104 protein-coding genes and 4 pseudogenes (2 of these 108 only partly in view) are annotated in these 114201 nt (G+C 71.1%); 51 read left to right on the forward strand and 57 right to left on the reverse strand.

Going from position 1 to position 114201, the window contains the following annotated elements:
* Both QF037_RS11140 and QF037_RS11145 read right to left on the reverse strand, forming a co-directional pair.
* A protein-coding gene (locus tag QF037_RS11140; RefSeq protein ID WP_307024120.1) for a macro domain-containing protein crosses the window boundary here: on the reverse strand, window positions 1–693 show its 5' portion. Its footprint begins 438 nt before the window's first position; only the first 693 of its 1131 coding nucleotides appear in the window; the start codon lies at window positions 691–693; the stop codon falls past the left edge of the window.
* 297 nt (window positions 694–990) lie between these two features.
* Window positions 991–2184, reverse strand: a complete 1194-nt coding sequence (locus QF037_RS11145) for a sensor histidine kinase (RefSeq protein WP_307037123.1) — start codon at window positions 2182–2184, stop codon at window positions 991–993.
* A 236-nt stretch (window positions 2185–2420) separates the two neighbouring features.
* Here QF037_RS11145 and QF037_RS11150 point away from each other — a divergent pair, with 236 nt between their 5' ends.
* The gene (locus QF037_RS11150) at window positions 2421–2621 is read left to right on the forward strand and encodes a hypothetical protein (RefSeq protein ID WP_307024122.1); all 201 of its coding nucleotides are present in this window, start codon (window positions 2421–2423) and stop codon (window positions 2619–2621) included.
* A 63-nt stretch (window positions 2622–2684) separates the two neighbouring features.
* Here QF037_RS11150 and QF037_RS11155 read toward each other — a convergent pair whose 3' ends face one another.
* The 4 genes from QF037_RS11155 to QF037_RS11170 form a co-directional block, all read right to left on the reverse strand.
* Window positions 2685–3074: a ribonuclease gene (locus QF037_RS11155; RefSeq protein WP_307024123.1), complete on the reverse strand. Its 390-nt coding sequence runs from the start codon at window positions 3072–3074 to the stop codon at window positions 2685–2687.
* An 86-nt stretch (window positions 3075–3160) separates the two neighbouring features.
* Window positions 3161–4066: a DMT family transporter gene (locus QF037_RS11160; RefSeq protein WP_307024125.1), complete on the reverse strand. Its 906-nt coding sequence runs from the start codon at window positions 4064–4066 to the stop codon at window positions 3161–3163.
* Between the two features lie 91 nt (window positions 4067–4157).
* On the reverse strand, window positions 4158–4784 hold the full coding sequence (locus QF037_RS11165; RefSeq protein ID WP_307024128.1) for a dihydrofolate reductase family protein: 627 nt from the start codon (window positions 4782–4784) through the stop codon (window positions 4158–4160).
* Between the two features lie 80 nt (window positions 4785–4864).
* Window positions 4865–5680, reverse strand: a complete 816-nt coding sequence (locus tag QF037_RS11170) for an AIM24 family protein (protein WP_307024130.1) — start codon at window positions 5678–5680, stop codon at window positions 4865–4867.
* Between the two features lie 100 nt (window positions 5681–5780).
* Between QF037_RS11170 and QF037_RS11175 the strand changes: the two genes are divergently transcribed.
* On the forward strand, window positions 5781–6518 hold the full coding sequence (locus QF037_RS11175; RefSeq protein WP_307024132.1) for an SDR family oxidoreductase: 738 nt from the start codon (window positions 5781–5783) through the stop codon (window positions 6516–6518).
* 156 nt (window positions 6519–6674) lie between these two features.
* Here QF037_RS11175 and alc read toward each other — a convergent pair whose 3' ends face one another.
* Window positions 6675–7805 carry an allantoicase gene (alc, locus tag QF037_RS11180; RefSeq protein WP_307024134.1) on the reverse strand — a complete coding sequence of 377 codons (1131 nt, stop codon included), beginning with the start codon at window positions 7803–7805 and terminating at the stop codon, window positions 6675–6677.
* A gap of 46 nt (window positions 7806–7851) precedes the next feature.
* Window positions 7852–9189, reverse strand: coding sequence for an allantoinase AllB (allB, locus tag QF037_RS11185; protein WP_307024136.1), 1338 nt, complete (start codon window positions 9187–9189; stop codon window positions 7852–7854).
* Window positions 9190–9462: 273 nt separating this feature from the next.
* Between allB and QF037_RS11190 the strand changes: the two genes are divergently transcribed.
* Both QF037_RS11190 and QF037_RS11195 read left to right on the forward strand, forming a co-directional pair.
* Window positions 9463–10257 (forward strand): IclR family transcriptional regulator, encoded by a 795-nt coding sequence (locus QF037_RS11190; RefSeq protein WP_307024138.1) that lies wholly within the window; start codon window positions 9463–9465, stop codon window positions 10255–10257.
* Entirely contained in the window at window positions 10254–10949 is a 696-nt protein-coding gene (locus QF037_RS11195) for a DUF6304 family protein (RefSeq protein ID WP_307024140.1), read from the forward strand. The genes QF037_RS11190 and QF037_RS11195 overlap by 4 nt, the downstream gene beginning before the upstream one ends.
* 247 nt (window positions 10950–11196) lie before the next feature.
* Here QF037_RS11195 and QF037_RS11200 read toward each other — a convergent pair whose 3' ends face one another.
* Window positions 11197–11481: a DUF5955 family protein gene (locus tag QF037_RS11200; protein WP_307024142.1), complete on the reverse strand. Its 285-nt coding sequence runs from the start codon at window positions 11479–11481 to the stop codon at window positions 11197–11199.
* A 218-nt stretch (window positions 11482–11699) separates the two neighbouring features.
* Here QF037_RS11200 and QF037_RS11205 point away from each other — a divergent pair, with 218 nt between their 5' ends.
* Together QF037_RS11205 and aceB are read left to right on the forward strand one after the other, a co-directional pair.
* Entirely contained in the window at window positions 11700–12299 is a 600-nt protein-coding gene (locus QF037_RS11205) for a nucleotidyltransferase family protein (protein WP_307024143.1), read from the forward strand.
* Between the two features lie 184 nt (window positions 12300–12483).
* Window positions 12484–14118: a malate synthase A gene (aceB, locus tag QF037_RS11210; protein ID WP_307024146.1), complete on the forward strand. Its 1635-nt coding sequence runs from the start codon at window positions 12484–12486 to the stop codon at window positions 14116–14118.
* Here the strand turns inward: aceB and QF037_RS11215 are convergent.
* The 3 genes from QF037_RS11215 to QF037_RS11225 are packed head-to-tail and all read right to left on the reverse strand — an operon-like array spanning window position 14108 to window position 16784.
* Complete coding sequence (locus QF037_RS11215) at window positions 14108–14401, reverse strand: SelT/SelW/SelH family protein (RefSeq protein WP_307024148.1); 294 nt, start codon at window positions 14399–14401, stop codon at window positions 14108–14110. The two genes, aceB and QF037_RS11215, sit on opposite strands and share 11 nt — an antisense overlap.
* Window positions 14398–15303 carry a HipA family kinase gene (locus tag QF037_RS11220; RefSeq protein WP_307024149.1) on the reverse strand — a complete coding sequence of 302 codons (906 nt, stop codon included), beginning with the start codon at window positions 15301–15303 and terminating at the stop codon, window positions 14398–14400. Before QF037_RS11220 ends, QF037_RS11215 begins: the two co-directional genes overlap by 4 nt.
* A 20-nt stretch (window positions 15304–15323) precedes the next feature.
* Window positions 15324–16784, reverse strand: coding sequence for an IucA/IucC family protein (locus tag QF037_RS11225; RefSeq protein ID WP_307024151.1), 1461 nt, complete (start codon window positions 16782–16784; stop codon window positions 15324–15326).
* 86 nt (window positions 16785–16870) lie between these two features.
* Here QF037_RS11225 and QF037_RS11230 point away from each other — a divergent pair, with 86 nt between their 5' ends.
* From QF037_RS11230 to QF037_RS11240, 3 genes are read left to right on the forward strand one after another with little or no spacing between them, the layout of a single operon-like run.
* Complete coding sequence (locus QF037_RS11230; RefSeq protein ID WP_307024153.1) at window positions 16871–18385, forward strand: IucA/IucC family protein; 1515 nt, start codon at window positions 16871–16873, stop codon at window positions 18383–18385.
* A 16-nt stretch (window positions 18386–18401) separates the two neighbouring features.
* The gene (locus QF037_RS11235; protein WP_307024155.1) at window positions 18402–19676 is read left to right on the forward strand and encodes a VWA domain-containing protein; all 1275 of its coding nucleotides are present in this window, start codon (window positions 18402–18404) and stop codon (window positions 19674–19676) included.
* Window positions 19676–20479, forward strand: coding sequence for a hypothetical protein (locus QF037_RS11240; RefSeq protein ID WP_307024157.1), 804 nt, complete (start codon window positions 19676–19678; stop codon window positions 20477–20479). Before QF037_RS11235 ends, QF037_RS11240 begins: the two co-directional genes overlap by 1 nt.
* Before the next feature lie 67 nt (window positions 20480–20546).
* Here the strand turns inward: QF037_RS11240 and QF037_RS11245 are convergent, their stop codons facing one another.
* Window positions 20547–21185: a winged helix-turn-helix transcriptional regulator gene (locus QF037_RS11245; protein ID WP_307024159.1), complete on the reverse strand. Its 639-nt coding sequence runs from the start codon at window positions 21183–21185 to the stop codon at window positions 20547–20549.
* Between the two features lie 87 nt (window positions 21186–21272).
* Between QF037_RS11245 and QF037_RS11250 the strand changes: the two genes are divergently transcribed.
* The 5 genes and pseudogenes from QF037_RS11250 to QF037_RS11270 form a co-directional block, all read left to right on the forward strand.
* On the forward strand, window positions 21273–22481 hold the full coding sequence (locus QF037_RS11250; RefSeq protein ID WP_307024161.1) for a pyridoxal phosphate-dependent aminotransferase: 1209 nt from the start codon (window positions 21273–21275) through the stop codon (window positions 22479–22481).
* 66 nt (window positions 22482–22547) lie between these two features.
* On the forward strand, window positions 22548–23702 hold the full coding sequence (locus QF037_RS11255; protein ID WP_307024163.1) for a serine hydrolase domain-containing protein: 1155 nt from the start codon (window positions 22548–22550) through the stop codon (window positions 23700–23702).
* A gap of 32 nt (window positions 23703–23734) precedes the next feature.
* Window positions 23735–24346 (forward strand): histidine phosphatase family protein, encoded by a 612-nt coding sequence (locus QF037_RS11260; RefSeq protein WP_307024165.1) that lies wholly within the window; start codon window positions 23735–23737, stop codon window positions 24344–24346.
* Between the two features lie 71 nt (window positions 24347–24417).
* A complete protein-coding gene (locus QF037_RS11265; protein WP_307024167.1) occupies window positions 24418–25050 on the forward strand; it encodes a hypothetical protein in 633 nt (210 codons plus the stop codon).
* A 123-nt stretch (window positions 25051–25173) separates the two neighbouring features.
* Window positions 25174–25317, forward strand: a pseudogene (locus tag QF037_RS11270) (ABC transporter permease); the annotation flags it as partial.
* 7 nt (window positions 25318–25324) lie between these two features.
* Here QF037_RS11270 and QF037_RS11275 read toward each other — a convergent pair.
* A complete protein-coding gene (locus QF037_RS11275) occupies window positions 25325–25726 on the reverse strand; it encodes a winged helix-turn-helix transcriptional regulator (RefSeq protein WP_266886340.1) in 402 nt (133 codons plus the stop codon).
* Window positions 25727–25817: 91 nt separating this feature from the next.
* On the opposite strand from QF037_RS11275, the gene QF037_RS11280 reads away from it, so the two are divergent.
* Entirely contained in the window at window positions 25818–27260 is a 1443-nt protein-coding gene (locus QF037_RS11280; RefSeq protein WP_307024180.1) for an MFS transporter, read from the forward strand.
* Window positions 27261–27379: 119 nt separating this feature from the next.
* Here QF037_RS11280 and QF037_RS11285 read toward each other — a convergent pair whose 3' ends face one another.
* Window positions 27380–28234, reverse strand: a complete 855-nt coding sequence (locus QF037_RS11285; protein WP_307024182.1) for an NAD(P)H-binding protein — start codon at window positions 28232–28234, stop codon at window positions 27380–27382.
* Between the two features lie 94 nt (window positions 28235–28328).
* On the opposite strand from QF037_RS11285, the gene QF037_RS11290 reads away from it, so the two are divergent.
* Together QF037_RS11290 and QF037_RS11295 are read left to right on the forward strand one after the other, a co-directional pair.
* Entirely contained in the window at window positions 28329–29120 is a 792-nt protein-coding gene (locus QF037_RS11290) for an AraC family transcriptional regulator (protein WP_307024184.1), read from the forward strand.
* Window positions 29121–29122: 2 nt separating this feature from the next.
* Window positions 29123–29260: pseudogene (locus QF037_RS11295) on the forward strand (chitosanase); the annotation flags it as partial.
* On the opposite strand, the gene QF037_RS11300 reads toward QF037_RS11295, so the two are convergent.
* From QF037_RS11300 to QF037_RS11330, 7 genes are all read right to left on the reverse strand, one after another.
* On the reverse strand, window positions 29257–30624 hold the full coding sequence (locus tag QF037_RS11300) for a nucleobase:cation symporter-2 family protein (protein ID WP_307024186.1): 1368 nt from the start codon (window positions 30622–30624) through the stop codon (window positions 29257–29259). The pseudogene QF037_RS11295 and the gene QF037_RS11300 sit on opposite strands and share 4 nt — an antisense overlap.
* A 273-nt stretch (window positions 30625–30897) precedes the next feature.
* A complete protein-coding gene (locus QF037_RS11305) occupies window positions 30898–32274 on the reverse strand; it encodes an 8-oxoguanine deaminase (protein ID WP_307024187.1) in 1377 nt (458 codons plus the stop codon).
* Between the two features lie 100 nt (window positions 32275–32374).
* Window positions 32375–33322: a factor-independent urate hydroxylase gene (gene pucL / locus QF037_RS11310; RefSeq protein ID WP_307024188.1), complete on the reverse strand. Its 948-nt coding sequence runs from the start codon at window positions 33320–33322 to the stop codon at window positions 32375–32377.
* Between the two features lie 4 nt (window positions 33323–33326).
* Window positions 33327–33731, reverse strand: a complete 405-nt coding sequence (uraH, locus tag QF037_RS11315; RefSeq protein WP_307024191.1) for a hydroxyisourate hydrolase — start codon at window positions 33729–33731, stop codon at window positions 33327–33329.
* A gap of 6 nt (window positions 33732–33737) precedes the next feature.
* On the reverse strand, window positions 33738–34247 hold the full coding sequence (gene uraD, locus QF037_RS11320) for a 2-oxo-4-hydroxy-4-carboxy-5-ureidoimidazoline decarboxylase (RefSeq protein ID WP_307024193.1): 510 nt from the start codon (window positions 34245–34247) through the stop codon (window positions 33738–33740).
* Window positions 34248–34368: 121 nt separating this feature from the next.
* Window positions 34369–34737 carry a helix-turn-helix domain-containing protein gene (locus QF037_RS11325; RefSeq protein WP_307024194.1) on the reverse strand — a complete coding sequence of 123 codons (369 nt, stop codon included), beginning with the start codon at window positions 34735–34737 and terminating at the stop codon, window positions 34369–34371.
* Complete coding sequence (locus tag QF037_RS11330) at window positions 34734–34985, reverse strand: hypothetical protein (protein WP_307024196.1); 252 nt, start codon at window positions 34983–34985, stop codon at window positions 34734–34736. The genes QF037_RS11325 and QF037_RS11330 overlap by 4 nt, the downstream gene beginning before the upstream one ends.
* A 138-nt stretch (window positions 34986–35123) precedes the next feature.
* On the opposite strand from QF037_RS11330, the gene QF037_RS11335 reads away from it, so the two are divergent.
* The 4 genes from QF037_RS11335 (at window position 35124) to QF037_RS11350 (ending at window position 39077) form a co-directional block, all read left to right on the forward strand.
* On the forward strand, window positions 35124–35963 hold the full coding sequence (locus QF037_RS11335; RefSeq protein WP_307024198.1) for a TIM barrel protein: 840 nt from the start codon (window positions 35124–35126) through the stop codon (window positions 35961–35963).
* A 47-nt stretch (window positions 35964–36010) separates the two neighbouring features.
* Window positions 36011–36901 (forward strand): 2-hydroxy-3-oxopropionate reductase, encoded by an 891-nt coding sequence (locus QF037_RS11340; RefSeq protein WP_307024200.1) that lies wholly within the window; start codon window positions 36011–36013, stop codon window positions 36899–36901.
* 160 nt (window positions 36902–37061) lie between these two features.
* Entirely contained in the window at window positions 37062–38552 is a 1491-nt protein-coding gene (locus QF037_RS11345; protein WP_307024202.1) for a catalase, read from the forward strand.
* Between the two features lie 288 nt (window positions 38553–38840).
* A complete protein-coding gene (locus QF037_RS11350) occupies window positions 38841–39077 on the forward strand; it encodes a hypothetical protein (protein WP_307024204.1) in 237 nt (78 codons plus the stop codon).
* Window positions 39078–39458: 381 nt separating this feature from the next.
* Here QF037_RS11350 and gcl read toward each other — a convergent pair whose 3' ends face one another.
* On the reverse strand, window positions 39459–41237 hold the full coding sequence (gene gcl, locus QF037_RS11355; RefSeq protein WP_307024205.1) for a glyoxylate carboligase: 1779 nt from the start codon (window positions 41235–41237) through the stop codon (window positions 39459–39461).
* 166 nt (window positions 41238–41403) lie between these two features.
* Between gcl and QF037_RS11360 the strand changes: the two genes are divergently transcribed.
* Complete coding sequence (locus tag QF037_RS11360) at window positions 41404–42084, forward strand: hypothetical protein (RefSeq protein ID WP_307024207.1); 681 nt, start codon at window positions 41404–41406, stop codon at window positions 42082–42084.
* Between the two features lie 148 nt (window positions 42085–42232).
* Here the strand turns inward: QF037_RS11360 and QF037_RS11365 are convergent, their stop codons facing one another.
* Together QF037_RS11365 and QF037_RS11370 are read right to left on the reverse strand one after the other, a co-directional pair.
* Complete coding sequence (locus QF037_RS11365; protein ID WP_307024208.1) at window positions 42233–43819, reverse strand: AMP-binding protein; 1587 nt, start codon at window positions 43817–43819, stop codon at window positions 42233–42235.
* Window positions 43816–45480 (reverse strand): AMP-binding protein, encoded by a 1665-nt coding sequence (locus tag QF037_RS11370; RefSeq protein ID WP_307024210.1) that lies wholly within the window; start codon window positions 45478–45480, stop codon window positions 43816–43818. The genes QF037_RS11365 and QF037_RS11370 overlap by 4 nt, the downstream gene beginning before the upstream one ends.
* Before the next feature lie 114 nt (window positions 45481–45594).
* On the opposite strand from QF037_RS11370, the gene QF037_RS11375 reads away from it, so the two are divergent.
* The 3 genes from QF037_RS11375 (at window position 45595) to QF037_RS11385 (ending at window position 50394) form a co-directional block, all read left to right on the forward strand.
* Window positions 45595–46419: a helix-turn-helix transcriptional regulator gene (locus tag QF037_RS11375; protein WP_307024212.1), complete on the forward strand. Its 825-nt coding sequence runs from the start codon at window positions 45595–45597 to the stop codon at window positions 46417–46419.
* A 144-nt stretch (window positions 46420–46563) separates the two neighbouring features.
* The gene (locus QF037_RS11380) at window positions 46564–49377 is read left to right on the forward strand and encodes a helix-turn-helix transcriptional regulator (RefSeq protein WP_307024213.1); all 2814 of its coding nucleotides are present in this window, start codon (window positions 46564–46566) and stop codon (window positions 49375–49377) included.
* Between the two features lie 225 nt (window positions 49378–49602).
* Window positions 49603–50394 (forward strand): S1 family peptidase, encoded by a 792-nt coding sequence (locus QF037_RS11385; RefSeq protein WP_307024215.1) that lies wholly within the window; start codon window positions 49603–49605, stop codon window positions 50392–50394.
* Window positions 50395–50473: 79 nt separating this feature from the next.
* Here the strand turns inward: QF037_RS11385 and QF037_RS11390 are convergent, their stop codons facing one another.
* Complete coding sequence (locus tag QF037_RS11390) at window positions 50474–51601, reverse strand: winged helix DNA-binding domain-containing protein (RefSeq protein ID WP_307024217.1); 1128 nt, start codon at window positions 51599–51601, stop codon at window positions 50474–50476.
* Between the two features lie 145 nt (window positions 51602–51746).
* On the opposite strand from QF037_RS11390, the gene QF037_RS11395 reads away from it, so the two are divergent.
* From QF037_RS11395 to QF037_RS11405, 3 genes and pseudogenes are all read left to right on the forward strand, one after another.
* Window positions 51747–52901, forward strand: a complete 1155-nt coding sequence (locus tag QF037_RS11395) for a magnesium and cobalt transport protein CorA (RefSeq protein ID WP_307024219.1) — start codon at window positions 51747–51749, stop codon at window positions 52899–52901.
* A 242-nt stretch (window positions 52902–53143) separates the two neighbouring features.
* Window positions 53144–53873, forward strand: a pseudogene (locus tag QF037_RS11400) (hypothetical protein).
* Window positions 53874–53951: 78 nt separating this feature from the next.
* Window positions 53952–54845: a YihY/virulence factor BrkB family protein gene (locus QF037_RS11405; protein ID WP_307024220.1), complete on the forward strand. Its 894-nt coding sequence runs from the start codon at window positions 53952–53954 to the stop codon at window positions 54843–54845.
* On the opposite strand, the gene QF037_RS11410 is transcribed toward QF037_RS11405, so the two are convergent.
* The 7 genes from QF037_RS11410 to QF037_RS11440 all read right to left on the reverse strand — a co-directional run bounded on the left by QF037_RS11410 (window position 54832) and on the right by QF037_RS11440 (window position 60879).
* A complete protein-coding gene (locus QF037_RS11410; protein WP_307024221.1) occupies window positions 54832–55674 on the reverse strand; it encodes an RNA polymerase sigma factor SigF in 843 nt (280 codons plus the stop codon). The genes QF037_RS11405 and QF037_RS11410 overlap by 14 nt on opposite strands.
* 107 nt (window positions 55675–55781) lie before the next feature.
* Window positions 55782–56159, reverse strand: coding sequence for a thiamine pyrophosphate-binding protein (locus QF037_RS51445; protein ID WP_307024223.1), 378 nt, complete (start codon window positions 56157–56159; stop codon window positions 55782–55784).
* A gap of 14 nt (window positions 56160–56173) precedes the next feature.
* The gene (locus QF037_RS11420; RefSeq protein WP_373463951.1) at window positions 56174–57703 is read right to left on the reverse strand and encodes an FMN-binding glutamate synthase family protein; all 1530 of its coding nucleotides are present in this window, start codon (window positions 57701–57703) and stop codon (window positions 56174–56176) included.
* 358 nt (window positions 57704–58061) lie between these two features.
* Window positions 58062–58856 carry a PAQR family membrane homeostasis protein TrhA gene (gene trhA / locus QF037_RS11425; RefSeq protein ID WP_307024227.1) on the reverse strand — a complete coding sequence of 265 codons (795 nt, stop codon included), beginning with the start codon at window positions 58854–58856 and terminating at the stop codon, window positions 58062–58064.
* Between the two features lie 62 nt (window positions 58857–58918).
* Entirely contained in the window at window positions 58919–59251 is a 333-nt protein-coding gene (locus QF037_RS11430; RefSeq protein WP_307021770.1) for a MerR family transcriptional regulator, read from the reverse strand.
* A gap of 930 nt (window positions 59252–60181) precedes the next feature.
* Window positions 60182–60352 (reverse strand): DUF5670 family protein, encoded by a 171-nt coding sequence (locus QF037_RS11435; RefSeq protein ID WP_307024228.1) that lies wholly within the window; start codon window positions 60350–60352, stop codon window positions 60182–60184.
* 107 nt (window positions 60353–60459) lie between these two features.
* Complete coding sequence (locus tag QF037_RS11440) at window positions 60460–60879, reverse strand: ATP-binding protein (protein WP_307024229.1); 420 nt, start codon at window positions 60877–60879, stop codon at window positions 60460–60462.
* A gap of 220 nt (window positions 60880–61099) precedes the next feature.
* Here QF037_RS11440 and QF037_RS11445 point away from each other — a divergent pair, with 220 nt between their 5' ends.
* The gene (locus QF037_RS11445; RefSeq protein WP_307024231.1) at window positions 61100–61468 is read left to right on the forward strand and encodes an STAS domain-containing protein; all 369 of its coding nucleotides are present in this window, start codon (window positions 61100–61102) and stop codon (window positions 61466–61468) included.
* A 169-nt stretch (window positions 61469–61637) separates the two neighbouring features.
* On the opposite strand, the gene QF037_RS11450 is transcribed toward QF037_RS11445, so the two are convergent.
* Window positions 61638–62429 (reverse strand): hypothetical protein, encoded by a 792-nt coding sequence (locus tag QF037_RS11450; RefSeq protein WP_307024233.1) that lies wholly within the window; start codon window positions 62427–62429, stop codon window positions 61638–61640.
* Window positions 62426–63061 (reverse strand): ABC transporter ATP-binding protein, encoded by a 636-nt coding sequence (locus QF037_RS11455; protein WP_307024235.1) that lies wholly within the window; start codon window positions 63059–63061, stop codon window positions 62426–62428. Before QF037_RS11455 ends, QF037_RS11450 begins: the two co-directional genes overlap by 4 nt.
* Before the next feature lie 256 nt (window positions 63062–63317).
* Here QF037_RS11455 and QF037_RS11460 point away from each other — a divergent pair, with 256 nt between their 5' ends.
* The 5 genes and pseudogenes from QF037_RS11460 to QF037_RS11480 all read left to right on the forward strand — a co-directional run bounded on the left by QF037_RS11460 (window position 63318) and on the right by QF037_RS11480 (window position 71064).
* Window positions 63318–64547, forward strand: coding sequence for a flavin-containing monooxygenase (locus QF037_RS11460; protein ID WP_307024237.1), 1230 nt, complete (start codon window positions 63318–63320; stop codon window positions 64545–64547).
* A gap of 226 nt (window positions 64548–64773) precedes the next feature.
* Window positions 64774–66582 carry a methylmalonyl-CoA mutase family protein gene (locus tag QF037_RS11465; protein ID WP_307024239.1) on the forward strand — a complete coding sequence of 603 codons (1809 nt, stop codon included), beginning with the start codon at window positions 64774–64776 and terminating at the stop codon, window positions 66580–66582.
* Window positions 66582–68765, forward strand: coding sequence for a methylmalonyl-CoA mutase (scpA, locus tag QF037_RS11470; protein WP_307024241.1), 2184 nt, complete (start codon window positions 66582–66584; stop codon window positions 68763–68765). The genes QF037_RS11465 and scpA overlap by 1 nt, the downstream gene beginning before the upstream one ends.
* Window positions 68762–69740, forward strand: a pseudogene (meaB, locus tag QF037_RS11475) (methylmalonyl Co-A mutase-associated GTPase MeaB). The gene scpA and the pseudogene meaB overlap by 4 nt, the downstream one beginning before the upstream one ends.
* 190 nt (window positions 69741–69930) lie before the next feature.
* Window positions 69931–71064, forward strand: a complete 1134-nt coding sequence (locus QF037_RS11480) for an FAD-dependent monooxygenase (protein WP_307024243.1) — start codon at window positions 69931–69933, stop codon at window positions 71062–71064.
* Between the two features lie 3 nt (window positions 71065–71067).
* Here QF037_RS11480 and QF037_RS11485 read toward each other — a convergent pair whose 3' ends face one another.
* The 3 genes from QF037_RS11485 to QF037_RS11495 all read right to left on the reverse strand — a co-directional run bounded on the left by QF037_RS11485 (window position 71068) and on the right by QF037_RS11495 (window position 73583).
* The gene (locus QF037_RS11485; RefSeq protein WP_307024245.1) at window positions 71068–71763 is read right to left on the reverse strand and encodes an alpha/beta fold hydrolase; all 696 of its coding nucleotides are present in this window, start codon (window positions 71761–71763) and stop codon (window positions 71068–71070) included.
* Window positions 71764–71796: 33 nt separating this feature from the next.
* Complete coding sequence (locus QF037_RS11490) at window positions 71797–72537, reverse strand: class I SAM-dependent DNA methyltransferase (protein ID WP_307024247.1); 741 nt, start codon at window positions 72535–72537, stop codon at window positions 71797–71799.
* Between the two features lie 638 nt (window positions 72538–73175).
* Window positions 73176–73583, reverse strand: a complete 408-nt coding sequence (locus QF037_RS11495) for a (2Fe-2S) ferredoxin domain-containing protein (protein WP_307024248.1) — start codon at window positions 73581–73583, stop codon at window positions 73176–73178.
* Window positions 73584–73788: 205 nt separating this feature from the next.
* Here QF037_RS11495 and QF037_RS11500 point away from each other — a divergent pair, with 205 nt between their 5' ends.
* From QF037_RS11500 to QF037_RS11510, 3 genes are all read left to right on the forward strand, one after another.
* Window positions 73789–75288, forward strand: coding sequence for a family 43 glycosylhydrolase (locus QF037_RS11500; protein ID WP_307024250.1), 1500 nt, complete (start codon window positions 73789–73791; stop codon window positions 75286–75288).
* A 25-nt stretch (window positions 75289–75313) separates the two neighbouring features.
* Window positions 75314–76765, forward strand: a complete 1452-nt coding sequence (locus QF037_RS11505; RefSeq protein WP_307024251.1) for a family 43 glycosylhydrolase — start codon at window positions 75314–75316, stop codon at window positions 76763–76765.
* Between the two features lie 66 nt (window positions 76766–76831).
* The gene (locus QF037_RS11510; RefSeq protein ID WP_307024254.1) at window positions 76832–77620 is read left to right on the forward strand and encodes a polysaccharide deacetylase family protein; all 789 of its coding nucleotides are present in this window, start codon (window positions 76832–76834) and stop codon (window positions 77618–77620) included.
* Between the two features lie 15 nt (window positions 77621–77635).
* Here the strand turns inward: QF037_RS11510 and QF037_RS11515 are convergent, their stop codons facing one another.
* Both QF037_RS11515 and QF037_RS11520 read right to left on the reverse strand, forming a co-directional pair.
* Window positions 77636–78850, reverse strand: coding sequence for a cytochrome P450 (locus QF037_RS11515; RefSeq protein WP_307024257.1), 1215 nt, complete (start codon window positions 78848–78850; stop codon window positions 77636–77638).
* 134 nt (window positions 78851–78984) lie between these two features.
* Window positions 78985–79998: a DUF2278 family protein gene (locus QF037_RS11520; protein WP_307024258.1), complete on the reverse strand. Its 1014-nt coding sequence runs from the start codon at window positions 79996–79998 to the stop codon at window positions 78985–78987.
* A gap of 183 nt (window positions 79999–80181) precedes the next feature.
* Here QF037_RS11520 and QF037_RS11525 point away from each other — a divergent pair, with 183 nt between their 5' ends.
* Window positions 80182–80622, forward strand: a complete 441-nt coding sequence (locus tag QF037_RS11525) for an SRPBCC family protein (protein ID WP_307024260.1) — start codon at window positions 80182–80184, stop codon at window positions 80620–80622.
* Between the two features lie 234 nt (window positions 80623–80856).
* On the opposite strand, the gene QF037_RS11530 is transcribed toward QF037_RS11525, so the two are convergent.
* The 5 genes from QF037_RS11530 to QF037_RS11550 all read right to left on the reverse strand — a co-directional run bounded on the left by QF037_RS11530 (window position 80857) and on the right by QF037_RS11550 (window position 87622).
* The gene (locus QF037_RS11530; RefSeq protein ID WP_307024262.1) at window positions 80857–82008 is read right to left on the reverse strand and encodes an XdhC family protein; all 1152 of its coding nucleotides are present in this window, start codon (window positions 82006–82008) and stop codon (window positions 80857–80859) included.
* A 43-nt stretch (window positions 82009–82051) separates the two neighbouring features.
* Window positions 82052–83509, reverse strand: coding sequence for an NCS2 family permease (locus QF037_RS11535; protein ID WP_307024264.1), 1458 nt, complete (start codon window positions 83507–83509; stop codon window positions 82052–82054).
* A 221-nt stretch (window positions 83510–83730) separates the two neighbouring features.
* Window positions 83731–86127, reverse strand: a complete 2397-nt coding sequence (locus QF037_RS11540; protein WP_307024267.1) for a xanthine dehydrogenase family protein molybdopterin-binding subunit — start codon at window positions 86125–86127, stop codon at window positions 83731–83733.
* Window positions 86128–86129: 2 nt separating this feature from the next.
* Window positions 86130–86732, reverse strand: a complete 603-nt coding sequence (locus QF037_RS11545; protein ID WP_307024269.1) for a (2Fe-2S)-binding protein — start codon at window positions 86730–86732, stop codon at window positions 86130–86132.
* A complete protein-coding gene (locus QF037_RS11550) occupies window positions 86732–87622 on the reverse strand; it encodes an FAD binding domain-containing protein (RefSeq protein WP_307024271.1) in 891 nt (296 codons plus the stop codon). The genes QF037_RS11545 and QF037_RS11550 overlap by 1 nt, the downstream gene beginning before the upstream one ends.
* A 366-nt stretch (window positions 87623–87988) precedes the next feature.
* Here QF037_RS11550 and QF037_RS11555 point away from each other — a divergent pair, with 366 nt between their 5' ends.
* Both QF037_RS11555 and QF037_RS11560 read left to right on the forward strand, forming a co-directional pair.
* Entirely contained in the window at window positions 87989–89671 is a 1683-nt protein-coding gene (locus QF037_RS11555) for a PucR family transcriptional regulator (RefSeq protein ID WP_307024273.1), read from the forward strand.
* A gap of 127 nt (window positions 89672–89798) precedes the next feature.
* Window positions 89799–90572, forward strand: a complete 774-nt coding sequence (locus QF037_RS11560) for a hypothetical protein (protein WP_307024275.1) — start codon at window positions 89799–89801, stop codon at window positions 90570–90572.
* A 236-nt stretch (window positions 90573–90808) separates the two neighbouring features.
* On the opposite strand, the gene QF037_RS11565 is transcribed toward QF037_RS11560, so the two are convergent.
* Complete coding sequence (locus tag QF037_RS11565) at window positions 90809–91672, reverse strand: GntR family transcriptional regulator (RefSeq protein WP_307024276.1); 864 nt, start codon at window positions 91670–91672, stop codon at window positions 90809–90811.
* Between the two features lie 167 nt (window positions 91673–91839).
* Between QF037_RS11565 and QF037_RS11570 the strand changes: the two genes are divergently transcribed.
* Together QF037_RS11570 and QF037_RS11575 are read left to right on the forward strand one after the other, a co-directional pair.
* The gene (locus QF037_RS11570) at window positions 91840–92685 is read left to right on the forward strand and encodes a (2Fe-2S)-binding protein (RefSeq protein WP_307024278.1); all 846 of its coding nucleotides are present in this window, start codon (window positions 91840–91842) and stop codon (window positions 92683–92685) included.
* Between the two features lie 305 nt (window positions 92686–92990).
* On the forward strand, window positions 92991–94034 hold the full coding sequence (locus QF037_RS11575; protein WP_307024280.1) for a DUF2637 domain-containing protein: 1044 nt from the start codon (window positions 92991–92993) through the stop codon (window positions 94032–94034).
* 73 nt (window positions 94035–94107) lie between these two features.
* On the opposite strand, the gene QF037_RS11580 is transcribed toward QF037_RS11575, so the two are convergent.
* The gene (locus tag QF037_RS11580; protein ID WP_307024282.1) at window positions 94108–94560 is read right to left on the reverse strand and encodes an ATP-binding protein; all 453 of its coding nucleotides are present in this window, start codon (window positions 94558–94560) and stop codon (window positions 94108–94110) included.
* Between the two features lie 533 nt (window positions 94561–95093).
* Here QF037_RS11580 and QF037_RS11585 point away from each other — a divergent pair.
* A complete protein-coding gene (locus tag QF037_RS11585; RefSeq protein WP_307024285.1) occupies window positions 95094–95228 on the forward strand; it encodes a hypothetical protein in 135 nt (44 codons plus the stop codon).
* A gap of 158 nt (window positions 95229–95386) precedes the next feature.
* Here QF037_RS11585 and QF037_RS11590 read toward each other — a convergent pair whose 3' ends face one another.
* Window positions 95387–96001 (reverse strand): hypothetical protein, encoded by a 615-nt coding sequence (locus QF037_RS11590; protein ID WP_307024287.1) that lies wholly within the window; start codon window positions 95999–96001, stop codon window positions 95387–95389.
* Window positions 96002–96227: 226 nt separating this feature from the next.
* Between QF037_RS11590 and QF037_RS11595 the strand changes: the two genes are divergently transcribed.
* Window positions 96228–97556 carry a helix-turn-helix domain-containing protein gene (locus tag QF037_RS11595; RefSeq protein WP_307024289.1) on the forward strand — a complete coding sequence of 443 codons (1329 nt, stop codon included), beginning with the start codon at window positions 96228–96230 and terminating at the stop codon, window positions 97554–97556.
* On the opposite strand, the gene QF037_RS11600 is transcribed toward QF037_RS11595, so the two are convergent.
* Window positions 97553–99295, reverse strand: a complete 1743-nt coding sequence (locus QF037_RS11600; protein ID WP_307024291.1) for a pyruvate dehydrogenase — start codon at window positions 99293–99295, stop codon at window positions 97553–97555. The genes QF037_RS11595 and QF037_RS11600 overlap by 4 nt on opposite strands.
* Before the next feature lie 27 nt (window positions 99296–99322).
* On the reverse strand, window positions 99323–100798 hold the full coding sequence (locus QF037_RS11605) for a protein phosphatase 2C domain-containing protein (protein ID WP_307024293.1): 1476 nt from the start codon (window positions 100796–100798) through the stop codon (window positions 99323–99325).
* A 310-nt stretch (window positions 100799–101108) separates the two neighbouring features.
* Between QF037_RS11605 and QF037_RS11610 the strand changes: the two genes are divergently transcribed.
* Together QF037_RS11610 and QF037_RS11615 are read left to right on the forward strand one after the other, a co-directional pair.
* Window positions 101109–101591 (forward strand): DUF456 domain-containing protein, encoded by a 483-nt coding sequence (locus QF037_RS11610; RefSeq protein WP_307024295.1) that lies wholly within the window; start codon window positions 101109–101111, stop codon window positions 101589–101591.
* Window positions 101592–101658: 67 nt separating this feature from the next.
* Window positions 101659–102039, forward strand: a complete 381-nt coding sequence (locus tag QF037_RS11615; protein WP_307024297.1) for a PPOX class F420-dependent oxidoreductase — start codon at window positions 101659–101661, stop codon at window positions 102037–102039.
* 74 nt (window positions 102040–102113) lie between these two features.
* On the opposite strand, the gene QF037_RS11620 is transcribed toward QF037_RS11615, so the two are convergent.
* The 3 genes from QF037_RS11620 to rsgA all read right to left on the reverse strand — a co-directional run bounded on the left by QF037_RS11620 (window position 102114) and on the right by rsgA (window position 105222).
* Window positions 102114–102596 carry a methylated-DNA--[protein]-cysteine S-methyltransferase gene (locus QF037_RS11620; RefSeq protein ID WP_307024299.1) on the reverse strand — a complete coding sequence of 161 codons (483 nt, stop codon included), beginning with the start codon at window positions 102594–102596 and terminating at the stop codon, window positions 102114–102116.
* Entirely contained in the window at window positions 102593–103951 is a 1359-nt protein-coding gene (locus QF037_RS11625; protein WP_307037124.1) for a DNA-3-methyladenine glycosylase 2 family protein, read from the reverse strand. Before QF037_RS11625 ends, QF037_RS11620 begins: the two co-directional genes overlap by 4 nt.
* A gap of 179 nt (window positions 103952–104130) precedes the next feature.
* Window positions 104131–105222, reverse strand: a complete 1092-nt coding sequence (rsgA, locus tag QF037_RS11630) for a ribosome small subunit-dependent GTPase A (RefSeq protein WP_307024301.1) — start codon at window positions 105220–105222, stop codon at window positions 104131–104133.
* A 491-nt stretch (window positions 105223–105713) separates the two neighbouring features.
* Here rsgA and QF037_RS11635 point away from each other — a divergent pair, with 491 nt between their 5' ends.
* From QF037_RS11635 to QF037_RS11650, 3 genes are all read left to right on the forward strand, one after another.
* Complete coding sequence (locus QF037_RS11635) at window positions 105714–106193, forward strand: hypothetical protein (RefSeq protein ID WP_307024303.1); 480 nt, start codon at window positions 105714–105716, stop codon at window positions 106191–106193.
* Window positions 106194–106207: 14 nt separating this feature from the next.
* Complete coding sequence (locus QF037_RS50935; protein ID WP_373463698.1) at window positions 106208–106576, forward strand: response regulator transcription factor; 369 nt, start codon at window positions 106208–106210, stop codon at window positions 106574–106576.
* 201 nt (window positions 106577–106777) lie between these two features.
* Window positions 106778–107335, forward strand: coding sequence for an ATP-binding protein (locus QF037_RS11650; protein WP_307024305.1), 558 nt, complete (start codon window positions 106778–106780; stop codon window positions 107333–107335).
* Here QF037_RS11650 and QF037_RS11655 read toward each other — a convergent pair.
* The 4 genes from QF037_RS11655 to QF037_RS11670 all read right to left on the reverse strand — a co-directional run bounded on the left by QF037_RS11655 (window position 107301) and on the right by QF037_RS11670 (window position 112165).
* Window positions 107301–108770 (reverse strand): cellulose binding domain-containing protein, encoded by a 1470-nt coding sequence (locus QF037_RS11655; protein ID WP_307024307.1) that lies wholly within the window; start codon window positions 108768–108770, stop codon window positions 107301–107303. The two genes, QF037_RS11650 and QF037_RS11655, sit on opposite strands and share 35 nt — an antisense overlap.
* Before the next feature lie 252 nt (window positions 108771–109022).
* Window positions 109023–110342: a radical SAM protein gene (locus tag QF037_RS11660; protein WP_307024309.1), complete on the reverse strand. Its 1320-nt coding sequence runs from the start codon at window positions 110340–110342 to the stop codon at window positions 109023–109025.
* Window positions 110343–110401: 59 nt separating this feature from the next.
* Window positions 110402–111064, reverse strand: a complete 663-nt coding sequence (locus QF037_RS11665) for a pyridoxamine 5'-phosphate oxidase family protein (protein WP_307024311.1) — start codon at window positions 111062–111064, stop codon at window positions 110402–110404.
* A 93-nt stretch (window positions 111065–111157) separates the two neighbouring features.
* Complete coding sequence (locus QF037_RS11670) at window positions 111158–112165, reverse strand: hydroxyacid dehydrogenase (RefSeq protein WP_307024314.1); 1008 nt, start codon at window positions 112163–112165, stop codon at window positions 111158–111160.
* 124 nt (window positions 112166–112289) lie between these two features.
* Between QF037_RS11670 and QF037_RS11675 the strand changes: the two genes are divergently transcribed.
* Together QF037_RS11675 and QF037_RS11680 are read left to right on the forward strand one after the other, a co-directional pair.
* Entirely contained in the window at window positions 112290–113543 is a 1254-nt protein-coding gene (locus QF037_RS11675) for an FAD-binding protein (RefSeq protein ID WP_307024316.1), read from the forward strand.
* A 114-nt stretch (window positions 113544–113657) separates the two neighbouring features.
* A protein-coding gene (locus tag QF037_RS11680) for an ROK family protein (protein WP_307024317.1) crosses the window boundary here: on the forward strand, window positions 113658–114201 show its beginning. The gene runs 704 nt beyond the window's last position; 544 of the gene's 1248 nt are visible here — the first part of the coding sequence; it begins with the start codon at window positions 113658–113660; the stop codon falls past the right edge of the window.

Raw genomic sequence — 114201 nt, forward strand, 5'->3', positions numbered from 1 at the left:
GCGCCCCGTGACGCCGTTCTCCCGGCGCCACCGGGCCAGTTCCTCGTGCACCGGGTCGCCGGTCACGTCGCCCCGCGCGTCGCGCACCGCACCGGCCCGGCGCAGCGCGGCCGGCACGGAGGCCTTGAACATCTCGGGCAGGGCGAAGTGGGTGTTGGACGGTGAGACGATCACGTCCACGTTCCGGATGAGCTCGACGGGGTGTAAGTGGAGCGTCACGCCGATGGGCCCGACATGCAGGGTGCGGTGCTGCAAGTGGGGGGCGAGCAGGGCGGGTCCGTCTCCCGGGCCGCGCCGCGCGCCGGTGCCGGCGAGCCAGCACACCTGCTCGGCGATCTGGCCGAGGACCATCTCCTCCTGGCTCTTGCGGAACCGCTCGACACTGACGCTGTACGCCCGCGCGGCGAGCCTGCGCCGGTCCGCTGCCGGCCGGTCGCGCATCCCGGGTGCCAGGCCGATGGTGAATTCGGCCGCCGCCTGGAGCGCGCCCCCGCCGATCCGGGCCACCGCGGCCCGCAGCAGGTTCTCGACCTCGACAGGCCAGGCGTCGGTGACCGCGCCGGAGCGCGGAGCGGCCGCCCGCCGCAGCAGCGGGAGATCGAGGTCACGGATCCGGACCAGGCCCTCCACCCGGACCATCTTCACCTCCCTGAGGACCGACGCGACGTCGAACTCCGGAGCATCAGGGGACATGACACCCATGATCGTGCGCCCGCCGCACCGGCCACAAGTGCCGCACGGCACCCCACGCTAGCGGCTACGGGGTTCGCCGGGGCCGTGTTGACGCGGCGTCACCCGGGCGAGTGTGGCGCGGAGTTGGGCAGGCCAGGAGCGACGGTCGTCGGCGCATCGGGGCACACGGGCGGGGTGCCGGTGGTGACCGGCAGAGAGCGCCTCCCGGGCCGCCGACGCACCGGTGCCGGTACCGGTGCGGATGCCGGTGCTCAGGCCGAGCCAACGCCGGTGCTCAGGCCGGTCCCGGTGCCGTCCTCACCCCCACGGCAGCCACGCCCGTACCTCGAAGCCGCCGTCCGCCGTAGCGCCGTGTTCCAGGCTGCCGCCGGCCAGCGACGCCCGTTCCGTCAGCCCGATGAGCCCCTGTCCGGAGCCCGGCACAGGGGTCACCTCGCCCTCGGGTGCCGGGTTGTGCACCGCCACGGTGAGCCCGTCACCGGGGCCGCCCTCGACCGCGACGGTGACCTCGGTGCCGGGGGCGTGTTTGCGGGCGTTGGTCAGGCCCTCCTGGGCGATGCGGTAGGCGGTGCGGCCGACGGAGGCGGGGACGGCGGCGGGGTCGGTGACGCGGGTGTCGAGGCTGACCTTCATGCCGGCCTCACGGGACTCGGCGACCAGCGCGTCCAGTGCGGCGAGGGTCGGCTGGGGACGGCCCGTGTCGTCCTGCTCCCCGGCCCGCAGGACACCGATGATCTCGCGCAGGTCCTGGAGCGCCTCGTGGGAGCTCTCCCGGATGACGCCGGCCGCGCGGGCGACCTCCTCCCGGGGTGCGTCGGGCCGGAACTCCAGCGCGCCCGCGTGCACGCTGAGCAGGGTCAGCCGGTGGGCGAGGACGTCGTGCATCTCGCGGGCGATGGCCTCGCGGGCCAGCCGCTGCGCCTGCTCGGCCCGCAGCCGGGCCTCCGTCGCGGCGCGCCGGGCGCGGTCCTGGAAGCTCAGCACGAGCTGCCGCTTGGACCGTACGACCATGCCCGAGGCGACCACCACCGCGGTCATCAGCACGAGGATGACGACGATGGCGAGATACGGCAGGTCGGGGTCGGGGCGTATCCAGCAGTAGAGCGGGATCAGCGCCGTGTTGGCCCCGCCCACCCACGCGATGTACCGGAACGGCCGGTGCACGGCGAGCGTGAACAGGGCGATGATGCAGGTGCCGCCCGCGGTGTCCGAGACGAGCCCCACGGGGAGCATGGCGACGGCCAGCCCGACGGGCCAGCGGCGGCGCAGCCACACCGCGGCGCAGGCGACCGCGCCGATCACCTGGTCGAGGCGGGCGAGGGCGTCCGGGACATGGGGGTTGGAGGTCACCGCCTCCGCGCCGACCAGGCCGACGATGACGGCCACCGCGAAGCAGCTGAAGTCGACGAGCCAGTCGCGCGCGGTACGCCGGGGCCGCCGTCCGGGGCGCTCGCCGTCCGGGTCGAGCTCCTTCAGGACAGCCGAGGGCATCAGCCAGCGCCGCCCCGCGAACGCCGGGGGCACCGCTACGGACTCGTCTCCACTCACGGTCGACAAATCTACGCACGGAAGGCCCGTGTCACCTCCGCGCGGACGGGATCTCCGACCAAAGTCGGCGGGCCGCCTACTTTCGGCGCGGCCGGACCGCGCGGACCGCAGACTTCCGTCGCACGCGCCTCGCCCCGCGGCCGATGTGCGTGGGGGGTCCGCGGGGCGAGCGTATGCGCATGAAGCAACTGCTGGAACTGCTCGGATTCTTCGCCCTGGTGCAGGGCGTCGCCGGCCTGGTGCACGAGTTCACCGACTGGCACTGGGGACTCGTGCAGAGGATCGGCTTCCTCGACGGCTACGGGCTCTACGCGAGTGTCGCCCTGCTCGTGCTGGCGATCGCGCTGTTCGCCGCCGCGGAGAGCCGGAAGTCGGGCTGAACGGGGACCGGAGCTCCGGCCGGCCTCACCGTTACCCGACGCCCCGACGAGGTGCGACGCGGCTCAGCAGCTGTAGTTGACCAGCTTGAACGTGGCGTAGTGGTCCGCCGTGTAGTAGTCCTCCTGGGTCTTCTGGCCGGTGACGATGCGACGGGCTCCGCGAGTGGACGATCCGGGCGTGATGACCGTGTACTCGTGGTAGTAGCTGCTCGACTGGCTGGGCAGGACGCCTTCCCGGTTCTGGAAGACGGTGCCGTCCTGGGAGTACGGGTAGGGACCACCCTGCTCGATCAGGTCGAGGGTGTCGTGCGCCTGGGAGGGCAGGGCGCTGTAGCAGATGCTGCCGACCGCGGCGGCGGCCGGGGAGGCCGTGGCGACGGTGCCGCCGACGAGAAGCGCGGACAGGACGGCGACCGCGGCGCCGATGCGAGTGATTCGTGGGGGGAATCTCATGCCCTCATGATGACGCGCGTAGACAGTGGCATGTCAATGACAACTCCGGAGATTTTTACTGTCAAGTCCGATGAGTTTTCCCGGAGTTAACCTGCCGCCCGGCGTCCCCACGCGGTCCCCACAAGCACCAGCGCGCCCCCCGCCAGGCCGAGCACGCCGAGCCGTTCCCCGCCGAGCGCGATACCGGCCAGGGCGGCCCACAGGGGCTCGGTGCCCAGGAGCAGGCTGACCCGGGACGGGGAGGTGCGGCGGACCGCCCACATCTGCACGAAGAAGGCGAACAACGTGCAGAACACGGACAGGAACAGCAGCCCGGCCCACTCGCGCGGTCCGAAGTCCACGGCCGTCTGCCAGGGCTTGGCGTCGGCGCCGGTCGCCAGGAGCGCGAACACCGCCACGGCGGCGCCGAGTTGGACGGTGGTCAGGGAGAGCGCGTCGGCGCCCTGGACGGACTTGACGCGGGACATGGCGAGGACGTGGACCGTGCGTGCCAGGGCCGCGAGCAGCATGAGCAGATCGCCGAGGGAGGGCGAGGTGAAGCCGCCGCCCTGGGTGAGCAGGACGACGCCGAGCACAGAGAGTGCGGCGGCGCCGAGGAAGGCCCGTGAGGGGCGGGTGCGGGTGACGGCGGCCTCGGCGAGCGGCGTGAAGATCATGGTGAGGCTGATGATGAGGCCCGCGTTGGTGGCCGACGTGTGGACGACGCCGTACGTCTCCAGCAGGAAGATCCCGCTGAGGATCAGCCCGAGGAGTCCGGCCCCGCGCCACTGGGCGGCGCTCAGGGTGCGCAGCGAGCGCCACCCGGCGGCCACGAGGGCGGGCAGGACGATCGCGAAGCGCAGCACCAGGACCGCGATCACCGTGCGGGCGGTGGTGATGTCCTTGGCGGCGAGATAGCTCGCGCCCCACACCACCGCCACGAGCAGGACGGGCAGGTCGGTCAGCCAGGTGCGGCGGGGCGCGAGGACGCGCGGTACGGCGATCGAGGACATCTGGGCGGCTCTCCCGGTCTCCCTCGGTGATGTGGAGACGTCGGTGGCTCGCACGCGGAGCGATCACCGTACTCGCGCGGCCGGACTTCGCCTAGGGGTTTTCGGGGAGCTCGTACGACCCGTACTCCGGCCGTCCCGCCAGGTCGTAGGTCTGGATGGAGGCGCCCGTGGAGGTGATGAGCCCGCTCCGGTGCGTGAAGGCGGTGGGCAGGCTGCCCTCGGTGAAGAGGCGGCGGCCGGCGCCGAGCACGACCGGGAAGGTGATCAGGTGGACGGTGTCGATCAGGTCGAGATTCAGCAGGGAGCGCAGGAGCGCTCCGCTGCCGTGGAGCTGGATCTCGCCGTCGGTGCGCTCCTTGAGGGAGGTGACCTCCTTGGCGAGGTCGCCGCCGATGACGGTGGTGCCGGACCACTCCGGGTCGGTGAGAGTGGACGAGGCGACGTACTTCGGCAGGGCGTTGAGCTTCACGGCGACCGGGTTGGCGGGGTCGGTCACCTTCGGCCAGTACCCGGCGAAGATGTCGTACGTACGACGGCCGAGGAGGAACGCGCCGACGTCGGCGAAGACCCCGTCGACGAACCGGCCGAAGTCCTCGTCGGCGTACGGGACGGTCCAGCCGCCCTGCTCGAAGCCGTTCCTGGTGTCCTCCTGGGGGCCGCCGGGGCCCTGGTAGACGCCGTCGAGGCTGACGAAGATCTGGGAGACGAGCTTGCCCATGACGGGTGCCTTCTCTCTCGGGTGGGGTCTGTTGTCATCAGCTCAGACCCCACCGGCGCCCGCAACTCATCGGTGGCGCGTCACCCGGCGTTCGTCGAGAACAGGCCGCCCGTCGGACCCTGCTTGTCGCCGCCCTGCGCCTTCTTCAGGGCGTTGGCGAGGCTCTCGATGGTGAGGGACTGGAGGATGACGCGGCCGTTGCCCTCCAGGGTGGCCAGGGAGAGGCCCTCGCCGCCGAAGACGGCGTTCATGAGCCCCTGCCGGTTGAGGCCGCCGACGCGCTGGACGCCGTAGCGGATGCCCTCCTCGAAGGCGACGACGCAGCCCGTGTCGACCTCGATGCGACCCCCGAAGTCGGCCGGATCGAGGTCGATGAAGTTTCCGGCGCCGGCGATGATCACGGTGCCGCGGCCGGTGAACTTCTCCAGGACGAACCCCTCGCCGCCCTTCATGCCGGTCCGGCCGCCCTGGAAGGCGATGCCGAAGTCGACGGTGGACTCGGCGGCGACGAAGGCGTCCTTCTCCGCGAACCACGCGCGCGTGCCGTCGAGCTCCAGGGCCCGCATCTCACCGGGCAGGACGCCCGCGAAGCCGACGGTGCCCTCGCCGCCGGTCGACGTGAAGTACTGGAACGCCGGCGACTCGCCCGCCAGGGCGCGCTGACCGACCTGCATGGCGGTGCCCATGGCCTGGCGGAGCATGCCGCCCATGCCGCCGGCGCCGCCCTGGGGCTGCTGTCCGCCGGGGTTCGACGGGCCGCCGAGGCGGGTCTCCATGGTGACGTTCGCGGTCTTGAACAGGAACTTTCCGGCCTCGCAGTACACGGTCTGACCGGGCTGCAGGCTGACGACCGCCATCTGCATGGCGTTGCCGACGATGTCTTGCTGAAGGGTCACGTCAGGAGAACGCGGGAAGCGGAGGAAAGAGTTCCGGGCATCCCACCTCGGTGTCCGTTCGCCGCCAGCACGGGCGTCCGCGGACCACTGGGATGGAGCCATGACTACTTCTCTGAACGGCAAGGTGGCTCTCGTCACGGGCGGCAGCCGCGGGATCGGCGCGGCGACGGCGGTACGGCTGGCCCGGGAGGGCGCGGACGTGGCCCTCACGTACGTGAACGGCAAGGAGGCGGCCGAGGACGTCGTACGGGCCGTCGAGGCGGAGGGGCGCCGTGCGGTGGCCCTGCGGGCGGACTCCGCGGACGCGGCCGAGGCGGCGGAGGCGGTGGACCGCGCGGCGGAGGCGCTGGGCGGCCTGGACGTGCTGGTGAACAACGTGGGCGTGGGGGTGCTGGGCCCGCTGGAGGACCTGTCGCTCGCGGAGGTGGACCGGGTGCTGGCGGTCAATGTGCGCGGGGTGTTCCTGGCCTCGCAGGCGGCGGCCGCGCGGATGACGTCCGGTGGCCGGATCATCACCGTCGGCACCTGTATGACGCAGCGGGTGCCGGGCCCCGGCGGAACCCTCTACACGACCAGCAAGTCGGCCCTGATCGGCCTCACGAAGGCCCTCGCCAGGGAACTTGGCCCCCGCGGCATCACCGCGAACATCGTGCATCCGGGCCCTGTCGACACGGACATGAATCCGGCGGACGGTCCCTACGCGGCGGGGCAGGCGGCGATGACGGCGCTCGGGCGGTTCGGGACGGCCGGCGAGGTGGCGGGGATGGTCGCCTACCTGGTGGGGGCGGATTACGTCACGGGGGCGGAGTTGTCGGTGGACGGGGGGCACGCGGCGTGACGCCCGTGTGATGTTCTCGCCCCCGCCGCCCCTACCCGTCCCGTCCCTGGGGGCTGCCGCCCCCAGATCCCCGCTTCGGCCCTGAACGGGCCTCGTCCTCAAACGCCGGACGGGCTGGGTCTCTCAGCCCCTCCGGCGCTTGACGCCCTGCGTGTGTCAGCCGCCGAGCTCCTGATGCCGCGCCGCCAAGGCTGCCGCGCCGGCCTCCGTGAGCGAGCCGTGCAGCCGCAGTCGGGAGATGCCGCCGTCCGGGAAGATGTCCACGCGCGCGTGGGTGCCGACCGCCGGGGCCGGGAGGACGAAGCGGTGATCGGTGTCGGGCTGGAGGCGGGTGCGCGGGAGGATCTCCGTCCACTCGCCGTTCTCGCCGTCCTTGACGGACACCGAGGCCCAGCCGGCGCTGTTCCCCTTCAGATACGCCGTGTCGATCTCGATCGCGCGGATCTGGGACTGGGCCACCAGGCGGTAGCGGATCCAGTCGTTGCCCTGGTCGCGGCGGCGGCGGGTCTCCCAGCCGTCGTCCATCTTGCGGGAGCGGCCCGGCTGGATGGTGTTGGAGGCCGGGGAGTAGAACAGGTTGGAGGCGTCCTCGGCCCGGCCGCCGTTCTCCAGGGCGACCACGTCGAAGGTGCCGAGGACCGACAGCCACTGGGGGTCCGGGACCACCTCGCCGTGGACCCGCAGGCGGGCGATGCCGCCGTCGGGGTGCTGGTTGACGCGCAGGTGCGTGAAGCGCTGCTCGACCGAGACCTCGAAGCCGTTCGCCGCGTGGCCGCCGACCGCCGTGCGCGGGACCAGCGTCGTCCACTTCACGTCGTCGCCCAGCAGCTCCTCCGGCGACGGCGAGCCCGCCACCGACGTGCCCTCGACCGACACCGCCTGCGGGTAGTTGCCGCGGAAGTGGGCCGTGTCGACGACGATGCCGCGGATCACGCCGGGCGCACCGAGGCGGACCAGCGCCCAGTCGTGGTCCTCGGCCGTCGGCCACGGGTGCCCGGCGGAGGCACCGCGGCGGCGGCGCGTCTCCCAGCCGTCCATGATCTTGCCCTTGTGCCCGAAGTGCTCGGGGTCGAACTCGGCGCGCCCGGCGATCAGCAGGTTCTCGCGCTGGGCGAAGAACTCGTCGTTGGCGGCGATGACTCCGGCACCGAGCTGCCGGGCGGCGAGGTCGGCGTACTGGGTGAAGGGGAAGTCGGCGGTGCGGTAGTCCGCGTACGGGTCACCGCCGCCGTACGGGTTCGCGTCGCCGGTGAAGCGAGCCGGAGGAGATTGATGCTGCGCCGTCAAAGGTCTGCCTTTCGGGAGTCGGCCGCTGCGGGTGCGGAGGTCTGTATCAGTGGTCCCGGGTGAGGAGCCGGCCCTTCGGCTCCGTGAACTCGCCGTCCTGGACGATGCGTTCGCCGCGCAGCCAGGTCGACTTCACGACGCCGTACAGGGTCTTGCCCGCGTACGCCGTCACGCGGTTGCGGTGCTGGAGCCGCGCCGGGTCGACGGTGAAGGTCTCGTCGGGCGCGAGGATCGCGAAGTCGGCGTCGCGGCCGGCCTCGATGGCGCCCTTGTGGTCCAGGCCGACCAGTTCGGAGGTCCGGGTGGACATCCAGCGGACGACGTCCTCGAGCGAGTGGTCACGCCTGCGTGCCTCGGTCCACACGGCCGCGAGGCTCAGCTGGAGGCCCGAGATGCCGCCCCACGCCGTCGCGAAGTCGTCCGTCTTCAGGTCGGCCGTCGACGGCGAGTGGTCGGTGACCACGCAGTCGATGGTGCCGTCGGCCAGCGCCTGCCAGAGCAGGTCCTGGTTGGCGGACTCGCGGATCGGCGGGCAGCACTTGAATTCGCTGGCACCGTCGGGGACTTCCTCGGCGGTGAGGGTGAGGTAGTGCGGGCAGGTCTCGACCGTGATGCGGACGCCCTCGGCCTTGGCGGCGGCGATGAGCGGGAGCGCGTCGCTCGACGAGAGGTGCAGGACGTGCACGCGCGCGTCCAGCCGCTTCGCCTGGGCGATGAGCTGGGCGATCGCGGTGTCCTCGGCGTCGCGCGGGCGGGAGGCCAGGAAGTCGGCGTACCTGGGGCCGGCCTGCTGCGGGGCGGCCTCCAGGTGGTGCGGGTCCTCGGCGTGCACGATCAGCAGGCCGCCGAAGGAGGTGATCTCGGCCAGCGACCGGGCGAGCCGGCCATGTTCCAGGTGCGGGAACTCGTCCACGCCGGACGGGGACAGGAACGCCTTGAAGCCGAAGACACCGGCCTCGTGCAGCGGGCGCAGGTCCTTGACGTTGTCGGGCAGGGCGCCGCCCCAGAAGCCGACGTCGATGTGGGCCTTGTCGGCGGCGACTTCCTGCTTCGTACGGAGGTTGTCGACGGTCGTCGTCGGCGGCAGGGAGTTGAGGGGCATGTCGACGAGGGTGGTGATGCCGCCGGCCGCCGCCGCGCGCGTGGCGGTCCAGAAGCCCTCCCACTCGGTGCGGCCCGGGTCGTTGACGTGCACATGGGTGTCGACCAGGCCGGGCAGGACGACGTGGTCGCCGACGTCCTCCAGCCGGGCACCCTCCGGGACGGCGGCGTCGTACGGCAGGACGGCCGTGATCTTTCCGGCAAAGACGGCGACCGAAGCGGCACGCGTCCCTTCCGGAGTGATGACGCGCGTCGAGCGCAGCACCAGTTCTACGTCGGACACCCGGACCCCTCTCTGTCGCCGTTGTTACTTCCGGGAAACGGGATTTACTTCCACGTAACGGAATTCAACGTTCTGTTGAAGGAGTCTTCACTCCCGCTTCCGTGCCGTCAAGGGCACACTTCTCCAAAGGGCTTCGATGCGCCACACTCTGGACGTTTCCACAAGGCGGAATTAGAATTCCGACAGGCAGAACGTAGCTACGCACCAGCGGGGAGTCAACCGACTGGCGGGTAGGCTTCTGCCCTTTCCCGCCCGCCCCGAAAGGAACGCGCCGTGCCGACGTCCAGCGCCAGCACCACCGACTCCGCCAAGTCCACCACTGGCGGGGTCCAGTCCCTCGAGCGCGCCTTCGATCTGCTGGAGCGGATGGCGGACGCGGGCGGCGAGGTCGGCCTCAGCGAGCTCTCCGCGAGCAGCGGACTGCCGCTGCCCACCATCCACCGTCTCATGCGCACCCTCGTGGCCTGCGGATACGTCCGTCAGCAGCCCAACCGCCGCTATGCGCTGGGCCCGCGTCTGATCCGCCTCGGCGAGTCCGCGGCCCGGCTGCTGGGCACCTGGGCCCGCCCCTACCTGGCCCGGCTGGTCCAGGAGACCGGCGAGACGGCGAACATGGCGCTGCTCGACGGCGACGAGATCGTGTACGTCGCCCAGGTGCCGTCGAAGCACTCGATGCGCATGTTCACCGAGGTCGGCCGGCGCGTCCTGCCGCACTCCACGGGCGTGGGCAAGGCCCTCCTGGCGAACGTCCCCGACGCCGAGGTGCGCGCCCTGCTCGCCCGTACCGGCATGCCGGCCGCGACGGAGAAGACGATCACCACGCCGGAGGGCTTCCTCGCGGCCCTGGCGGACGTACGGCAGCTCGGTTACGCGGTGGACGACAACGAGCAGGAGATCGGCGTCCGCTGCCTCGCGGTGTCGGTCCCCGACTCCCCCACCGCCGCCGCCATCTCGATCTCCGGTCCGGCGGGCCGGGTCACCGAGGCGGCGACGGACAAGATCGTGCCGGTGCTCCAGCAGGTCGCCGGAGAACTGTCCGAGGCGCTGGCCACCCAGAGCCCCGCATGACCGGCTTAATGCGCTGGCCGGGCCGGTACACCGACCGGCACGGCACCGAGGAGATCCTCTTCGAGTCGGACGGCCGGGAGCTGATCCGTACGACGATCAGGGGCGTCCGCTTCGAGGGCGAGTCGATGGACGATCTCGGCGCCCTGGGCGGTGAACCGCCCGAGCTCCCCTTCTCCTTCTCCGAGGGAGGCCTGAGCTCCTGCCTCCTGGAGTGGGAGGTTCCGATGCCCGTCGACGTGGCGGGGGACGGCGTACGACAGGGTGTGCTGCGCTGCGCCCTGCGACTGAGGGACCCCGGGGGGCCGGGGCGCGGCCCGGACACGGAGCCGCTGACCGCCACCCTGCGTCTGGACGGACACGAGTACCGCGTCGCCGGCCCGGGCGACCTCGAGCACGCCCTGCACGCCCTCCAGCGCGAGTTGCCCCGAGCGGCCCGGCTCCGGGCCTGCGTCGCGTGCGCCTGGTCCGACTACCACCCGGCCGGCAGCCCGATGATGGCGGGGCTGGCCTGCTTCCGTGACGCCAAGGACCTCTACCGCCGGGTGGACGGCAAGCACGGGCCGCACGGCATCTTCGCGGTCTGGCACGCACAGACCGAGCTCGTCCAGGAGACCTGGCTGTGCGAGGAGTTCGAGCACCGCACCTCGGACCACGGCTACCGGGGGCCGTTCCCGTACCGCGGGTCGCTCTGACCTAGTGCCGCGGCAGGCAACGTTTGCCCGTCAAGGAGCGGCGTCGTGGGGGTCCCTCCCGCCCGAGCCGTGCGAAGCGCGGTTCGAGGGTGGGGGAGCGTGCTCTCGGCGTGCCGGCCGGAAGCCCTCGTACTGGACGTACTTGGGCTTTCGGCCGGTGCGGCGAGTGGGGGCCCCTCCCACGCCCTCAAGGCAGTGGGGGAGCGTGCCGGGCGTCGCGACGGGGCAAACGTTGCCTGCCGCGGCACTAGTGCCGCGGCTGCCCGAACAGATCCACCGCGTTCCGTACGTCCGTCAGCCCCCGCGACAGCGCGCTCACCGACCCGATCGCCCCCGCGATCAGCAGCAGCGACCTCCGCAGCCGGGGCACCTCCGGTGTCCCGTCGATCGTCATCGCGGCCAGCGCGGCGAGTTCGTCCTCGGCGATGCCCCGGTCGGGGAACTCGGCCGGATGCGCGGCGAGTTCGCGGCGCAGCCGGGACACCGCGGTCCGCAGGCCCGCCACCCTGGGGTCCTCGTCGCTGCCGGTCACTGACGGCCTCTGTCCCAAGCTCCGCAACACAGCTCTCCCCCCTCGCACGCCGTTGTGCGCCCTACGTCGTGATCCCGCCCGAACCGCCCCATGGCGTTGGCCGGGCGCCGGGGACGGGGGTCAGTAAACGCCAGCCGACAGGGGCCGCGCCACTCCGCGGACCGAAATTCAGCCCCTGGAAACCGGCCGGCACGCGGGGCGTCAGGTATGCAGGACCCATGACGGACAACACGCACCAGGTCGCCGGGCTGCTCCTCGCCGCGGGAGGCGGCCGGCGGCTGGGCGGACGCCCCAAGGCGCTGCTCGGACATCGTGGCAGGCCATTGATCGAACACGCGGTGGGCGTCCTGCGCACGGCGGGCTGCGCGCGCGTGCACGTGGTGCTGGGCGCGGCCGCCGACGCCGTACGCGAGACCGCGCGGCTCGACGGCTGCGTGCTCGTGGACAACCCCGACTGGGAGCAGGGCATGGGCTCCTCGCTTCGAGCGGGTCTCGACTCGTTCTCCGGCACGGACGTGCGGGCCGCGCTCGTGTCGCTGGTCGACCAGCCCGGTATCGGACCGGAGGCGTACGCGCGCGTGCTCGGCGCGTACACGTCCCCCGGCTCCCTGGTCTCGGCCGCGTACGACGGCGTACGCGGGCATCCCGTGCTCTTCGGATCCGCCCACTGGGCGGGGATCGCCGCGACTGCCACGGGAGACCGGGGGGCACGTGCCTATCTGAAGGAACGCGCCGGGGAGATCACCCTCGTCGAGTGCGGGGACGTCGCCCGGCCGTACGACGTCGACACCGTCGAAGATCTGCAGCACCTGGAGTGAGCGAGGTGGCACTCAGCGCCACGTTCGCTCGACTCGGAGAATCTCGACATCAACAAACCATTGAACTTCCACGATGAGGAAACTAGTATCCACTGATCAGAAGCGCCCTATCCCTCCCAGGGCGTTCCTCGCCGTACCCGGTTCGAGTGGCACCCGGTGCCAACGCTGAAGGAAGTGACAGCTCATGTCCGCACCAGCGCCGTCCCCGCTGGCCATCGTCGACGCCGAGCCCCTGCCCCGGCAGGAGGAGGTGCTCACCGACGCGGCCCTCGCCTTCGTGGCCGAGCTGCACCGCCGGTTCACGCCCCGCCGTGACGAGCTCCTCGCCCGCCGTGCGGAGCGCCGCGCCGAGATCGCCCGCACCTCCACGCTCGACTTCCTGCCGGAGACCGCCGCGATCCGCGCGGACGACTCGTGGAAGGTGGCCCCCTCCCCCGCGGCCCTGAACGACCGCCGCGTCGAGATCACCGGCCCCACCGACCGCAAGATGACCATCAACGCCCTCAACTCGGGTGCGAAGGTCTGGCTCGCGGACTTCGAGGACGCCTCGGCGCCCACCTGGGAGAACGTGATCCTCGGCCAGGTCAACCTGGCCGACGCGTACACCCGGAACATCGACTTCACCGACGAGAAGTCGGGCAAGTCGTACGCCCTGCGCCCGGACGAGGAGCTCGCCACCGTCGTGATGCGGCCGCGCGGCTGGCATCTCCACGAGCGCCACCTCGTCGACGCCGACGGCTCCCAGGTGCCGGGCGCCCTCGTCGACTTCGGCCTGTACTTCTTCCACAACGCCCAGCGCCTGCTCGACCTCGGCAAGGGCCCGTACTTCTATCTCCCCAAGACCGAGTCGCACCTCGAAGCCCGCCTGTGGAACGACGTGTTCGTCTTCGCGCAGGACTACGTCGGCATCCCCCAGGGCACCATCCGCGCCACCGTCCTGATCGAGACGATCACGGCGGCGTACGAGATGGAGGAGATCCTCTACGAACTCCGCGACCACGCCTCCGGGTTGAACGCGGGCCGCTGGGACTATCTGTTCTCCATCGTCAAGAACTTCCGTGACGGCGGCGCCAAGTTCGTCCTGCCGGACCGCAACCTGGTGACGATGACCGCCCCGTTCATGCGGGCGTACACCGAACTCCTCGTCCGCACCTGTCACAAGCGCGGCGCGCACGCGATCGGCGGCATGGCGGCGTTCATCCCGTCCCGCCGGGACGCCGAGGTCAACAAGGTCGCCTTCGAGAAGGTCCGCGCCGACAAGGACCGCGAGGCCGGCGACGGGTTCGACGGCTCCTGGGTCGCCCACCCCGACCTGGTCCCGATCGCCCTGGAGTCCTTCGACAAGGTCCTCGGCGACCGGCCGAACCAGAAGGACCGCCTCCGCGAGGACGTCCACGTCGAGGCGGCCGACCTGATCGCGATCGACTCGCTGGACGCCAGGCCGACGTACGACGGTCTCGTCAACGCCGTCCAGGTCGGCATCCGCTACATCGAGGCCTGGCTGCGCGGTCTCGGCGCGGTCGCCATCTTCAACCTGATGGAGGACGCGGCCACCGCCGAGATCTCGCGCTCGCAGATCTGGCAGTGGATCAACGCGGGCGTCGAGTTCGAGCACGCGGGAGAGACGGTGAAGGCCACGCCCGAGCTGGCCCGCGAGATCGCCGCCGAGGAGCTCACGAACATCCGCGCGGAACTCGGCGAGGAGGCGTTCGCCGCCGGCCACTGGCAGCAGGCGCACGACCTGCTCCTGGAGGTCTCCCTCGACGCCGACTACGCGGACTTCCTGACGCTGCCCGCGTACGAGCAACTCAAGGGCTGACGTCCTCCTGCGCGGCCCTGTCCGAGTGGCCCAGGGACTTTCCCGGGGCCACTCGGTCGCGTACGGCCTGCTTCACGGCGGTGGGCTCCGGGAAGCCCTGCTTCTTGCGGTCCCAGACGACCTCGTCGTCGACCCGGACGACGAAGACGCCACCGGTGCCGGGCTTGAGCGACAGCTCGCCCAGCTCCGTCTCGAAGGTCGTGAGCAGCTCCTGCGCCAGCCAGGCCGCGCGGGGCAGCCAGCGGCACTGGGTGCAGTACTCGATCTGTACGACGGGACTCATCCGAGGTGCACCGACCAATCCTGTTCCGCCGCCGGTTTGCCGTGCAGGTCGGGGACCCGCTTCAGCCAGTCCGGACGGCCCTGCTGTGTCTTCGCCGCGCGGAGGGCCTCCTCCGCGGCGAGTTCCTCCCGGGTGGGGAAGTCGGTGGGCAGCCAGGCCTGCGAGGCCTGGACGCGCGCGTGGAGGTACTCCACGTAGGCCTCACGCGCCAGGGACGGCGCGTCGAAGTCCGTCAGCCAGGCGTCGGGGACCTCGGCGACGACGGCGCGCAGCAGTTCCTCGGTGACCTTCGGCGCCAGCTCCGCGTCGGCGGCGCGTACGTCGGGGGCGTAGTGGCCGAGGGCGTGGTGGCGGAAGTCGTAGCGCTTGGCGGGGTCCGAGCCGTCCCAGCGGTGGTGGAAGACGAGGGCCGCGCCGTGGTCGATCAGCCACAGGCGCGGGGGCGCGACGCCGAGCGTGGGCCAGACCATGAGGTTGGAGCTGTGGACGGTACGGTCCACGTTCACGGTCAGGGCGTCGAGCCAGACGATCCGGCCCGCCTCCAGGGAATCGACGCGGAACGTCCTGGCGACTTCCGGGGTGAAGTCCGCGGCGCCCGACAGGTAGTCCATGCCGAGGTTGATCCCCGCGCTGGCGCCGTGGAGTTCGCGCACCTCCTGGTGGGGCTCGCTGTCGGCGATCGCCGGGTCGAAGTGCACGAGGACCAGTTCGGGGAAGCGCAGTCCGAGCGCGCGGGCCAGCTCGCCGACGATCACCTCGGCGACCAGGGCCTTGCGGCCCTGTGCGGAGCCGGTGAACTTCACGACGTACGTCCCCAGGTCGTCGGCCTCGACGACTCCGGGCACGGAGCCGCCGGACCGCAGCGGGGTCACGTATCGAACAGCAGTCACATCGCGCAGCACACGGGCCAGGGTAATTCAGATCATGTGGCGGCCAGCGGGTTAGGAAGGGGGAGGTAGCGCGCGTCCGCGCCGTCGGCTCCGGTCCAGCGCAGCAGCAGGTTGGTCTTGCCGGGCAGGGTGGGCGAGGCGAGCAGGGCCCTGATCTCCGGAAGGTCGTGGCGGACCAGTTCACGGCGGACGGCGGGCCAGGGGTCGAGACCGGGATGCCGCTCGGCGAGGACGGCCGCGACCTCGCACAGATGGTTCACGACCAGCGTGTACACCAGCCGCTCCCACCCGGCCGCCCGGCCCACGTCCGACAGCAGCTTCACGCCCTCGGCGTCCCGGAACAGCGCCTGCACAGGCGTTCCGCCCGGGTCGACGGCGACCAGCGTGTTCTGCAGATGTGCCTCGAGTACGACGCCATGGTCGGCGAAGGCGGCGAGGGCGGGCGGTACGACGGCGCGCAGATACGCCTCCCACCAGGCCGCGCCCCCGGACGGGCTGCCCTCGAAGCCCTCCACGAGGCCCGCGGCCAGCAGCGGGGTTGCGCCGGTCCTGAGATGGCCGTGGAAGCCGTCGCGGACCAGGACCGCCAGTTCCTCGAAGGCGAAGTCGGCAGTGCGGTAGCCGCGGTCCGACAGCCAGGCCGCCGGCCCCCCGGCGAACGCGCGGACCGCCGCCGCGTCGGTCGTACGGAGTCTGAGCAGGTCGTGGCGCCACAGGCGGCGGATGTCGTTGGTGATCCGCACGTCCAGGCTGAACTTCAGGAACAGGTCGTGCTCGGGGGCGTACAGGGTGCGGATCGCGGCCGTGGGCCAGGCGTCGAAGCCGGTGGTGCCGAGGCGGATCAGACGGCCGTCGGCGAAGGCGTCCGAGAGGTCGACCAGGTCGAGCTGCCAGGGGTGGGCGGGCAGCAGCCGGTAGCCGGGCGGGGCCGCACCGAGGGCGTCCAGGGCGGCGGTGTCGCCCTCGTCCACGACCGTGTCCTCGCGTACGCCGAGCAGCGTCAGCGGGAAGCGGGCGTGCGCCTCGGGCGCGTACGGCAGCCAGCCGGCGGCCGGGCCGCCGCCGCGCGCCTTCGGGGCGGGGTGGTACGGGTGGCCCGTGAGGAGGGACTGCTCGGAGAGCAGGTACGGGTCCATGGGCGGCGTGGCACGCGCGCGTGCGGCGAGGATCGCGGCCACCGCGTCCCGGCTGTCGATCATCTCGGCGGGCAGGTCGGGGTTGGACAGGCCGGTGTGGCGGGTCAGTTCCTCGACGACGAGCTTCACGAGCTCCGTGTGGCCGATGCGCCGCCAGTGACCGCCGACGTCCACCTCGGGGTCCGCGGGCCGCCGTTCGCCGCGCACCCGCAGCAGTCGCCCGCTCGGCAGCCTGTGCGTGCGCGGCTCGCCGGAGCCCGGGAGCGGCTCGGCGACCTCGCGCAGCAGACAGTTGAGCAGCGGCGCCGAGGCATGGGCGTCGGCGGCGGCCGGGGGAATGAGGTCCACGCGGTTCACTCGTTCTCTACGGGCGGGCGGAGACGATCAGTATCTATGTCGTCACCCCCGCCGTGACGCCCTACCCGTACCCGAGGAGCCCGCCCGTGCACCGTCCCCCCACCGCCGAGGCCGAGGTCGCCGAAGAGCTGGCCGCAGTGCGCCCCGACCTCGTGTCGCGGTACACGGCCGAGCTCCCCGGCGCCCGCGCGGCCGTACTGACCCGGCTGTGGCGGGCGCTGGCCCATGAGCCGCTGCCTTGGGTCACCCGTCGCGAACGCGCCCGGGACGCCCTCGTCCTGCGCCTCCGTGACGGACGCCGGCTCCAGGGGCCGCCCGCCGACCCGTACGCGACCGCCGCGTACGTCACCGTCGTCCACCTCGACGACCTGGCGTACGACGATCCGGCACGGCTGACGACCGACCTCGGCGTACCGCACGGCCCGGAACTGGCCGCCGAGCTCGGCCACAGCGTCGCCTCGACGGCGCTGTCACGGGCCGGGCAGGAGAACCCTGCGGACGAGTGGCCCGGGACCGACTGGGAATGGGAGCAGCGAGTGGTCGACGGACACCCGTACCACCCCAACTGCCGTTCCCGGCCCGGCTTCTCGGTGGCCGAGCAGCTGGCGTACGGTCCCGAGCACCGGCCGCTCGTCGCGTTGCGCCTCATGCCGGTCAGGGCAGACGAGTGCCTGGTGACCGGCGGGTGGCCGGACGGGATGCGGGACGGGGGGCGGCTGTTGATCCCGGTGCATCCCTGGCAGGCGGCCCATGTGCTGAAGCGGGCGGGCGACGAGGGGCCGGTGGCGCATCCGCTGATGTCCCTGCGCACGCTGGCCCTGGCCGACGGCGGTCCGCATGTGAAGACGGCCCTGAGCGCCCGGCTGACGTCCTCGCTGCGGGACATCTCCATCTACTCGATCGGCCTGTCGGCGACCCTGTCGGCATTCGCGGAGACGCTCACCGCGCACACGGACGGTCTGCTGCACTTCACCCGCACCCTGGGCGCCGCCACGGCCCACTCCCCCGACCTGGCCGCCGTCCTGCGCGAATCGCCGCAGATGTACGCCGGGAGCGGCGAGCGCGTCGTCCCGGTGGCCGCGCTCGCCACCACCGGGCTGCCCGAATCCCCGGGCTGGCTGGCGGAGTTCGCGCGGCTCGCGCTCACCGTGGGGCTGCGGCTGCTGGAGCTGGGCGTGGCGCTGGAGGCACACGGCCAGAACCTCCTGGTGGTGCTCTCCTCGACGGGCGCCCCGCTGCGGCTGGTCTATCGCGACCTCGCCGACATCCGGGTCAGCCCGGCACGGCTGACGCGACACGGGCTCCCGGTACCGGAGTTGACGGGCCGGATCGTCACGGACGACGAAACCACCCTGCGGCGCAAGCTGTTCGGGGCACTGGTCGCCGGAGCCCTGGCGGGGACGGCGGGTTCGGGTACGGCGCTGGGCGCGGCGCTGGAGACCGTCGTAGGTGATCTTCCGCGCACACCGGATCTGGTGGCGCTTGTCGAGAACCCGCTGCCCGCGAAGGCGTTGACGCTGATGAGACTGTCACCGGGGACGCCCGGGGACCAGTGGGCGCGGCTGCCGAACCCGGCCCGTTTTGGAGTGCGGCACTCCTGATCAATAGGATCCGCCGATGATCACACGTAAACGGCTGGCGGCAGGAGTGTGCACCCTGCTCGCCGCCCTCACGGCCGGGATCGCCCTCCCGACCGGGGCGGCCGCCGGCGAACCCACGGGCGGGACCGCGCCCCAGGTCGACCTCGTCCTCGACGTGAGCGGCTCCATGCGGACGGCGGACATCGACGGCGGCACCCGGATGGCCGCCGCGAAGCAGGCCTTCAACGAGGTGCTGGACGCTACGCCCGAGGAGGTCCAGCTCGGCATCCGGACCCTCGGCGCCAACTATCCCGGCGACAACCAGAAGACGGGCTGCAAGGACACCGCGCAGCTCTATCCGGTCAGCACGCTGGACCGTACCGAGGCCAAGACGGCGGTGGCGACCCTCTCCCCCACCGGCTGGACGCCGCTCGGGCCCGCGCTGCTGAAGGCGGCCGACGACTTCACCGAGGGCGCCGGTTCCAAGCGGATCGTCCTGATCAGCGACGGCGAGGACACCTGCGCCCCGCTCGACCCGTGCGAGGTGGCCCGCGAGATCGCCGCCAAGGGCATCGGTCTGACCATCGACACGCTCGGCCTGGTCCCGAACACCAAGATGCGGCAGCAGCTGAGCTGCATCGCGGAGGCGACGGGCGGTACGTACACCTCGGTGGAGCACACCGAGGAACTCACCGACAAGGTCAATCAGTTGGTGGACCGAGCGGCCGACCCGGTGGTGACGCCGGTGGCCACCGAGGGCGCCGCCGAGTGCGCGAAGGCGCCCACCTTGAAGTCCGGGCTCTACACGGACCGCGAGGAGTTCGGGCAGGAGCGCTGGTACCGCGTGGAGGTCTTCAACGGACAGGAGCTGCGGGCCTCGGTGAGTGTGGCGGCCGACCGGGCCGTGAACCCCGCCCACGGGACCCTGCTGCGGGCCGTCACCGTGCACGGCCGTGAGATCGTGCGCGGCGAGGCCGCCGGCAACGGGCGCACGGACGTCGTCTCCACCGGGCTGCGCTATCCGAAGCCCGAACGGGACGACGACGACAGCGACAAGCCGGCCGCCGAAGTCGTCTGCCTCCAGGTCACCCACTCCCTCTCGGCCGCCTCCGGTGTGAAGACCACGCCCGGTCTGCCGCTCGAACTGACCGTGGACGTCGTGGACGCGCCCTCGGCCGCCGACGACGTGGCCTCGTTCGGTCTCGGACGTGGCTGGTGGCTGCTCGGCGTACTGATCCTCACCGGCTTCCTCGCCGGTGTGCTCTGGGGCTGGCTGTCGCGCTGGCGGGTCGCGGTCTGGAGGACCAACTGATGAGGATCACACGCGTGTTGAGTGCCGCGGCGCTCATGCTCGGGCTGGCGGTCTCCCCCGCGGCCGCCGACTCGTCGCCCTCCCCCTCGGCCTCCGCCGACGACGCCGCGCCCACCTCGGCCGGTACGTCGTTCCGTACGGCGACCGAGATCGAGCAGGGGCAGCAGGCCACGGCGAGCGGCTCCACCGGTGACTACCAGTACTGGTCGTTCCCCGCCGACGCCGGACAGCGCCCCACCGTGAAGGCGACGGTGAAGCTGCCGAAGACGCATGCCGCGCAGACCTGGCAGGTCGACGTGTACGACGGACTGCGCCGCCGCCAGGCCTGCCAGTACGGCGCGCAGACCCGCACCGCCGCGGCGGACGCCGCCTCCGTGGAGCTGGCCTGTGTGCTGCGCACGGTCCGCGCCTGGTCGGAGCCGTGGGCGAACGACCCGCTGCCGGGGACGTACTACATCCGGCTGACGGCCGTCGGCCTCGCCACGGCCGACCTCGGCCAACCGGTCGACACCTCGGTCCGGGCCGACTCCAAGGACATCGGCGGCGCGGCGGCGGTGGACGGCTCACTGGCCGAGCCGCTGGTGCCGGGCATCGCGGTCACGTCCGCGTCCGACGAGGAGACCTCGGAGTCGTCGGCCGTGCTGTCCGCCATCGAGCCCGAGGACGGCTGGTCCTCGGGCTGGTGGTCCGACCGCTGGGTGTGGACCGTGCTGGGCGGTGTGCTGGCCGCGCTCGCGGGGGTCGGCGGGTACACCCTGACGCGCGGGGCGGGACGTCCGCGGCAGGTGCCGCCGGGCGCCTGACGGGACATCAAGAAGTCCTGGGAGAAGGCCCGCTGCTCAGTGCGGCGGGCCTTCTCGCATGTCTGCCTCATGCCTCCCGCAGGGCCTTCGCGAGCGCTCCGTCGCCGGTCACCTCGATACGTCCGTCCCGGACCGCGTCGGTCACGCTCACCTCTCCGCGGCTGATCGCCGCGCAGGTCCCGGTGTCCAGGACGAGCCGCGCGTCGGGCTCCCCGGGCGCGGGCCCGTCGCCGTAGACCGGCCCGTCCTCGGCGCCGACGTTCAGATGGAAGTGCCCTTCCTCCAGCCGGACTTCGACGAGCCCCTCGCCTTCCCCCCGGTCCCGCAGGGCGCGCAGCATCGGCAGCGCGAACCAGTGCGCCCGCACCGCGTCCGTCGGCCGCAGCTCTCCGAGTTCCGCCTCGCCCCACGCGCCCAGCGCCTGCAGTACGGGCAGCAACTCCCGTCCCCGGGACGTGAGTTCGTAGACGTTCGCCGCGCCGGGCGGCGGCAGCCTGCGCCGGGTGGCCAGTCCGTCGCGCTCCATGTCCTTCAGCCGCGAGGCGAGTACGTCCGTGCTGACGCCCGGCAGATCCGCGTGCAGGTCCGAGTAGCGGCGCGGGCCTGCGAGCAGCTCGCGGACGATCAGCAGGGTCCAGCGGTCGCCGACGGTGTCGAGCGCACGCGCGGCGGAGCAGTACTGGTCGTAGCTTCGGCGAGGTGACATGCGACGCAGTCTAGACAAGTCGTTGGACTTTCCAAGCGGCTACTTGGTAAAACCAAGCAACACCAGAAACCGGAGAGGCAGCAGCGCATGGAGTTCCGGCAGTCCAGCAAGCTCAGCGAGGTCTGTTACGAGATCCGCGGCCCGGTGATCGAGCACGCCAACGCGCTGGAGGAGGCAGGGCACAGCGTGCTGCGCCTCAACACCGGCAACCCGGCGCTCTTCGGTTTCGAGGCGCCGGAGGAGATCGTCCAGGACATGATCCGGATGCTCCCGCAGGCGCACGGCTACACGGACTCCAAGGGCGTCCTCTCCGCCCGCCGGGCGGTCGCGCAGCGCTACCAGTCCCTGAGCCTGGAGATCGACGTCGACGACGTCTTCCTCGGCAACGGCGTCTCCGAGCTGATCTCGATGGCCGTCCAGGCGCTCATCGAGGACGGCGACCAAGTCCTCATCCCCGCCCCGGACTTCCCGCTCTGGACGGCGGTCACCACCCTCGCCGGCGGCAAGGCGGTCCACTATCTGTGCGACGAACAGGCCGACTGGTACCCCGACCTGGCCGACATGGAGTCGAAGATCACGGACCGCACCCGGGCCGTCGTGATCATCAACCCCAACAACCCCACGGGCTCGGTCTATCCGAAGGAGATCGTCGAGGGCATCCTCGACCTCGCCCGCCGGCACGGCCTGATGGTCTTCGCCGACGAGATCTACGACCAGATCCTCTACGACGACGCCGTGCACCACTCGGCCGCAGCGCTCGCCCCGGACCTGGTCGTGCTGACCTTCTGCGGTCTGTCCAAGACGTACCGCGTGGCCGGCTTCCGCTCGGGCTGGCTGGTGATCACGGGCCCCAAGCAGCACGCCAAGGACTATCTGGAGGGCCTGACCATGCTGGCCTCCATGCGGCTGTGCGCCAACGCCCCCGCCCAGTACGCCATCCAGGCCGCGCTCGGCGGCCGCCAGTCCATCCGCGAGCTGACCGTGCCGGGCGGCCGGCTGTACGAACAGCGCAACGTGGCCTGGGAGAAGCTCAACGAGATCCCCGGGGTGTCGTGTGTGAAGCCGAAGGGCTCGCTGTACGCGTTCCCGCGGCTCGACCCCAAGGTGTACAAGATCCACGACGACGAGAAGTTCGTCCTGGACCTGCTGCTGCGGGAGAAGATCCAGGTCGTCCAGGGCACCGGCTTCAACTGGCCCACCCCCGACCACTTCCGCATCCTGACGCTCCCTCACGCCGACGACCTGGAGGCGGCGATCGGGCGGATCGGGCGGTTCCTGAGCGGCTACCGGCAGTAGGGAATGCCGGACATCCGCTTCCTGTTGATCGGCTCCATACGGGACCGACGACTGAGGGGAAGCGGGATGTCGTACGACGTGCAGGGCACCGTGGCCGACGGCTTCGAGGGCGTGCGCGAGGAGTTCGCCGCCTTCGTCGCCGAGGAGGCGCACGACCCGGGCGCACAGCTGGCGGCGTACGTGGACGGCCGGCAGGTGGTCGACCTGTGGGCCGGGGAGGACATCAGCGGCTCCTCGCTGACCAGCCTGTACTCCATCACCAAGGGTGCCGCGCATCTGGTCGTGGCGCTGCTGGTGCAGGAGGGCGTCCTCGACCTGGACCGTGAAGTGGCCGCCTACTGGCCCGAGTTCGCCGCCGAGGGCAAGGACCGACTCACGTTGCGGGAGCTGTTGGAGCACCGATCGGGCGTGGTCGGCGTAGACGGCGGTTTCACCACGCAGGAGTTGGCCGACGACCGGCTGATCGCCGCGCGGCTGGCCGGACAGAAGCCGCTGTGGGAGCCGGGGGCGGCGTACGGCTACCACGCCTTCGTCATCGGCGCGCTCACCGGAGAGGTGGTGCGGCGGGTCACCGGGCGGTCGGTCAGGGAACTGTACGAGGACCGCATCCGGGCGCCGTACGGGATCGACTTCCACCTCGGCCTGCCCGAGGAGTTGGAGCCACGGTGGCGGGAGGTGCTGCCGCTGGAACCCACAGCGGAGCAGCTCGCGGCGCTGCGGGAGCGGGTGGCCGAGCCCGACAGCATCCCGGGCATCGCCATGAACGCGAACGCGCCCGAGCGGACCGACATCGTGGCCTTCGGCAACACCCGCGCCGTGCGGGTGCTCGGTCCGGCCTCCTCGGGCGGGGTGGGCAACGCGCGCGGGGTGGCCCGGATGTACGCCGCCGCGATCGGCACGGTGGACGGGCGGCCGCCGCTGCTCACCCGGGAGACGGTCGCCGCGTTCGGGGGCCGGCGGACACCGGGGACGGATCTGGTGACCGGGCAGTCGGGTCACTTCGGGCTCGGGTTCGAGTATCTGACCAGGCGATACCCGTTCCTCGGGGAGAACACGATCGGGCACAGCGGCGCGACGGGCTCGCTCGGCTTCGCCGACCCGGCGAGCGGGGTGGCGTACGCCTACACGCGGCGCCGTTTCGCGTTCCCGTCCGGCGAGGGCGCCTCCCCCGAGAACGGCCGTCTGGCCGAGTCCGTCGTGCGGGCCGCCCGCGCCGCATGACACCGTGTTGACAGGCATGGCAGGAGGACGGCGTGGGTGACCTGTTTCTCGTCCGGCACGGTGAGACCGAGTGGTCGCGGTCCGGACGGCACACCGGATGGACGGACGTGCCACTGACCGAGCACGGGCGGGCGGAAGCACGCGGCCTGGTGCCGCTGATCCGCTCGCACCGCATCGGCGCGGCCTTCGTCAGTCCCCTCCAGCGGGCCCGCGAGACGGCCCAGCTCATCGGGGTGCCCGACGCCCGGGTCGACGTGGACCTGCGGGAGTGGGACTACGGCGGCTACGAGGGGATCACCACCGTCGAGATCCAGCGCACCCGGCCGGACTGGTTCCTGTTCACGGACGGGGTCGCACCGGGGCCCCCGGACCGTCCCGGGGAGACGCCGGAACAGGTCGGCGAGCGGGCCGACCGGGTCCTGGCCAAGGTGGACGCGGCCCTCGCCAACACCGAGGGCGTGGTCCTGCTGGTCGCCCACGGGCACTTCCTGCGGGTGCTCACGGCGCGCCGGCTCGGGTTGCCGGCGGCGCGGGGGGCGCTGTTCCAGCTGGCGACGGGGACGGTCTGCCGACTGGGCACGGAGCATGGGCGGCCGGTGGTGGCGGGGTGGAATGTCAGACCCGATGTCAGACCCCCGTCGTAGTCCTTCGAGTGGGTTGATCGCCGCACGGCGACCGCCTTTTCTACCGGCCTGCCGACGGGGAGGAGCACGCCGTGACACGACCGCCGACCGCCGCACAGCGGCGTGTCATCGACAGCGCCGATCCCGTCACCGGACGGCTCAGGGGTACCGAGGCGCAGCTCGCGGCCCTGGTGAAGCACGGGCTCGCGTTCCGGCACCCCCGGCCGCCGCACGACCACTTCCTGACACCGGCCGGACACCGGATCCGGGAAGCCGAACCGGCGGCGCCCCCACCCGAGACCGAGGCGCCCTCGGCCGCCGGGGTGTTCGCCGCGCGCATCGGCGGCGAGGAGGATCCGCCGGCCGCCGGTGCCGCACGGGTGCGCGAGGTGCACAGCGCCTGGCAGGGGCTGTTGGAGCTGCGCCGGATGACGAACCCGGACGGGGCCACGAACCGGCCCTGCGGCTGGGAGCGCACGCATCTGGTGCAGGCCGCCGCGCTCGCCCTGGAGGCGGCCGGGCACCGTCCGGCGACCGGAGAAGGCGCCGAGGGATACCGGGTGCGGGTGACGCCGCAGCCCGAGGCCGTCGCCGTGCGCGAGCCGGACGCAGCCGCGCTCAGGGCCTGCGCGGCCACCCTGGAGGGGGCGGGCTGGCAGGTCGGCGAGTACACCGAGCCGCGGACCAGAGCCCGGTACCTGCTGGCCTCCCCGCGCCGGGTGTAGGGCACCGCCAGGAGCGGCGGCCGGTCCCGGACCCGTGGGGGTGCTTCAGGGAACCGGCGTCCGCTCCGGGTCCGTTCGGGCTCCGGGCGGCACGATCACCGCGCTCTCCGGCTCCTCCCCCGCTACCAGGGGTGGCCCACGGCCGTACCGCCATCGGCCCTGGCGGGCGGGGTCGCGGCCACCCTCCTGATCGGCGGCCTGGCGGGCCTGCACCCGGCGATCCGGGCGGCACGGCTGTCGCCGACGGAGGCACTGGCCACACCGTAGGGAAGGCCTAGGCGTCGACCAGCTCCGGCTGGTGCTCGGTGTCGTAGGCGGCCCTCGACTCGGCGATGTAGACCCTGTTGCGCTCGGCCCAGTCGGTCAGGCGTTGCAGGGTCTCGTGCAACTCCCGTGCCGCCGTGGTGAGTTCGTACTCGACCTTGGGCGGGACCGTCGGATACACGGTACGGGTCACGAGTCCGTCGCGCTCCAGGTTGCGCAGCGTCAGGGTCAGCATGCGGCGGCTGATGCCCTCGATGCTGCGCTCCAACTCGGTGAAACGGATGGGTCCGTGGGCGGCGGCCACCAGGATCTGGACGCTCCATTTGCCGGAGACCCTGTCAAGAACTTCGCGGACGGGGCAGGCGTGCGCGTTCACTGCCTGGACGGTAACACCGGTGTTCCTCTGGGACATCGGACTGCCTCCTTACGGCCGGCCTCCATGGTCACCCACGATGAACCCCGTTACAAGTCGTGCACCAAGGAAGACCGGAGGCAACGCCGCCATGACGGCCATCATCGAGTCCCGTAGCCGGACACCGCACCGAACACAGCGAACGTACTCCCGCTGGGCCTCCCTTGTCGTCCTGTGCGCGGGGACGCTGATGACGGTCCTGGACGGCAACATCGTCACGGTCGCCATGCCGGCCATCCAGAGCGACCTCGGCTTCTCGGCCTCGGGCCTGGCGTGGGTCGTCAACGCCTATCTCATCGCCTTCGGCGGGCTGTTGCTGCTCGCCGGTCGGCTCGGCGATCTCGTGGGCCGCAAGCGGATGTTCACCGCGGGGCTCGCCGTGTTCACCGCGGCGTCCGTGCTGTGCGGGGTGGCGACCGGCCAGGGTGTGCTGATCGCGGCCCGTGCCCTGCAGGGCGTGGGCGGGGCGATGACCTCGGCCGTGGTCCTCGGCATGCTGGTCGCCCTGTTCCCCGACCCGCGCGAACAGGCCCGTGCCATCGCGGTGTTCAGCGCCGTCGGCGCCGGGGGCGCTTCCCTCGGCACGTTCCTGGGCGGGGCGCTGACCGAGGTCCTGAACTGGCACTGGATCTTCCTCATCAACCTCCCCATCGGCATCGTCGCCCTGCTGGCGGCGTCCCGTGTCCTGGCCCCGGACAGCGGGGAGGGACTCGGCAGGGGCGCCGACTATCCCGGCGCGACGCTGGTCACGGGCGCCCTGATGCTCACGGTCTACGTCATCGTCGGCGCCGGTGACCGCGATCTGACCGTCACGCTCCTGCTGGCCGCTCTCGCCGTCGCGCTCTTCGTGGCGTTCACCGTCCGCCAGGCGCGGACCGCCCGTCCGCTGCTGCGGCTGCGGCTGTTCCGCTCCCGGGTGCTGAGCGGTGCGAACGCCGTGCAGATCCTGATGATCGCCACCATGTACGGCTTCCAGTTCATCGCCGCGCTCTATCTCCAACGCGTCCTGGGCTATGGCGAGTTGGCCACCGGCACGGCGTTCCTGCCGGCGCCGGTAGTGATCGGGGCGCTGATGCTCGGCCTGTCGGCGCGGACCATCGGGCGGTTCGGCGCGTACCGGGTGCTGCTCGCCGGGCTCGTCCTCATCGTCGCCGGCATGGCCCTGCTGAGCCGGGCACCCGTCGACGGCCGTTACGTCACCGACGTACTCCCGTCGCTGCTCCTGCTCGGCGCCGGGTTCGCCGCGGCGATGCCCGCGCTGACCGGGCTGGCCATGTCGGGGGCGCGGGAGGAGGACGCGGGGCTGGCGTCCGGACTGTTCAACACCACGCAGGTGGTGGGTGGTTCGCTGGGGCTGGCGGTGCTGTCGGTACTGGCGGCGAGCCGGACGGAGGGGCTGGTCGACGGCGGTGCGGGGCGCCTCGCGGCGATGGCCGAGGGGTATCAGCTGGCCTTCGGGGTGGGGACCGGGATCGCGGTGGTGGCGTTGGGGCTGGCGGCGGGAATACTGCGCACTCCGTCGCAGGAGCGGTGACATATCCGCAGGCCGGGTAAGGGCTGGGCGCGCCCAGGCGGCGGTGGCCGCGCATGAATACAGCCCCGCGCCCCTGGCGAAGCGGCGGCGGGCCAAGTGCCCGCCGCCGCTTCGCCCTGTCACCGTGCGGCGAACGCCTGCCGGTGGTCCTCGGCCCACTCCCGGTACGTACGGGCCGACCGCCCCAGCACCTCCGGCACATCGTCCGTGACGACCGCGTTGCCTCCCCCGCGCACGAAGGCCGTACCCGCCAGGATGCCCGCGGACTGCGCCTCGTCGAAGCCCCACGCGGTGAGCAGGTGGTCGCGGGTCTCCTCCGGCGAGAGATCCCGGGTCGCGACCGGCCGGCCGAGGACCGAGGCGAGTACCGCGGCCTGCTCGGGGACGCTGATCGCCTCGGGGCCGGTCAGGGTGTACGTCCGCCCCGCGTGCCCGCCGTCGACGAGGACCCGGGCCGCGACCTCGGACACGTCTCGCGGATCGATCACCCCGGACAGTCCGTCACCGGTCATGTTCGGCACCGGCTCGCCCTGCCCGACGGCCTGCGCCCAGCTCAGCGTGTTGGAGGCGAAGGACGAGGGGCGCAGGATCGTCCACTCGGCGCCGCTGTCCCGCACCGCCTGCTCCCCGGGCACATGCCACTCGCCGGACGGACCGACCTCGGGATCGCCCGTCCCGATCGCGGAGAGCTTCACCAGCCGGTGGACGCCCGCCGCGGCCGCGGCCGCCACCAGCGCCTGGTCGTGCCGCGAGCCCGGACCGGGGGCGCCCAGCAGGAGCGCGGCCGTCACCCCCGCCGTCGCACCCTCCAGGGAGCCGGGGTCGAGGTAGTCCCCGCGCACCACCTCCACCCCCGGCGGCACCTGGGCCTTCGCCGGGTCGCGGGTCAGGGCGCGGACCTTCTCGCCGCGCGCCGCGAGCTGTCGTACGAGTTCACTGCCGATGGTGCCCGTGGCACCGGTAACGAGGATCATGTCCCCACCGTGCGCCGGACAGGCGCCCCGGCTCTTGGAAATTCCGGCACGGTTCGCCCGCCCTCCGCGCCGTTCGCTCGTCTACGGTGAAGAGGTGACGAACTCCCGCGCCGAGCAAGCCCTTGAGCTGCCCGAGGCCCTGCGTCCCTGGATCACCGGGATCAGCACCGTGGCCGCCGTCGGCCCGCCCGAGGAGTCGTTCGTCCATCTCCCGGACGTCGGCACGAAGATCGTCGTACGCGTGGGAGTGACCGGGCACCGTGACGTCATCGCCGCCGGTCCTCGGGTCCGGGCCTCGTACCACGACGGCAAGGCCCTGGCCTCCTGCGTGGAGATGCGCCTCGCACCCGGAACGGCCCGTCCCCTGCTGGGTGTTCCGGCGGTCGCCCTGGTGGGGAAGGTCGTTCCGCTGGACGAACTGCCGGGCAGCACCGCACGCGAACTCGGCCGTGACCTGCGATGGCTGGCCCCCGAGGAGACGGCGGCGCATCTGGCCGACGTGCTGCCGGAGCGGCTCACCAGGACGTCCGACCGCGCCGAGCTGGTGCGGGCCGGGGTCGACGCGATGTCGGTGCGGATCGGCCGCACCCCCGGCCAGGTCAGCCAGGTGGCCCGCGAACTGGCCGTCAGCGAACGCCAGTTGCGCAACCTCTTCGCGGAGGGGGTGGGCCTGTCCCCCAAGCACTACGCCCGCATCAACCGCGTGCACGCGGTCCTCACCCACGCCACGACAGCTCCCTGGGCCGAACTCGCCACCGCCACGGGCTACTACGACCAGTCGCACATGACGTCCGACTTCCGCGCCCTGATGGGCGTCCCGCCCCGCTCGTACTTCACCGGCCGGCTCCCCGCGGCCACCCCGTGCCAGGCAAACCCGCGCCCCTGAATGCGGAGCGAGAGAAGGCCGCCCGCAGCGCTGTGAGCCGGGTCGAGACCGCCCGACGGGTCTTTCTCCAGAAGGGCGATCTCGACCTGGACACACCGCTCAAGTGGAACGTGTACGGGGACAGTTGCGCGATCGGCTAGTGCGCCGCCGCGATCTCCTCACCGGCTTCCATCGGGTGTGTGACGTCCTGCGCGTCGCGCTGCCTGCCGAGGTGGTTGAAGACCAGGTTGAGCACCACCGCGGCCACACAGCCCGTCGAGATCCCCGAGTCGAGCACGATCTTCGCCGTCTCGGGGAACGCGTGGTAGAACTCCGGCGCCGTGATCGGGATGATCCCGACAGCCAGTGAGACGGCCACGATCAGGACGTTGTTGTCCTTGTCCAGACCGGCCCGGACCAGGGTCTGGATGCCGCTCGCCGCGACCGAGCCGAACAGCACCACGCCCGCGCCGCCGAGCACCGGACGCGGTACGACGGCGATGAGCGAGGCGGCCATCGGGCACAGGCCCATCAGCACCAGGAAGGCGCCGCCGGTGGCGACGACGTACCGGCTGCGGATCCTCGTCATCGCGACCAGGCCGATGTTCTGGGCGAAGGCGCTGCACATGAAGCCGTTGAAGAGCGGGCTGATCGCCGAGCCGAGGGTGTCGGCGCGCAGGCCCGCCGCGATGGTCTTCTCGTCGGCGGGCCGGTCGACGATCTCGCCCAACGCCAGCATGTCGGCGGTCGATTCGGTCATCGAGACCACCATCACCACGATCATCGACACGATCGCGGCGACCTGGAACTGCGGGGCGCCGAAGTGGAACGGCGTCGGGAAGCCGACCACGTCCGCGTCCGCGACCGGGCCGAAATCGGTGACTGCGAAGGGGATCGCGACCAGGGTGCCGATCACCAGGCCGAGCAGTACGGCGATCTGCTTGACGAAGCCACGGGTGAAGCGGCGCAGAAGGAGCACGATCACCAGCGTCGCGCCCGCCAGGCCCAGATAGGTCGTCGAACCGTAGTCGTCGGCGGCGGGGTCGGGCCCTTGCGCCCAGCCGAAGGCGACCGGCAGCAGGGAGACCCCGATGAGGGTGATCACGGTGCCGGTGACGACCGGCGGGAAGAACCGGACCGCCTTGCTGAAGAAGGGGGCCGCTATGAAGCCCAGCACACCGGCGACGATGACCGCGCCGAAGATGATCGGCAGGGCATCGGACTTGTCGTCGGTGGACGCGACGATCGCGGTCATCGGGGCGACGCCGGCGAAGGTGACGCCGTTGACGAAGGGCAGCCGGGCGCCGATCTTCCAGATCCCGAGGGTCTGGAGGAACGTGGCGAGGCCCGCGGTGAACAGACAGGCGCCGGTCAGGAAGGTGAGTTCGGTGCCGGACAGGCCGATGGCCGCGCCGACGATCAGGGGCGGGGCGACGACTCCCGCGTACATCGCTGCCACGTGTTGGAGGCCTGTGGTGGCCATTTTGAGTGCGGGGAGCTTTTCGTCGACGGGGTGAGCGGTCACTGCGGTTCCTCCGGGTCAGCTAACACGTCGGCTCTGACGTGGGTTTCTGGGAGGTGGTGCGCGGGCATGGGGGCACCTCCCGCTCGAGCGAAGCCGAGAGTGGGGGAGGGACCGGAGGACGGGGGCGTGCGAGAGGTGCGGAGACCGTTCCGGGGCGCGCGCGTGTGGCGCACGCCCCGGACACGGCCGCCATGAACCCCGCTCGGGTTCACGGCTGCCGGCCAGGAGCCGTCCCTCCCGGCCGGAGTCAAGTGCCGTACTTCAGTACGGTGTTCAGTGACCGGCGATCTTCGCCAGGCGCTGCGCCTGCTCCCGCGTGGAGCGCGCGATCGCGTCCTCGTCGACGTGCAGCAGACGGTTGTTCTCGACGATCTGGCGGCCGTTGACGAAGGAGGCCGTGACCGGGGCGGCCGCACCGAAGACCAGTGCGGTGACCGGGTCGGCGATGGAGGCGTGGGCGAGGGTGTCCAGCTTCCACAGCACCAGGTCGGCGAGCTTGCCCGGCTCCAGGGAGCCGGTCTGGCTCGCACGGCCCAGGACCTGGGCGCCGCCGAACGTGCCCAGGCGCAGGGCCTGTCGGGCGTTCAGGGCGGCCTCGCGGTGGGCTCCGAGGCGGTTGATGAGCAGCGCGTTGCGCAGTTCGGTGTGCAGTTCGCCCGACTCGTTGGAGGCGGTGCCGTCGACACCGAGGCCGACCGGGACGCCGGCCTTCAGCATGTCCGGGACGCGGGCGATACCGGCGGCCAGCCGGGCGTTCGACGAGGGGCAGTGGGCCACTCCCGTCTTCGTCCGGGCGAACGCGGCGATGTCGGAGTCGTTCATGTGGACGCAGTGCGCCATCCACACGTCCTCGCCGAGCCAGCCGGTGGACTCGAAGTAGTCGGTGGGACCCATGCCGAACAGTTCCTTGCAGAACTGCTCCTCCTCGACGGTCTCCGAACCGTGGGTGTGCAGGCGCACCCCGAGACGGCGGGCCAACTCGGCACCCTCACGCAGGAGTTCCGTGGAGACGGAGAACGGCGAGCAGGGGGCCACGGCCACCTGGGTCATCGCGTCGAAGGAGGAGTCGTGGTGCTCCTTCACGGTCGCCTCGGTCGCGGCGAGGGCACCGTCGAGGGTCTCGACGGCGAAGTCCGGGGGCAGGCCGCCGTCCTTCTCGCTGCGGTCCATGGAGCCGCGGGCAAGGGTGAAGCGGACGCCCATCTCGCGCGCCACGCCGATGATCGCGCCGGACAGGTCGCCGGAGTTCTCCGGGAAGACGTAGTGGTGGTCCATGGCGGTGGTGACGCCGCCGCGGGCCATCATCGCGAGGGAGCCCTGGGCAGCGGCCCGGACCATCGGCTCGTCGATGCGCGCCCAGGTCGGGTACAGCGCGACGAGCCAGTTGAAGAGGTTGTGGTCGGTGGCCAGGCCCCGGGTGATCCACTGGTAGAAGTGATGGTGGGTGTTGACCAGACCGGGGGTCACCAGGTGGCCGGTGGCGTCGATCCTGCGTACGACGTTCTCCAGGCCCTCGGGTGCCTTGCCCGCGCCGAGCGCCTCGATGCGGTTGCCGGCGATGACGACGTGACCGCTCGCGTATTCCGTGTCGTCGGCGTCGACGGTCGCGATCGAACAGTTCTCGATGACGATGCGCTGGGCTGCTGCCATGGTTCGTCCTTTGCGCTGTGTGGAGTGGGCACGGCAGGACCCCGGGATTTGAGTGCCGCGGCCCGCCCAGGCGGGCCGCGGGTGCCGCAGATGGAGTTGATCAGAGGTTGGTGAGGTCCACCGGGATCCTCGGCTCGCAGCCGTCCCGCAGGATGGTCGCCTCGATCAGGCCGTAGGGCCGGTCGGCGGCGAAGTACACCTCGTTGTCGTTCTTGAGCCCGAACGGCTCCAGGTCCACCAGGAAGTGATGCTTGTTCGGGAGCGAGAAGCGCACCTCGTCGATCTCGCTGCGGTTGTTGATGATCCGCGAACCCATTTGGTAGAGGGTCTGCTGGAGCGAGAGCGAGTAGGTCTCGGCGAAGGCCTGGAGCATGTGCTTCCGCACCTGCTCGTAGGACTTCTCCCAGTGGGGCATCCGCTGCTCGTCGTCGGTCCAGTTGAAGCGCCAGCGGGCGGAGACCTGGGTGGCCAGGATGCGGTCGTACGCCTCGGGCAGTGTCGTGTACTTGTCCTTGACGTAGCCCCAGAACTCGGAGTTGGTCGAGTTCATCACCACGAGGTCCTTGAGGCCGGAGACGACCTCCCACTTCTCACCGTCGTAGGTGATCTGCGTGACCCGGGTCTCCTGGCCCTTGCGGACGAAGGAGTGCTTGACCTCGTCCGCGCCGATGAACTGCGAGTTGGCGTCGGAGGCGGCGATCCGCTCCCACGCGTACTCCTCGATGCGGATCCGCGCGACCTTGATCGGTTCCTGTGAGGTCACGAAGTGCCGTGCCAGGTGGATGCCGAACTGCTCGGCGGACTCGATGCCGTGCTCCTTGGCGAACGCGTACACCGTGTTCTTGGTGGTGTCGGTCGGCAGGACGTTGGCGTTCGAGCCGGAGTAGTGGACCTCGTCCATGTCGCCGGAGAGCGCGACCGAGACGTTGAGGTCCTTGATGTGGTGGGTGGCGCCGTCCCGCGTGATCTTCACGACTCGGTTCTCGGCCTTGCCGTACTGGTTCTGTCCCAGGATCACAGGGCGGGCAGGGCGGGAATTGAGTGTCATTTAGCTAGCTCCCTCGGTAAACGGAGTAGCCGAACGGGTTGAGCAGCAGCGGTACGTGGTAGTGCTCCCCGGGCTCGACGGCGAAGGTGATCGCCACCTCGGGGAAGAACACGGCACCGCTGTCCCGACTCGCGGGGGCGTCCTGCTGCGCATCGGCTTGCTTCTTTTCGAAGTACGCCTCGACGGCGAAGTCGAGCCGTACGTGGGTGGTCCCCTCCGGCAGGGCCGGGAGGTCCTTGCACCGCCCGTCCGCGTCGGTCGCCGAACCGCCGAGCGGCTGCCACCGGGCGTCCCGGCCCGGGCGGGCGGAGAGCTGGATGGCGACACCCTGCGCGGGGCGGCCGATGCTGGTGTCCAGGATGTGCGTGGACACTGAATTTCTCGGCGAGGCCGCGGTGCTGGTGCTCATGCTGCGTCAGTCCTCTTCGACGAGTCGGGCGAGCCGGATACGGTTGATCTTGCCCAGCTCGGTGCGGACGATCTCCCGCTCCTGCTCCGGCGAGTTCCCGATCCGTTCCTTGACCGCGTCGCGCATCTGCTCGCCGGTCCTGCCGGTGGCGCAGATGAGGAAGACATGGCCGAATCTGTCCTGGTAGGCCAGGTTCAGTTCCAGCATCTCCGCCTTGAGGTCCTCGGAGGCGCCGGCCATGCCGCGCTGCTCCCGCGCCGAGGTCGGGTCGCCCTCCTTGGGGCGGCCGATGGGCGGGTGCCCGGCCATCGCCTCCTCCAGGTCCGCCGTGGTCAGCTCGGCCATGGCGGCGTCGCTGGCGGCGTAGAGGGTGTCGACGGTGGGATACGGGCGGGCGGCGAGCAGCCGCCGCGCCCATGCCGTGGAGGCGCACGCCTCGTGGAGAGCGGCGAACGCCGCGTGCTCCTCGAGAGCGTTGAACCGGGTAAGGCCCGGCGGCGTGGAAGTCGAAGTCACGGGAGCCTCCGTGGCCGCGAACGGCCTTCGTACTGAACGGGCTCCCGTTAGCTAACGCCCTCCGCAACACCACGTCAACACTTTGTTGAAAATTCCGGGTTACGAAGCCCGCGGGTGCGGTTCAGACGCCTTTGTCACGATTGAGGTAGTTGTACACCGTGAAGCGGCTCACCCCGAGCGCGCTGGCCACGGTCTCCACGCCATGCCGTACGGAGAAGGCGCCACGCGCCTCGAGTATCCGTACGACCTCCTGCTTGGCCTTGCGGTCCAGGTCGGCCAGCGGCTTGCCCTGCTTGCGCTCCATGGCGGCGAGGATGTGATCGAGGGAGTCCGCGAGCTGCGGCAGGCGTACGGCGACCACGTCGGAGCCTCCCCAGCTGAGCACGACGTCGTCGGGGCCGGCCTCGTCCGGCGGGACCATCTCCCCGCCCATGGCGTCGACCAGCGGCTTCACCGCCGCGATGAAGGGCTCGTCGCCCGTGCCGGTCACTTCTCGCCCTCCCCGATCACATTGACCTGGAGCGAGACCCGGGTGGCACCGGCCGCCAGGGACTTGCGCAGCAGCGCGTCGACAGCGGCGAGCACGGCGTCGGCCCCGCCTTCCGCCGTGTTGCCGAACGGGCCGACGTCCACCGCGTCCAGCTCGGCCGCCTCGACCACCTCGCGGGCCACCAGCGCGTGCGCGGGTGCCTCGTCCAGGTCGAACGGCTCGGTCGTGAACTCCACTCTCAATCGCACGCGCACAACCTAACGCGCGGCACCTACTTCCGCCGACCCCTCTTGACAAGCAGCGACACCCAACGGCAATCTTCCATTAAGCAGAAACAAACTTCCGCAATACGGAATCACTCGACACGGAAGGGAGCGCAGGCCCACATGGGATTTGCAGAGCAGCGCTTCAACGTCAACCTGTCGATCCTCTTCACGGAACTCCCGCTCCTGGAGCGCCCCGCGGCCGCCGCCGCGGCGGGCTTCACCGCGGTCGAGCTGTGGTGGCCCTGGATCGACTCCCCCACTCCCGAGCAGTCCGAGCTCGACGCCCTGAGGAAGGCGATCGAGGACGCGGGCGTCCGGCTCACGGGACTGAACTTCTACGCCGGGCGGCTGCCGGGCCCGGACCGCGGCGCCCTGTCGCTGCCGGGCGAGGAGTCGGAGAGGTTCCGCGCCAACATCGACGTGGCCGCGGACTTCGCCGAGTCCCTGGGCTGCAAGGCCCTCAACGCCCTGTACGGCAACCGCGCCGAGGGCGTGGACCCGGCCGAGCAGGACGCGCTCGCGCTGGAGAACCTGGTCCTCGCGGCGCGGGCGGCCGACCGGATCGGCGCGATCCTGCTGATCGAGGCGCTGAACAAGCCCGAGTCGCCGCTGTACCCGCTGGTGTCGGCGCCGGCCGCGGCCGGGATCGTCGCCAAGGTCAACGAGGCGACAGGGCTGGACAACGCGCGCTTCCTCATGGACCTCTACCACCTGTCCATGAACGGCGAGGACCTGCCGTCGGTGATCGAGCGGTTCGCCTCGATCACCGGCCATGTGCAGATCGCCGACAACCCCGGACGCGGCGCGCCGGGCACGGGGACGCTGCCGCTGGAGGAGCTGCTCGACCAGCTGCGGAAGGCCGGCTACGAGGGCTATGTCGGCCTGGAGTACAAGCCGGGCGACCGCCCGAGCACCGAGGCCTTCGACTGGCTGCCCGCCGAGGCCCGCGCGGCCCGCTGAGGGCCACCCCACCCACGTAGAGAAGTACGCAGAGAGGCACCCCCGTCATGAGCACTCTTCCCAAGATCGCCTGGATCGGCCTCGGCATCATGGGCTCCCCCATGTCCGAGAACCTCGTCAAGGCGGGCTACGACGTCACCGGCTTCACCCTGGAGCAGGACAAGCTGGACCGCCTTGCCGCCGCCGGCGGCAAGGCCGCCGGTTCGATCGCCGAGGCCGTCAAGGACGCCGACGTGGTCATCACGATGGTGCCGGCCTCCCCGCAGGTCGAGGCCATCGCCTACGGCCCCGACGGCATCCTCGAGAACGCCCGGCCGGGCGCCCTGGTGATCGACATGTCCTCGATCACCCCGCAGACCTCGGTCGACCTGGCGAAGGCGGCGAAGGACAAGGGCATCCGCGTCCTGGACGCCCCGGTGTCCGGCGGCGAGGCCGGCGCGATCGAGGCCGTGCTGTCCATCATGGTCGGCGGCGAGCAGGCCGACTTCGACATCGCGAAGCCGATCCTCGAAGCCCTCGGCAAGACCATCGTGCTGTGCGGTCCGCACGGCTCGGGCCAGACCGTGAAGGCCGCCAACCAGCTGATCGTCGCCGTGAACATCCAGGCGTGCGCCGAGGCCGTGGTCTTCCTGGAGAAGTCCGGCGTGGACCTGAAGGCCGCCCTGGACGTCCTGAACGGCGGACTCGCGGGTTCGACCGTGCTGACCCGCAAGAAGGACAACTTCCTCAGCCGCGACTTCAAGCCGGGCTTCCGGATCGACCTGCACCACAAGGACATGGGCATCGTCACCGACGCCGCCCGCAACGTCGGTGCGGCCCTGCCCGTCGGTGCGGTCGTCGCCCAGCTGGTCGCCTCGCTGCGCGCGCAGGGCGACGGCGCACTGGACCACTCCGCACTGCTCCGGGCCGTGGAGCGCCTCTCCGGCGCCCAGGTCTGACCCACGACCCCGGGCGGCGCCGCCGCTGACACCTGTCCTGTCGCGCCCAAGCGGCGGCGCCGCCCGGAATCAACTTCAACAAAGCGTTGACGTCCAGATCGCCCCAAACCTAGGCTCCACAAAGCGGAAGTTCCTTTCCGAAGCGTACGGAAGGTCCTTGATGTCGCAGCGCGTGCTCACGACAGAGTCCGGCGCCCCGGTCGCCGACAACCAGAACTCCGCCTCCGCCGGCGCCGGCGGTCCGCTCCTCCTCCAGGACCAGCACCTGCTGGAGAAGCTCGCCCGCTTCAACCGTGAGCGCATCCCGGTGGGGGCACCTCCCACGCCCTTAAGGCAGTGGGGGAGCGTGGTGCACGCCCGCGGCTCCGGCGCGTACGGCTACTTCGAGGTGACGGACGACGTCACCGGCTTCACGTACGCCGACTTCCTGAGCTCCGTCGGCAAGCGCACCGAGGTCCTCCTGCGCTTCTCGACCGTGGCCGACTCGCTCGGCGGCGCGGACGCGGTGCGCGACCCGCGCGGCTTCGCGCTCAAGTTCTACACCGAGGAGGGCAATTACGACCTCGTCGGCAACAACACCCCGGTGTTCTTCATCAAGGACCCCGTCAAGTTCCCGGACTTCATCCACTCGCAGAAACGCGACCCGTTCACCGGCAAGCGGGAGCCGGACAACGTCTGGGACTTCTGGGCGCACTCCCCCGAGGCCACGCACCAGATCACCTGGCTGATGGGCGACCGCGGCATCCCGGCGTCGTACCGCCACATGAACGGTTACGGCTCGCACACCTACCAGTGGACGAACGCCGAGGGCGAGGCCTTCTTCGTCAAGTACCACTTCAAGACGAACCAGGGCGTCCGGTCGCTGTCGGCCGAGCAGGGGGCCGAGCTCGCGGGCAGGGACCCGGGCTCGCACCAGACGGACCTGCTCCAGGCCATCGAGCGGGGCGTGAACCCGTCCTGGACGCTGTACGTGCAGATCATGCCGGCGGCCGAGGCAGCGGACTACCGCTTCAACCCCTTCGACCTCACCAAGGTGTGGCCGCACAAGGACTACCCGCTGCAGCGCGTGGGCCGCCTGGTCCTCGACCGCAACCCGGACAACGTCTTCGCCGAGGTCGAGCAGGCCGCGTTCTCCCCGAACAACTTCGTGCCGGGCATCGGTCCTTCGCCGGACAAGATGCTCCAGGGCCGCCTGTTCGCCTACGCGGACGCGCAGCGCTACCGTCTGGGCGTCAACCACACCCTGCTCGCGGTGAACGCCCCCAAGGCGACGACGGCGCGGAACTACGGCCGTGACGGTCTCATGGCGTCCAACTCCCAGGGCCGCGCGGCGAAGAACTACGAGCCGAACTCGTACGACGGTCCGGCCGAGACCGGCCGCCCGCTGTCGGCCCCGCTGGCCCTCCACGGCTGGACGGGCACGCACGAGGCCCCGCAGCACACCAAGGACGACGACTTCTTCCAGGCCGGTGAGCTGTACCGACTGATGTCCGAGGACGAGAAGTCCCGGCCGGTCGCGAACATCGCCGGCGGCCTCTCGCAGGTCTCCCGCGACGACGCGATCGAGAAGAACCTGGCCCACTTCCACGCCGCCGACCCGGAGTACGGCAAGCGCGTGGAGGAGGCGGTCCGCGCCCTGCGCGAGAACTGAGCCTCCCCGGAGAAGAGCTCCCTGCTCGCGCCCGAACGCCGGGAGACCCGGATGAGGGGTGGTCCCCGGTACGGGGCACGGGCAGGGTGCGGACCGCGGCGGCGTGCGAGCCAGTGCGGTGGTGAAGGACCGGACCCCCTTCTCGACCTGAGGGAAGGGCGCCCCGGCTCCGTCGCTGCCGCCGCGGTCCCAGAAAAGACGAAGAGCGCCTGACACGGACGGTCCCGTGCGGGCGCTCTTCGCCGTCTCCGGGGTGCGCTCCCGGCGTCCGCGCAGGACGCTGGAGGCATGGCACATCCAGCGCACCATCCGCATGTCGTGGTGCATTCGCCGGCCCTGGACGGCTCCCGGCGGGTCACCGCGGACGACCACAACCTCGGCGTCGCCTCGCATCTCGACGACGTCGTGGAGCTGCTGCGCCTCGCCGATCTCGACCGGGTCGAGGTGGAGAACGAGGACATCGTGGAGTGGCAGGGCGGCGGTCCCGACGACTGGCCGGGGCTGTCCGAACACCACGACAGGTGAGCCCGCGTACGCACGGTGGCGTACGCGGGCTACGGATCCCTCAAATCAACCTGCCAACTGCTCTTCGACGAATCGACGGGCTTGCACAACGAGCGCCACTGGCTGTGACGTGGGGTTTGCATCCAGCTCCACCGCAGCGGAGCAGAGGCGATTGGCTGCGCCCCGCACCTACGCGGTCAAGCATCCCGTATGAAACCGGGTCCACCGGCAATGCCGGATCTGTGCCTTCGGAGACTCCCGCGTGGGAACATCAACATACCGCACCCCACGGGACGTTGACTCACTTTCCGGGACGAACGACTGGGTTCCGGGCACACCGAAGGGGCGGCCCATCCCCCGGATGGGCCGCCCCTCAGCAGAGCGGTGGAGCTGTGCGGCCGGTCAGGCCCTGATCGGGATGATCGCGGTGGGCGCGTGGCCCGGTTCGGTCGCGATCTCCTCGAACTCCTTCACCGCGCTGATGTCGGCGGTCGGGCTCATCGCGATGTTGGTCACGCGCTCCAGGATCGCCTCGACGACGACCGGCACCCGGTACCGCGCGGCCAGCTTCTTGGCCTCCTCGAAGGCCGGCAGGAGCTGGTCCGGCTCGGTGACGCGGATGGCCTTGCAGCCCAGCCCTTCGGCGACCTTGACGTGGTCGACGCCGTACACGCCCAGCTCGGGCGAGTTCTGGTTCTCGAACTCCAGGTTGACCTGGAAGTTGATGTCCAGCCCGATCTGCGCCTGCCGGATCAGCCCCAGGTAGGCGTTGTTCACCAGGACGTGGACGTAGGGGATGCGGTGCTGCGCGCCGACCGCCAGTTCCTCGATCATGAACTGGAAGTCGTAGTCACCGGAGAGCGCGACGACCTGGGCCTCCGGGTCCGCGGTGGCGACACCGAGGGCCGCGGGGATGGTCCAGCCGAGCGGTCCCGCCTGGCCGCAGTTGATCCAGTGGCGCGGCTTGTAGACGTGCAGCATCTGCGCGCCGGCGATCTGGGAGAGGCCGATGGTGGTGACGTAGCGGGTGTCGGGCCCGAACGCCTTGTTCATCTCCTCGTAGACGCGCTGCGGTTTCATCGGCACGTTGTCGAAGTGCGTACGGCGGTGCAGCGAGCCCTTGCGCTCCAGGTGCGAGGCGACCCACGCGGAGCGGTCCGGGAGCCTGCCGGCGGCCTTGAGTTCGCGCGCGACCTCGACGAAGAGTTCGAGGGCGGCCTTGGCGTCGGAGGCGATGCCGTAGTCCGGGGCGAAGATCTTGCCGATCTGGGTCGGCTCGATGTCGACGTGGACGAACGTGCGGCCCTCGCGGTACACGTCCAGCTTGTAGCCGGTGTGCCGGTTGGCCCAGCGGTTGCCGATGCCGAGGACGAAGTCCGACTCCAGGAACGTGGCGTTGCCGTAGCGGTGACCGGTCTGCTGGCCGACCATGCCGGCGTTCAGCTCGTGGTCGTCCGGGATGGTGCCCCAGCCCATCAGAGTGGGCACGACCGGGGTGTTGGTGAGCTCCGCGAACTCGACCAGCAGATCGGAGGCGTCGGCGTTGATGATGCCGCCGCCGGCGACGATCAGCGGACGCTCGGACTCCAGCAGGAAGGTCAGCGCCTTCTCGATCTGGGCGCGGCTCGCGGCCGGCTTGTAGACCGGGAGCGGTTCGTACGTCTCCGGGTCGAACTCGATCTCGGTCAGCTGGACGTCGATCGGCAGGTCGATGAGGACCGGCCCGGGACGCCCGGAGCGCATGAGGTGGAAGGCCTGCTGGAAGACGCCGGGAACCTGCGCGGCCTCCAGGACGGTGACGGCCATCTTGGTCACCGGCCCCGCGATCGAGGCGATGTCGACGGCCTGGAAGTCCTCTTTGTGGAGCAGGGCGGTCGGGGCCTGGCCGGTGATGCACAGGATCGGGATCGAGTCCCCGATCGCGGAGTACAGACCGGTGATCATGTCGGTGCCGGCCGGACCGGAGGTACCGATACAGACGCCGATGTTCCCCGGGTGCGTGCGTGTGTACCCCTCGGCCATGTGCGAGGCACCCTCGACATGGCGGGCGAGGGTGTGGTTGATCCCGCCGGAGGCCTTGAGCGCCGCGTAGAAGGGGTTGATCGCCGCGCCCGGCACGCCGAACGCGTTGCTGACGCCTTCGCGCTTGAGGATCTCGACTGCCGCACGGGCAGCGGTCATACGAGCCATTGAGTACTCCTGCTTCGGCTGTCGGACGTGTACTCCCGTCGCGCCCCGCCGCGAGTACTTCCGTAATGCGGAAAGTAATTTCTACTATCTGGAAGCAATGTAAGTGGGGAGCCGTAGGTCGTCAAGAGACGGACAAGCGGGGGCCTCCTGGAGGACGATGGGTTCCATGCCCGAGAGCGTGGTGGTGCGCTGCCCGGTCTGCCGGCGCGAGCACCTCTTCACGGCGCCGGAGTATCCGTGCGTGTGTGGCGCACCCGTGGTGCCGCCGCTGGATCCGCGTGCCCGGGCGACGGCCGTCTCGCACCGCTCCTGGGAGGACGACTGGGTCACCGTGCTCTGCGCCTCCTGCGGCCGCCGGGGCGAGTGGCCGCATCCCGAGCTGGGCTGCCCGTGCGGGACGGTGCTGCGGATCCCGGTCGCGGCGGGCGCCGCCGTCGAGCGGGCCGAGCCGGCCCCGCGGCGAGCCTTCCAGCCCGTGACGATCCGCACCGCGCGCGACGCGGTCACGGCCGCGGCCCTGTATCTGCGCTGGCTCGGCTACCGCGACATCCGCCGCGCTTACCAGCGCCCCCCGAACGGCATCGGCATCGCCGCCCGCGGCCTGCTCGCCCAGGTCGACCCGACAGTCCGCCCGGCCTCCCTCCGGGACGTGGAGTGCCTGTGGCTGACGGCCATGACGGAATCCGCGACCTGCGTCTACTTCTCCCTGTCCGGCTACGCCACCGAGGCCCGCGCGGTGGCCGACACCCTCGGCGTCCCCCTCTTCGTCCTCGACCTGACAGGCACCCCCCAGCCGGTGAACACGCTGGCGGACGACCTGGACTCAACGGGCGCGTAGGGGGCCGGGGCAGGCCAAGGCGGGAGGGATGGGCAGATCCGTCCCAGGGACGGAGGCCGTGACCTGCGGGTTCGCGGGTGGGCCTGGGACAGATCTGCCAATCGCCGACGGAGTCCCCGGGCGCCGCCGACGCCCCCGTGCGCCGGGACTAGCCCGCCGCGTATGTCTGGCGCAGCTCGATCTTCCGGACCTTCCCTGACACCGTCATCGGGAAGGACTCCAGCACCTGCAACCGGCTCGGCACCTTGTAGTGGGCCAGCCGCCCCTCGCAGAAGGCCTGCACGTCCTCCAGCGTCGGCGGATCCGCCGGGTCGCGCGCGATGACACAGGCGAGGACCTCCTCGCCGTAGCGCTCGTGCGGGACCCCGACGACCTGGACGTCGGCGATCTTCGGGTGGGCGTAGAGGAACTCCTCGATCTCGCGCGGGTAGATGTTCTCGCCACCCCGGATGATCATGTCCTTGATCCGGCCGACGATCTCGACGTAGCCGTCCTCCCGCATCACCGCGAGGTCCCCCGTGTGCATCCAGCGTCCGGCGTCGACGGCCTCGGCGGTCTTCTCGGGCTCGTTCCAGTAGCCGAGCATCACGCTGTAGCCGCGGGTGCACAACTCCCCTGCCACGCCCCGGGGTTGGGTCACGCCGGCCGGGTCGACGACCTTCACCTCGACGTGCGGCAGGACGCGGCCGACGGTTCCCGTGCGGTGTTCCAGGTCGTCGTCGCGCCGGGTCTGCGTGGAGACCGGCGAGGTCTCCGTCATGCCGTAACAGATCGACACCTCGGCCATGTTCATCTCGCCGACCACCCGTTTCATCACCTCCACCGGGCAGGGTGAGCCGGCCATGATCCCGGTGCGGAGCGAGGACAGGTCGTACGTCGCGAAGTCGGGGAGGTTCAACTCCGCGATGAACATGGTCGGGACGCCGTACAGCGAGGTGCAGCGTTCCTGCTGGACGGCCTCCAGGGTGGCCTTCGGGTCGAAGGACGGGGCCGGGATCACCATGCAGGCACCGTGGGACGTGGCCGCCAGGTTGCCCATGACCATGCCGAAGCAGTGGTAGAACGGCACGGGGATGCAGATCCGGTCCTGCTCGGTGTAGGCGATCATCTCGCCCACGAAGTAACCGTTGTTGAGGATGTTGTGGTGGGAGAGGGTCGCCCCCTTGGGGAAGCCCGTCGTGCCCGAGGTGTACTGGATGTTGATCGGGTCGTCGCAGGACAGTTCCTCGAACGGCACCGGCGTCCCCCGCGCGATCAGCGCGTCCCAGCCCGGGTCCCCGATGAACACGGTCTCCCTCAACTGCGGGCACCTGCCGCGCACTTCCTCCACCATCGCCCGGTAGTCGCTGGTCTTGTGGGCGAGGGAGGCGAAGAGGAGGGAGATCCCGGCCTGGTTGAGGACGTACTCGACCTCATGGGTGCGGTACGCCGGGTTGATGTTCACCATGATCGCGCCGATGCGGGCGGTGGCGTACTGGACCAGCACCCACTCGGGACAGTTGACCGCCCAGATGCCCACCCGGTCACCCTTGGCGACACCGCTCGCGAGCAGCGCGTACGCCAACTCATCGACATCCGCGCCGAATTGGGCGTACGTCCAGCGCCGCCCGGACGGCACGTCGACGAGCGCCTCGCGGTCCGGCCAACTCGCCACCGCCCGGTCCAGATTGGCGCCGATCGTGTCGCCGAGCAGCGCGGTCCCGCTCGTTCCGTGGCTGTACGACAGGGATGTCACCGGAAGTCCTCCTCGCGGTACTCGGCGTCCGAGCCGGCGGCCGTGGCCTCGCGCAGCTCGATCCGGCGGATCTTGCCGGAGACGGTCTTGGGAAGCGGCGCGAACTCCAGCCGGCGAATGCGCTTGTAGGGGGCGAGGGCGTCACGGGAGTGCTCGAAGAGCACCTTGGCGGTGTCGGGCCCGGGCTCCCAGCCCTCGGCGAGGACGACATAGGCCTTGGGTACGGCGAGGCGCAGCTCGTCCGGCGCGGGCACGACGGCCGCCTCGGCGACCGCCTCGTGCTCCAGCAGGGCGCTCTCCAGCTCGAAGGGGCTGATCTTGTAGTCGGAGGCCTTGAAGACGTCGTCGCTGCGGCCGATGTAGGTCAGGTATCCGTCCTCGTCCCGCGAGGCGACGTCCCCGGTGCGGTAGTAGCCGCCGGCCATCGCCTCCGCCGTGCGGTCGGCGTCGCCGTGGTAGCCGGTCATCAGCCCGACCGGTCGCGCCGAGAGGTCCAGCGCGATCTCGCCCTCGGTGGCGCCGGGCGCGCCGCTCACCGGGTCCAGCAGTTCCACCAGGTAGCCGGGGCTCGGCCGCCCCATGGAGCCCGTCTTCAGTGGCTGGCCGGGGCTGTTGGAGACCTGGACGGCCGTCTCGGTCTGCCCGAAGCCGTCCCGGACGGTGACGCCCCATTTCCGGCGCACCTGCTCGATGACCTCGGGGTTGAGCGGCTCCCCCGCGGCGACCACCTCGCGCGGCGGTGTCCGCAGCTGGGTCAGATCGGCCTGGATGAGCATGCGCCAGACGGTCGGCGGGGCGCAGAAGGTCGTGACGCCCGCGCGGTCCATCTCCGCCATCAGTCGGGCCGCGTCGAAGCGCGTGTAGTTGTGGATGAAGACGGTCGCCTCCGCGTTCCACGGTGCGAAGAGGTTCGACCAGGCGTGCTTGGCCCAGCCGGGTGAGGAGATGTTCAGGTGCACGTCACCGGGCTGGAGGCCGATCCAGTACATGGTGGCCAGGTGCCCGATCGGGTACGAGGTGTGGGTGTGCTCGACCAGCTTGGGGCGGGCGGTGGTGCCCGAGGTGAAGTAGAGCATCAGCGGGTCGTCCGCCCGGGTCTCGCCGTCGGGTGTGAACCGCGGGGAGGCTTCGTAGGCGTCCTCGTACCGGCGCCAGTCCCGGGGAGCGCCGCCGACCGCGATCCGGGTGTAGCCGCCGGGCACGTCGTCGAACTTGGCGGTGTCCTCGGCGCGTACGAGCACATGGCGGACCCGGCCGCGCTCGACCCGGTCGCGCAGATCGGCGGGGCCCAGCAGCGGGGTGGCCGGGATGACGACGGCGCGTAGCTTCATCGCCGCGAGGGCCGTCTCCCACAGCTCGGCCTGGTTGCCGAGCATGACGAGGATGCGGTCCTCGGCGCCCACGCCCTGCGCGCGCAGCCAGTTGGCGGCACGGTCCGAGCGCTCGGACAGCTCAGCGAAGGAGAGCCGGATCTCGCTGCCGTCCTCCTCGACGATGTGCAGGGCGGTCCGGTCGTTCCCTTCGGCAATGACGTCGAACCAGTCGAGCGCCCAGTTGAAGCGGTCGGGGCGGGGCCAGCCGAAGCCGTCGTAGGCCGTCGCGTAGTCCTCGCGATGCTGCAGCAGGAAGTCCCGCGCGCTGCGGAAGGCGGCCGTCGTCATGTGTTCTCCTCTGTGCCGGACCATTGCCGGGCGGCTCTCTGCCATCGTGTAATCCGTGATGCAGGTCTCACTACCCCCGAACGGGGGTGAGCGCTGCAGCGAAGGGACGAACGCGTGGCGGTGGACACGGCCGGGACGGTGGAGATTCGCGGTGCGCTGGCGCGGCTGCGGCGGACGACGGGGCTGCCCGTCGCCTTCGGCGGGCTGGTGGAGCCGGGGCGGCCGCGGATGCGCATCAGTGAACTGAGCGGCACGGCCACGGCCGCGCTCCGCTCCCTCGCGGTGATCTCCGGCAGCGGCCTCGGCGGCAAGGCGGTCGCCCTGGCCCGCCCCTGCGCGGTGACGGACTACTCCTCCTCACGGCAGATCAGCCACGAGTACGACCTGCCGGTCGCCGCCGAGGGGCTGCGGGCGATCGTGGCGGTGCCCGTGGTCGTACGACGCCGGGTACGGGGCGTGCTCTACGGCGCGCTGCGCACCGCCCAGCCGCTGGGCGACCGCACGCTGAGCGCGGCGGTGGACGCGGCGCGGGACGTGGAGCAGGCGCTGGTGGTGCGGGACGAGGCGCGGGGGCTGGTGGAGGCGTCGCAGGCGGCCCGTACGGTCGACCCCGTGGGCCGGGAACAGGTGCGGGAAGCGCATGCGGCCCTGCGGGCCCTGGCGCCGCGGATCACCGATCCGGCGCTGCGGGCCGAACTGCTGGACGCCTGCGGACTCCTCGCCCCCCGGGCACCGGCCGAGGAGATCGCTCTCGCACCCCGTGAGCTGGACGTCCTGGCCTGTGTGGCCGCGGGGGCGACGAACGCGGCCACCGCCGAGCGACTGGGGCTGCGGCCCGAGACGGTCAAGGGCTATCTGCGCTCGGCGATGCGGAAGCTGGGGACGCACACCCGCGGGGAGGCAGTGGTGGCGGCGCGCCGGGCGGGGGTGCTGCCGTAACACACCGTTGACAATTCATTCATAGAGCGGCACTTTGAATTTCCCCATGCTGCAAGGTTGTTATTTCCCTCACCGCGTCGTCGGTCCGAATTTCAAAGAGACCTTGCCTAGAATTTGGCCCGGACACGACACACGAGGGGAGCGGTGACCGTGCGACGGGACTTCAAGGAGCCTGCCAGATGCCGCCCTGACCTGGTCATCGGCCGGGACGAGATGTTCGGCCAGGCCCGTGAGCAGCTCACCCGGGGCGGCAGCGTGCTCCTGCACGGCCCCGCCGGAATAGGAAAGTCGACCGTCCTGCGGGCATTGGCCGCGGAAAACGGCGGCGCGGCCCGCACCGTCCTGCGCTGCTCGGCCACCGAGTCCGAATCCCACCTCCCCTTCCTCGCCCTCGCCGATCTGCTCGGTCTGGTCCTCGACGAGGTGTCCGGCAAACTGCCCGCGGCCCAGCTCACCGCCCTGGAGTCGGCGCTCACCGGCCGCGGCGAGTCCACCCTGCAACGCGACGGCCTCGCCCTGCGCCTCGCGGTGCTGTCGGCGCTGCGCGCGCTCGCCGCCGAGGGGCCCGTGCTGATCGTCGCCGACGACGTGCAGTGGCTGGACTCGGCCAGCGCCGAGCTCCTCGGCTTCGCCGCCCGCCGACTCGGTGAGACACCTGTGCGCATGCTGTGCGCGGTACGCACCGAGGGCCAGGAGTACGACCGTCATCTACGCGCGTCCCCGCCGGACACCCTCGCCCTGCGCGTCAACCCGCTCACCCGCACCCAGGTCTCCGAACTGCTCGGCCACCGCGGCTACACCGGCCTGCCCCGCTCCACGGTCCGGGACATCCACCGCACCAGCGGCGGCAACCCGCTCTTCGCCCTGGAACTCGGCCGCGCCCTCAGCGAGAACCCCACCCCACCCCGCCCGGGCGAGCCGCTGCCCGTGCCCACCTCGCTGCGCACCCTCGTCCTGAACCGGCTGGAGATGCTCTCCGACGAAGCCCGCCGCACCCTCCTCGTCGCCAGCGCCGGCGCCCGCCCCACTCCCGCCCTGCTGCGCGCGGCCGGCCGTGAGAACGCGGAGGCCGAGACCGCCCAGGCCGCGGCGCTCGGACTGCTGGCCACCGAACCCGAGGGGCCCGCCGTACGGTTCGCGCATCCGCTGATCTCGGCCGCGCTGTACGCGGAGGCACCCGCGCACGAACGGCGGGCCGCGCACGCCGCGCTGTCCGAGGCGGCCTCCGACCCGATCGAACGGGCCCGGCACCTCGCCCTGGCCACCACCGGCACCGACCCCAGGACCGCCAACAGCCTCGCCGAGGCCGCCGCCCTCGCCCGGGACCGCGGGGCCCCTTCGGTCGCCGCCTCCCTCGGACTGCTCGCCGCCCGGCACACCCCGGCCGACGGCACCCCGGACCCGGACGCGCGCCGGCTCCAGGCCGCCGAGGACGCGATCACCGCGGGCGAGCTGGACCTCGCCCGGGACATCGCCCGCGACGTGCTCACCCGGGCGACCGTGCCCGCGGACCGGGTACGCGCCTGGATCATCGTGATCGACACGGCGGGCCACGCCATGACGGAGGTCGACTCGGTCTTCCCGCAGGCCCTCGCCGACGCCGGCGAGGACCCCAAGCTGCTCGCCCTGATCCACTACCAGCTGACCTGGCGGGCCCTGCTCGTGGACGGCGACTTCGACCAGGCCCGCGAGGAGGCCGCGCACTCGGCGGCGCTGGCCGCGCGGGCCGACGACCGCTACAACGAGCTGATGGCGCTCGCCTTCCAGGCCCAGATCGAGACCCTGATGGGCCATCCGGACGCCCCCGCGACCATCAAACGCGCGCTGACGGAACCCCAGGACCCGAGGGTGGCGTGCCATCACAACGGGGCCGGCTACTCGCGGTTCCGCTGGCTGATCATGAGCGACCAGCTGTCCGAGGCGCGCGCGACGGTCACCGCGCTGCTGCGCGAGGTGCAGCGCCGCGGGTCCGTCGAGAGCGAGGTGCACTTCCTGCGCGGGGTCGCCGAGACCGAACTGCGCTCCGGGCACTGCGGACGCGCCCTCGACCTCGCCCGGGAGAGCCTCATGCTGGCCCGGGACACCGGCATCGGCGAGGTGGCCTCCGCCGTGCTCACCTCACTCTGCGAGGCCTCCGGCGGCGACGTGGAGCGGGCGCTGGAGCTGGCCCGGGAGGCGGTCGAGCATGCCGAGCGGGACGGCGACCAGATGTACGTCTCCCGCGGCCTCGCCGCCCTCGGCTACGCCCAACTGGTGGCCGGGGACGCCGAAGGAACGGTTCGCTCGCTGCGCCGGGTGCGGGAGCTGGAGGACGGTCTCGGCATCACCGACCCGGCACGCGGCCGCTGGCAGGGCGACCTCGCCGAGGCCCTCGTCCGGATCGGCGAGCTGCGCGAGGCGCAGGACGTCGTCGACGTGACCCGCGAGCAGGCGCTGCGGCTCGGCCGCGAGAGCGTGCTCGCGGTGGTGGACCGCGCGGAGGCCCTGGTGCGGGCCGCGCGCGGCGAACACGAGGCCGCGCTGGCCCGGCTGACGTCGGTGCAGGACCGGCTGGCCAAGCTGGGCTACGGCCTGGAGGAGGCCCGTACCGCCTTCGCGGTGGTCCAGCTGCGCACCAGGCTGCCCAGACCGACGTCGTACGACGAGGCGGCGCGGCTGTTCCGCCGCTGCCGGGCGCTGCCCTGGCTGCGCCAGGTGGACGCGGCGACCGCCCGGCCGGTGGTCGCGCCGGAGCAGCCCGCCCCCGTACCGACGGCGGACGCCCTGGAGGGCCTCGCCTCGATGGAGCGTCAGGTCGCCGCGCTCGTCATGGAGGGCGCGACCAACCGGGAGATAGCCGCCCGGCTGTTCATCAGCGTCAAGACGGTCGAGGCGACCCTGACCCGGGTCTACCGCAAGCTGGGGATCCGGTCACGGGTGGACATCGTCCGACTGGCGGCGGGCCGCCGTACCGAGTGACGGGCCGCGGGCCCTCCTGGCCCGCGCGGGGTTTGCCGTGCTCCCATCGAGGGTTTTCCCTGTCCAACTCCCCTAGGGGGTTCCCTCATTGGGAAAGGGAACTTCCGAGTTCTAGGTTATGAACGTGCCGCTCGCCCGGGCATACGGGGGTCGGTCCCGCGACCCCCGTGCTTCACCCCCCACACCCGCGCGATCCCCACCGGCAACCCCCCACTGAGGAGACTCATGTTCGGGCTCAACCGCGCAAAGAAGACCGCCGCGCTCCTCGCGGCGACCGCTGCCGCCGCCGCGACAGCACTGATCGGCGCCCCCAACGCCGTCGCCGCTCCCCAGCCCATCGTCGGCGGTACGACGACCACGACGACCTCGTACCCCTTCATGATGCAGATCACGGACGCCTCGCAGAATCAGTTCTGCGGCGGCACCCTGGTCTCCTCCACCAAGGTCGTGACCGCGGCCCACTGTATGGTCGGCGAGACCACCAGCAGCGTGAGAGTCGTCGGCGGCCGTACCTACCTCAACGGCACGAACGGCACGGTCAGCCGGGTCAGCAAGATCTGGATCCACCCGTCCTACACGGACGCCACCAACGGTGACGACGTGGCCGTCCTCACCCTCTCGACGGCGATGTCGTACACCCCGGCGTCGTACGTCTCCTCGTCCCAGACCAGCGTGTACGCGGCCGGCACCACGGCCCGCATCCTCGGCTGGGGCACCACGTCGTCGAACGGCAGCTCCTCCAACCAGCTGCGCACCGCGACGGTGCCGATCGTCTCCAACACCAGCTGCGCGAGCAGCTACGGCTCGGACTTCATCTCGTCCGACATGGTTTGCGCCGGATACACCTCCGGCGGCACAGACACCTGCCAGGGCGACAGCGGCGGTCCCCTGCTCATCGGGGGCGTCCTGGCAGGGATCACTTCATGGGGAGAGGGCTGCGCGCAGGCCGGTTACCCGGGTGTCTACACCCGGCTGACCACCTTCTCGAGCCTGGTGACCACGCAGGTCAACTCATAACCCAGAAGTTCTCCTGAGCACCCCTCAGGTGAAATACCAGGGGGCGTTGCGGGCCTCCACGAGCGGCCCGCAGCGCCCTCTATCCATGTCCGCCGGGCGTCCCCCGGGACTCGCGTACGACGGTCCCGAACCGGATGTCGTACGAGGACCCGGGGTGCATGACGGCCAGCATCCGCACGCCTTCCTCGGTGACCTCCTCGCGCTGCGCCCTGGTGAGCGTGCCGAAGGGCTCGACGACCAGCGCGTCCTCCTCCAGCTTCCAGACTCCGGCGAGGAAGCCGTCGACGAGGAGGGTGCTGTAGGCCATGTTTCCGACCCAGCTGCGTCCCCAGTACGCGGGCGGGATCACGCGGGTGCGGTCGGCGTGGGACAGGAGGAGGTTGTCGAACTCGGGCAGGAAGCAGGGCGGTGCCGGGGTGTCGGCGTCGGGGCGGGGGGCGTCGGGGAGGTCGAAGAGTTCGACACCCTTCTCGTCGCGGAAGGTGACCAGCCGCGGGCGCAGACGCTCGAAGGCGTCGCGCAGACGGGTCAGTCCGGCCCACGTCTGCATGTCCTTGACGGAGGCGGGACCGAAGGCTGCGAGGTAGCGCAGCACGGTCGCGTCCGGTGCCGGGGACGGTTCGGCGGGGCGGCCCAGCCAGTGCTCGGCGGTGGTGAGGGCGACCTGTCCCCTCCTGCCCCACAGTCCGCGCGGGGTGACCTGGACGAGCGGGAGCCGGCAGCGCGCGGCGATCCCGAGGGCCTGCGGATCGGCGTCCGGCCACTGGGCGAGGAGCTCCTCGCGCAGCTGCTTCATGGTGCGGGGCTCGGCCTCGACGAGGTCGCGGGCGATGGCGGCGAGGCGGTCGAGGTCGACGCCCTGGAGCCCCTTGCGGAACAGCGTGAGTTCGCGGTCACGGGCGGCCTGCACCAGCGGGCGCAGGGTGAGAGTGTCCTCGGCGGTGTGGGTGTGGATGGTGGAGCGCATGGTGACGATGCGGGCGACCTCGCGGTCGGCCATCAGGGCGGACAGTTCCTCGGGGGCGAAGCCGTCGAGGCGGGCCGCGAGCGCGTAGTACGGGGGTTTGACGTTCTGGGCCTGGAGGCCGAGCAGATGCTCGACGGCGGCCTTGGCGGACAGGTCCGCGCGGCGCAGCAGCAGCTGCCGGTCGAGGGTCGCGCGGTTGAGGGCGCGGGTGTCGAGCGCGGGGGCCGTCGTCTTCGTCATGGGGAACACGGTACGGAGGCTTGCGGACACCTTCTGTCCGCAACCCTCACCGGTTCCCGCCTCCCGCGGACACGCCGAGGCCGTATGTCCCGTATATCCTGCCCGTGATCACCCAGCCGTCGGCTCGATCCGGGAGGCAGCCGCGATGGCCGAGCAACGCGCCCGTCCGACCTCGAAGAGCGGGGGAAGGTCCGCCTGGCGCCGTGCCCTGACCGCACCGCCCCCGCCGGAGCAGCCGCCGACACGGCGGGCCGAGGCGGCACAGGCGGAACCCGAGCAGGCGAGCGTCGTCCAGGCGGCCCTGTACCGGGACGGGGTCCGGGTCTCCTCCCCCGCGACCCTCGCCGACACCTTCCGTGAGCTGCGCGAGCAGCCCTCGGGCATGGCGTGGATCGGCCTGGCCCGCCCCACCGAGGCCGAACTCCTCTCCCTGGCCGCCGAGTTCGACCTGCACCCGCTGTCGGTCGAGGACGCGATGGAGGCCCATCAGCGGCCCAAGCTGGAGCGCTACGGCGACACGCTCTTCGTCGTCCTGCGCGCGGCCCGCTATCTGGACGCCTCGGAGGAGGTCGACTTCGGCGAGCTGCATGTCTTCCTCGGCCCCGACTTCGTGATCACGGTCCGACACGGCGCGGCACCCGACCTGTCGGCCGTGCGCCGCCGCATGGAGGAGACGCCGGAGCTGCTGAAGCTGGGTCCCGAGGCGGTCCTGTACGCGATCCTGGACGCGGTGGTGGACGGCTATCTGCCGGTCGTGTCGGGGGTCCAGAACGACGTCGACGAGATCGAGACGGAGGTCTTCCGCGGCGACCCGGAAGTCTCCCGCCGTATCTACGAACTCTCCCGCGAAATGGTCGAGTTCCAGCGCGCCACCCGCCCCCTGGTCGGCATGCTGCACGGTCTGATGGCCGGCTTCTCCAAGTACGGCACCGACGACGAGCTCCAGCGCTACCTCCGCGACGTCGCCGACCACGTCACCCACACCAGCGAACGCGTCGACGGCTTCCGCCTGGCCCTCACCGAGATCCTCACGGTGAACGCGACACTGGTCACCCAGCAGCAGAACGCGGAGATGCGGGCGCTGGCGGAGGCGGGGTTCGAGCAGAACGAGGAGATCAAGAAGATCTCGAGCTGGGCGGCGATCCTGTTCGCTCCGACGCTGGTGGGGACGATCTACGGGATGAACTTCGACCACATGCCGGAGTTGCACTGGGTGTTCGGATACCCCTTCGCGATCGTCCTGATGTCGGTTGTTTGCACCAGTTTGTACGTCATCTTCAAACGGCGGCATTGGCTCTGAGTGATCGCCGCGCGAGCGCTGGCCTCGAACTCCATGGCGCGCGCGACGGACTGGGCACGGTGCGAGATCCTCATACGGCGGGCCTCCCGGGGCCGGAGCGGGCCCGGGGCCGCGCCGACCACCCCGCGGACACCGGGAGCGTCGAACGCAGGACTGGAGTGCCGCGGCGCCGACCGGGAAGGCGGTTGTTCGGGCTCGCCAAGCAGCCCGTTCCCGCTTCCTGATCCGGTCGGAGAGTTGGCGTGACAGTCGGCGGCATACCTGCACCTCCCGCACAGGACACCGTGCCTGACACGGCAGCGCGCAAACAGCGTCTGCGCCGGCGTCTGGAGCGGCTGATCGGTGTTGCCGCCACCGCAGGCAACGACCTCGTACCCCTGCGCAACGGCGATCTGCTCGACGGCTTCGGCGCCAAGGAGATCGAGCGGCGGTTGCTGGACCTCATGAGCGCCGCGGGCGTGCAGGTGGCCTGGTTCCGCAAACCCGCCTGGCTGTCGCCGTTCAAGCAGAATCACCGTTGCCACCTCAAGGCCCTCATCGTCGACGAGGACACCGCCTTCACCGGCGGCGTCGGGATCGCGGAGGAATGGTGCGGCGACGCGCGCGACCCCGCCGAGTGGCGGGACACGCATGTCCAGGTGCGCGGTCCGGCCGTCGACGGCATCGCGGCCGCGTTCGCGCAGAACTGGGCGGAGTGCCATGACGAACTGGCCACCGCCTACTTCGCTCCGGACGTGCGTGGACTCGGTGGCCTCCCTCATCGGATCCACCGATGTCAACCGGCGGTCCATGGACCACGACGAAGAGGTGATGCTCGCCGTCCTGCACGAGGAGTTCACCGCCTTGCTCGACCGGGACTACGAGGCGGACCTCGAGCGCAGTGTGGACATCGACCTCCGTCGGTGGAGACGGCGGGCCGTGCTGCGACGCGTCGGGGAAGCCGCGGTCGGGCCGATCCGACGCTTCCTGTGAAACGCACGAGGCGGCGCGGCCACCGCGACACACCCACGACCCCGCCCTCTCCGCCCGGAACGACAAGAGAGTCCTGCCATGGATGACGCAGACGGTCGCACGGCCCGATGGTGGGCGGCGTTGCGCCGGACGCCGGTGACCGTCTGGAACGACGACGTCACGGACTGGGCCGCGGCGCTGACCTACTACGCGGTTCTGGCCCTGTTCCCGTCGCTGCTGGTGATTCTCTCGATTCTCGGTCTGGCCATGCCCACCTCCGAGCCGGAGGTCATCGACCGCGTGGTGCAGGCCACTCCGACCGCGTCCCGCGCTCTGCTGCGCAGCACCCTGCGGCAGATGGCCGGGCAGTCGTCGACGGCGTGGACGTTGATCTTCGTCGCCGGGACGGGAGCCCTGTGGTCGGGATGCAGCTATCTGAGCGTCTTCCGTCGGGCGCTGTACGCCATGCACCGCATCGACGCGGACCGGCCGGTCTGGCGTACCGCTCCGCGCATCGTCGCCACGGCCCTGGTGCTGCTCGCCCTGCTCCTCACGTCGACCCTCGCCCTGCTGCTCAGCGGCGGCCTCGTCCGGCGTCTGAGCGGCGCGCTGAATCTCGGCACCGGATTTCAGGCCGCGTGGGACACACTGCGGTGGCCGGTCATCGCCGTGGTCGCCGTCGCCCTGGTACTCGTTCTGTACCGTTCGGGCCCGGCCTGCTCCCGCCCCGTCGGCCGGATGGCGCCCGGCGGCACCTTGGCGGTGGCCCTTCTGCTGGCCGTCTCACTCGGGTTCGCCGTGTACACCTCGCACGTCGGAACGTACAACCGTCTGTACGGCTCGCTGGCGGGCGTCGTGATCTTCCTGATCTGGTTGTGGCTGTCCAACCTGGCACTTCTGGTCGGCGCCCAGTTCAACGCGGAGCTGGCGAAGTCCGGTGCCGGGGAACGAGTCGGCACCGGATCGCCCTCGCAGCCGGTCAGTGGGTGCTGAGCATGCCTTCGCGCAGACGGACCAGGAGGCGTGTGATCAGACGGGAGACATGCATCTGGGAGACGCCGAGGCGCTCGCCGATCTGGGCCTGGGTGAGTTCGTCGACGAAGCGCCAGTGGATGATCTGCCGGTCCCGTTCGTCCAGTTCGGCGATCATCGGCGCCAGGGTGTGGAAGTCCTCGACCAGTCCGAGGGCGGCGTCCTCGTCGCCGATGAAGTCCGCCAGCGCGGCCTCGCCGGCCTCGCTGCCGCTGATCGCCGCGTCCAGGGAGGCCGACCTGTAGCCGTTGGAGGCCAGTTGGGCCTCGACGACCTCCTCCTCCGGAAGGCTCATCAGTTCGGACAGTTCCGCGGTCGTGGGTGTGCGGCCCAGTCGGCTGTGCAGTTCCTCGTTGGCGCGCGCGAGCTGGACGCGGGCTTCCTGCAGACGCCTGGGCACGTGGACGGCCCAGGAGGTGTCGCGGAAGAACCGCTTGATCTCACCGACGATGTAGGGGATCGCGAAGGAGGTGAACTCGACCTGGCGGGTCAGTTCGAACCGGTCGATCGCCTTGATCAGGCCGATCATGCCGACCTGGACGATGTCCTCCATCTCCTCCGGACCGCGGCTGCGGAACCGGCCGGCAGCGTAGCGGACCAGGGACATGTTCATCTCGATCAGCGTGTTGCGCGCGTACTGGTACTCGGGTGTGCCCTCCTCCAGCACCGCCAGCTGGTCGAAGAACAGCCTCGACAACTCCCGCGCGTCCTTCGGCGCGACCTTGGCGGGCTCCGCGATCTCCGGAATGTCCACGGTCTGCTCAGCGGTACGCACGGTGGTCGTCGTCATGCTGCACCCCTCCCTGCCGATCCGTCGCGTGCCGGCCGGACCCCTGGTCCGGCCAGCACGCGCTTACCCCGGCTGCCGACGCGCACACCGCGAACTCCGGGAAAGTTTCAGTGCCCGCTCCCCTCTCCGTGGCTGCGCACGACCTCCTTCATCTTGGCCACCGCGTAGCCCCACCCCTGCTCGACCGTCGGCTTTGCGGGAACGGCGATCTCGTCGGGGTTGGTGAGGACGTCGAGAAGGACCGGGCCCTCGGTGCGGAACGCCCGGCGTACGCTGTCCTCGAGTTCGGCGGGGTCCGAAGTCGGGATTGTCGAGCACGCGAACGCCGCCGCCTCCTCGTGCCGGCACCCCACCCATTCGAGACTCTCCGTGGTGCGGATGGCGTCCGTGACGGGGTTGAGGGCGTCTCCCACGACGCCGAAGACCTGGCGTACGCCGAGTTCGCCCAAGGCGTCCACGATGACTCGGGCGACGGTACGGGCCACTTTGATCCTCCAGGTCACACGGTGAAACGGTCGGGGTCGGCGGCCTGCCAGTCGGCCGCCCACGAGGCGGGCGGCTCGGCGAGCAACTGCCCTGGCGCCAGCCACTCGTACAGCTCCGCGTAGGAACGTTCGGTGCAGGGGTCGACGCGCCGATGGAGCATGTGCGGACGCAGCTCCGCGGGATCGGTGACCCCCATGGACGCCATGATCTGCAGCGCGCCGGCCACGGTCGCCTCCTGGAAGCGCCGGACGCGCGGCGTCTTGTCCCCGACGTCGAGGGCGCGGGCCCGGCGCGGGTCCTGGGTCGTGACACCGGTGGGGCAGGTGTTGGTGTGGCACCGCTGAGCCTGGATGCAGCCGACGGCGAACATCATCGCCCGTGCCGCGTTGCCGTAGTCGGCTCCCTGCACCATGCGTTTGACCAGATCGGCACCGGTGGCGATCTTGCCGCTCGCACCGATCCTGACCCGGTCGCGCAGCCCCGCGCCGACGAGGGCGTTGTGCACCGTGAGCAGCCCCTCGGTGAGCGGGGCACCCACATGGTCCGCGAACTCCAGCGGCGCGGCACCGGTCCCGCCCTCGGCTCCGTCGACCACGATGAAGTCGGGTGCCGTTCCCTCCTCCAGCATGGCCTTGCACACGGCGAGGAACTGCCGGCGCGAGCCCACACAGAGCTTGAAGCCCGCAGGCTTCCCGCCGGACAACTCACGCATGCGGGCGATGAAACGGACGAGTTCGCGCGGGGTGGAGAAGACACGGTGGTACGGCGGTGAGACGACCGTCCGCCCTTCCGGCACGTCTCGTACCCGGGCGATCTCCGCGTTGACCTTGGCACCCGGCAGCACTCCCCCGATCCCGGGCTTGGCTCCCTGCGAGAGCTTCAGGGACACGCACTTGACGTGCTCGTGCGCGGCCTTGTCCGCGAACTCGGCCGCGTCGAAATCGCCCCTCTCGGTGCGACAGCCGAAGTACCCGGTGCCGATCTCCCAGACGAGGTCGCCCCCCGGACGCAGGTGGTAGTCCGACAGGCCGCCCTCACCGGTGTCATGGGCGAAACCTCCGGCCGCTGCGCCCCCGTTCAGCGCGAGGATCGCGTTGGCCGACAGCGAGCCGAAGCTCATCGCCGACACATTCAGCAGCGCCATGTCGTAGGGGCGGGCACAGTCGGGACCACCGATGCGCACCCGCGGTGGGGTCTGCGGCACCGCGCGAGGCGCCATGGAGGGGACGAGGAACTCGTGGCCGGGCTGGTACACGTCCCGCTCGGTGCCGAACGGCTCTTCGGCGTCGGTGCCCTTCGCCCGCTCGTAGACGATGCTGCGCACATCCCGGTCGAAGGGGCGCCCGTCGTAGTTCCGCTCGATGAAGTACTGCTGAAGTTCTGGACGAATCCGTTCCAGGAGGTAACGGGCATGCCCCAGGACCGGATAGTTGCGCAGCACCGAGTGCCGGGGCTGCAGCAGGTCCCAGGAACCCAGCAGCGCCAGGAGCGCGAGCGGGAGGGCGGCGAACAGCCAGTAGGGCGAGACCTCGAACGAGACCACGGCCGCCGCGATGGCGACCACCCAGGTCAGGACGGTGATTCCGACGCGTGTCACTCCTGGCACATTGCCTGGAGACCGCACTCCATGCGCGTCCCCCGCCCCAAGAGACGACAAAGCGCACGGCGTCCCCGGTCGTACGGAGGAGCCGGCGGCTGTCAGGAACCCTTGGCGACCGGTTCGAGGATCGCCACGCACTCCAAGGAGTCCGCCACCGATGTGCCGAGTGGAACGGCCCACGACAACGCCGACGTCGCGCCGCTGCCGGACGGGGTCGTGCACAGTCGGCCAGGTGCCGAACTCCTGCCCGGACAGTCACATTGCACCATCGGACCCGGCGTCTGCCCGCTGCGTGACACCGTCATGTGGCTGCGAGGAGGATGGCGGTGTAGTGGGCGGTGAAGGCGGCGATGGTCAGGGTATGGAAGACCTCGTGGAAGCCGAACCAGGCCGGTGAGGGGTCCGGGCGCTTGAGTCCGTAGACGACGGCGCCCGCGGTGTAGAGCAGCCCGCCGGCGGTGACGAGTACGACGACGGCGGTGCCGCCGGTGCGGGCGAAGTCGGGGAGGTTGAAGACGGCCACCCAGCCCAGCGCGATGTAGCACGGGGTGTACAGCCAGCGGGGAGCCCCGATCCACAGGATGCGGAAGGCGATGCCGGCCAGGGCGCCCGCCCACACCACGCTCAACAGCACCAGCCGCCGGCTCCCGGGCAGCAGCAGTACCGCCAGCGGGGTGTAGGTGCCGGCGATGATCAGGAAGATGTTGGCGTGGTCCAGCCGCCGTAGCACCGCCTCCCCGCGCGGGCCCCACGTGCCGCGGTGGTAGACCGCGCTGGTACCGAACAGCAGACAGGCCGACAGCGCGTACACCGAGCAGGCCGCCACTGACGCGCCGGTGCGCGAAACGGCGATCAGGACGATGCCCCCGGCCAACGCCAGGGGGAACACGCCGGCGTGCAGCCAGCCGCGCATCCGCGGCTTCAGCGCAGCCGCCGCCCGCTCCACCCCGCCTTCCAGCCGACTGGCGCTCTGACCGGCGGCCGGCCGGTCGGTCGCGTCGGCAGGCGCGGGGGTGGGCAGGGTGTCGGGCGGGGTGTCGGGGCGGGAGTCGAAGTCCCGTCCGTGTACCGGCGGCTGGGCATCGTCGGCGATCATGCGCTCATATTCCTGATGTGGGCGGGAGAGTGCGGTCTGGTGCTGTCGCCGTGGAGTGCGGGTCAGGTGTTGGCCGGGTGCCGGGGTGCGGTGCGGCGGTATTCGGCGTTGATGCGCTGGGCTTCTTCGAGCTGGTCTTCGAGGATGATGATGCGGCAGGCGGCCTCGATGGGGGTTCCCTGGTCGACAAGTTCGCGGGCGCGTGCGGCGATGCGCAGCTGGTAGCGGGAGTAGCGGCGGTGTCCGCCCGCGGAGCGCAGCGGGGTGATGAGGCGGGCGTCTCCGATGGCGCGCAGGAAGCCCTGGGTGGTGCCGAGCATGTCGGCCGCCCGGCCCATGGTGTAGGCGGGGTAGTCGTCATCGTCGAGACGGCGGTAGGAGTCGTCTGCTGTCATCTGACCTCTCTGGACCACGTGGAGGGCCCTGGCGCCGTACGGCGCCAGGGCCCGAAGGAACTGCTACACCATCTGCCGGCCCTGTTGCTGCGCCGGCCTTCTGTCACCGCACACCCGGCCGACCTGCTGCCGGGAATGCTGGGATCGCGGTTGCCTGACCGGAGACCACCTCACTATCGATGTCCTGCGGTACCCGGACTCACAAGCCGTCCGGGCGATCCTGATGGCGACCAATTCCTCCGTTCTTTCCCTCTGGGATCAATCACTTACTCAGGGGACTGCGTACTACTGGGTGATGCGACCTGCTCAGCGGCCTGTGACAGCGCCGCGCTTCGGCAGCCAGCCCCGTTCGCCTGTCCTGCGTCTGCTCTGGCTTGGAACCCCACTGCCGAACCTCCCGGTGCGCGCGCCCGCAGCCGACGCCTTCACCGAGGTGCTGCTCACTGACTTCACTGCTGGGTACTGCTCACGGCGGCCCCTGATCACTGCGGGCCACCCGGTCCGGTCGTCAGCCCCGTCACCGTCCTGCAAAAACCCTGGCTTCGGAACTCCACCACCGCACCGCCCTGCGCACTGCAACTACGTACTGCTGCCTGGCAGTTCGTGTCTGCCGGGCCCTGCTGTCCCTCTGGGTTACGAGAGAAACCATAGCCAGATCCACCACCGAATGTCTACTCCAGCCAGAACAGATTTCTTTGAACTCTACGGTGAGATAAAGGCTGCGGCCCGAGGCCGGTTCCTGCTGGAGGTGCCAGAGTTCCCTTGCCGGCACAGGTATCGGCCCCGGACCTGACCGGACGCGTACCCGCGCGGAGACCGGCGAGACAACCAGCCGTGTGTGCAGAGCGTGAGAGATACCCGGACATGGCGGTGGGGGCGCACCGGCGATCAGTGCGCCCCCACTCACATCTGGTGTCCGGTCAACGCCGCTTACCAGCGATACCAGCGGCCACGCTTTCCACCTGCCCCGGTGGAGCGGGCAAAGAAGCCGATCAGCCAGATCACCAGGACGATCACGGCGATCCACCACAGGGCCTTGAGGGCGAACCCGGCGCCGAAGAGGAGCAGGGCGAGCAGCAGAACCACTATCAGGGGAACCATGGTTATCAACCTCCGTCCCGCCGTGTGCCCGGGCTTGATCTCCGTACACGTCGAACGTTTATTTGTTTCTTATCCGCCGCTCGGGGCATCCGACCGGGCTTCTTGACTCAACGGCGGGCGATATCGCTGCTGGAGGCGTCGGACAGGGCGATGCGGGCCGTGATGCGCTTACCGACCGGCTCCTGCTCGGTGAACAGGGCTTCGGTGACGGCCTCGACAATCTCCAGGCCGTGCTGGCCGATCCGGTCGGGATCAGCGGCCCGGGCAGCGGGAACGGAGGGGTCGCTGTCCCACACGACGACGTCCACGGCGCAGGCGCTGATGCGCAGTTCCAGCAGGACAGGGCCGGGAGCGTACTTGCGGGCGTTGGTGACCAACTCGCTGACCACCAGCTGGGTGAGGTCCCTCGCGCGCGCGGGCACGGGCAGGTGACGGTCGGTCTCGGCCTTCTCGAGGAAGGCGACGGCGTGGTGGCGGGCTTCGGCGATGCAGCCGTCGTACCCACTCAGGGCGTAGCCGGCGCGCATCAGGCATCCACTCGTGGCCCTGCAGTCGTCACCGTCGGCATCGGATCCCACTGGCCTCGCCCTCATTCCCCATACATGAGTGCGCGAGTACCCACCCTCCCTGCGTACATGGCAGACACACGTTGTTCGGCAGCCGCCCGAATGCATCCAGCCAGAACGGTGGGGCAGAATCATCCGCGCACGCCCTGCCCGGACCAGCCCAGGCGCAGTCGAGGAGACGGTGAGCGACATCCAGAAGGAAGACCGGCCAGGCCGGTTCTCCGTCAGGCCCGAAGTGGTCGACGGCGTCCTCGTCGTGACCGTGCACGGCGAGATCGACCACGACGTCAAGGACACCCTCAGCCAGGCGCTGACCTCCGAGGACGGCATGCCGCCGCCCCTGCGGATCGTGGCGGATCTCAGCGGTGTGACCTTCATGGACTCCAGCGGGATCAACGTCCTCATCACCGCCCACCGGAGAGTGAGCCAGGCTCAGGGGTGGCTGCGCATCGCCGGCGCCCAGGAGTCCGTCCTACGTCTGCTGCAGATGGTCGGCGTCGACACCTTCATCCCCTGCCACCCCACCCTCGAGCAGGCTCTGAACGCCTGACCGCCCCTGCTCCTGTACGGCGCCGGCCGCGGCGTTGACGTCGGGTTCTCCTTCACGACGGGGCCGAACGCACGGTATGCGCCCACCGCACTCCTGTCGGACAGACAAGGGCGACGGTCCGCAGGCGTCACGTCGGCCGACTCCCCTGCGCGCCGGACTCCTTGATTGATCACCCTGCCTGGACTCGCTTCCTGTGGAACCACGGGGAGCGGGAAGGGCGGTGAGTGTGCAGGACGAGCAGCGCCAGGGCGCCGGTCGCTGCGGACCAGGTGAGGGAGAGCAGGCCGTGGGACCAGGGGATGTGGGGAGTGAGGGCTGAGCCCAGCGCCAGCTGATTCACGCCGTACAGAGGAAGCGCGGACACGCCCGCCACGTCCATGAGGGTGTTGAAGACGGGGTTCTGCAGGCCGGTGTCGACCAGGCTGAGCATGATGATGAGGAAGAAGCCCTCCAGCTCGCCGCGGACCAGAGAGCCGAGCAGAAGGCCGATGCCGCCGTAGGCGAGGCCGGCGCCTGCAAGGGCCAGCGCCAGGGGGCCTGCGTGGCGTACGGGCAGGGAGATCCACAGCAGGATCGTGGTGTAGAAGGCCAGCAGGGCGGCGGGGAGGGCGACGGCGGCAAGTTTCGCCAGCAGTATCGGCAGCCGGGGGTAGCCGGCCAGCAGCAGACGTCGGTCCATCTCTCGGGACTGAAAGGTCTCCGTGAACGTGATGAACCCGGCGACCATGGTGACCGCGCCCAGCGCGCTGGCCACCTGGCCCACCTGGCTGGCCGGGGCGGAGACGGGGGCGCTGATGGCGGCCAGCCAGATGCGTACTACCTGGTCGGAGGTGCACAGGCGGGCCACGGCGATCCAGACCGGGATGAACGCGACCGCCAGAACCAACGCCAGCCGGTTGCGCAGGTGGCCCCGCAGGGTGCAGCGCAGCAGCTCGGTGAATGCCTGCCACGAGAGCCTCAACGGTCGGTCTTCTCGAAGTGCAGGCACCCATCGCGCAGATGAGCGATCGCGTCGAAGTGGTGCAGGTCGTACAGCAGGTGTGCCACCACGATGATCGACCGGCCCTGATCACGCAGTGCGGCGGCCAGGGTCCAGAACCGCTGATGGGTGTCCCAGTCGAAGCCCTGGTAGGGCTCGTCCAGGACCAGCAACTGCGGATCGTGCATGAGGGCGACCAGCAGGTTCAGCTTCTGTCGCGTTCCGCCACTGAGCTCGCCCACCTGCTGTCGGCGGCAGCCGGTCAGCGCCAGCAGCTCCATCAGCTCGTGGGCGCGCTCCAGCGTCGGCAACCGATAGGCCATCTGGAACAGCCGCAGATGCTGGCCCACGGTGAACGCCTCGTTCAGTACCGCCCGTTGCGGGCAGTACCCCACGGCGCCGGTCCGGGTCACCGTTCCGCGGTCGGGTGCGAGGTGCCCTACGGCGATCTGCAGCAGAGTGCTCTTGCCCGCCCCGTTCTCACCGACGACTCCTACCAGCGTCCCGGCGGGCACATCGAGGTCGACGTCGCGCAGGACCTGCTTGTTGCCGTACGCCTTGCTGACTCCGCTGATCCGCAGCCGTGGCCGGTGGCGCGTCGTTACTGCCTGCACATGAGCCTCTCAGAAGATCGGACAGGTGGAGCGGGCCGACCCCTGAACGCTCAGCCGCGCCGGGCTCGAACGGTCCGGCCCCGAGCGGGCCGTTCCCCTTCGCGAGGTGGCGCGCCACTGCCCGGTGTCAACGAGCCCGTACCGCCGGTGTCACGGCAGCCCCCGGGGCCCCTGTGCACGGTCGGTATCGCCACTGGGCAGGGTCTGCACCCCTGTTGAACGTGACGTGAGCGGCGGTCCGCCGTTGTAGGAGGCGATGCCCCCGACACCACAGCGAGACTTCAGCGCTCCCACGATCGTGATCGGAGCCGGCCCCCACGGCCTGGCGGTCGCCGCGTTGCTGCGCCGCTCCGGAGTACCGGCCGTGATCCTGGAACGGTCGGACCGGGTGGGAGCGAGTTGGGCGCAACGCTATGACCATCTACGCCTGCACACCACCCCCGGCGCCTCGAAACTGCCCGGCCTGTCGGTGCCGCGCCAGGCGGGCCCGTGGGTGAGCCGGGACGACTACGTGCGATACCTGGAGCGTTACGTCACCCATCACCGACTCGACGTCCGGGTGGCCACCCCGGTGCAGCGCATCGAGCGGGCCGCGCCGGGCTCGGGAGCCCAGTGGCTGGTCCACACCCCCGGCGGTGTGGTGCCCACGGATGCGGTCGTGGTGGCCACCGGCCGCTGCCACACCCCGAACCTCCCCGACTGGCCCGGGCGTTCGGCCTTCACCGGCACGCTGCTGCACTCGGCCCACTACCGCTCTCCGGCTCCCTACCAAGGGCAGGACGTCCTGGTGGTCGGTGCCGGCAACAGCGGTACCGAGATCGCCCGCGCCCTGGCCGGGGCCGGAGCCGGACGGGTACGGATCGCCGTGCGTACTCCACCCAATATCCTGCCCCGCTCCAGCGCCCGATGGCATGCGGTCGGCAGGCTGACAGAAGCTCTCCCGCTCGCGTGGCGCGACCGCACCTCCCTGCTCACGCAACGTCTCTCGGTGCCCGACCTGACCTCGCGGGGACTGCCGCGGCCCCGCACGGGCCTGTACACCCGCAATGCCCGCGAAGGGGTCAACCCGGTGCTCGACCACGGCTTCGTGGATGCCGTCCGGTCCGGGCGGGTCGAGCCGGTGGCGACCGTCCAGGGGTTCGACGGCCCCGACGTGGTACTGACCGAAGGCACCCGACTGCGACCCGACACGGTCATCGCCGCCACCGGGTACCGGCCCGGCCTCCGCCACCTGGTCGGGTCCCTGGGCGTACTCGACGAGGACGGGCAGCCCCTCACCACGGGGGCACAGACCCATCCCGAAGCCGCACGCCTGTACTTCGCCGGATACACCAATCCACTCACCGGTGTCCTTCGCCAGGCGGGCATCGAGGCACGCGCCATCGCCCACGCGTTCCGCCGCGAGACAGCGCGGGCACCCCTTCCCAGCCCCCGCGTCGCCGACCGCACCGCCGACACCCGCCGCGGAGGGCACGCTCCGAGCTGACGCGGCCTCGGAAGCTCGGCCCTTCGGCAAGCGCTCAAGATCACTCTCAACGGCTGTCATCCGACAGCCGTCATGGGATGGGCGTGGTCTGCGTCAGTCTGTACGTCATTTTCAAGCACCGTGACTGGCTCTGGCGGGCGGGTGGGCGGCGTCACAGTGACCGCGAGGGAAACGTCACAGGCGTTCCTCTGCTCCGGCTGGAGCCCGCTGGCCTAGCATCCGACGCATGACGGTCCTGCCTGACGACGGGCTTGAGCTGGCCGGTGAGTTCCCTGACGTTCCCCACGAGCAGTGGCAGCGCCTCGTGGCGGGTGTCCTGCGCAAGGCGGGCAAGGACGTCGAGGACTCCGCGGCCGAGGAAGCCCTGTCCACCGCGCTGGAGGACGGGTTGCGCACCCGGCCTCTGTACTCCGCGCTCGATGCCGCGCCCGACCCCGGCCTGCCCGGTTTCGCCCCCTTCGTACGCGCGGGGCGCCCCGAAGGGAACACGGTCGGCGGCTGGGACGTACGGCAGCGGCACACGGCGGCCGACGGCGCCGCCGTCCTGGCCGACCTGGAGAACGGCGTCGGCTCGCTGTGGCTGGGCGTCGGCGAGGGCGCCATCCCGGTGGCGTCGCTGGGCCGCGTCCTCGACGGCGTCTACCTCGACCTGGCGCCGGTCGTCCTCGACGCCGGAACCGAACTCGAGCCCGCCGCACGGGAGTTGCTGCGGCTGTACGAGGAGCGCGGCGTCGCCAGGGAGGCGGCGCGCGGCAATCTGGGCGCCGACCCGCTCGGCCACGAGGCCCGTACCGGGCAGCGCCAGGACGCCGCGCCGGTGGCCGCGCTCGCCCGGCAGTGCGCCGAGGAGTACCCGGGGCTGCGGGCGCTGACCGTGGACGCGCTGCCGTACCACGAGGCCGGCGGCTCGGCCGCGCAGGAGCTCGGCGCCTCGCTGGCGACCGGTGTCGCGTATCTGCGGCTCCTCACCGAGGCCGGGCTGAGTGTCGAACAGGCCTGCGGGCAGCTGGAGTTCCGGTACGCGGCGACCGCCGACCAGTTCCTGACGATCGCCAAGCTGCGGGCCGCGCGGCGGCTGTGGGCCCGGGTCGCCGAGGTCTGCGGGGCGCCGGGCGCGGGGGCGCAGCTCCAGCACGCGGTGACCTCTCCGGTGATGATGACGCGTCGCGACCCGTGGGTGAACATGCTGCGCGCGACCATCGCCACGCTGGCCGCCGGTGCGGGCGGTGCCGAGTCCGTCACCGTGCTGCCCTTCGACGACGCGCTCGGGCTGCCGGACGCGTTCGCGCGGCGCATCGCCCGCAACACCTCGACGATCCTCATCGAGGAGTCGCACCTGGCCCGGGTCATCGACCCGGCGGGCGGCTCCTGGTACGTGGAGCGGCTCACCGACGAACTCGCCCACGCGGGCTGGGAGTTCTTCCAGGAGATCGAGCGGGCGGGCGGCCAGGCGGCCGCCCTGCGCTCCGGACTGCTCCGCGACCGGCTCGCCGAGACCTGGACCGCGCGCAGCGCCAAGCTCGCCAAGCGGCGGGAGCCCATCACCGGCGTCAGCGAGTTCCCGCACCTGGGCGAGAAGCCCGTCGTGCGCGAGCCCGCGCCCGAACCGCCGTCCGGCGGCCTGCCCCGGGTCCGGCGCGACGAGGCGTACGAGGCGCTGCGCGCCCGCTCCGACGCCCATCTGGCCGCGACCGGCGCCCGGCCCAGGATCTTCCTGGCGGCCCTGGGGCCGGCCGCCGCCCACACCGCCCGGCTCACCTTCGCGGCCAACCTCTTCCAGGCGGGCGGCATCGAGCCCGTCACCGGGGGCACGTTCGAGGACAGCGGGGCCGGCGAGGTCTGTCTGTGCTCCAGCGACGCCCTGTACGAGGAGCGGGCCGAGAGTGCGGCGGCCGAGCTGAGGGCCGCCAGTGCCTCGCATGTGTCCCTCGCGGGGCGGCCCGGGCAGTACGCCGGTGTCGACTCGTACGTCTTCGCGGGCTGTGACGCGGTCGCCGTCCTGTCCGCCACCCTCGACCGCATGGGAGTGTCCTGATGACCACCCCCTCCGTCCCCGACTTCTCCGGGATCGAACTGGGGGCCCCGGCCCCCGCCGGCGGCACCGACGAGTGGCAGGCGGCGCTCAAGAAGGCGGCCGGCGGCGACGACCTGCTGTGGGAGACCCCGGAGGGCATCCCGGTCAAGCCCCTCTACACCGGGCAGGACCTGGAGGGCCTGGACTTCCTGGCGACCTACCCGGGCGCGGCCCCGTATCTGCGCGGCCCCTACCCGACGATGTACGTCAACCAGCCCTGGACGATCCGCCAGTACGCGGGCTTCTCCACCGCCGAGGAGTCCAACGCCTTCTACCGGCGCAACCTCGCGGCCGGCCAGAAGGGCCTGTCGATCGCCTTCGACCTGCCCACCCACCGCGGTTACGACAGCGACCATCCGCGGGTGACCGGTGACGTCGGCATGGCGGGCGTGGCCATCGACTCCATCTACGACATGCGGCAGCTGTTCGACGGGATCCCGCTGGACAAGATGACGGTGTCGATGACGATGAACGGCGCCGTGCTGCCGGTGCTCGCGCTGTACATCGTGGCGGCGGAGGAACAGGGCGTACCGCCTGACAAGCTGGCCGGGACCATCCAGAACGACATCCTCAAGGAGTTCATGGTCCGCAACACCTACATCTATCCGCCGACGCCGTCGATGCGGATCATCTCCGACATCTTCGCGTACACCTCGCAGCGGATGCCGCGCTACAACTCCATCTCCATCTCCGGCTACCACATCCAGGAAGCCGGTGCGACGGCCGACCTGGAGCTGGCGTACACCCTCGCAGACGGTGTGGAGTACATCCGGGCGGGCCGTGAAGCGGGCCTGGACGTGGACGCGTTCGCGCCCCGGCTCTCCTTCTTCTGGGCGATCGGCATGAACTTCTTCATGGAGATCGCCAAGCTGCGCGCGGCCCGTCTGCTGTGGGCGAAGCTGGTGAAGCAGTTCGACCCGCAGAACGCCAAGTCGCTGTCCCTGCGCACCCATTCGCAGACCTCGGGCTGGTCGCTGACCGCGCAGGACGTGTTCAACAACGTCACGCGCACTTGCGTCGAGGCGATGGCCGCCACCCAGGGCCACACCCAGTCGCTGCACACCAACGCCCTCGACGAGGCGCTCGCGCTGCCCACCGACTTCTCGGCGCGCATCGCCCGCAACACCCAGCTCCTCCTCCAGCAGGAGTCCGGCACGACCCGCGTCATCGACCCGTGGGGCGGCAGCGCGTACGTGGAGAAGCTGACGTACGACCTCGCGCGCCGGGCCTGGCAGCACATCCAGGAGGTCGAGGCGGCCGGCGGCATGGCCAAGGCCATCGACGCGGGCATCCCCAAGCTGCGCATCGAGGAGGCGGCGGCCCGTACCCAGGCCCGTATCGACTCCGGGCGCCAGCCGGTGATCGGTGTCAACAAGTACCGCGTCGAGACCGACGAGAAGATCGACGTCCTCAAGGTCGACAACTCCTCGGTGCGCACCCAGCAGATCGAGAAGCTGCGGCGGCTGCGCGCGGAGCGGGACGAGCAGGCGTGCCAGGACTCGCTGGACGCGCTCACCCGGGCGGCCGGCGGCGAGGGCAACCTGCTGGAGCTGGCGGTGAACGCGGCCCGCGCCAAGGCCACCGTCGGGGAGATCTCGGACGCCCTGGAGAAGGTGTACGGGCGGCACGCGAGCCAGATCCGTACGATCTCCGGCGTGTACCGCAACGAAGCCGGCGAGTCCCCGTCCGTGGACCGCACCCGCGTCCTGGTGTCCGACTTCGCCGAGGAGGAGGGCCGACGGCCGCGCATCCTGGTCGCCAAGATGGGCCAGGACGGCCATGACCGCGGCCAGAAGGTCATCGCCACCGCCTTCGCCGACCTCGGCTTCGACGTCGACGTCGGCCCCCTGTTCCAGACGCCGGCCGAGGTGGCCCGGCAGGCCGTCGAGGCGGACGTGCACATCGTCGGCGTCTCCTCGCTGGCCGCAGGGCATCTCACCCTCGTACCGGCGCTCAGGGAGCAGCTGGCCGAGGAGGGCCGCGAGGACATCATGATCGTGGTCGGCGGGGTGATCCCGCCGCAGGACGTTCCCACACTCCTGGAGATGGGCGCGGCCGCCGTCTTCCCGCCGGGGACGGTGATCCCGGACGCGGCGTACGACCTGGTCAAGCGACTGTCGGACGACCTCGGGCACGACCTGTGATCGATGTCGACGCGTATGTGAAGGGTGTGCTCGACGGCAAGCGTGCGCTCGTCGCCCGCGCCATCACGCTCGTCGAGTCGACCCGTCCCCGGCACCGGGCGCTGGCCCAGGAGTTGCTCACCGAGCTGCTCCCGCACAGCGGCCGGGGCCCGGCGGATCGGGATCAGCGGGGTACCGGGGGTGGGCAAGTCGACGTTCATCGACGCGTTCGGCACCCAGCTCACCGGCCAGGGCCATCGGGTCGCCGTCCTCGCCGTCGACCCGTCGTCGAGTCGTACGGGCGGCTCCATCCTGGGCGACAAGACCCGGATGGAGCGCCTCGCCGTGGACCCGGCGGCGTTCGTGCGCCCCTCCCCCAGCGCGGGCACGCTCGGCGGCGTCGCCAAGGCGACCCGCGAGTCGATGGTCGTGATGGAGGCGGCCGGCTACGACGTGATCCTGGTCGAGACGGTCGGCGTCGGCCAGTCCGAGACCGCTGTGGCGAACATGGTCGACTCCTTCCTGCTCCTGTCCCTCGCCCGTACCGGCGACCAGCTCCAGGGCATCAAGAAGGGCGTCCTGGAGCTGGCCGACGTGATCGCGGTGAACAAGGCGGACGGCCCGCACCAGCGGGACGCGCAGGCCGCGGCCCGGGAGTTGGCGGGTGCGCTTCGGCTGATGCACGGCAAGGACGCGTTCTGGACGCCGCCGGTGCTGAGTTGCAGCGCGCGTGAGTCGACGGGCCTGGACACCGTGTGGGAGCGGCTCGAGCAGCACCGCACCCTGCTGGACTCGACCGGGCGGCTCGCCGCCAAGCGCCGTGACCAGCAGGTCGACTGGACGTGGAGCATGGTCCGCGACGAGCTCCTCGGCCGGCTGCACGCCGATCCCGCGGTACGCGCGCTGGCGCCCGGGCTCGAACAGCAGGTCAGGAAAGGTGAGTTGACGGCGACGCTGGCCGCGGAGCGGATCCTCGGAGCGTTCGGGGAGAACTGACCCCGCCAGGGCCGGCCACCGTCCTCATGCGGGCGAGCACCTGGCGACCTGCGGTAGCGGAGGTGGTCCTCAGCGGTGACCGTGCGCACGGGCGTCGCCCGGCCGCGGCTCCCGGCACACTCGGACCGCACACGCGCGCTCAACACCCCTGCTCAGATGTCCAGTTGACCTCGGCGTGTACGGTCGTGGCATGGCGCGCATCCTGGTCATCGGCGGTGGAACTGGCGGTACGGCGACGGCACTCGCCCTGCACAAGGCGGGCTTCGACGTCGAAGTGCACGAGGCACATCCCGACACGGCGGAGGACCTTGGCGCGTTCCTCACCCTGGCCGGCAACGGCATGCGGGCGCTCGCGCAGATCGACGCCACCGACGCGGTCACCGCGATCGGCTTCCCGTTGCGCTCGATGCGGCTGCTCGACGCGACGGGCGCCGAGGTGGCCACGGGCCCGCTCGGCGAGGCCGACGACCCGCTCCTGCGGTTCCGCTGCTTGCGCCGCGGCGACCTCAACTCGGCGTTGCAGAAGGAGGCTTCCCGCCGGGGCGTCCCCGTCCGGCACAGCGCTCGGCTCGCCTCCGTCGAGGAGGGCCCCGACAGCGTCACCGCCCGCTTCACCGACGGCAGCAGCGCGACGGGCGACCTCCTCATCGGCGCCGACGGCCTCAACTCCACCGTCCGGAAGGCCATAGCGCCCGACGCACGCCCCGTCTACGCGGCCCAGCGCGTCTTCTACGGCCGCACGCGCGACGCCCGACCGCCCGGCGAGGGCGAGCAGTTCACCATGGTGCGGTGCAGCGAGGCCGCCTTCGGGTACACGGTGTCGCCCGACGGGGAGACCTACTGGTTCGCCCGCGTGACCGACGACCCGCTGACCGCCGAGGAGCTGACCCGCGGCGGATGGCGCGACCCGCTGGTGTCGCTGCTGCGCCGGGACACCGGCCCCGCCGCGGACATCGTGGCGGCCACAGGACCCGGCACCGGCGATGTGCTGGTCACCAACGCCACCGAGATACCCCCGGGCACCCCCTGGCGCTCCGCGCGGACCCTGCTCGTCGGCGACGCGGCCCACGGGGCCTCCCCCGCGACCGGACAGGGCGCCTCGATGGCCCTGGAGGACGCCGTCGTGCTCGCCAAGTCCCTGCGCGACACACCGGACACCGGCACCGGGCTCGCCCTGTACGAGGCGCTGCGCCGCCCGCGCGTGGAGCACAACACGGTGGTCAGCGGGAGCCTGTCCCGCGGAGGCCGGGGCGGTACCGTCCCCCGGCCCCGGGAGGAGGACCTCCCCCGGCTCCTCGACTGGGACACGGCCGTCTCCGGGTGACCGTCAGATCCAGCCGTCGAGGGACTTCATGAACCCGTCGAAGTCGTCGCGGTGGATGGTGTGCCCCGCGCCGGTCACCGTACGGACCTCGAAACCGCTCGCCCGCAGCCGCACCACGTCGTCGGCGCCGACCAGGTGACTGGGGTCGGCGAGCTGGACCAGGGAGGGCACGGCCGGGCGGTCGGGGACGAAGCCGGTGAGCGGGCGGCCGTCGAGGAAGTACGAGGTGTCCGCGTCCCAGTCCGCCAGCGTGGCCGCCTCCACGTCGATGTCCTCGGCCGCCCAGTGCGGGTTGAACCGCGCTATGTGCTCGCGGGTGAGGTTCTTGGCGGACGCGAACGCCTCGGGGTCCAGCGGCTGTTCGGGGTTGCGGGCCGACCAGGCCGGGTCCGAGTAGACCGCCCGCAGAGGGCGTAGCCGGTCCACGGCCAGGGAGAGGGTCAGCCCGCCGAGGGAGTGCCCGACGGCGAGGTCGGCTCCCGTCGGCAGCGTGTCGACGAGGTCGTCGGCGAAGTGCCGAGGGCTGTACTCGCCGCGCGGCGAGAGACCGTGGCCGCGCAGGTCGACCGCGATGACCCGGTAGCCGTGGTCGGCGAGCGCCGGGCCGACGCGGCGCCAGGTACGGGAGTCGGACATGATGCCGTGCATGAGCAGGGCGGTTCTGTCGCCGGTGCCCCATTCACGGGTGTGGAGTCGCACGTCGGGCCTTTCGTTCCGGTGGGTTCGCCGCGGTCAGTCCGCGGGTTTCTCCCATACGGAAACATGGCCGGCGCTGTCGCTGGTGAAGGGGTCCCTCGTCCACCCTTCCCAGCGTTCGCGCAGCCGCAGTCCGGCGAGCTGTGCCATGAGGTCGAGTTCGGCGGGCCAGACGTAACGGAAGGGGATCTCGTCGTACGTCCCGCGCCCGTCGACGACGCTCACATGATGCGAACTCATCCGCTGCGTGGCCACGTCGTAGGTGTCGAACCCCAGTCGCCGCGACCCGACATGGAACGGCACGGTGTTCTGCCCGGGCGGCAGCTTCCGCAGCTCGGGGACCATGACCTCGATGACGAAGGTGCCCCCGGGCGCCAGATGGGCGGCGACGTTGCGGAAGCACGCCACCTGCTCCTCCTGCGTCGTCAGGTTCATGATCGTGTTGAAGACCAGGTAGGCGACGGTGAAGACGCCGTCCACCTTCGTCGTCGCGAAGTCGCCGATCGACACCCCGATCGCGTCTCCGCCGGGCTTGGCGCGCAGCCGTTCGACCATCGCGCGGGACAGGTCGATGCCGTGCACCGGTACGCCGCGCGCGGCCAGGGGGAGCGCGATACGGCCGGTCCCGACGCCGAGTTCGAGCGCCCGGCCGTCACCGGCCAGTTCCGCGAGGAAGGTGACCGCCGGGTCGATGGTGTGCGGCTGGAACATGTCCGACGCGGGGTCGTCGTAGGTCGCCGCGATGTGCTCTGCGAAGTAGCCGTCCTCGTGATCCACGAACGGACGGTACGTCGGCGGCGGCCTCTCGCGCACGTCAATTCGGCCCTGCGTCCGGTCAGTTGAATCGGAGTTGTGCCCCAACGTCGGCTCCTGCCATCGCGGCGCCGGCGGCCATCAGGGCGACCGTGCGGGTGGTGACGCCGCTGCGGCGGGCGAACGAGACGTAGAGCGTACGACCGAGGGTCTGGCGCGCGTCCGAGTCCGAGCGCCCGGACCGCGGCCGCCGGGCCGGCCCCGTGTGCCGTGAGCAGCGGGACGAGGGCATACAGCGCGGACCGTTGAGGGGGAGCGCAGCGCAAGGACCAGGCGCCGCCGCGGTGACGCCGGGGGCCACGGAACGCACAGGGCCAGGGCGTGGGCGGGGCGGTGTCGGCCGAGAGGGTCGCGGCCAGGGCCGTGTACGTGGCGCGCCGGCCGAAGTGGTCGGTGAGAACGGCTGTCAGGGGCACGAAGACGGTGGAGGCGCCGCCGACGAGGGGGACGACGGTGAGCGCTCGGACCCGGTCCTCGCCCCACCAGCGGTGACGGCGACCCAGGCGAGCTGTCCCGAGCGGGCCGGCTGCCGAGGCGGTGCGGGTTGTCCGGGGCCGGCACGCACGGGTCGCGTTGTCGGTGGTCGACCGACCGGGCAGGGGTCAGCGGCGGGCTCGTCGGACTTCGGGGCGGGGTGGTCGTATGAACTGCAGCGTGAGCGTGGCCGGGGGCTGCGCCATGCCGGGGCCGCCTGCCGCGGCCCAGGTCAGGACGTCGTCCGTGCAGTCGTCGTCGCCGGACCAGCCGACCCAGGTGGCGCGGCCACCGCGGCGGCGCCCCTCTCCCGAGGGCTGGACCACAAGGACGTTCGCCTGGTCGCACGGGCCGAGACAGTCGGTCGTACGGACGGCGAGACGGCCGCCGGACTCCGCGGCGGCGGCCTGCAACCGGTCGAGCTGCCACTGATGGTCGACGTCGGGATACTTGCTCGCGCTGCCGCAGCAGCAGCCCCGGCACACGACGAGCGTGCAGGGCCGTGAGGCCGCGGCCCCGAACACGACCGGACTCAACTCTGTCCCCTCCCCCGTCGGCGCCCACGCGACACCGTCGGCGATCAAGATGCACACACCGCCGCCTGCCCCGCAACTCCACCCGGGCGATCTCGGGACCAGAGCAGGCTCCTGTGACGAAAGCGTTGACGGGGGAATGTCCCCCTCCTATCTTCTGACCGACATAACGAACTACGTTCGAAATTACGGACAGGGACGGTCTCGTATGGTTCGGACTCGCCTCGGGAAACGCCGCAGACCTCTGCTGCTCTGCGTGCTGACCCTCCTGCTCGCACTGGTGTCGGCCACCCAGCCGGCGTCGGCGGCGGACGGTCGCCCGTACACCAATCCGCTGAAGTCGGCCAAGGGCGCCGATCCCTGGCTGGAGTACTACGACGGCAACTACTACCTGGTCACCACGACGTTCACCGGCATCCTCGGGATCCGCAAGTCGCCGACGCTGGCGGGCCTGGCCACCGCGCCCACCGTGCAGGTGTGGTCGGACACCACGTCGACCCGCAACACCAACATCTGGGCGCCGGAGCTGCATTTCCTCGACGGCCACTGGTACCTGTACTACTCGGCCGGTCAGAGCGGTGTCGCCTGCTGCGACTCGCAGCGCACGCATGTGCTGGAGAGTTCCGGCACCGACCCGATGGGGACGTACACCTACAAAGGGTCGCTGACCGGCTCCAATCTCACACCGGGCGGCTGGCTGATCGACGCGAGCGTGCTGAAGGCCAATGACAAGCTGTATCTGGTCGGCAGCGGGTTCATCAACGGCAGTACGCAGAGCCTCGTCATCGCGCCGATGAGCAACCCGTACACCCTCGCGAGCAACACCTTCACCGTCATCTCCAGCCCGACCCTGGACTGGGAGCGGTCCGGCAGCCCCGTCAACGAGGGGCCCGAGCCGCTGTACCGGGGCGGCCGCACCTTCCTTACCTACTCCGCGAGTTCCTGCCAGACCGCCGACTACAAGCTCGGACAGCTGGAGTTGACGGGCTCCGACCCGCTCAGCCCCGCCTCCTGGACCAAGAAGCAGACGCCGGTCTTCCAGCGCAATGACGCAGGCGGCGTGTACGGGCCGGGCCACAACGGCTTCTTCACCTCGCCGGACGGCACCGAGAACTGGATCGTCTACCACGCCAACTCGTCCTCGACCGGCGGCTGCGGCAACGGACGCACCACCCGCGCCCAGAAGTTCACCTGGAACGCCGACGGCACCCCGAACTTCGGCACCCCGGTCGCCCTCGGCACCACCCTGCCCGGCCCCTCCGGGGAGACGGCGGCGACCCCGACGTCGTACACCCTCGTGAACCGCAACAGCGGCAAGTGCCTGGACGTGAACGGCGGCGCCACCGCCGACGGGACCAACATCCTCCAGTGGACCTGCAACGGCGGGACCAACCAGAAATGGAAGCTGGAGGACCTGGGCGACGACACCAGCCGGCTGGTCAACGTGGCCACCGGCAAGATCGCCGATGTCGCCGAGTGCTCGACCGCGGACGGCGCGGACATCCGGCAGTGGTCGTGGCTGAACAACAAGTGCCAGCGCTTCCGGCTCGTGTTCACCGCCACCGGCGACTACGTCCGGATCGTCAACGAGTCCACCGGCAAGGTCGCCGACGTGGCCGACTGCTCCACCGCGAACGGCGCCGACGTACGCCAGTGGACCTGGCTGAACAACACCTGCCAGCAGTGGCGCCTCGTCCCCACCACCTGATCCTCGTCATTCCTGGAGAACTCCCTTGAGACGCAACGCCGTTCGCCTACTGCTGGCGATGCTGGTCGCACTCGCGGCCTGCCTCGTCGGCCCGGGCTCCCCCGCCGCCCAGGCCGCCGTGCCCGACTCCCCCGCCGTGACCTACACCAACCCGATCGCGGAGAAGCGGGCCGACCCGCACATCTTCAAACACACCGACGGCTACTACTACTTCACCGCGACGGTCCCCGAGTACGACCGCATCGTGCTGCGCCGCGCGACCACCATCCAGGGGCTGTCGACGGCAGCCGAGGTCACCATCTGGACCAAGCACACCAGCGGGGCGATGGGCGCGCACATCTGGGCGCCGGAGATCCACTTCATCGACGGCAAGTGGTACGTGTACTTCGCCGCCGGGTCCACCAGTGATGTGTGGGCGATCCGGATGTACGTCCTGGAGGGCACCGGCGCCAATCCGCTCACCGCGACCTGGGCCGAGAAGGGCCAGATCAAGACCACCTGGGAGAGCTTCTCGCTGGACGCGACCACCTTCGCCGTGAACGGTGTGCGCTATCTGGCGTGGGCGCAGCGCAACCCGTCGGAGGACAACAACACCAGCCTGTTCATAGCGAAGATGTCCAACCCCTGGACGATCAGCGGGACTCCGGCGGAGCTCTCGCAGCCGACGCTGTCGTGGGAGACCGTCGGCTACAAGGTCAACGAGGGTCCGGCGCTGATCCAGCACGGCTCCAAGGTCTTCATGACGTACTCGGCGAGCGCCACCGACGCCAACTACTGCCTCGGGATGCTGACCGCGTCGGCGACCGCCGATCTCACCAACCCGGCCTCCTGGACGAAGAGTCCGGCGCCGGTCTTCCAGACGAGCGCGGCGACCTCGCAGTACGGTCCGGGCCACAACTCCTTCACCGTCTCCGAGGACGGCAAGTCGGACATCCTCGTCTACCACGACCGCAGCTACAAGGACATCACCGGCGACCCGCTGAACGACCCGAACCGCCGTACCCGGGTGCAGAAGGTGTACTGGAAGTCCGACGGCACCCCCGACTTCGGCATCCCGGTCGCCGACGGGGTCACCCCGCAGCGCCTGTCGTCGTACAACTTCGCGGACCGCTTCATCCGGCACTGGGAGTACCGGGCCCGTATCGAGGCGAACGTCTCGCCGCTCGCCGACTCGCAGTTCCGGGTCGTCACCGGCCTCGCCGGCACCGGCACGGTCTCCCTGGAGTCGGCGAACTTCCCCGGGTACTTCCTGCGGCACAAGAACTTCGAGGTGTGGGTGGAGAAGAACGACGGCACCTCGGCCTTCGCCTCGTCCGCCAGCTTCTACCGGCGGGCCGGGCTGGCCGACTCGGCGGGGGTCTCCTACGAGTCGTACAACTACGCCGGCCGGTATGTGCGGCACTACAACTACCTGCTGTACGTGCAGGCGCTGAGCACCTCCACGGACCGGGCGGACGCCACCTTCTACGCCCAGTAGACGGTCCCGAAGGCATGATCGAATAGACTATACACTGCATGTATAATCGCTATATATAGTCCCGGTATGCCTTCTGCGACCAACAAGATGAACAAAACGGGGAACAGGTTCCGAGCGGCGCTGATGTCGGCGGCGGCGGCGTCCTTGGCGCTGTCGCTGACCGGCTGCGGATCGCTCGACACGACCGCGCCCAGCGCCGCTCGGAACCAGGCCGCGGCAACCGCCCAGACGGCCCGGTTCGGGACCGTCGACTGCCGCCAGGCCAAGTGCGTCGCGCTCACCTTCGACGCCGGGCCCAGCGAGCACTCCGCCCGGCTGCTCGACATCCTCGAGGAGAAGCAGGTCCCGGCGACCTTCTTCCTCCTCGGCAAACGGCACATCGAGAAATACCCGGACCTCGTCGGACGCATGGCCGACGAGGGCCACGAGGTGGCCAGCCACACCTGGGACCACAAGATCCTGACGAAGCTGACGCCCGAGGAGATACGCGAGGAACTGGAGCGCCCCAACAGGGAGATAGAGCGGCTCACCGGGCAGAGACCGACGCTCATGCGCCCGCCGCAGGGCAGAACGAACGACACCGTCCACGACATCTGCCGTGAGCTGGGCATGGCGGAGGTGCTGTGGAGCGTCACCGCCAAGGACTACAAGACGAACGACTCCGCGCTGATCCAGAAGCGCGTGCTCGACCAGGTGTCCCGCGACGGGATCATCCTGCTCCACGACCTCTACGACGGCACCGTGCCGGCCGTGCCCGGGATCATCGACGCGCTGAAGGCGCGGGGGTATGTCTTCGTGACCGTGCCGCAGTTGCTGGCCCCCGGGAAGGCCGAGCCGGGGAAGGTGTACCGCTGAGGCCCTTCGGGGCTTTCACCAGGTGAGGCGCAGACGGTACGGGGAACGGTGGATCATCGTGGGCCGCATCTCGACCGGCCGGTCGTCCGCCAGTCGCAGCCCGGGCAGCCGCCGGGTCAACTCCTCCAGAGTGAGCCGGAGTTGCTCACGGGCGAGCTGGGAGCCGGGGCAGCCGTGCACACCGACCCCGAAGGCGAGATGGCGGCCCGGAGCACGGGTGATGTCGAACGCGTCGGGGCGCGGATGGCGGGCGGCGTCCCGATTGGCGCCGCCGAAGGCCACGAACACCGTCGCTCCGGGCGGGAGTTCGGTCCCGGCGACAGTGACCGGGCCGGTGGTCACCCAGCGGAACCCCTGCAAGGCGCTGTCGTAGCGGGCGGCCTCCTCGACCGCCGCCGCTATCCGCGCCGGCTCGGCGCACAGCAGCTCCCACTGCTCCCGGTGCCGCAGCAGGTGCAGGACCGTCGTCCCGATGAGCGCGGTGGTGGTGAGATGCCCGGCGATCAGCAGGTTCTGAAGGTGGGCGACGAGCTCGTGCCGGTGCTCCAGGGTGAGGTCACCGGGCCCGGCGACGGCGCCGACGAGCTCCGTGCACAGGTCCTCACGGGGCGCGGCGTGCCGTTCCCGCACATACCGGTCCAGCGTGTGCTGCATCGCGACGACGTCCTCGGCGGCGGCGACCTGCTCGGCCTCCTCCAGCGGACGGAACAGCAGCTCCTCGGCACGATGACCGCCGTGCACGACGCCGGGCACGTCCTCGGGATCGAGGCCGACGATACGGCCGATGACGTCACCGGGAAGCTTTCCGGCGTACGCCGACATCAGCTCGACCTCGCCGTCCTCGGCGAACCCCTCGACCAGCTCGGCAGCACGCCCGGCGGCGTACGGCAGAACGCCGGCGACCCGCGCCGGCGAGAGCCCGCGGACGATCGGCGCGCGCAGTTCCTGATGCCGGGCGCCGTCGGAGGTGACGACGACGGGCCGCCCGCCGAAGCCGCCGCCGAGGACGGCGAGCGCGGCGGGCGAGGGCAGCACGTCCGGGATGAGCGCGTTGGCCGACGAGAAGTCCTCGGGCCTGCGCAGGACTTCCCGCACATCGGCGTCCCGGGCGACCAGCCAGGCGTCCAGCTCGTCCAGGTACGTCAGCCCGTCGGCCTGCCGCGCCCGCTCGTAGTGCGGATAGGGGTCGCGCTGCAACTCATCACGTCTCCCCAGCAGTTCACGGTCCACGGGGCGCCCTCCGGCCGCTGGTGGTGCGAGGTCGCGCTCATGGTGCCGTACGGGTGTACGGATGCGATAGATGCCATGACGTCAATGGGCCATGCCTGTCGCCCCGTTCACCCCACGCACCCCCGTGCATCCCGTCAGAAGACGACAGACCACCCCTCTCGTGCCGCCTGGTCCTTCGTGTACGAAACACCGTGCGCCTTGAGTCCCTTGGCGTCGAGCAGGGTGATCTCGCCGCCGTGGTTGCCGAGTTGGGCTCCGTCTGCGCCGAGCGGGACGACGAGACAGGCGCCGGGGGCGAGCGGACCGGTCGGCACCGGGGACTTCTGGCCCAGCCGGTCCCCGATGCGCCAGCCGGTGAGGTCGACGGGGTCGGGTGAGGCGTTGAGCAGGGTGACCGTCTCCGCCTCGGGTGCGGGGCCGCGCGGGTTGACGAGCGCCGCGACGATCCGGACGGGCAGGCTGTCCGGCTCGGGCCGGTTGCCCTCGACGTCCTCCAGGGCGTGGCCGGTGACGTCGTCCGTGTGCCAGGCCTGACTCTGGAAGGCGAGGAAGATCCCCACCCAGCGGTCCTGCCCCGGGAAGTGGATGAGGATCCCGCCGTCCTGCCAGACACCGTCGTCGCCACGGAACTTCCGGCTGTTGCCCTGGTTCATGTGGATGTCGTGGATGCCGTTGCCGGGCAGGAAGCCGAACACCTTGTCCTTGACGCGGGATTCGGGCCCGAAGCGCTCGCCGAAGACGTACAGCCGGGCGTCCGGGTCCGCGACGGCACGCCGTACGTAGTGATCGAGGATGTCGGCCAGGTCGTCGTCGGCGCCGGGGGCGTCCGGGGGCAGGGTGCGCATCTTCGCCGGGTCGAAGAGGTTGCCGCGCACGAAGTCGAGGTTCGGGCCGCCGGGGCCGGGCGGCAGGGGGTTCCAGCCGCTGCCGAGTCCCGCGAGCCGAGCCGTGACCGGGTGCCGGAAGTCCTCGTCGACGAGGTAGAGCAGCTCCGAGGGACGCTCCTGGGACAGCACATTGACTGCGGCGCGGTAGTGGACGCCCTGATCGTCGGTCAGATGGATCTGGTAGTGCGGGGTGTCGACGGCGCCCTCGCGCCGGGTGTCGACCGCCCGTGTGATCAGTACGCCGTAGGCCTTCAGTGGCATGGTGACCAACTCCCCCTGGGGCGGGCGGAATGCCCACCCATGGTCGGAATCGTAGGGGTTGCGGGCCCTGGTGCGGGGCGGGTTCGCAGGGGGTACGCCCGTCCGACGACCGCCGAGGGGGCCAAGTATGTGAGCCGGGTATGAATACGGCGCTGAGCCGGCCCGGTTCCCTAAGATCGTCGCGTGGTCAACTTCCTCCTCGAACGCACGGCACCGCTTCCTCCTGACGAGGCATGGCGCCGCCTCACGCAGTGGCCCCGCCATGGCGAAGTGGTCCCGCTGACCCGCGTCACGGTGGAGACCGCGGAACCGACGGGTGTGGGCACGGTTTTCGTGGCCCGCTCAGGGGTCGGGCCGCTCACCTTCGACGACCGCATGGAGGTCACGCTGTGGCGGCCGCCGGTGTCCGGTGCGGGCGGACTGTGCCGACTGGAGAAACGGGGGCGCGTGGTGACCGGCTGGGCCGAGATCGAGGTCGGTCCCGGGCCGGGTGGGCGCAGTCGGGTGGTGTGGCGGGAGGAGCTGGGGTTCCGGTTTCTGCCCGGGGTGATGGATCCGGTGGTGCGGCGGGTGGCCGGGTATGTGTTCGGGCGGGCGGTGAATCGGCTGTTGAGGCGGGGGTGAGGGTGGGCACCCGAGGCGGTTTTCGCCCTGAACGGGCCTCGTCCTCAAACGCCGGACGGGCTGGGTGATACGGACCGGCGTCAGTGAATCCAGCCCCTCCAGCGTTGAATCCAGCCCCTCCGGCGTTTGAGGAGCGGGGGTCCAGGGGGCGGAGCCCCCTGGGGGCGGGGTCGAAGGGGCGGCAGCCCCTGGAGGATGGGACGGGTAGGGGCGGCGGGGGCGAAAACAGCCCGTTCAGGCCACCGACCCGATCCGCCCCACCCCCACCGACGTCGCGTCATGGTGGATCGGCGTATGCGCCCCCGTCAGTGAGACCCCGCTCCCCCCACGCCGGTTGGCGACGATCTCCGCCCCGATCGACAGGGCTGTCTCCTCCGGCGTGCGGGCGCCCAGGTCCAGGCCGATGGGCGATCGCAGTCGAGCCAACTCCATCTCGGTCACGCCGACTTCGCGCAACCGCTCATTGCGGTCCAGGTGCGTCCGGCGGGAGCCCATCGCGCCGACGTAGGCGACCGGCAGACGGAGCGCCAGCCGGAGCAGGGGTATGTCGAACTTCGCGTCGTGGGTCAGGACGCACAGGACCGTGCGGGCGTCGACCTCCGTGCGCTCCAGGTACGTGTGGGGCCACTCGACGACGATCTCGTCCGCGTCCGGGAAGCGGGCCGCCGTCGCGAACACCGGGCGCGCGTCGCACACCGTGACGTGATAGCCCAGGAACTTCCCCACCCGCACCAGCGCCGACGCGAAGTCGATCGCACCGAAGACGATCATCCGAGGCGCCGGGACCGAGGACTCGACCAGGACCGTCAGCGGGGCCCCGCAGCGGGAGCCCTGTTCGCCGATCTCCAGGGTGCCCGTGTGGCCGGCGTCCAGGAAGGCGCCGGCCTCGGCCGCCACCGTGCGGTCCAGTTCCGGGTGGCCGCCGTAGCCGCCGTCGTACGAGCCGTCAGGGCGGACCAGCAGCACGCGGCCCGTCAGGTCCGACGGGCCCGACACGATCCGGGCCACCGCCGCCGCCTCGCCCGACGAGGCCGCGGCCAGAGCCGCCGTCACCACCGGACGGACAGGGTCGCCCGCCCGTACCGGCGTGACCAGGATGTCGATGACGCCGCCGCAGGTCAGACCGACCGCGAAGGCGTCGTCGTCGCTGTAGCCGAAGCGCTCCAGGACCGTCTCGCCGTCCTGAAGCGCCTGTTGGCACAGCTCGTACACCGCGCCCTCCACACAACCGCCGGAGACCGAGCCGATCGCCGTGCCGTCGGCGTCGACCGCGAGGGCGGCGCCGGGCCGGCGAGGGGCGCTGCCGCCGACGGCCACCACGGTGGCCACGGCGAAGTCGCGTCCCTGCTCGACCCACCGGTGCAGCTCTTCGGCGATGTCCAGCATCTCTCGGTCTCCTTCACAACAGCGGTCGTATGCAAGAGGGCGGCTAGTGCACGCCCATCCAGCTCTCAATGGGACTGAGGGCGAAATAGACGAAGAAGATCAGTGTCAGGGCCCACATGAAGGCCCCGATCTCCCGCGCCTTGCTCTGGGCGACCTTGATCGCGACGTACGAGATGACGCCCGCGGCGACCCCCGCCGTGATCGAGTAGGTGAACGGCATGATGACGACGGTCAGGAAGACCGGGATCGCCGTCGCGCGGTCCGCCCAGTCGACGTGGCGCGCGTTCATCATCATCATCGCGCCGATGACCACCAGGGCCGCCGCCGCAACCTCGCCCGGGACGATCGCCGTCAGCGGGGTGAAGAACAGACAGGCCGCGAAGAACAGGCCGGTGACGACCGAGGAGAGGCCCGTGCGGGCTCCCTCGCCCACGCCCGTCGCCGACTCCACGAACACCGTCTGGCCCGAGGCGCCCGCGACGCCGCCGATCGCACCGCCGGCACCGTCGATGAAGAGGGCCTTCGACAGGCCCGGCATCCGGCCCTGCTCGTCGGCCAGCTCGGCCTCCGTGCCGACACCGATGATGGTGGCCATCGCGTCGAAGAACCCGGCCAGGACGAGCGTGAAGACGATCATGCCGACCGTCATCGCGCCGACCTCGCCCCAGCCGCCGAACTCGACGTTGCCGAAGATCGAGAAGTCCGGCATCGAGACCGCGCTGCCGTGGAGTTCGGGAGCACCGCTCGCCCACTGCCCGGGGTCGATGACGTCGAGGGCGTTGAGCACCACGGCCAGAACGGTGCCGCCGACGATGCCGAGCAGGATCGCGCCGGGGACACCCCGCGCCTGGAGCATGAAGATCGCGAGCAGGGTCACCGCGAACAACAGCACCGGCCAGCCCGCGAGTTCACCCGCCGGGCCGAGCGTCACCGGGGTCGCCTCGCCCTGGTGCACGAAGCCGGCCTTGTAGAAGCCGATCAGGGCGACGAAGAGGCCGATGCCCATGGTGATCGCGTGCTTCAGGGCCAGCGGGATCGCGTTCATGATCATCTCGCGGAGGCCGGTGACGACCAGCAGCATGATGACCACGCCGTACATCACGCACATGCCCATGGCCTGCGGCCAGGTCATCGCGGGAGCGACCTGGGAGGCCAGGACGCCGGAGACGGAGAGGCCGGCGGCGAGGGCGAGCGGCACCTTGCCGAAGAAGCCCATCAGCAGCGTGGAGAAGGCCGCCGCGAACGCGGTCGCGGTGATGAGGGCCTTCTGGGCGAGCGTGTCCCCGGCCGCGTCCTTTCCGGACAGGATCAGGGGGTTGAGCAGCAGGATGTACGCCATCGCCATGAAGGTGGTCGTACCGCCGCGCACCTCGCGCGCGACCGTGGATCCCCGCCTGGATATGTGAAAGTACCGGTCGAGCCAGGACCGTCCGGCCGGGACGCGGGTGCCTTCTCCCGCGTCGTCGGCGACGGTCCTCGGCTCCAGTGACTGCTGGGTCATGTGGGCCTACTCCCAAGGTTCACAGGGGCACCCGTACCAACCGCTGGTGCGGCTACGGGATTTGGGAAGGTGCTTCGGCCGCACGACCCGGGGGACGGCCCGAGACGAACGATCAGATCTGGTACTGGGACCTGCTTCAAGTGCCGCGAGCGGTGCGGGACCTGGTGCTCCGGGCGGCGCGGTGAAGTGTGACGTCCCCGCGCGCCGCCCGGAGAGCTTTGCTACGCCGTTCCCGTGAGGTGTTCGGGACGTACCGGCGTGCGGTCGAGCTCCAGCCCCGTCGCGTTCCGGATCGCCGCGAGGACGGCCGGGGTGGACGACAGGGTGGGGGCCTCGCCGACGCCACGGAGCCCGTAGGGGGCGTGGTCGTCGGCGAGTTCGAGCACGTCGACGGGGATGCTCGGCGTGTCGAGGATGGTGGGGAGGAGGTAGTCCGTGAAGGAGGGGTTCCTGACCTTCGCGGTCTTGGGGTCGACGACGATCTCCTCCATGACGGCGATGCCCATGCCCTGGAGCGTGCCGCCCTGGATCTGGCCGACGACCGACAGCGGGTTGAGCGCCTTGCCGACGTCCTGGGCGCAGGCCAGCTCGATCACCTTGACCAGGCCGAGCTCGGTGTCGACCTCGACGACGGCACGGTGGGCGGCGAAGGAGTACTGGACATGGCCGAAGCCCTGTCCGGTGCGCAGGTCGAAGGCCTCGGTCGGACGGTGCCGCCACTCCGCCTCGACCTCGACGCTCTCGCCTTCGAGCACGTCGACCAGGTCCGCGAGGACCTCGCCGCCGTCGGTGACGACCTTGCCGCCCTCCAGGAGCAGTTCGGCGGTGGCCCAGGCGGGGTGGTAGGAGCCGAACTTGCGGCGGCCGATCTCCAGGACCTTCTCCCGGACCAGCTCGCAGGAGTTCTTGACAGCCCCGCCGGTGACGTACGTCTGACGCGACGCGGACGTCGAACCGGCGCTGCCCACCTGTGTGTCGGCCGGGTGGATGGTCACCTGGGTGACGCCCAGCTCGGTGCGGGCGATCTGCGCGTGGACGGTGACACCGCCCTGGCCGACCTCCGCCATCGCGGTGTGCACGGTCGCGACCGGCTCGCCGACGATGACCTCCATGCGCACCTTGGCGGTGGAGTAGTCGTCGAAGCCCTCGGAGAAGCCGACGTTCTTGATGCCGACCGCGTAGCCGACGCCGCGGACGACGCCTTCGCCGTGCGTGGTGTTGGACAGGCCGCCCGGCAGCTGGCGTACGTCGGCGGCCTCGCCGGCCGCGAGCCACTGCTGCTCCGGCGGCATCGGCATCGCCTTGACGCGGCGCAGGAGTTCGGCGACCGGGGCGGGCGAGTCGACGGGCTGGCCGGTCGGCATGATCGTGCCCTGCTCCATCGCGTTGAGCTGACGGAACTCCACCCGGTCCATGCCGACCGCGTCGGCCAGCTTGTCCATCTGCGCCTCGTAGGCGAAGCACGCCTGGACCGCGCCGAAGCCGCGCATGGCGCCGCAGGGCGGGTTGTTGGAGTAGAGGGCGATGGCCTCGATGTCGACATCGTCGACCACGTACGGGCCGATCGACAGCGAGGAGGCGTTGCCGACGACCGCCGGGGAGGCGGAGGCGTAGGCGCCGCCGTCAAGCACGATGCGGCACTTCACGTGGGTGAGCTTGCCGTCCTTCGTCGCCCCGTGCTCGTAGGTGAGCTTGGCCGGGTGGCGGTGGACGTGCCCGAAGAAGGACTCGAAGCGGTTGTAGACGATCTTGACCGGCTTGCCGGTCCGCATCGCCAGCAGACAGGCGTGGATCTGCATCGAGAGGTCCTCGCGGCCGCCGAAGGCGCCGCCGACGCCGGAGAGCGTCATCCGGACCTTGCTCTCGGGCAGGCCGAGGACCGGGGCGATCTGCTTGAGGTCGCTGTGCAGCCACTGGGTGGCGATGTAGAGGTGGACGCCGCCGTCCTCGTCCGGCACCGCGAGACCGGACTCCGGGCCGAGGAAGGCCTGGTCCTGCATGCCGAAGGTGTACTCGCCCTTGACGACGAAGTCGGCCCGCTCGGCGGCCGCTGCGGCGTCGCCGCGCAGGATCGGCTGGCGGTGCACGATGTTCGGGTGCGGGACATGGCCGATGTGGTGGTCGTCGCGGCCCTCGTGGACGAGGATCGCGTCCGGGGCGGTCGCGGAGGCCTCGTCGGTGATGACGGGCAGTTCGCGGTACTCGACCTTGATCTTGGCGGCCGCGCGGCGCGCGGTCTCCGGGTGGTCGGCGGCGACGATCGCGACCGGCTCCCCGTGGTGGCGGACCTTGCCGTGCGCGAGCACCGGGGTGTCCTGGATCTCCAGGCCGTAGTGGCGCACGTCCGTGGGCAGGTCGTCGTACGTCATGACGGCGTGGACGCCCGCCGTCGCGAGGGCCTCGCTCGTGTCGATCGACACGATCTCGGCGTGCGCGACGGTGGAGCGCAGGATCTGGCCCCAGAGCATGTCCTCGTGCCACATGTCGGACGAGTACGCGAACTCGCCGGTGACCTTGAGGGTGCCGTCCGGGCGCAGCGTCGACTCGCCGATGCCGCCCTTGGTCTGCGAACCCTGGGTGATCTTGGTGGGCGCGCCGCTGGTGGGTTTCGTCGGCATGGTCAGACCGCCTCTCCCTGCCGGGCGGCCGCGAGGCGGACCGCGTCCATGATCGTCTCGTAGCCGGTGCAGCGGCACAGGTTGCCCGACAGCGCCTCGCGGATGTCCGCGTCGGTCGGGTTGGGGTTGCGCTCGAGCATCTCGTCGGCGGCGACCAGCAGACCCGGGGTGCAGAAGCCGCACTGGACGGCTCCGGCGTCGATGAACGCCTGCTGGATCGGGGAGAGTTCGGTGCCCTCGCCGGTCTGCGAGTCCTGGCCCTTGGCGGCCCACTGCTGAGCGTCCTGGACGGAGGTGCCCGACGTGCCCGACGTACCACAGGCACCGCTCGCGCAACCGCCGTGCTCGGCGCGCTGCTTGGCGAAGTCCGCCAGGCCCTCGACGGTGACGACCTCGCGGCCCTCGACCTGACCGGCGGCGACCAGGCACGAGCACACCGGCACGCCGTCCAGGCGGACCGTGCAGGAGCCGCACTCGCCCTGCTCGCAGGCGTTCTTGGAGCCGGGCAGGCCCAGGCGCTCGCGCAGGACGTAGAGCAGGCTCTCGCCCTCCCAGACGTCGTCGGCTTCCTGCGGACGGCCGTTGACCGTGAAATTGACGCGCATTACGCGACTCCCTCCGTGCTGGCGGCGGTGCCGCGGTACGACTCCCAGGCCCAGGTCAGCGTGCGGCGGGCCATGATGCCGACCGCGTGGCGGCGGTAGCTCGCCGTGCCCCGGACGTCGTCGATCGGGTTGCAGGCGCCGGAGCACAGGTCCGCGAACTGCTTGGCGACCGACGGGGTGATGATCTTCCCGTTGTCCCAGAAGCCGCCCTCCGCGAGTGCCGCGTTCAGGAACTCCTCCGCGGCCTTGGCCCGGACGGGGGTGGGGGCCGCCGAACCGATGCCGGTGCGGACGGTGCGGGTCTCGGGGTGCAGCGCGAGGCCGAAGGCGCACACCGCGATGACCATGGCGTTGCGCGTACCGACCTTCGAGTACTGCTGCGGGCCGTCGGCCTTCTTGATGTGGACCGCGCGGATCAGCTCGTCGGCGGCGAGCGCGTTGCGCTTCACGCCGGTGTAGAACGCGTCGATCGGGATCAGGCGCGAGCCGCGCACCGACTCGACCTCGACCTCGGCGCCGGCCGCCAGGAGGGCGGGGTGGGCGTCGCCGGCCGGGGAGGCGGTGCCGAGGTTGCCGCCGACGCCGCCGCGGTTGCGGATCTGCGGGGAGGCGACCGTGTGCGAGGCGAGCGCCAGGCCCGGGAGCTCGCCGCGCAGGTTCTCCATGATCGCGGTGTACGGGACGGAGGCACCCAGCCGGACACTCTCCTCGCCGACCTCCCACTCGCTGAGGTCGGTGATCCGGTTCAGGTCGAGCAGGTACTCGGGCCGCCGGTGGTCGAAGTTGATCTCGACCATCACATCGGTGCCGCCCGCAATGGGCACAGCGGTGGGGTGCTCAGCCTTGGCGGCGAGCGCCTCCTCCCAGCTGGCGGGGCGAAGGAAGTCCATGACCGGCTCTCTTCTGCGTCTCGTGGGTCGTACGGATCGAGCCAAACCGTGTGCGGCGGGACCGGCTCGTTCATGTGCTGTTTACGCGGAGTGGGCTCAGTACACAGCGGCGTGCTCCGACGGGGTCAGTCACGGAAACTCTGAAGGAGTTGGCTGGTCGAGGCGGGCATCTTGTAGATTCGTATGAACGGAGGGCGTCAGTAACCTCCATGTTTTCCTGGGGAAACGCGCGGCACAGTGGGCGTGACCTGGGACACATCCCGGAAGACCGGGAGACGTGCCCTCGGTCCACCTGGCGGGCCTCTGTCACCACAAGACCCTCATAGTTCATCGTAGATTTCGAGACAAAGATCGGCGGCGACGAGAATGCGGCTGCGCGCACTGCTGGACACCGACGCGCTGGGCCTGCGGCTGCTCGGCGGCGAGGACGAGCTGGATCGCACCGTGCGGGGTGTGATGACCACCGACCTCCGTGACCCGAGCCGCTATCTCTCGGGCGGGGAACTGGTCCTGACGGGCCTGGCCTGGCGCCGGGACGCCGAGGACTCCGAGGCGTTCGTGCGAATCCTCGTGCAGGCCGGGGTGGCCGCGCTGGCCGCCGGCGAGGCCGAGCTGGGCAATGTGCCGGACGACCTCGTGCTGGCCTGTGCCCGCAACCGGCTCCCGCTGTTCGCGGTGCACGAGTCGGTGGCGTTCGCGACGATCACCGAGCATGTCGTACGGCAGGTGTCGGGCGAGCGCGCCGGGGATCTCGCGGCGGTCGTGGACCGGCACCGCCGGATGATGACCTCGGGTCCGGCGGGCGGCGGCCCGGACGTGGTCCTGGATCTGCTGGGCTCGGACCTGGACCTGCGGGCGTGGGTGCTCTCGCCGACCGGGCGGCTGATCGCGGGCTCGAAGACCACGGGCCCGGCGCTGCCCGCCGACATCTGCGCGAAGCTCGCCGCGGAGCACCTGGCGGCCGCCCGCACCGGCCGCCGCGGACCGCACCGGCTGCCGCTCGGCTCGACGACGTACTCGCTCTTCCCGGTCCGCAGCAGCGGTCGTTCCCCGCAGGCCTCGCGGGACGTGCGCGAGACGGTCCTGTCGGACTGGCTGCTGGCCGTCGAGGCGGACGCCGGGGACTGGCCCGAGGAGCGCCTGGACCTGCTCCAGGGCGTCACCCAGCTGATCTCGGTCGAACGGGACCGCAGGGACGCGGCGCGCACGGTGCGCCGCCGGCTGGCCCAGGAGGTCCTGGAGCTGGTCCAGACGGGTGCCGCGCCCGCCGAGATCGCCGCGCGTCTCAGGGTCGCCGCGCCGGTGCTGCTGCCCGGGCTCGGGGCGGCCCCGCACTGGCAGGTCGTCGTGGCCCGCGTCGAGTGGGACGGCGGGAACGCCGGGGAGATCGAGAGCGGCGCGGTCGCCCAGTCGCTGCTCGAGGAGATCCTCGTCGACCCGCTGTCCGCCGGGCCCGAGCACTCCGACCGCATCGCCGTGGCCCACACGGGTGACGAGGCCATCGCGCTCGTCCCGCTGCCGGCCGTGTCGACCGAGCACGACGGCTCGGAGGCGGGGATCCTCGCCGACGTGCTCCTGGAGTCCGTACGAGACCCCCTCGCCGCCGGTCTGGACGACGACGGCCGGGTCACGCTGGGCGTCAGCGCGGCCGTGCACTCGGCGGAGGGGCTGCGGGGCGCGCTGGAGGAGGCGCGGCACGCCCGGCGGGTGGCGGCGGCGCGGCCGGGCCGGGTGTGTGCGGCGGGCCACCAGGAACTGGCCTCGCACGTCCTGCTGCTCCCCTTCGTGCCGGACGACGTCCGCAGAGCCTTCACCGCGCGGCTGCTGGACCCGCTGCGCGACTACGACCGCCGCCACCGCGCGGAACTGATCCCGACCCTCGAGGCCTTCCTCGACTGCGACGGCTCGTGGACGCGGTGCGCGACCCGTCTCCACCTGCACGTCAACACGCTGCGCTACCGGGTGGGGCGAATCGAGCAGTTGACGAGTCGTGACCTGTCGAGGCTGGAGGACAAGCTGGATTTCTTCCTGGCACTGCGGATGAGCTGAAACCTGGCGGGGCCAGGGAACCCACGACTTTGTGAAATCCTTCACCCACCCTCTTGGCCGGGCCACGGAATTCGTGCTGAGATGCGGCCACCACTCAACAGCTCAATGGTGTGCCGGGGAGGGCGAGGTGGCGTATACCGCCATGTCTGGTAACGGAACGACCCCTGACGATCCACTCCAGACCGCGGTATGGCGGCTGCGCTCACGCGCCTGCTGGGTCGACGCGGCCGCGCTGCTCCAGCCGGTGGAGGCGGGGTTGGCGCTGCAACGGGCGTCCTTGCTGGTCGAGCGCTGTCTCTACACCGAACAGGGATGGCAGGAGGCCGAGGACGCGCTGCGGACCGCGGAGGCGCTGGCGCACACCGACGAGGAGCGTGGTGCGGCCGCTTGTGAACGCGGGCACCTTGCGTACGCCGCCACGCTGCACGGGGTGCGGGACCGGGCCGACGAGGCGCGGGCGGCGCTGGGGCGGGCGGCTGCGTTGATCCCTCCGGGGGCGGTGGGGCGGGCGTTGCTGGACTTCCGGCGCGGGTTGCTGGCGGAGAACCTCGCGCGTTCGCCGCAGTCGGCGCGGGCCGCGTATCGGCGGGCGCATGCGGGGGCGGTGGCCCATGCCGATCCGCTGCTGCTGTCCTTCACGTGGCGTCATCTCGCCGGACTCGCCCTGCGGGACGGCGAGTTGGCCGAGGCGCGGCATGGCTTCGCCGAATCCCTGCGGATTCGTGAGGAGTTGGGGTACCTGGTCGGGACCGCCCCGGCGCTGGCCTCCCTGGCGGACGCGGAAGTCGAGCCGGAGGCCTCCCGGTTGCGGGAGGAGGCTCGGCGACTGTTCCGTCTGCTGGGCGGCGTACCGACGTGGCTGTCCCAGCAGTTGGCACCCCCACCGGCGGCCACGGCCTGAGAGTTTCCTCGCCCCCGCCGCCCCTACCCGTCCCATCCCCAGGGGCATGCTGCCCCTTCGACCCCGCTCCCAGGGGGCTCCGCCCCCTGGACCCCCGCTCCTCAAACGCCGGAGAGGCTGAGAAACCCAGCCCGTCCGGCGATTGAGGACGAGGCCCCTTCAGGGCCGACAGCGGGGGTCTGGGGGCGCAGCCCCCAGGGACGGGACGGGTAGGGACGGCGGGGGCGAGAACCGCTTCAGCGCGCGCCCATGAAGTGTTCGCCCACCAGCGCTCGCACCACATCCACATCCCCGGCGATCAACGCGTCCAGCAGCGCGGTGTGTTCCGCCGCGTCCGCCACGAGTTCCGCGCGGCCGCGGGAGGCGGGGGCGCCGACGAGGGGCCACTGGGCGCGACGGTGGAGGTCGTCGGCGATCTGGACGAGCTGGTCGTTGCCGGCGAGGGCGAGGACCGCACGATGAAAGGCGCGGTCGGACTCGGCGTACGCCGCCCGGCTGCCGGTCGACGCGGCCCGCACCGTCGCCTCGGCGAGCGGCCGCAACTCGGCCCACCGCTCGACCGCCACGGTCCGCGCCAGCCGCAGCATCACCGGCACCTCGATCAGCGCCCGCACCTCGGCCAGTTCACCCAGCTCCCGCGCCCCCCGCTCCACGACCCGGAACCCGCGGTTGGGCACGACCTCGACGGCACCCTCCAGCGCGAGCTGCTGCATGGCCTCACGGACCGGCGTCGCGGACACCCCGAAGCGGTCACCGAGAACGGGCGCCGAGTAGACCTCACCGGGCCTCAGCTCACCGGAGACCAGCGCGGTCCGCAGGGCGTCGAGGATCTGCCCGCGCACGGAGGCCCGCTGCACGACGGGACGGACGGGCGGCTCGGCCGGGGGCCGGTCGGCACGGACCTGCGGGGCGACGGCGTCGTCGGTACGCGTGCGCTCGGTGCGGGGCTCGGGCACACAGCCTTCGGGGCGCGGTCGCGCCACGCCGATGGGAGGTACGGGCCGCTCGCCGTGCGTGTGCTCACCCCGTGCCGCCGCGAGCTGCTGCGGTACCCGCACCGCCGGTGGAACCCCGGTGGAGCCCTGCGCGCTCGGCTTCACGGGTCCTCCTCGGGACGTGTCGGTACTTGGGGTCATTACGGCGGGTTGTTACTCGTCCGTCAAGCACCATAGGCGCAGAAGCCCCTGGTTCACATCCCGGCGATCTTGGGTAAGGTTAGGCTTGCCTTCAAACAGTCGTACAACTGTCTGGGATCGGTGGACCCCGCATGACCGTGCGCACCTCGGCCCTCACTGACGCCTACAACCGTCTGACCGAGGCTTTCCCGGGATTCACCGTCGCGGAGCTGGACCGTGCGGACCAGGCCCCTCGGGACGGCGGCTGGGTCACCGCCGCCTCGCTCGCGGAGGGCGGGGCCGGTCTCGACGCCTTTCTGGCGTGGGACGACGCACAGGTGCTGCGGGACCACGGGCGCAGTGGACGCCCGGACGTCATAGCGAGCTTCGGGCTGCACCGGTACGCCTGGCCCGCCTGTCTGCTGATCACCGCACCGTGGTTTCTCCAGCGGCGAGTGCCGCGCTTCCCCGTGACGCATGTCTCGTACGACCGGACCGAGGGGCCGATGGCCTTCGCCGTGCGGACCGGCACCTTCGCCTGCCTGCCCGGCGATCCCGCCGCCGCACTGCCGGGTGCCCGCGTCGTCCCCGACGAGGAGGCCCTGCGTGCCGAGGTGCGGGACGCGATAGCCGAGCACCTGGAGCCCGTGCTCGGCGGGTTCGGGCCGCGGATGCGGCGGCGCGGGCGGGCGCTGTGGGGCATGGTGACGGACGAGATCGTCGAGGGGCTCTGGTACGTCGCACAGCTGTTCGGCGAGAGCGAGCAGGCGCGGGCCCAGCGGGAGCTGGAGCTGCTGCTGCCGGGCTCGACGAAGCCGTACGTCGGCGCGGCGGCCTTCCGGCAGCTGACGGGGCCGCACGGCGAGACGCTGCCCACCCGGGACCGGGCCAGCTGCTGCATGTACTACACGCTGGAGCCCGAGGACACCTGCGCCACCTGCCCGCGCACCTGCGATGCCGACCGTGTCGTCAAGCTCCTGGCCGAAGCCGCCAGTTGAGGCCCCCTCGGGCGCAAGGGCGAGCGGACGTCCGTTAAGATCATCCGCGAACAGGGCTGCCACTCGGTTACAGGCGATTCACAATTTCCTCACCTGGCGCAGGAACTTTCCGTGGAACCACCCGTACGGGTAGTCTTATTCGAACTCAACTCCCGCCCCTCACGCGGCAGTTCGAGCAGAACGCCGCCCTGGGCATTCCCTTGCACCTCCTTGGCGGCCTCTTGCCCCGAAACCCCCTGAGGGCCAGTGGGATTGGGCCACTATGGCGGGCGTTACACGCCCTATCCCAATGCAAGGGACCCCAGATGAGACTGACCGACATATCGCTGAACTGGTTGCTTCCGGGCGCCGTACTGCTCCTGGGCATGCTGGCAGCGGTAGCGGTGCTGGCGCGCGGCAAGCGGTCCGCCGGGGAGCACGTGAAGACCGAGGACTCCTGGGAGCGCAGCGAGGAGCGCCGCAGGCGCAAGGAAGCCATATACGGAACGGCCTCCTATGTACTCCTCTTCTGCTGCGCCGCCGTCGCGGCCGCGCTCTCCTTCAAGGGCCTGGTCGGCTTCGGTGAGCAGAACCTGGGCCTGAACAACGGCTGGCAGTACCTGGTGCCGTTCGGCCTGGACGGCGCGGCGATGTTCTGCTCCGTCCTCGCGGTGCGCGAGGCCAGCCACGGTGACGCGGCCCTCGGCTCCCGGATACTCGTGTGGACGTTCGCGGGTGCCGCGGCCTGGTTCAACTGGGTGCACGCGCCCCGGGGCCTCAGCCACGCGGGTGCCCCGCACTTCTTCGCCGGCATGTCCCTCTCGGCGGCCGTCCTCTTCGACCGCGCGCTGAAGCAGACCCGCCGGGCCGCCCTGCGCGAGCAGGGTCTGGTGCCGCGTCCGCTGCCCCAGATCCGCATCGTCCGCTGGCTGCGGGCGCCTCGCGAGACCTACAGGGCCTGGTCGCTGATGCTGCTGGAGAACGTGCGCAGCCTGGACGAGGCGGTCGACGAGGTCCGCGAGGACAAGCGCCAGAAGGAGACCGCCCGACTGCGCCGCCGCGACAAGGAGCGCATGGAGCGCGCCCAGCTCAAGGCCATCAGCCGCGGTCACCGCGGATTCATCGGCCGCGGTGGCGGCCGGCCGGGCGAGGCCCAGGCCCTGGAGCGGGGCTCCGACGTGGTCTCCGCGGAGCCTGCCATATCGACGCCGGAGCAACTGCCCGTACGCTCACGGCCGTCCCTGCAGCCCGTCCGCAAGGGTACTGACCCCATCACCGTCGACCTCACCGCCGAGGACGACACCATGGCCCTGCCGCGACTCGACTCCCTGGAGCGCAAGCTCAAGGACCTCGAGCAGCAGTTCGGCTAGTCCTTCGGGCATCACGGGAGGGGGGTACGGCCTCACGGCCGTACCCCCCTCCCGTTCGTCATGGGAACCGGCGTCACGCGGTCCCGGCGTCGAGTTCGAACCACACCGCCTTGCCCACCCCGTGCGCCCGCACGCCCCACGCGTCCGCGAGGGACTGGACGAGGACCAGGCCCCGGCCGTGCGTACCGTTGTCGGCGTTCGGTACGCGCAGGCTGGGCCGGCGGGCCACGAAGTCCCGTACCTCGACCCTGAGTCCACCGGGTGCGACGGTGGCCGTCACAACCGCGTCGTGATCGGTGTGGATGAGCGCGTTGGTCACGAGCTCACTGGTGAGCAGTTCCGCTATCTCCGATCGCCCCGGCCTCCCCCACTGCCGTAACAACTCCCGGAGCGCTCTGCGGACTTCGGGCACCGCCCGCAGGTCCGTCTTCCCGAGTCTGCGCCTGAGCTGAGACGCCTGCGCCTGACCCCCGGCGCCCGCGGTCACGTCCTGCACTGTCTGTGCCGAGAAGGCCCCGATCGCCATGGGACCGCCTCCTCGCGCCTGCCTCTTCATGACCCCCGCCCGCGTGCCGATGTCGGTTCCCCTCCTGCTCGAACACGTTCACGGGATCCATGCCCCGTCGGGCACGCGCCAGTCATGTCGAATCATCAACGACCAGGTGTTCGGCCATGGTTGAGGCTCACCGGAGCGAGGGCGGACCGCGCGTGCCCGGGCGCTTCGGAGCCCGGGGCGGGGGCGGGCGGAGCCCGGTACGGCTGGGGCCGGGGTGCGCTCTGGGGCAGCTCGTGCGGGACGGTCGGCGCGGGGGCGCGTGCCGCCGGTTTCGGCGGGTGGCATGTGCTGCTCGTACGGCTTCCCGACCGGCCGGCGCCGGCGCGTGCGGAAACCCCTGGTCGATCCGCGGGTTCCGGGTTGGTGGCCCGGACTGCCGCCACGGCACCCGCCGACCTGGCCTCTCCCCCGCGCGGCGTCCCCGGCGGCGCCTTCGACGGCGTACACCGGCGGAACCGTCCGGTGTCCGGGAGCGGAGGCTCGCCGGTGCATCCGCCCCCGCCGTGTGCGACCCGCCCGGCACTCCGGGACGGCTTCGGGCCTACGCCCGGGGCGACACGCTGACCACCGGCATCGACCGCACCGTCTACGCCGGTCTGCCGATCCGGTCGTACCCGGGGCAGAGGTGGGACGGCTGATCCTGGACGCCGGAACGGGGCGAGCTTCTGCCCCCGTTGAATCTGGCCTGAATTCACCGCTTCCGTACCGGATTTCACGCAGCGGGAGCCGCCCTCCCGTACCCCCGTCGCAGGAGGGCGGCTCCGCTTCTTCGGTTGGTCTCACATGAGGGCCGGGCTCAGTAGAGCTTGTTGACCGCGGTGGTGGTCGTCTTCTTGAACGCCTTCACCGGTGCGCTGTCGAAGTCGCCCATCTGCCCCCACTGCACGACGGTGACGGTCCGCCCGTCCCGGCCCACCGACAGCAGGTGGATGTCGGAGGCGCCCCAGGAGGCGGAGGTGTGCAGACCGTGGACGCGGGCGCCCTCCTCCACCGGCAGCGCGCCGTAGTTCTTGTACGTGGCGTCGATCTCCGGTTCGGCCTGCTCGATGCGCGTGGCGCAGTCGCGCATGTCCTTGTTCAGGCGGTCGGCGAGTGCCTTGGCCTTGGCGGTGGTGCCGACGACGATCGTGAGCTGCTGGGCGTTGGTCTCCAGTTCGGTGGTGAACGAGCGGTACCTGGAGTCGTAGCCGGGCATCGTCTCCTTCAGACAGCTCAGGAGTTCGTCCGGGACGCCGTCGGTGACCTTGCCCGCCTTCCAGGAGGACGAGGGGTGCGGCGGCAGTTCGGCCGCCGACAGGAATTTCGGCGTGGTCTGCGGTGCGGCGTCCGCCGGTGCGGCGAGCGTCGCGCCGAGGGCGAGGCCCGTGACAGCGACGGCGAACAGGGCGCCGGCTCGGGTGCGCTTGGGCATGGGTGGTCCCCCGTGTACGAGTGAGTGCTTGGATGTGGAATGCCGCCGACGGCGGATGGTCGGTCCGGCCCGGTCGGTGCGACACCAAGAGCATCAGCCGTCACAGGCGGCCTGCGCAACAGCCGGCGCCCGATCCACCACGGTGGAACCATCCCAGCCCGTCTGACGTGCAGGTATATGAGGTGCCTGGGATGGGGTCACCGGTCCGGGAGACGCAGGGGGAACGTTGTCAGAGCGGGACGGCGTGAACGAGGTCGCGGAATTCGCGGCGCTGCTCACGCGGCTGAAGGAACGTACGGACCGCAGCTACGGCCAGCTGGCCCGGCGTCTGCACATGAACACCTCGACGCTGCACCGCTACTGCGCGGGTGACGCGGTCCCCCTCGACTTCGCCCCCGTGGAGCGCTTCGCCGCGTTGTGCGGGGCGACGCCGGAGGAGCGGCTGGAGCTGCACCGGCTGTGGTTACCGGCGGTGGCGGCACGGCAGCGGCCGCGGACACCGGTGGCGGAGCCCGGGCCCGCTCCTGTCCCTGAGCCCACCCCTGATCCCGAGCCCGAGTCGGTGCCGGAAACCCAGCCGGAGGCCGAGACGGTCACGAACCTGAACGCCCCTCCCGACCCACCCCCCTGGTACCGCCGCCGGCGGATCCTGGTGACGACGGCGGTCGCCGTAGCGTCCGCCGCCACCCTCGCCGGCCTGTCCGCCCTGTCGAACGACCGTTCCTCGCCCGCCGACGCCGTACGCCCCTCCGACCCCGCCGTCACGACGTCGGCCGCTCCCAGGTCACCGGGCCCCACCGCGTCGAAGAAGTCGGCGAGCCCCTCGCCGTCCCCGGACCGGGCCTCCCCGTCCTCCTCCGCCGGCACCGGCCGCCCGACCCCCGCCCCGTCCGGCAAGGGCCCCGGCAGTCCCACCGGCGGTGCCGCCCCGGGCGCCGCCGTGCCGCTCACCTGGACCGTCAACTCCCATGTCTGGAACGCGGGCTGCGGTCATCACTACGTCATCGACAAGCCGGCGACCAAGGTCCCGCCGCCCCCGACCGCGCAGGACGCCCCGGTGTGGGCGTCGACCCTGGGCGCGCTGCACGGCGGCGAGACCATGGTGCAGATCTCCGTGCAGGGGCGCAGCTCCACGGCCGTGGTGCTCGAGGCGCTCCGGGTCCGGGTGGTCGGGCGCGCGGCCCCGGCCGAGGGCAACTCCTATGCCATGGACAACGGCTGCGGCGGCGCCCTCACCCCGCGTCAGTTCTCCGTCGACCTCGACGCGGACCGCCCGATCGCCCGCTCGGAAGCCGGTTCCGACGGCGAGAACGAGATCCCCGCGATCCGGATGCCCTACCGCGTCTCGGCCGAGGATCCGGAGATCCTGCTGGTCACCGCGCGGACGGTGACCTGCGACTGCAGCTGGTACCTGGAACTGGACTGGTCCTCCCAGGGCCGCACCGGCACCGCCCGGATCACCGACAACGGCAGCCCGTTCCGCACGACGGGCGACAAGAAGCTGCCGCAGTACTCGTACGACTGGTCCAACCGCAGGTGGGCGTCGGAGGGTTAGGGCCGCGGCACGTTACGGAGGTTGGACCGCGCCATCTGCAGCATCCGCCCCACGCCGCCGTCGAGCACGATCTTCGAGGCGGACAGGGCGAACCCGGTCACCATCTCGGTGCTGACCCGCGGCGGGATGGACAGGGCGTTGGGGTCGGTGACGACGTCGACGAGGGCGGGTCCCTTGTGCCTGAAGGCGTCCTTGAGGGCGCCGGCCAGCTGCTCGGGCTTCTCGACCCGGACACCGTGGGCACCGCAGGCGCGGGCCACCGCGGCGAAGTCGGGGTTCTTGTTGGTGGTGCCGTAGGAGGGCAGGCCCGCGACCAGCATCTCCAACTCGACCATGCTCAGCGAGGAGTTGTTGAAGACGATGACCTTCACGGGCAGGTCGTACTGCACCAGGGTCAGGAAGTCGCCCATCAGCATGGTGAATCCGCCGTCACCGGACATCGAGACGACCTGCCGCCCGCGGTCGGTGAACTGGGCGCCGATCGCCATCGGCAGCGCGTTGGCCATCGAGCCGTGGGAGAAGGAGCCGATGACGCGGCGGCGGCCGTTGGGTGAGATGTAGCGGGCGGCCCAGACATTGCACATGCCGGTGTCGACGGTGAACACGGCGTCGTCGTCGGCGAGTTCGTCGAGTACGGAGGCCACGTACTCGGGGTGGATCGGGACGTGCTTGTCGACCTTGCGGGTGTACGCCTTGACGACGCCTTCCAGCGCGTCGGCGTGTTTCTTGAGCATCTTGTCGAGGAACTTGCGGTTCTGCTTGGCCCGCACCCGTGGGGTCAGACAGCGCAGGGTCTCCATCACATCACCCCACACGGCGAGGTCGAGCTTGGAGCGGCGGCCCAGGTGCTCCGGGCGGACGTCGACCTGGGCGATCTTGACGTCGTCGGGCAGAAACGCGTTGTAGGGGAAGTCGGTGCCGAGCAGGATCAGCAGATCGCACTCGTGGGTGGCCTCGTAGGCGGCGCCGTAGCCGAGCAGTCCGCTCATGCCGACGTCGTACGGGTTGTCGTACTGGATGTGCTCCTTGCCCCGCAGCGCATGCCCCACCGGTGACTTGATCTTCTCCGCGAACTCCATGACCTCGGCGTGCGCGCCCGCGGTGCCGCTGCCGCAGAACAGGGTGACCTTGTCGGCCGCGTCGATCATCTCGACGAGCCGGTCGATCTCGGTGTCGCCGGGGCGGACGGTGGGCCGGGAGGTGACGAGGGCGGTCTCCAGCGGCTTGTCCGGGGCGGGGTCGTCGGCGATGTCGCCGGGGAGCGAGACGACACTGACGCCGGAGCGGCCGACCGCGTGCTGGATCGCCGTCTGGAGCAGCCTCGGCATCTGCTTCGGGCTGGAGATGAGTTCGCTGTAGTGACTGCACTCGCGGAACAGCTGGTCGGGGTGGGTCTCCTGGAAGTACCCGAGCCCGATCTCGCTGGAGGGGATGTGCGAGGCCAGGGCGAGGACCGGGGCCATGGAGCGGTGGGCGTCGTACAGGCCGTTGATGAGGTGCAGGTTGCCGGGACCGCAGGAGCCCGCACAGGCGGTCAGCTTCCCGGTGATCTGCGCCTCGGCGCCGGCGGCGAACGCGGCGGTCTCCTCGTGCCGGACGTGCACCCAGTCGATGGCGGCGTTACGGCGTACCGCGTCGACGACCGGGTTGAGGCTGTCGCCGACGACGCCGTAGAGGCGCTTCACACCGGCGCGGACGAGGATGTCGACGAACTGTTCGGCGACGTTCTGCTTGGCCATGGGTCCATCAATCCACAACCCCCGCCGTCACGCCTCCCACACGGCGGCGGCCGTACGGTCGTCCGCGTAGCCCTTGACCCGCACCTGGGTGTCCGCGAGGAACGCGGCGAGGCCTGGTGGGGTGGGGCCGGACCAGCGGTCCGTGAGGTACTCGCACAGCTCCGGTTCGCCGCGCAGGGGCTCCGCGAGGCCGCCGCTGCACATCAGGAGCGTGTCACCCGGGCGGGCTACCGAGGCGCGGAAGCGGAAGGGTTCGCGGGGCGGCTCGGGGGCGGCCTCGTACGGGCTCGGCGGGGTGGGGATGCCGAGGTCCATGGTGAGGCGGTCGCCCTCGGGGGTCTCGGCGGGCAGCGAGCCGAACCCGACCACCGGTTCGCCGGTGACGTCCAGGACGCGCGGCTCGATGTCCTGCCACTCGCCGTCCCTGAGACGGAACAGTCCGCCCTCGCCGACGCCGAAGAAGACGCGGGTACGGCAGCCCGTGTCGGCCGGCAGGAGAAGACAGCGCAGGGTGGCGGAGTACTCCTCCGGGTCGATGCCCTGCTCGGTGGCGCTGGCGCGGAGTTTGCCGAGGCTGCGGTCGGTGAGGCGGTGCAGCCCCGACTTCAGGTCGCCGCGGCGGCCGGCGCGGAGGTCCTCGGCGAGGCGTGCGTGGCTGCGGCCGACGGCCCTGCCGATCCAGTGGCAGGCCTCGGCGGCGGCCCGGTGGGCGCCGGGGGTCGCGCGGGCGCCGGTGGCCATCGCGACGAGGACCAGGGCGTGGTCACCGGTGCCGAAGCGGGCGGTGAGGAGGGAGTCCCGGCGGGGTTCGCCCCGGAAGCGGGCGGAGTCGCCCCGTACGGAGGCGGCACGCAGGGTGCAGGAGCCGTAGTGGGCGCCGTCGAGGACGGTGTCGGCGACCAGGTCGTCCAGGTCGTCGGGGTCCGCGGGCGGGAGGGCGGTGGGCTCGGCGTCGTAGGTGGGCGGACCGGAGCCCACGAAGTCCAGGGGGCCGGGAGGGAGCGTGGGGAGGTCGACCCGGGTGGGGGTGCGGGTGGGTGGTGGTTCGGGGGGCGCTTCCGCGGCTGGGGGCGCCGCGTCGGCCGGTGTTTCCGCCGGCGGGTGGGTCTCACCCGCCTGCGCCTGCGGGGTGCCGCCCGGCCCGGGTCCGGGGGCCGTCCCGGCGGCACGACGGTCCGCGGGCTCCGCGGACGCGATGTCGGGGGGCTGTGCGGGCGGACCGCTCCCGGGCCCCGGCGGAGCGCCGCCCGCCGCGAAGCCCGGCGGGCCCGTGGTCGCCTGCGTCGGTTCCCAGGGGGCCCGGGACCGCGTCGGCGGGGTGTCCTCCTCGCCCGCCCTCGGCGCCGGAACCCCCGTGCCCGTGTTCACCGTCCCCGCCGCCGAGGCGAACCTGTCGTCCAGCGAGTCGGGCGCGGCGGCCGGGCCCGCGTCCTCGGTGTCGTCGTACAGCTGTCCCCACCAGTCGTCCTCGTGACCGGTGGGCCTTCCCCCCTGCTGACTCATGCCCCTAATTGTCCACCGCTCGGGCCGGATGAAAACGGGGCATCCGGAAAAATCGGCGGCACGCCGCACGGCGGGTGATCCATAGAACGACCGTACGAAAGGAGCCGCCGGGCGGTTCCACCCCCCACGGGAGAACCGCCCGGCGACACCGGGGTACCCGGGCCTTCGATCCCCTCACACGTGTGACCTGGGCCAGAGCACCGCGGAGCGCCGGGTGAAGCGGCTGCCGGGGCTCGGTGAGGTGACCACCTGGTTGCCGTCGCGGTGGTCCTGACCTGCGGTTTTTCCCACCGTCCGGCACCCTGGACGCATGGGAGTGTGGGACCTCCTGCTGGTCGGCCTGGTCCTCTTGCTCGGCCTGTGCGGAGTGCTGGTGCCCGGAGTGCCGGGGTCGTGGCTCGTGTGGGCCGCGGTCTCGTGGTGGGCGCTGAAGGATCCGCGGCCGGTCGCCTGGTGGGTGCTGGTGGGGGCCACCGTCGTGCTGTTCCTCTCCCAGGTGGTGCGCTGGGCGCTGCCGCCCCGGCGTCTGCGTACGAGCGGGGCCACCCCCCGGATGGGCGTGTACGCCGGGATCGGCGCGTTCCTGGGCTTCTTCCTGGTCCCCGTGCTGGGCGCGATCCCCGGCTTCATGGCCGGCATCTACCTGCACGAACGTCTCCGCCTCGGCCGCCACGGCGAGGCGAGGGCGGCACTGCGCACGGTCATGCGCTCGGGCGGCTCCAGCGTGCTGGCGGAGCTGTTCACCTGCCTGCTGATCATGGGGGCGTGGCTGGGGGCGGTGCTGTGGGGGTGACGTAGGGCCGCGGCCCTAGGCCGAGGAACCGATGTGCCCGCCGGGGCGGGCGTGTTCGGATGGCTGCATGACCGAATTCAGCGAGGCCGAACGCGCGTATCTGAAGTCGCAGCGGCTGGGGCGGCTCGCCACGGTGTCCCCCCAGGGGCAGCCCCAGGCCAACCCGGTCGGGTTCTTCCCCCAGGACGACGGGACGATCCTGGTCGGCGGCTACGAGATGGGGCGCAGCAAGAAGTGGCGCAACCTTCAGCAGAACCCGAAGGTCGCGCTCGTGGTCGACGACATCGTCAGTCTGCGCCCCTGGACCGTCCGTGGCATCGACATCCGCGGCGAGGCGGAACTCCTGATCGGCCCGCACGAGTTGGGCCCGCACTTCAGCGAGGAGGTCATCCGGATCCATCCTCGGCGGATTCACAGTTGGGGGCTCGATTCGCCGGATGGGTCGTAGTCACACCGCGGGCCGGTGGGGGCTCGTCGCGCAGTTCCCCGCGCCCCTGACGGGGCGCGGCACATCACCCGGATCTAGAGGACACCCTCCAGGCTCAGCAGGGTCGTCTTGCGCTCCAGGCCCCCCGCGTACCCCGTCAGCGAGCCGTCCGCGCCGATCACCCGGTGGCACGGCCTGACGATCAGCAGGGGGTTGGCGCCGATCGCGCCGCCGACCGCTCGTACCGCGGCCCTGGGCGCCCCGATACGGGTGGCGATCTCGCCGTAGGTCGTCGTGGCGCCGTAGGGGACGTCGTCCAGGGCGGCCCAGACCCGCTCGCGGAATTCCGTGCCCTCGGCCCGCAGCTCCAGCCGGAACTCCTTCAGCTCACCGGCGAAGTACGCCGTGAGCTGCTCCACGGCCTCGTGGAAGAGGGCGGGGTCGTGCAGCCAGCCGTCCTGGACCGTGCGGCCGCCCTTCTGGTCCGGCACGGACACGGAGGTCAGCACGCCGGTCGGGTCGGCGGTGAGGAGGAGCGGGCCGACGGGGCTGTCCGCGGTCGTCCAGTGCGTGGTCATCGGGTCTCCAGCTCCCCTGCGGTGCGCAGGTGTTGTACGGCGTAGGAGCGCCAGGGGCGCCAGGTGTCGGGGGCGTTCAGGTCGGGCGGGGCCACGTCGGGGTCGCCGAGGGCGCGGGTGCGGACGACGGCGACGGTACGGGCGTCCATGCCGGGCAGGGCGAGCAGCGCCGTCTGTGCGTCGTCGCGGTCGGCGCCGGGGTCCAGGTGGACGGCGCCGTCGGCGAGGGCCGCGGTGAGCGCGCCCAGGGGGCCCTCGGGCTCGGCCTCGGCGAGGACCGCCGGTTCGGGGAAGAGGTGGGTGAGGCTGCCGCAGGGCGCGTCGAGCGCCTTGCCGTACCGCTGCACGAGCCGCGCGGTTCGTGCCGGGCCGGCCAGCGCCCGTACCGCCAGCTCCTCCGGGTCGGCCGCGCCCGGCGACCGCAGCCCCGGGCGGGCCGCGACCAGCGGGGCGAGCCGCGGGTCGGCGCCGAGCCGCTCGTCGACGGCGTACGGGTCGGCGTCGAGGTCGAACAGGCGCCGCAACCGCTGTACCGCGGTCGTCAGATCCCGCAGGTCGGTGAGGTGGAGCCGGGCGTCGAGCCAGCCGCGCGGCCGCTCCTCGACGGCGACGATCCCGGTGCCGTACGGCAGTCGCAGCGTGCGCCGGTAGGTGCGCTTCCCTTCCGGTCCGCTCACCTCCTCGACGCCGGGGACGGCCTCGTCGGCGAGGAGGTCGAAGACGGCGTCGGACCGGTACGGGCCCCGGTAGGCGAGCCGCAGCGGCACACCGGCCGCGGGGGTGGCCGTACGGCGGGACGCGGGCGCGGCGTCGCGCAGCCGGCTCGGGGTCTGCGCGTACACGGTGCGGATCGTGTCGTTGAACTGCCGCACGCTGGCGAACCCGGAGGCGAACGCGATCTGGGTGACCGGCAGTTCCGTGGTCTGCAGCAGGACCCGTGCGGTGTGCGAGCGCTGGGCGCGGGCGAGGGCGACGGGCCCGGCGCCGAGTTCCGCGGTGAGCTGCCGCTGGACCTGCCGGGCGCTGTAGCCCAGCCGGTCCGCCAGACCCGCGACGCCCTCCCGGTCGACGACGCCGTCGCCGATCAGCCGCATCGCACGCCCCACGACATCGGCCCGTACGTTCCACTCCGCCGACCCCGGCACGGCGTCCGGACGACACCGCCGGCAGGCCCGGAACCCGGAACCCTGCGCGGCGGCGGCCGTCGCGAAGAACCGCACATTGCGCCGCTTCGGCGTGACGGCGGGGCAACTGGGCCGGCAGTAGATCCCGGTCGTCTCGACGGCGAAGAAGAACTCTCCGTCAAACCGCCCGTCCCGACTCCGCACCGCCTCGTACCTGCTGTCTTCGTCCATCACACGGTCCAGTGTGCGACCTGGACGGGAGTGTGGCTGGCGGGATTCGGACACGGCGCTCGGGGCGCCCCGTCAGGGGCGCGGGGCTGTATCGACATGCGGCTCCGCCGCGTGGGCGCGACAAGCCACAGCCCACCCGCACCCGCGAGACGACAAAGCGAGGCACCCCCGTAGGCGCCCTACCGCACCCGCCCCCGCTTCGCCTCCATCGCGGCCTTCCCCTCAGCCCCCCGGCGCTTCCAGTCCTTCCGAAGCTCCGCACGGACCCGCGCATCGGTCTTGGCGACAATCCGCTGGTTCTCCCGGATCAGCTTCCGGTAACTCTCCAGGCGCCGCTCACCCAGCTCGCCGGAGGTGATCGCGGCGAGCACCGCGCACCCCGGCTCCGCCTCATGGGCGCAGTCGTGGAAGCGGCACCGCTCGGCCAGTTCCGCGATCTCGGAGAACACCTGCCCGACACCGCTCTCGGCGTCGAAGAGACCGACACCGCGCAGCCCCGGGGTGTCGATCAGCACTCCCCCGCCCGGGAGGGCGAGGAGGTTGCGGGTGGTCGTCGTGTGACGCCCCTTGCCGTCGACGTCCCGGGCCGCGCGGACGTCCATGACGTCCTCGCCGACCAGGGCGTTGGCGAGGGTCGACTTGCCCGCTCCGGACTGGCCGAGCAGCACGCTCGTACCGCCGGAGACGACGGCGACGAGGACGTCGAGCCCGTCGCCGTCGAGGGCGCTGACCGTCAGCACCGGTACGCCCGGCGCCGTGGTCTCCACGTCCTGGACGAGATGCGCGAGCGTCGCCGCGTCCGGTACGAGGTCGGCCTTGGTGAGCACGACCAGGGGCTGTGCCCCGCTCTCCCAGGCGAGCGCGAGGAAGCGCTCGATGCGGCCGAGGTCGAGCTCGACGGCGAGGGAGACGGCGACGATGGCGTGGTCGACGTTGGCGGCGAGGATCTGCCCCTCGGACCGCTTGGAGGAGGTGGAGCGTACGAAGGCGGTGCGGCGCGGCAGATACGTGCGGACGTAACGCGGGTTGCCGCCGGGCTCGACGGCGACCCAGTCCCCGGTGCACACGACCCGCAGCGGGTCGTGGGGGGTGACGAACGCGGTGTCCGCTCGCAGGAGACCGTCCGCGGTGACGACGTCGCACTGCCCGCGGTCGACGCGGACGACCCGCCCGGCCAGCAGTCCTTCGGCGTCGTAGGGGGCGAACTCGTCCGCCCATGCGTCGTCCCAGCCGTAGGGAGCGAGCGCGGTGAAAACAGAGGTGGAAGTCAAGGGTGACCCTTCACAGGGTGGCCCCGGCGAGGAGTGAGGTGGTCAGCCGGCGGCCACGGAGGTGGACTTGATGAACTGAATGCGGGCAGCGCTCGTCGCAGTGACAGCCATCGGTCAAACACCTCCTCGTACGCACACGGTCGACGCCGGAACGTCCCCCACCTTAGACAGGTGCGTTCGCGGACGCCACGGGTTTTTTTCGCCGCGCGACAGGACATGGGCACGTTCCGTCAGGTAAGCGCCTTCAGTTGGCAATGTCGCACTACAGGCGCCTGACCTGCGTCTCGCTCCTAATGTTCTTGGTAGGGCCGCCGTACCTCCGCCCACCGCGGACCACGGCGCGCACGGGGCGTACCACGTTCGGAGGCGGGTTCCGATTCTGCAAGCATCCGCGACGCGAGCAACGGCCGGTCGGAGTCCGAGGGCGTCGAGCTTCGTCGGCAGGCGGCAGGAGGTCGCGGAGCAAGCGGCTGCTGGCCGCGCACCGGTTGGTGAGCCTGACCGGGCCGGGCGGCGTCGGCAAGACCAGGCTGGCCCTGCATGTCCTGCCCGCGCTGGCGAAGCGGTTCGCCGACGGGGTGCACCTGGTCCAGCTGGCCGGTGTGCGGGACGCCTCGCTGGTGCCGCTCGCCCTGGTCGAGGCGCTGAACATCCGTGATGTGTCGGGGCGTTCGCCGGTCGAGGTGCTCGTCGAGCAGCTCGGGGAACGCGATCTGCTCCTCGTACTGGACAACTGCGAGCACCTGACCGAGGCCTGCGCGGAGTTCGTCGGGACGCTGCTGGCGCGGACCGCGGGCGCGGGTGCTGGCGACCAGCAGGCATCCGCTGGGGCTGGCCGGGCAGCATGTGCTGGAGGTGCAGCCGTTGCCCACGCCCGCGCCGGGCCCGCGCCGGCGCAGACCTCCTCCACCGCGTCCAGGTCGAAGCTCCCGGCGAACACCGAGGCGTACGCCCACACGGCCTGCTCCTGAGGGGTGCACAGGTCGTGGCTCCAGTCGACGGTCGCCCGCAGGGTGCGGTGCCGGGCCGGGGCGTCCTCGGTGTCGGCGAGCAGCCGGTACCGCCGGTCCAGCCGGTCGAGCACCTGCCGCACACCCAGCGCGCGCATCCGGACCGCGGCCAGCTCGATCGCGCACCCGCCCGCACGGTGCCCGACAGTCCGCTCACCCGCCGCGAGGCGGAGGTCGCCGAGCTCCTCGGGCAGGGCCTCACCAACCAGCAGATCGCCGACCGGCTGGTCGTCGCGGTACGGACGGCGGAGGGCCATGTGGAGCGGATCCTCAGCAAGTTGGGCTTCACCTCTCGCAGCCAGGTCGCCGTCTGGACCGCGTCACGCAGCATCCCGCGCCCCTGACGACGTCCTTGGACCTCGCTGCCCTTGGACCTCGCTCGACACGAACTGCAGGAAAGAGAACCGGACATGACGGACCACCGCTCCTCTCAAGCATCACGCCGGCATGGGACCGGTCTGCGGATGCGCGTAGTTTCCCCCGCGACCCGCGGTGCGCGCCGACGGCATGGTGGAGGTCGAGCCGCTGGGGTGAAGGGAAGCGACATGCCCGACGTCCGTCCGCCCTGTCTGTCCCTGGGCGGTGGCTGTACGACGATCCTGGGGCCAGGACGGTCCTCGGTCCGCCTCGCCAGGGCCGCCGTCCGGACGTGGCTGGCCGAGTACGGGCTCCAGTACCAGGCGGAGATCGCCGAGTTGTTGGTCAGCGAACTCGCCACCAACGCGGCCGTGCACGCCCGGGGCCGCTATCGGCTCACCCTCTCCCTCATGGCCGGCCGGCTGCGCTGCACGGTCGCGGACGAGGGGCCGGGCCTGCCCGGGACGCACGGCGAGGGTCGCGACGCGGACAGCGAGAACGGGCGCGGCCTGCTGCTGGTCGACGCGCTCGCCGACCGGTGGGGCAGCGGGCGCGTCGAGGACGGCGTCGGCACGGAGGTGTGGTTCGAGCTGGAGGCCGCCGGTCCGGACGCGGCGGCCGGCAGGACGGGCCCGGCGTGGGCGTCCGGGCCGAGATGGTGCCTCCCCGACCGGGCCACGGTGCCGATGCTGCTGCGTCCGACGGATGCCGTCAGGCCTTCGAGCAGCTGTGCCCGTTCAACGTGAAGGCGTACGCAGGTGAGTTCGTGCCCTGCCAGGAGGCGAGGAAGCCGAAGGCGAGGTCGGCGCCCGCGCGCACGGACCTGTTGTAGTCCGCGGCGCTCGCGGTGACACGGGAGCCGTCCTGGGCGAAGCTCGCGTCCCACATCTGGCCGACCTTCTGACCGTCCTTGAAGGACCAGGCGACGCGCCAGTCGTCGAGGGCCTCGTCGGTGGTGACGGTGACGGTGGCCTGGAAGCCGTCGGGCCACTGGTTCACCAGCTCGTACCGGACCTCGCAGGTGGCCGACGCGCTCGTGGCGGGGTTCGGCTTCTCGTCGTCGCGGGCGGCGGAGGAGGTGGTGCCCTGGGGTTCGGGCCCGGGGTTCTTCTTCGCGGAGGTGCTGCCGGCCGCGGACGGTGTGGGCGAGGCCGCCGGCCCGGAGGTCGCGGAAGGCGAGGGCACGGTGGCGCCGGGATCGGCCACCGGCTGACGGTCGGTGGGCAGCGAGGCTCCGTCGTCCATGGAGCCGCCCGCCGGCATCATCGAGACGGCGAGGGCCAGCAGTGAGACCAGCACGGCGGTGACGAGCAGTCCGCTGCGCACGACACGCGCCTTGTGGGCGCCGGGGTTCGGCGGGCCGGCGTCGGCCGTCTCCGGGCGTCCGGCGCCCAGCCGCACCTCCGCGGCCCGGCGTCTGCGTTCCAGGTACGCGAGGCCGCCCCAGCCGATCACTCCGCCCGCGAGCGCCCCGGGCAGTCCGCCGCCGTGCAGCCGCAGACAGGCGGCGGCCTCGGCGCACTGCACACAGGTGGCGAGGTGCCGGGAGAGGTCCGCCGGGGTGTCGGCGGAGCTCGCGCGGGTGACCGCGTCGAGGAGGCGGGCGTAGCTGCGGCACTGCGGGGCCATCGGGGTGTCGAGGTGGTTGCGGTGACTGCGGTCCCGGAACAGGCCGCGCACCTGCGCGAGTTCCTCCGGCAGATGGGCCGGGTCCAGACCGAGCCTGCGGGCCACCACGGACAGCGGCAGCGCCTCCACCTCGGCCAGCCACAGCAGATCCGCGTCGTGTTCCTGCATGTCGCGCAGACCGCGCAGGGCGATCGGGCGCTGCAACGGGGGGCCGGTGTAGCGTGCGGCCTTGTCCGAGTTGAGCCACAGGCGCAGGTCGGGATCGAGCCGGTGCCCCTGGCCGGCGGTCTCCCAGGCGGCGGCGGTGGTGCGTACGGCCGTCAGCAGCAGGGGGATCACGGGCAACCGGGGCGCACGGCGGCCCACGCCCTTGGCGGTGCCGCCGCCGTCGGTGCGGGCCTCGCGCATGCCGAGGGCGAACGCCTCCGTGGCCAGCTGGGTGGCCGCGGTGGAACCGGCCGTGCAGAGGTCGGCGTAGGAGAGCACGGCGTCCCAGCACTCGGTGAACAGCACGGCCTCGGCGGCGTCCTGGGGGGTCGGCAGGTCGGGCATCGGACTCCTGCATCGAAAGCGAGGTCAACTCACCTTATTGGCAACGGAGTTGTGGGGAAACTCGCGGCAGTGCACGAGCTTTTCACGGCTTCCGCACAACTGACAAGCTCACCATTCAAATCCGGTTACCAGGAGTTCGAGCCCGCCCACACCTCGTTGCCGCTGTTGCGCTTGTCACTCCAGAAGACATACGCAGAAAAGGCCCGGACGACTCGATCCGGACCCTGACTGCTCGATCGGCTCCCGCCGCGACTACACCTCGGCGGGTTCCTGTGCCGGGAGGCTGTCCATGAAGGAGCTCACCGAGAAGACGGCGCGGCCGGGCCCGGGCTCACCGTATCCGGGGGGCGAGGAGAGACCGAAGTCCTCCATCGTCTGGCGATAGGCCTGCAACAGCCGGATGTGGTACTCCAGCGGCGCGCCCTGCGGGTTGGCCTTGCCGAGCGGGGTGGTCGGCTCGGGGCACCAGGTGGTGAAGCGGGGTGTGATGCCCTGCGACATGAAGAAGCGCAGCCCCTCGGTGGTGGACGCGATGGCCTCGTCGACGGTCTTGAAGCCGAAGGGCTCGGCCATCTCCACGCCCGCCACGAAGTTGGGGATCACATTGCGCGCGCCGAAGATCTCCGCCGACTCCAGGATCCGCTTGTGCCACTCGTCGCGGCCGACGTAGCGCTCCTTGCCGGGGCAGTGGAGCTTGAAGAGGTACTCGTCCCACACCTCGTAGTTGGGGTGGTAGATCTGCACGCCGTAGTCCTTGAAGCGCTGCACGTCGTCGCGCGGCAGCGCCTGGGCGACGACCTTGCCGATCCAGCGGCCGGGGAAGCGCTCCTCGATGGCCTTGGCGTAGTGGCCGTAGAAGTCGGCCTCGTCGCGTCCGGCCACCGTCTTGGTGATCGCGCCGCCGGTGAGGGTGTAGGCGGTGGAGGTCTTCGCGGTGTCGTACCGGTCGATGATCTCCAGGGCCTCGAGGACCTCTTCGACGTCCTTGACGCCGGTGTACGGGCGGCCGGCGGCCTTGTGCTGGCGCCAGTTGTGGTTGATGTCGCAGTACTGGCACTCCTCCTTGGCGCCGAAGTACTGGCAGACCCGGAAGACGGTCAGGTAGATGAGGTAGCCCCACTGGATGGTGGGGGCGACCTCCATGACGGACTTCCCGTTGGAGAGCTTGTGCTTGTAGTACTCCGGCATCGGCGGCACACCGACGTCGGCGATGCGCTTGCCGTCGAGGTAGAGGCCGAGCACGCCCTCCTCGTCGGCGGCGACGCGGTACGGCGACGACGGGTTCACGCGCACGGAGACGACGGTGCGGCGCAGGTCGTACGGACCGCCCGTGAGGATGATCTCCTCCGGCGGCCGCCGCAGCGCGGCCTCGCCGAGTTCGGGCAGGGTGCCGTGGTCGAAGGAGAAGATGAAGTACGACTTCGGCTTGACCTCTCCACCCTCGTTGTCGCTGAGCGCGGACGGATCGAAGGCCACCCCGCCGCGCAGCAGATCCTCCTTGAAGACGGCTTCCCGCGGTACGTGCGGGAATCGCTCCATCAGATCTTCGACCAGTGCGGTGCGGCTGCCCATCCGTAAATCTCCTCCCGGCTCAGGCGTTCGACTCCTCACGTTATGCCCCCGCCCGCCCGTCACGCGTACCGGGTCCCCTCGCGTCGAGCGATGTGTTCCGGTACGGGCGTTTCGCCCGGCAGTACGGGATCGGTGACGGGCGCGCCCCACACCGAGGTCAGCGGCAGGGTCCCGGCCCAGAGACCGAGCCCGGCGTCGGGTCCGTCGCCGTCGTCCGGCGGGCCGCTGCGGATCTTGACCGAGGCCTCTTCGAGGGAGAGGGCGAGGAGAGTGGTGGCGGCGAGTTCCTTGCGGCTCGGGCTGCGGGCGTACGACCACTGCCCCGGGGTCGCGTGGTCGGTGAGCCGGCGCAGGCCCGCCAGCTTCTCCTCGGGGTCGGTGACCTTGCGGGCCTCGCCGTGGATCATCGCGCTGCGGTAGTTCACGCCGTGCTCGAAGACGGACCGGGCGAGGACCAGCCCGTCGACGTGCGTGACCGTGACGCAGACGGGGACGCCGCCGGAGAGACTGCGGCTCGCCACCGAGCCGTGGAGGTAGAGCTCCTGGTCGTCCCGCCCGTAGACGGTCGGGACGACCAGGGGCCGGCCTTCGATCACCACGCCCAGGTGGCAGACGAAGCCCGCGTCGAGGATGGCGTTCAGGTCGGCGCGGTCGAGGCTGCCCTGGTCGCGCAGGCGGCGGTGGCGGGTGAGGTCGGTCTCGGGGAGCGGGTCGAGCGTCATGACGATGGAAACTACTGATATCGCTGCTTTATCGCCAGACATTTATCGATACCTATACCGAATGGCTTCTCTGGCAACGAAATCCGCACCTCCTCAGGCGCCGAACTCCAGTGCCGCCAGCTCCACCGGATACGCCGGACCGGCACCGGTCGCGAGCCGCTCCGCCTCCTCGGCCACCGCTGTGCCGAGCCGGGCCAGCTCGTTGCCCTGGGAGCCCGCGAGGTGCGGGGTGACGAAGGCGTTGGGGAGGTCGTACAGGGGCGAGTCGGCGGGGAGCGGCTCGGGGTCGGTCACGTCGAGGACCGCGCTGAGGCGCCCGGTGCGGAGTTCGGCGACCAGGGCGTCGTGGTCGACGAGGCCGCCGCGCGCGGTGTTGACGAGGACCGCCCCGTCGGGCATCAGGGACAGCTCACGGCGGCCGATGAGGTGGTGCGTCTCGGGGGTCTGCGGGGCGTGGACCGTGACGATCTGCGAACCGCGCAGCAGCTCGTCCAGCTCCAGCAGGGGCACGCCGAGCCGGGCCGCCTGCGCCTCGGTGACGTACGGGTCGGTGAGCGCGGGCCGCAGGTCGAAGGGGCGCAGGAGTTCCAGGACGCGGCGGCCGATGCGGGAGGCGCCGATGACGCCGACCCGGCGGCCGTGGTTGCCGATGCCGGGGACGATGCCCCAGCCGGGGTGGGCCCGTGCGGCGCGCAGTCGCTCGCGGGCGACGAAGAGGTCCTTCCCGGCGAGGAGGATCATGGCGAGGGTGTACTCGGCGACAGGGAGCGCGTTGGCGTCGGCGGCCGAGGTGACCTCGATGCCCCGCCGCCAGATCTCCGGTGTGGCGAAGCCCTTGACCGAACCGGCGGAGTGCAGGATCGCCCGCAGTCCGGGGGCGGCGTCGAGGACCGTCGCGTCGATGCGGGGGCAGCCCCAGCCCGTCACGAGGATCTCGGTGCGGGCCAGCGCCTCCTTGACGCGCGGGTCGGTGAAGTCCTCGGCCACGAGATCCGGGTCGATGTCCACCGCCTCCCGCAGCCGCTCCAGCACCTCCGACGGGAAGACATGCGGCAGGTTGGCGGCGGTCATGGCGAACAGCGCCTGGGGACGCTCGGGCAAGGTGGTGACCCCCGGTCGAGGAAAACGGATAGAAACCGCTCTCTAAGTTAGGTGGCGGCGGATGAGAGGGTCAACGCAGAGGTATGCCGGCGAGGGCCGGCGTTCCAGGGAAGGGACGACAGGGATGACGGAGACGGTCACCAACTGGGCGGGCAACATCACGTACGGCGCGAAGGAGCTGCACCGCCCGTACTCGCTCGACACGCTGAGTGCCCTCGTGGCCGGGAGCGCGAAGGTGCGGGTGCTGGGCAGCGGGCACTCCTTCAACGAGATCGCCGAACCGGGCTCCGACGGCGTCCTGCTGTCGATCGCCGGGCTCCCCGCGGTGATCGACGTGGACTCCGCGGCCCGTACGGTACGGGTTGGGGGCGGCGTCCGGTACGCGGAGCTCGCCCGCGCGGTCCACGCCCAGGGGTTCGCGCTGCCCAACATGGCTTCGCTGCCGCACATCTCGGTGGCGGGGTCGGTCGCGACGGGGACGCACGGCTCGGGTGTGGGCAACGGTCCGCTGGGCTCGGCCGTGCGGGAGGTGGAGCTGGTCGTCGCCGACGGGTCGAGGGTGACGATCGGCCGGGACGACGAGCGCTTCGGCGGTGCCGTGACCTCGCTCGGCGCCCTGGGTGTCGTCACCGCGCTCACCCTGGACCTGGAGCCGGCCTTCCAGGTCGAGCAGCATGTCTTCACCGAACTTCCGCTGGAGGGGATGGACTTCGAGACGTTCTCGGCGGTCATGTCGGCCGCGTACAGCGTCAGCCTCTTCACGGACTGGCGGGAGCCGGGCTTCCGGCAGGTCTGGCTGAAGCGGCGGGTGGATCAGCCACTCGACCAGTTCACCTGGGCCGCGCCCGCCACCGAGAAGCTGCACCCGGTGCCGGGGATGCCCGCGGTCAACTGCACCGAGCAGTTCGGGGTGCCGGGACCCTGGCATGAGCGGCTGCCGCACTTCCGGGCGGAGTTCACGCCAAGCAGCGGGGCGGAGCTGCAGTCGGAGTATCTGCTGCCGCGGCGGTATGCCGTCGAGGCGCTGTATGCGATCGACGGTATCCGGGAGACGGTCGCCGGCGTACTGCAGACCTGCGAGGTGCGTACGGTCGCCGCCGACGAGCAGTGGCTGAGCCCGTCGTACGGACGCGACACGGTGGCGCTGCACTTCACCTGGATCGAGGACACGGCGGCCGTACTGCCGGTGGTGCGACGGCTGGAGGAGGTGCTCGACGGCTTCGGGCCGCGGCCGCACTGGGGGAAGGTGTTCACCACGCCGGGCGAGGTCCTGCGCGGCCGCTATCCCAGGCTGGACGACTTCCGGGCGCTGGCGGGCAGCCTGGACACTGAGGCAAAATTCGCCAACGCCTTCGTCCGGGACGTGCTCGCCGACTGACTTTATAAAGCCCCTTTCCTAACCCCTTGTCGAAAGTCCTCGGCAGCCCATAGCCTTGCGCCGCGCCGGTGCCGATGCCGTCCCGGCGAGAGCCGAAGGGACGGGGGCAACCCGGTGAAGCGCACCTCACGTGACATCCGCACCGCGAACCGCTACGAGGTGCTGCGCCAGATCATCGCCGCGTCGCCCACCTCCCGGCAGGAGCTGGCGGCCGCCACCGGGCTGAGCCTGGCCACGGTCGCCACGCTCGTCGGCGAGCTGCTCGATCTCTCGATGATCACGGAGGTCGGGTTCGAGGACTCGGCGGGAGGCCGCCCCCGCGGGCTCGTCGCGGTCAACGCGTCAGGGGGCGCGTTGATCGGTGTCGACATCGCGGAGACCTACGTCCATGTCGAGCTGTTCGACCTCGGCCTGAACGTGCTGGCCCGCGCCGAGGAGGACGTCCGCCCGGGTGAGAGCCTGCCCGAGCAGGTCATCGGCCATGTCGCCGCGGTCGTGGGCCAGGTGGTCGCGCAGGCCGGCATCGAGGGCGCCCGTGTCCTCGGGGTCGGGGTGAGCGTGCCGGGCCAGGTGGACCGGGACACCGGGTTCTGCGAGTACGCGCCCAACTGGGACTGGCACGACGTGCCGCTGCTCGATCTGCTCACCGAGCACATCG

Origin of the sequence: Streptomyces canus, from assembly GCF_030815415.1 — a bacterium.
In the GTDB taxonomy this organism is placed as follows: Bacteria; Actinomycetota; Actinomycetes; order Streptomycetales; family Streptomycetaceae; genus Streptomyces; species Streptomyces canus_F.

Coding starts and splice junctions, on each gene's coding strand:
- QF037_RS11145 (WP_307037123.1), bottom strand. CDS start 2,184: ATGCCCTCGGCTGTCCTGAAGGAGCTCGACCCGGACGGCGAGCGCCCC.
- QF037_RS11150 (WP_307024122.1), top strand. CDS start 2,421: ATGAAGCAACTGCTGGAACTGCTCGGATTCTTCGCCCTGGTGCAGGGC.
- QF037_RS11155 (WP_307024123.1), bottom strand. CDS start 3,074: ATGAGATTCCCCCCACGAATCACTCGCATCGGCGCCGCGGTCGCCGTC.
- QF037_RS11160 (WP_307024125.1), bottom strand. CDS start 4,066: ATGTCCTCGATCGCCGTACCGCGCGTCCTCGCGCCCCGCCGCACCTGG.
- QF037_RS11165 (WP_307024128.1), bottom strand. CDS start 4,784: ATGGGCAAGCTCGTCTCCCAGATCTTCGTCAGCCTCGACGGCGTCTAC.
- QF037_RS11175 (WP_307024132.1), top strand. CDS start 5,781: ATGACTACTTCTCTGAACGGCAAGGTGGCTCTCGTCACGGGCGGCAGC.
- QF037_RS11195 (WP_307024140.1), top strand. CDS start 10,254: ATGACCGGCTTAATGCGCTGGCCGGGCCGGTACACCGACCGGCACGGC.
- QF037_RS11205 (WP_307024143.1), top strand. CDS start 11,700: ATGACGGACAACACGCACCAGGTCGCCGGGCTGCTCCTCGCCGCGGGA.
- aceB (WP_307024146.1), top strand. CDS start 12,484: ATGTCCGCACCAGCGCCGTCCCCGCTGGCCATCGTCGACGCCGAGCCC.
- QF037_RS11215 (WP_307024148.1), bottom strand. CDS start 14,401: ATGAGTCCCGTCGTACAGATCGAGTACTGCACCCAGTGCCGCTGGCTG.
- QF037_RS11235 (WP_307024155.1), top strand. CDS start 18,402: ATGATCACACGTAAACGGCTGGCGGCAGGAGTGTGCACCCTGCTCGCC.
- QF037_RS11240 (WP_307024157.1), top strand. CDS start 19,676: ATGAGGATCACACGCGTGTTGAGTGCCGCGGCGCTCATGCTCGGGCTG.
- QF037_RS11245 (WP_307024159.1), bottom strand. CDS start 21,185: ATGTCACCTCGCCGAAGCTACGACCAGTACTGCTCCGCCGCGCGTGCG.
- QF037_RS11250 (WP_307024161.1), top strand. CDS start 21,273: ATGGAGTTCCGGCAGTCCAGCAAGCTCAGCGAGGTCTGTTACGAGATC.
- QF037_RS11255 (WP_307024163.1), top strand. CDS start 22,548: ATGTCGTACGACGTGCAGGGCACCGTGGCCGACGGCTTCGAGGGCGTG.
- QF037_RS11275 (WP_266886340.1), bottom strand. CDS start 25,726: ATGTCCCAGAGGAACACCGGTGTTACCGTCCAGGCAGTGAACGCGCAC.
- QF037_RS11280 (WP_307024180.1), top strand. CDS start 25,818: ATGACGGCCATCATCGAGTCCCGTAGCCGGACACCGCACCGAACACAG.
- QF037_RS11285 (WP_307024182.1), bottom strand. CDS start 28,234: ATGATCCTCGTTACCGGTGCCACGGGCACCATCGGCAGTGAACTCGTA.
- QF037_RS11305 (WP_307024187.1), bottom strand. CDS start 32,274: ATGGCAGCAGCCCAGCGCATCGTCATCGAGAACTGTTCGATCGCGACC.
- pucL (WP_307024188.1), bottom strand. CDS start 33,322: ATGACACTCAATTCCCGCCCTGCCCGCCCTGTGATCCTGGGACAGAAC.
- uraH (WP_307024191.1), bottom strand. CDS start 33,731: ATGAGCACCAGCACCGCGGCCTCGCCGAGAAATTCAGTGTCCACGCAC.
- QF037_RS11335 (WP_307024198.1), top strand. CDS start 35,124: ATGGGATTTGCAGAGCAGCGCTTCAACGTCAACCTGTCGATCCTCTTC.
- QF037_RS11340 (WP_307024200.1), top strand. CDS start 36,011: ATGAGCACTCTTCCCAAGATCGCCTGGATCGGCCTCGGCATCATGGGC.
- QF037_RS11345 (WP_307024202.1), top strand. CDS start 37,062: ATGTCGCAGCGCGTGCTCACGACAGAGTCCGGCGCCCCGGTCGCCGAC.
- QF037_RS11350 (WP_307024204.1), top strand. CDS start 38,841: ATGGCACATCCAGCGCACCATCCGCATGTCGTGGTGCATTCGCCGGCC.
- gcl (WP_307024205.1), bottom strand. CDS start 41,237: ATGACCGCTGCCCGTGCGGCAGTCGAGATCCTCAAGCGCGAAGGCGTC.
- QF037_RS11360 (WP_307024207.1), top strand. CDS start 41,404: ATGGGTTCCATGCCCGAGAGCGTGGTGGTGCGCTGCCCGGTCTGCCGG.
- QF037_RS11370 (WP_307024210.1), bottom strand. CDS start 45,480: ATGACGACGGCCGCCTTCCGCAGCGCGCGGGACTTCCTGCTGCAGCAT.
- QF037_RS11385 (WP_307024215.1), top strand. CDS start 49,603: ATGTTCGGGCTCAACCGCGCAAAGAAGACCGCCGCGCTCCTCGCGGCG.
- QF037_RS11390 (WP_307024217.1), bottom strand. CDS start 51,601: ATGACGAAGACGACGGCCCCCGCGCTCGACACCCGCGCCCTCAACCGC.
- QF037_RS11395 (WP_307024219.1), top strand. CDS start 51,747: ATGGCCGAGCAACGCGCCCGTCCGACCTCGAAGAGCGGGGGAAGGTCC.
- QF037_RS11405 (WP_307024220.1), top strand. CDS start 53,952: ATGGATGACGCAGACGGTCGCACGGCCCGATGGTGGGCGGCGTTGCGC.
- QF037_RS11410 (WP_307024221.1), bottom strand. CDS start 55,674: ATGACGACGACCACCGTGCGTACCGCTGAGCAGACCGTGGACATTCCG.
- trhA (WP_307024227.1), bottom strand. CDS start 58,856: ATGATCGCCGACGATGCCCAGCCGCCGGTACACGGACGGGACTTCGAC.
- QF037_RS11430 (WP_307021770.1), bottom strand. CDS start 59,251: ATGACAGCAGACGACTCCTACCGCCGTCTCGACGATGACGACTACCCC.
- QF037_RS11435 (WP_307024228.1), bottom strand. CDS start 60,352: ATGGTTCCCCTGATAGTGGTTCTGCTGCTCGCCCTGCTCCTCTTCGGC.
- QF037_RS11440 (WP_307024229.1), bottom strand. CDS start 60,879: ATGCGCGCCGGCTACGCCCTGAGTGGGTACGACGGCTGCATCGCCGAA.
- QF037_RS11460 (WP_307024237.1), top strand. CDS start 63,318: ATGCCCCCGACACCACAGCGAGACTTCAGCGCTCCCACGATCGTGATC.
- QF037_RS11465 (WP_307024239.1), top strand. CDS start 64,774: ATGACGGTCCTGCCTGACGACGGGCTTGAGCTGGCCGGTGAGTTCCCT.
- scpA (WP_307024241.1), top strand. CDS start 66,582: ATGACCACCCCCTCCGTCCCCGACTTCTCCGGGATCGAACTGGGGGCC.
- QF037_RS11480 (WP_307024243.1), top strand. CDS start 69,931: ATGGCGCGCATCCTGGTCATCGGCGGTGGAACTGGCGGTACGGCGACG.
- QF037_RS11500 (WP_307024250.1), top strand. CDS start 73,789: ATGGTTCGGACTCGCCTCGGGAAACGCCGCAGACCTCTGCTGCTCTGC.
- QF037_RS11510 (WP_307024254.1), top strand. CDS start 76,832: ATGCCTTCTGCGACCAACAAGATGAACAAAACGGGGAACAGGTTCCGA.
- QF037_RS11520 (WP_307024258.1), bottom strand. CDS start 79,998: ATGCCACTGAAGGCCTACGGCGTACTGATCACACGGGCGGTCGACACC.
- QF037_RS11530 (WP_307024262.1), bottom strand. CDS start 82,008: ATGCTGGACATCGCCGAAGAGCTGCACCGGTGGGTCGAGCAGGGACGC.
- QF037_RS11535 (WP_307024264.1), bottom strand. CDS start 83,509: ATGACCCAGCAGTCACTGGAGCCGAGGACCGTCGCCGACGACGCGGGA.
- QF037_RS11540 (WP_307024267.1), bottom strand. CDS start 86,127: ATGCCGACGAAACCCACCAGCGGCGCGCCCACCAAGATCACCCAGGGT.
- QF037_RS11545 (WP_307024269.1), bottom strand. CDS start 86,732: ATGCGCGTCAATTTCACGGTCAACGGCCGTCCGCAGGAAGCCGACGAC.
- QF037_RS11550 (WP_307024271.1), bottom strand. CDS start 87,622: ATGGACTTCCTTCGCCCCGCCAGCTGGGAGGAGGCGCTCGCCGCCAAG.
- QF037_RS11555 (WP_307024273.1), top strand. CDS start 87,989: ATGCGGCTGCGCGCACTGCTGGACACCGACGCGCTGGGCCTGCGGCTG.
- QF037_RS11570 (WP_307024278.1), top strand. CDS start 91,840: ATGACCGTGCGCACCTCGGCCCTCACTGACGCCTACAACCGTCTGACC.
- QF037_RS11575 (WP_307024280.1), top strand. CDS start 92,991: ATGAGACTGACCGACATATCGCTGAACTGGTTGCTTCCGGGCGCCGTA.
- QF037_RS11580 (WP_307024282.1), bottom strand. CDS start 94,560: ATGGCGATCGGGGCCTTCTCGGCACAGACAGTGCAGGACGTGACCGCG.
- QF037_RS11590 (WP_307024287.1), bottom strand. CDS start 96,001: ATGCCCAAGCGCACCCGAGCCGGCGCCCTGTTCGCCGTCGCTGTCACG.
- QF037_RS11600 (WP_307024291.1), bottom strand. CDS start 99,295: ATGGCCAAGCAGAACGTCGCCGAACAGTTCGTCGACATCCTCGTCCGC.
- QF037_RS11605 (WP_307024293.1), bottom strand. CDS start 100,798: ATGAGTCAGCAGGGGGGAAGGCCCACCGGTCACGAGGACGACTGGTGG.
- QF037_RS11610 (WP_307024295.1), top strand. CDS start 101,109: ATGGGAGTGTGGGACCTCCTGCTGGTCGGCCTGGTCCTCTTGCTCGGC.
- QF037_RS11615 (WP_307024297.1), top strand. CDS start 101,659: ATGACCGAATTCAGCGAGGCCGAACGCGCGTATCTGAAGTCGCAGCGG.
- QF037_RS11620 (WP_307024299.1), bottom strand. CDS start 102,596: ATGACCACGCACTGGACGACCGCGGACAGCCCCGTCGGCCCGCTCCTC.
- QF037_RS11625 (WP_307037124.1), bottom strand. CDS start 103,951: ATGGACGAAGACAGCAGGTACGAGGCGGTGCGGAGTCGGGACGGGCGG.
- QF037_RS11650 (WP_307024305.1), top strand. CDS start 106,778: ATGCCCGACGTCCGTCCGCCCTGTCTGTCCCTGGGCGGTGGCTGTACG.
- QF037_RS11655 (WP_307024307.1), bottom strand. CDS start 108,770: ATGCCCGACCTGCCGACCCCCCAGGACGCCGCCGAGGCCGTGCTGTTC.
- QF037_RS11660 (WP_307024309.1), bottom strand. CDS start 110,342: ATGGGCAGCCGCACCGCACTGGTCGAAGATCTGATGGAGCGATTCCCG.
- QF037_RS11665 (WP_307024311.1), bottom strand. CDS start 111,064: ATGACGCTCGACCCGCTCCCCGAGACCGACCTCACCCGCCACCGCCGC.
- QF037_RS11675 (WP_307024316.1), top strand. CDS start 112,290: ATGACGGAGACGGTCACCAACTGGGCGGGCAACATCACGTACGGCGCG.